The 115343-nt window shown below is 46.7% G+C and carries 97 protein-coding genes (1 of these 97 running past the window's edge); 43 read left to right on the top strand and 54 right to left on the bottom strand.

Translation table 11 applies throughout. The features are described 5' to 3' along the window. Window positions 1-233 precede the first annotated feature (233 nt). The 30 genes from Q4Q49_RS11135 to gmk form a co-directional block, all read right to left on the bottom strand. A complete protein-coding gene (locus tag Q4Q49_RS11135; protein WP_311906455.1) occupies window positions 234-977 on the bottom strand; it encodes a hypothetical protein in 744 nt (247 codons plus the stop codon). A gap of 28 nt (window positions 978-1005) precedes the next feature. Further along, complete coding sequence (locus tag Q4Q49_RS11140) at window positions 1006-2262, bottom strand: beta-ketoacyl-ACP synthase (RefSeq protein WP_311999363.1); 1257 nt, start codon at window positions 2260-2262, stop codon at window positions 1006-1008. Further along, the gene (locus Q4Q49_RS11145) at window positions 2263-2988 is read right to left on the bottom strand and encodes a 3-ketoacyl-ACP reductase FabG2 (protein WP_012586547.1); all 726 of its coding nucleotides are present in this window, start codon (window positions 2986-2988) and stop codon (window positions 2263-2265) included. A 154-nt stretch (window positions 2989-3142) separates the two neighbouring features. Continuing rightward, window positions 3143-3679, bottom strand: coding sequence for a hotdog family protein (locus Q4Q49_RS11150; protein WP_370452680.1), 537 nt, complete (start codon window positions 3677-3679; stop codon window positions 3143-3145). Window position 3680: 1 nt separating this feature from the next. Further along, a complete protein-coding gene (locus tag Q4Q49_RS11155; protein ID WP_259527442.1) occupies window positions 3681-4880 on the bottom strand; it encodes a beta-ketoacyl-[acyl-carrier-protein] synthase family protein in 1200 nt (399 codons plus the stop codon). 49 nt (window positions 4881-4929) lie between these two features. Next, window positions 4930-5694: a DUF3261 domain-containing protein gene (locus Q4Q49_RS11160; RefSeq protein WP_311999364.1), complete on the bottom strand. Its 765-nt coding sequence runs from the start codon at window positions 5692-5694 to the stop codon at window positions 4930-4932. 4 nt (window positions 5695-5698) lie between these two features. Then, the gene (locus Q4Q49_RS11165; protein ID WP_311999365.1) at window positions 5699-6988 is read right to left on the bottom strand and encodes an NAD(P)/FAD-dependent oxidoreductase; all 1290 of its coding nucleotides are present in this window, start codon (window positions 6986-6988) and stop codon (window positions 5699-5701) included. A 23-nt stretch (window positions 6989-7011) separates the two neighbouring features. Next, complete coding sequence (locus tag Q4Q49_RS11170; RefSeq protein ID WP_311999366.1) at window positions 7012-9543, bottom strand: MMPL family transporter; 2532 nt, start codon at window positions 9541-9543, stop codon at window positions 7012-7014. Window positions 9544-9545: 2 nt separating this feature from the next. Further along, window positions 9546-10334, bottom strand: coding sequence for an outer membrane lipoprotein carrier protein LolA (locus Q4Q49_RS11175; protein WP_311999367.1), 789 nt, complete (start codon window positions 10332-10334; stop codon window positions 9546-9548). After that, window positions 10334-10765 carry a thioesterase family protein gene (locus Q4Q49_RS11180; RefSeq protein WP_063884990.1) on the bottom strand — a complete coding sequence of 144 codons (432 nt, stop codon included), beginning with the start codon at window positions 10763-10765 and terminating at the stop codon, window positions 10334-10336. The genes Q4Q49_RS11175 and Q4Q49_RS11180 overlap by 1 nt, the downstream gene beginning before the upstream one ends. After that, a complete protein-coding gene (locus tag Q4Q49_RS11185) occupies window positions 10762-12336 on the bottom strand; it encodes an aromatic amino acid ammonia-lyase (protein ID WP_311999368.1) in 1575 nt (524 codons plus the stop codon). Before Q4Q49_RS11185 ends, Q4Q49_RS11180 begins: the two co-directional genes overlap by 4 nt. Continuing rightward, complete coding sequence (locus tag Q4Q49_RS11190; protein WP_311999369.1) at window positions 12333-14192, bottom strand: glycosyltransferase; 1860 nt, start codon at window positions 14190-14192, stop codon at window positions 12333-12335. Before Q4Q49_RS11190 ends, Q4Q49_RS11185 begins: the two co-directional genes overlap by 4 nt. Then, a complete protein-coding gene (locus tag Q4Q49_RS11195) occupies window positions 14186-14590 on the bottom strand; it encodes a thioester dehydrase (RefSeq protein ID WP_259484342.1) in 405 nt (134 codons plus the stop codon). Before Q4Q49_RS11195 ends, Q4Q49_RS11190 begins: the two co-directional genes overlap by 7 nt. Beyond that, complete coding sequence (locus Q4Q49_RS11200; RefSeq protein WP_311999370.1) at window positions 14583-15947, bottom strand: AMP-binding protein; 1365 nt, start codon at window positions 15945-15947, stop codon at window positions 14583-14585. Before Q4Q49_RS11200 ends, Q4Q49_RS11195 begins: the two co-directional genes overlap by 8 nt. After that, complete coding sequence (locus Q4Q49_RS11205) at window positions 15944-16492, bottom strand: hypothetical protein (protein ID WP_063884994.1); 549 nt, start codon at window positions 16490-16492, stop codon at window positions 15944-15946. The genes Q4Q49_RS11200 and Q4Q49_RS11205 overlap by 4 nt, the downstream gene beginning before the upstream one ends. Then, on the bottom strand, window positions 16492-16740 hold the full coding sequence (locus tag Q4Q49_RS11210) for an acyl carrier protein (RefSeq protein ID WP_011982196.1): 249 nt from the start codon (window positions 16738-16740) through the stop codon (window positions 16492-16494). The genes Q4Q49_RS11205 and Q4Q49_RS11210 overlap by 1 nt, the downstream gene beginning before the upstream one ends. A 9-nt stretch (window positions 16741-16749) precedes the next feature. Next, on the bottom strand, window positions 16750-17004 hold the full coding sequence (locus Q4Q49_RS11215; protein ID WP_006079824.1) for a phosphopantetheine-binding protein: 255 nt from the start codon (window positions 17002-17004) through the stop codon (window positions 16750-16752). After that, a complete protein-coding gene (locus Q4Q49_RS11220; RefSeq protein WP_311999371.1) occupies window positions 16988-17863 on the bottom strand; it encodes a lysophospholipid acyltransferase family protein in 876 nt (291 codons plus the stop codon). Before Q4Q49_RS11220 ends, Q4Q49_RS11215 begins: the two co-directional genes overlap by 17 nt. Then, window positions 17856-18590 carry a beta-ketoacyl synthase chain length factor gene (locus Q4Q49_RS11225; RefSeq protein WP_311999372.1) on the bottom strand — a complete coding sequence of 245 codons (735 nt, stop codon included), beginning with the start codon at window positions 18588-18590 and terminating at the stop codon, window positions 17856-17858. The genes Q4Q49_RS11220 and Q4Q49_RS11225 overlap by 8 nt, the downstream gene beginning before the upstream one ends. Before the next feature lie 347 nt (window positions 18591-18937). Beyond that, window positions 18938-19834: a DUF3014 domain-containing protein gene (locus tag Q4Q49_RS11230; protein ID WP_259521526.1), complete on the bottom strand. Its 897-nt coding sequence runs from the start codon at window positions 19832-19834 to the stop codon at window positions 18938-18940. Window positions 19835-20033: 199 nt separating this feature from the next. Beyond that, window positions 20034-22109 (bottom strand): ATP-dependent DNA helicase RecG, encoded by a 2076-nt coding sequence (gene recG / locus Q4Q49_RS11235; RefSeq protein ID WP_311999420.1) that lies wholly within the window; start codon window positions 22107-22109, stop codon window positions 20034-20036. 184 nt (window positions 22110-22293) lie between these two features. After that, complete coding sequence (locus Q4Q49_RS11240; protein ID WP_311890471.1) at window positions 22294-22890, bottom strand: response regulator transcription factor; 597 nt, start codon at window positions 22888-22890, stop codon at window positions 22294-22296. Further along, on the bottom strand, window positions 22890-23969 hold the full coding sequence (locus tag Q4Q49_RS11245) for a sensor histidine kinase (RefSeq protein ID WP_311999373.1): 1080 nt from the start codon (window positions 23967-23969) through the stop codon (window positions 22890-22892). Before Q4Q49_RS11245 ends, Q4Q49_RS11240 begins: the two co-directional genes overlap by 1 nt. A 131-nt stretch (window positions 23970-24100) precedes the next feature. Next, entirely contained in the window at window positions 24101-24805 is a 705-nt protein-coding gene (locus tag Q4Q49_RS11250; RefSeq protein ID WP_311906441.1) for a hypothetical protein, read from the bottom strand. 214 nt (window positions 24806-25019) lie between these two features. Further along, window positions 25020-25964 carry a calcium/sodium antiporter gene (locus tag Q4Q49_RS11255; protein WP_311999374.1) on the bottom strand — a complete coding sequence of 315 codons (945 nt, stop codon included), beginning with the start codon at window positions 25962-25964 and terminating at the stop codon, window positions 25020-25022. Window positions 25965-26143: 179 nt separating this feature from the next. Next, the gene (locus Q4Q49_RS11260) at window positions 26144-27808 is read right to left on the bottom strand and encodes an AMP-binding protein (protein WP_311999375.1); all 1665 of its coding nucleotides are present in this window, start codon (window positions 27806-27808) and stop codon (window positions 26144-26146) included. A gap of 226 nt (window positions 27809-28034) precedes the next feature. After that, window positions 28035-28418: a RidA family protein gene (locus tag Q4Q49_RS11265; RefSeq protein WP_006079838.1), complete on the bottom strand. Its 384-nt coding sequence runs from the start codon at window positions 28416-28418 to the stop codon at window positions 28035-28037. Between the two features lie 25 nt (window positions 28419-28443). Next, window positions 28444-30549 (bottom strand): bifunctional GTP diphosphokinase/guanosine-3',5'-bis pyrophosphate 3'-pyrophosphohydrolase, encoded by a 2106-nt coding sequence (gene spoT, locus Q4Q49_RS11270; RefSeq protein ID WP_006079840.1) that lies wholly within the window; start codon window positions 30547-30549, stop codon window positions 28444-28446. A 45-nt stretch (window positions 30550-30594) separates the two neighbouring features. Continuing rightward, window positions 30595-30873: a DNA-directed RNA polymerase subunit omega gene (gene rpoZ, locus Q4Q49_RS11275; RefSeq protein ID WP_006079841.1), complete on the bottom strand. Its 279-nt coding sequence runs from the start codon at window positions 30871-30873 to the stop codon at window positions 30595-30597. A gap of 58 nt (window positions 30874-30931) precedes the next feature. After that, the gene (gmk, locus tag Q4Q49_RS11280) at window positions 30932-31555 is read right to left on the bottom strand and encodes a guanylate kinase (RefSeq protein ID WP_106648352.1); all 624 of its coding nucleotides are present in this window, start codon (window positions 31553-31555) and stop codon (window positions 30932-30934) included. A gap of 252 nt (window positions 31556-31807) precedes the next feature. Here gmk and Q4Q49_RS11285 point away from each other — a divergent pair, with 252 nt between their 5' ends. The 4 genes from Q4Q49_RS11285 to Q4Q49_RS11300 all read left to right on the top strand — a co-directional run bounded on the left by Q4Q49_RS11285 (window position 31808) and on the right by Q4Q49_RS11300 (window position 37189). Continuing rightward, window positions 31808-33454, top strand: coding sequence for a hypothetical protein (locus tag Q4Q49_RS11285; RefSeq protein WP_311999376.1), 1647 nt, complete (start codon window positions 31808-31810; stop codon window positions 33452-33454). 204 nt (window positions 33455-33658) lie between these two features. Further along, a complete protein-coding gene (locus Q4Q49_RS11290) occupies window positions 33659-34531 on the top strand; it encodes an NTP transferase domain-containing protein (RefSeq protein ID WP_311988269.1) in 873 nt (290 codons plus the stop codon). Further along, complete coding sequence (locus Q4Q49_RS11295) at window positions 34524-35588, top strand: aminoglycoside phosphotransferase family protein (protein WP_311999377.1); 1065 nt, start codon at window positions 34524-34526, stop codon at window positions 35586-35588. The genes Q4Q49_RS11290 and Q4Q49_RS11295 overlap by 8 nt, the downstream gene beginning before the upstream one ends. 182 nt (window positions 35589-35770) lie before the next feature. Further along, entirely contained in the window at window positions 35771-37189 is a 1419-nt protein-coding gene (locus Q4Q49_RS11300; RefSeq protein ID WP_409373191.1) for an MFS transporter, read from the top strand. A gap of 10 nt (window positions 37190-37199) precedes the next feature. Here the strand turns inward: Q4Q49_RS11300 and Q4Q49_RS11305 are convergent, their stop codons facing one another. Next, the gene (locus Q4Q49_RS11305; protein WP_311999379.1) at window positions 37200-38117 is read right to left on the bottom strand and encodes a sulfotransferase; all 918 of its coding nucleotides are present in this window, start codon (window positions 38115-38117) and stop codon (window positions 37200-37202) included. A gap of 657 nt (window positions 38118-38774) precedes the next feature. On the opposite strand from Q4Q49_RS11305, the gene Q4Q49_RS11310 reads away from it, so the two are divergent. After that, window positions 38775-39890: a Fic family protein gene (locus Q4Q49_RS11310; RefSeq protein ID WP_071940430.1), complete on the top strand. Its 1116-nt coding sequence runs from the start codon at window positions 38775-38777 to the stop codon at window positions 39888-39890. Between the two features lie 224 nt (window positions 39891-40114). Continuing rightward, window positions 40115-43282 carry a DUF3427 domain-containing protein gene (locus tag Q4Q49_RS11315; protein WP_311999380.1) on the top strand — a complete coding sequence of 1056 codons (3168 nt, stop codon included), beginning with the start codon at window positions 40115-40117 and terminating at the stop codon, window positions 43280-43282. Between the two features lie 3 nt (window positions 43283-43285). On the opposite strand, the gene Q4Q49_RS11320 is transcribed toward Q4Q49_RS11315, so the two are convergent. After that, window positions 43286-44182, bottom strand: coding sequence for a LysR substrate-binding domain-containing protein (locus Q4Q49_RS11320; RefSeq protein ID WP_311999381.1), 897 nt, complete (start codon window positions 44180-44182; stop codon window positions 43286-43288). 296 nt (window positions 44183-44478) lie between these two features. Here Q4Q49_RS11320 and yjjG point away from each other — a divergent pair, with 296 nt between their 5' ends. Beyond that, window positions 44479-45159: a pyrimidine 5'-nucleotidase gene (gene yjjG, locus Q4Q49_RS11325; protein WP_311999382.1), complete on the top strand. Its 681-nt coding sequence runs from the start codon at window positions 44479-44481 to the stop codon at window positions 45157-45159. 34 nt (window positions 45160-45193) lie between these two features. Here yjjG and Q4Q49_RS11330 read toward each other — a convergent pair whose 3' ends face one another. Then, entirely contained in the window at window positions 45194-45832 is a 639-nt protein-coding gene (locus Q4Q49_RS11330; RefSeq protein ID WP_311999383.1) for an ERCC4 domain-containing protein, read from the bottom strand. A 178-nt stretch (window positions 45833-46010) separates the two neighbouring features. On the opposite strand from Q4Q49_RS11330, the gene Q4Q49_RS11335 reads away from it, so the two are divergent. The 3 genes from Q4Q49_RS11335 to Q4Q49_RS11345 all read left to right on the top strand — a co-directional run bounded on the left by Q4Q49_RS11335 (window position 46011) and on the right by Q4Q49_RS11345 (window position 49122). Next, window positions 46011-47144: a hypothetical protein gene (locus tag Q4Q49_RS11335; RefSeq protein ID WP_311999384.1), complete on the top strand. Its 1134-nt coding sequence runs from the start codon at window positions 46011-46013 to the stop codon at window positions 47142-47144. Window positions 47145-47533: 389 nt separating this feature from the next. After that, a complete protein-coding gene (locus Q4Q49_RS11340) occupies window positions 47534-47815 on the top strand; it encodes a helix-turn-helix domain-containing protein (protein ID WP_006079858.1) in 282 nt (93 codons plus the stop codon). After that, on the top strand, window positions 47815-49122 hold the full coding sequence (locus Q4Q49_RS11345; protein WP_311999385.1) for a type II toxin-antitoxin system HipA family toxin: 1308 nt from the start codon (window positions 47815-47817) through the stop codon (window positions 49120-49122). Before Q4Q49_RS11340 ends, Q4Q49_RS11345 begins: the two co-directional genes overlap by 1 nt. A gap of 353 nt (window positions 49123-49475) precedes the next feature. On the opposite strand, the gene Q4Q49_RS11350 is transcribed toward Q4Q49_RS11345, so the two are convergent. The 4 genes from Q4Q49_RS11350 to Q4Q49_RS11365 form a co-directional block, all read right to left on the bottom strand. Beyond that, window positions 49476-49718: a hypothetical protein gene (locus Q4Q49_RS11350; RefSeq protein WP_311999386.1), complete on the bottom strand. Its 243-nt coding sequence runs from the start codon at window positions 49716-49718 to the stop codon at window positions 49476-49478. A gap of 313 nt (window positions 49719-50031) precedes the next feature. Then, the gene (locus tag Q4Q49_RS11355) at window positions 50032-50913 is read right to left on the bottom strand and encodes a hypothetical protein (RefSeq protein WP_311999387.1); all 882 of its coding nucleotides are present in this window, start codon (window positions 50911-50913) and stop codon (window positions 50032-50034) included. 23 nt (window positions 50914-50936) lie between these two features. Then, the gene (locus tag Q4Q49_RS11360; protein WP_311999388.1) at window positions 50937-52595 is read right to left on the bottom strand and encodes a VWA domain-containing protein; all 1659 of its coding nucleotides are present in this window, start codon (window positions 52593-52595) and stop codon (window positions 50937-50939) included. Between the two features lie 10 nt (window positions 52596-52605). After that, the gene (locus Q4Q49_RS11365) at window positions 52606-54729 is read right to left on the bottom strand and encodes an AAA family ATPase (RefSeq protein ID WP_311999389.1); all 2124 of its coding nucleotides are present in this window, start codon (window positions 54727-54729) and stop codon (window positions 52606-52608) included. A gap of 354 nt (window positions 54730-55083) precedes the next feature. Here Q4Q49_RS11365 and hsdR point away from each other — a divergent pair, with 354 nt between their 5' ends. Genes hsdR through Q4Q49_RS11380 form a run of 3 tightly spaced genes read left to right on the top strand, consistent with a single transcriptional unit; the run spans window position 55084 to window position 62470 of the window. Beyond that, window positions 55084-58650, top strand: a complete 3567-nt coding sequence (gene hsdR / locus Q4Q49_RS11370; protein ID WP_311999390.1) for a type I restriction-modification system endonuclease — start codon at window positions 55084-55086, stop codon at window positions 58648-58650. A 6-nt stretch (window positions 58651-58656) separates the two neighbouring features. Further along, window positions 58657-59493 (top strand): glycosyltransferase, encoded by an 837-nt coding sequence (locus tag Q4Q49_RS11375; RefSeq protein WP_311999391.1) that lies wholly within the window; start codon window positions 58657-58659, stop codon window positions 59491-59493. Continuing rightward, window positions 59471-62470 carry a glycosyltransferase family 2 protein gene (locus Q4Q49_RS11380; RefSeq protein WP_311999392.1) on the top strand — a complete coding sequence of 1000 codons (3000 nt, stop codon included), beginning with the start codon at window positions 59471-59473 and terminating at the stop codon, window positions 62468-62470. Before Q4Q49_RS11375 ends, Q4Q49_RS11380 begins: the two co-directional genes overlap by 23 nt. On the opposite strand, the gene Q4Q49_RS11385 is transcribed toward Q4Q49_RS11380, so the two are convergent. Next, the gene (locus tag Q4Q49_RS11385; RefSeq protein ID WP_311999393.1) at window positions 62459-63220 is read right to left on the bottom strand and encodes a hypothetical protein; all 762 of its coding nucleotides are present in this window, start codon (window positions 63218-63220) and stop codon (window positions 62459-62461) included. The two genes, Q4Q49_RS11380 and Q4Q49_RS11385, sit on opposite strands and share 12 nt — an antisense overlap. A gap of 99 nt (window positions 63221-63319) precedes the next feature. Here Q4Q49_RS11385 and Q4Q49_RS11390 point away from each other — a divergent pair, with 99 nt between their 5' ends. The 8 genes from Q4Q49_RS11390 (at window position 63320) to Q4Q49_RS11425 (ending at window position 75351) form a co-directional block, all read left to right on the top strand. After that, a complete protein-coding gene (locus Q4Q49_RS11390) occupies window positions 63320-64219 on the top strand; it encodes a radical SAM protein (protein WP_311999394.1) in 900 nt (299 codons plus the stop codon). Window positions 64220-64442: 223 nt separating this feature from the next. Continuing rightward, window positions 64443-65561 carry a protein adenylyltransferase Fic gene (gene fic, locus Q4Q49_RS11395; protein WP_311999395.1) on the top strand — a complete coding sequence of 373 codons (1119 nt, stop codon included), beginning with the start codon at window positions 64443-64445 and terminating at the stop codon, window positions 65559-65561. 113 nt (window positions 65562-65674) lie between these two features. Then, window positions 65675-67273, top strand: a complete 1599-nt coding sequence (locus Q4Q49_RS11400; protein ID WP_311999396.1) for an N-6 DNA methylase — start codon at window positions 65675-65677, stop codon at window positions 67271-67273. Further along, window positions 67270-68808: a restriction endonuclease subunit S gene (locus Q4Q49_RS11405; protein WP_311999397.1), complete on the top strand. Its 1539-nt coding sequence runs from the start codon at window positions 67270-67272 to the stop codon at window positions 68806-68808. Before Q4Q49_RS11400 ends, Q4Q49_RS11405 begins: the two co-directional genes overlap by 4 nt. 22 nt (window positions 68809-68830) lie before the next feature. Further along, window positions 68831-70432, top strand: a complete 1602-nt coding sequence (locus tag Q4Q49_RS11410; RefSeq protein WP_311999398.1) for an AAA family ATPase — start codon at window positions 68831-68833, stop codon at window positions 70430-70432. After that, window positions 70432-71241: a hypothetical protein gene (locus Q4Q49_RS11415; protein WP_311999399.1), complete on the top strand. Its 810-nt coding sequence runs from the start codon at window positions 70432-70434 to the stop codon at window positions 71239-71241. Before Q4Q49_RS11410 ends, Q4Q49_RS11415 begins: the two co-directional genes overlap by 1 nt. 130 nt (window positions 71242-71371) lie before the next feature. After that, a complete protein-coding gene (locus Q4Q49_RS11420) occupies window positions 71372-71536 on the top strand; it encodes a hypothetical protein (protein WP_311999400.1) in 165 nt (54 codons plus the stop codon). A gap of 449 nt (window positions 71537-71985) precedes the next feature. Next, entirely contained in the window at window positions 71986-75351 is a 3366-nt protein-coding gene (locus tag Q4Q49_RS11425) for an ATP-binding protein (RefSeq protein WP_311999401.1), read from the top strand. Between the two features lie 233 nt (window positions 75352-75584). On the opposite strand, the gene Q4Q49_RS11430 is transcribed toward Q4Q49_RS11425, so the two are convergent. From Q4Q49_RS11430 to Q4Q49_RS11455, 7 genes are all read right to left on the bottom strand, one after another. Next, window positions 75585-76235 carry an HGGxSTG domain-containing protein gene (locus Q4Q49_RS11430; protein WP_311999402.1) on the bottom strand — a complete coding sequence of 217 codons (651 nt, stop codon included), beginning with the start codon at window positions 76233-76235 and terminating at the stop codon, window positions 75585-75587. A gap of 210 nt (window positions 76236-76445) precedes the next feature. After that, window positions 76446-77297 carry an inovirus-type Gp2 protein gene (locus tag Q4Q49_RS11435; RefSeq protein WP_311999403.1) on the bottom strand — a complete coding sequence of 284 codons (852 nt, stop codon included), beginning with the start codon at window positions 77295-77297 and terminating at the stop codon, window positions 76446-76448. A gap of 197 nt (window positions 77298-77494) precedes the next feature. Beyond that, window positions 77495-77701 carry an AlpA family transcriptional regulator gene (locus Q4Q49_RS22190; RefSeq protein ID WP_071940406.1) on the bottom strand — a complete coding sequence of 69 codons (207 nt, stop codon included), beginning with the start codon at window positions 77699-77701 and terminating at the stop codon, window positions 77495-77497. Continuing rightward, window positions 77701-77925, bottom strand: a complete 225-nt coding sequence (locus Q4Q49_RS11440) for an AlpA family phage regulatory protein (RefSeq protein ID WP_311990587.1) — start codon at window positions 77923-77925, stop codon at window positions 77701-77703. Before Q4Q49_RS11440 ends, Q4Q49_RS22190 begins: the two co-directional genes overlap by 1 nt. A 122-nt stretch (window positions 77926-78047) precedes the next feature. After that, complete coding sequence (locus tag Q4Q49_RS11445) at window positions 78048-78809, bottom strand: hypothetical protein (protein WP_311999404.1); 762 nt, start codon at window positions 78807-78809, stop codon at window positions 78048-78050. After that, window positions 78810-80027 carry an integrase arm-type DNA-binding domain-containing protein gene (locus tag Q4Q49_RS11450; RefSeq protein ID WP_311999405.1) on the bottom strand — a complete coding sequence of 406 codons (1218 nt, stop codon included), beginning with the start codon at window positions 80025-80027 and terminating at the stop codon, window positions 78810-78812. Window positions 80028-80209: 182 nt separating this feature from the next. After that, window positions 80210-81073, bottom strand: a complete 864-nt coding sequence (locus Q4Q49_RS11455) for a YicC/YloC family endoribonuclease (RefSeq protein WP_311990584.1) — start codon at window positions 81071-81073, stop codon at window positions 80210-80212. A 212-nt stretch (window positions 81074-81285) separates the two neighbouring features. On the opposite strand from Q4Q49_RS11455, the gene rph reads away from it, so the two are divergent. Together rph and pyrE are read left to right on the top strand one after the other, a co-directional pair. Beyond that, window positions 81286-81999, top strand: coding sequence for a ribonuclease PH (rph, locus tag Q4Q49_RS11460; RefSeq protein WP_006079862.1), 714 nt, complete (start codon window positions 81286-81288; stop codon window positions 81997-81999). 176 nt (window positions 82000-82175) lie between these two features. After that, window positions 82176-82817 carry an orotate phosphoribosyltransferase gene (pyrE, locus tag Q4Q49_RS11465; RefSeq protein WP_259511916.1) on the top strand — a complete coding sequence of 214 codons (642 nt, stop codon included), beginning with the start codon at window positions 82176-82178 and terminating at the stop codon, window positions 82815-82817. A 210-nt stretch (window positions 82818-83027) separates the two neighbouring features. On the opposite strand, the gene folE is transcribed toward pyrE, so the two are convergent. The 5 genes from folE to coaBC form a co-directional block, all read right to left on the bottom strand. After that, on the bottom strand, window positions 83028-83678 hold the full coding sequence (folE, locus tag Q4Q49_RS11470; RefSeq protein WP_006079864.1) for a GTP cyclohydrolase I FolE: 651 nt from the start codon (window positions 83676-83678) through the stop codon (window positions 83028-83030). 270 nt (window positions 83679-83948) lie between these two features. Further along, on the bottom strand, window positions 83949-85934 hold the full coding sequence (locus Q4Q49_RS11475) for a S9 family peptidase (RefSeq protein ID WP_311999406.1): 1986 nt from the start codon (window positions 85932-85934) through the stop codon (window positions 83949-83951). 135 nt (window positions 85935-86069) lie between these two features. Next, entirely contained in the window at window positions 86070-86663 is a 594-nt protein-coding gene (gene slmA, locus Q4Q49_RS11480; protein WP_259523122.1) for a nucleoid occlusion factor SlmA, read from the bottom strand. Between the two features lie 34 nt (window positions 86664-86697). Next, the gene (gene dut, locus Q4Q49_RS11485; protein WP_311999407.1) at window positions 86698-87156 is read right to left on the bottom strand and encodes a dUTP diphosphatase; all 459 of its coding nucleotides are present in this window, start codon (window positions 87154-87156) and stop codon (window positions 86698-86700) included. Continuing rightward, window positions 87153-88376 (bottom strand): bifunctional phosphopantothenoylcysteine decarboxylase/phosphopantothenate--cysteine ligase CoaBC, encoded by a 1224-nt coding sequence (gene coaBC, locus Q4Q49_RS11490; RefSeq protein WP_311990635.1) that lies wholly within the window; start codon window positions 88374-88376, stop codon window positions 87153-87155. The genes dut and coaBC overlap by 4 nt, the downstream gene beginning before the upstream one ends. A 122-nt stretch (window positions 88377-88498) precedes the next feature. Between coaBC and radC the strand changes: the two genes are divergently transcribed. The 5 genes from radC to Q4Q49_RS11515 all read left to right on the top strand — a co-directional run bounded on the left by radC (window position 88499) and on the right by Q4Q49_RS11515 (window position 92010). Beyond that, entirely contained in the window at window positions 88499-89176 is a 678-nt protein-coding gene (radC, locus tag Q4Q49_RS11495; protein ID WP_006079869.1) for a RadC family protein, read from the top strand. 121 nt (window positions 89177-89297) lie between these two features. Then, the gene (gene rpmB, locus Q4Q49_RS11500) at window positions 89298-89534 is read left to right on the top strand and encodes a 50S ribosomal protein L28 (protein WP_006079870.1); all 237 of its coding nucleotides are present in this window, start codon (window positions 89298-89300) and stop codon (window positions 89532-89534) included. A gap of 6 nt (window positions 89535-89540) precedes the next feature. Further along, a complete protein-coding gene (gene rpmG, locus Q4Q49_RS11505) occupies window positions 89541-89714 on the top strand; it encodes a 50S ribosomal protein L33 (RefSeq protein WP_006079871.1) in 174 nt (57 codons plus the stop codon). A gap of 323 nt (window positions 89715-90037) precedes the next feature. Next, a complete protein-coding gene (gene argA, locus Q4Q49_RS11510; RefSeq protein WP_311999408.1) occupies window positions 90038-91357 on the top strand; it encodes an amino-acid N-acetyltransferase in 1320 nt (439 codons plus the stop codon). A gap of 119 nt (window positions 91358-91476) precedes the next feature. Further along, a complete protein-coding gene (locus Q4Q49_RS11515) occupies window positions 91477-92010 on the top strand; it encodes a PH domain-containing protein (RefSeq protein ID WP_311999409.1) in 534 nt (177 codons plus the stop codon). 22 nt (window positions 92011-92032) lie between these two features. On the opposite strand, the gene rarD is transcribed toward Q4Q49_RS11515, so the two are convergent. Beyond that, window positions 92033-92917: an EamA family transporter RarD gene (gene rarD, locus Q4Q49_RS11520; protein ID WP_006079874.1), complete on the bottom strand. Its 885-nt coding sequence runs from the start codon at window positions 92915-92917 to the stop codon at window positions 92033-92035. Window positions 92918-93118: 201 nt separating this feature from the next. Continuing rightward, complete coding sequence (locus Q4Q49_RS11525) at window positions 93119-93583, bottom strand: thioesterase family protein (protein WP_006079875.1); 465 nt, start codon at window positions 93581-93583, stop codon at window positions 93119-93121. A gap of 328 nt (window positions 93584-93911) precedes the next feature. Between Q4Q49_RS11525 and recQ the strand changes: the two genes are divergently transcribed. Then, complete coding sequence (gene recQ / locus Q4Q49_RS11530) at window positions 93912-95735, top strand: DNA helicase RecQ (protein ID WP_311999410.1); 1824 nt, start codon at window positions 93912-93914, stop codon at window positions 95733-95735. On the opposite strand, the gene Q4Q49_RS11535 is transcribed toward recQ, so the two are convergent. Further along, a complete protein-coding gene (locus Q4Q49_RS11535; RefSeq protein WP_311999411.1) occupies window positions 95717-97498 on the bottom strand; it encodes a diguanylate cyclase domain-containing protein in 1782 nt (593 codons plus the stop codon). The two genes, recQ and Q4Q49_RS11535, sit on opposite strands and share 19 nt — an antisense overlap. A gap of 507 nt (window positions 97499-98005) precedes the next feature. Here Q4Q49_RS11535 and leuA point away from each other — a divergent pair. From leuA to glpK, 6 genes are all read left to right on the top strand, one after another. Continuing rightward, entirely contained in the window at window positions 98006-99574 is a 1569-nt protein-coding gene (leuA, locus tag Q4Q49_RS11540; RefSeq protein ID WP_310803145.1) for a 2-isopropylmalate synthase, read from the top strand. 70 nt (window positions 99575-99644) lie between these two features. Continuing rightward, a complete protein-coding gene (gene leuB / locus Q4Q49_RS11545; protein ID WP_126491024.1) occupies window positions 99645-100739 on the top strand; it encodes a 3-isopropylmalate dehydrogenase in 1095 nt (364 codons plus the stop codon). Further along, complete coding sequence (leuC, locus tag Q4Q49_RS11550) at window positions 100739-102145, top strand: 3-isopropylmalate dehydratase large subunit (RefSeq protein WP_311990577.1); 1407 nt, start codon at window positions 100739-100741, stop codon at window positions 102143-102145. Before leuB ends, leuC begins: the two co-directional genes overlap by 1 nt. Window positions 102146-102172: 27 nt before the next feature. Next, complete coding sequence (gene leuD / locus Q4Q49_RS11555; protein WP_006086690.1) at window positions 102173-102778, top strand: 3-isopropylmalate dehydratase small subunit; 606 nt, start codon at window positions 102173-102175, stop codon at window positions 102776-102778. A 526-nt stretch (window positions 102779-103304) separates the two neighbouring features. Next, entirely contained in the window at window positions 103305-104654 is a 1350-nt protein-coding gene (locus tag Q4Q49_RS11560) for an outer membrane protein transport protein (protein ID WP_107949500.1), read from the top strand. A 193-nt stretch (window positions 104655-104847) separates the two neighbouring features. Then, the gene (gene glpK / locus Q4Q49_RS11565; RefSeq protein ID WP_311999412.1) at window positions 104848-106332 is read left to right on the top strand and encodes a glycerol kinase GlpK; all 1485 of its coding nucleotides are present in this window, start codon (window positions 104848-104850) and stop codon (window positions 106330-106332) included. A 158-nt stretch (window positions 106333-106490) separates the two neighbouring features. Here glpK and Q4Q49_RS11570 read toward each other — a convergent pair whose 3' ends face one another. Continuing rightward, window positions 106491-106820 (bottom strand): hypothetical protein, encoded by a 330-nt coding sequence (locus Q4Q49_RS11570; RefSeq protein WP_106648323.1) that lies wholly within the window; start codon window positions 106818-106820, stop codon window positions 106491-106493. Window positions 106821-107558: 738 nt separating this feature from the next. Here Q4Q49_RS11570 and mraZ point away from each other — a divergent pair. The 8 genes in view from mraZ to murD are tightly spaced (at most 31 nt apart) and all read left to right on the top strand, a layout consistent with a single transcriptional unit that may run on beyond the window. Next, window positions 107559-108017, top strand: a complete 459-nt coding sequence (mraZ, locus tag Q4Q49_RS11575; RefSeq protein ID WP_006079885.1) for a division/cell wall cluster transcriptional repressor MraZ — start codon at window positions 107559-107561, stop codon at window positions 108015-108017. Between the two features lie 31 nt (window positions 108018-108048). Continuing rightward, on the top strand, window positions 108049-108990 hold the full coding sequence (gene rsmH / locus Q4Q49_RS11580; protein WP_006079886.1) for a 16S rRNA (cytosine(1402)-N(4))-methyltransferase RsmH: 942 nt from the start codon (window positions 108049-108051) through the stop codon (window positions 108988-108990). A 10-nt stretch (window positions 108991-109000) separates the two neighbouring features. Then, window positions 109001-109315: a cell division protein FtsL gene (gene ftsL, locus Q4Q49_RS11585; protein ID WP_006079887.1), complete on the top strand. Its 315-nt coding sequence runs from the start codon at window positions 109001-109003 to the stop codon at window positions 109313-109315. Between the two features lie 13 nt (window positions 109316-109328). Beyond that, the gene (locus Q4Q49_RS11590; RefSeq protein WP_006079888.1) at window positions 109329-111083 is read left to right on the top strand and encodes a peptidoglycan glycosyltransferase FtsI; all 1755 of its coding nucleotides are present in this window, start codon (window positions 109329-109331) and stop codon (window positions 111081-111083) included. Then, complete coding sequence (gene murE / locus Q4Q49_RS11595; protein ID WP_311999413.1) at window positions 111080-112579, top strand: UDP-N-acetylmuramoyl-L-alanyl-D-glutamate--2,6-diaminopimelate ligase; 1500 nt, start codon at window positions 111080-111082, stop codon at window positions 112577-112579. Before Q4Q49_RS11590 ends, murE begins: the two co-directional genes overlap by 4 nt. Next, complete coding sequence (gene murF, locus Q4Q49_RS11600; RefSeq protein WP_107949491.1) at window positions 112576-113958, top strand: UDP-N-acetylmuramoyl-tripeptide--D-alanyl-D-alanine ligase; 1383 nt, start codon at window positions 112576-112578, stop codon at window positions 113956-113958. The genes murE and murF overlap by 4 nt, the downstream gene beginning before the upstream one ends. Next, window positions 113959-115041 (top strand): phospho-N-acetylmuramoyl-pentapeptide-transferase, encoded by a 1083-nt coding sequence (gene mraY / locus Q4Q49_RS11605; RefSeq protein WP_006079891.1) that lies wholly within the window; start codon window positions 113959-113961, stop codon window positions 115039-115041. A gap of 6 nt (window positions 115042-115047) precedes the next feature. Beyond that, window positions 115048-115343, top strand: partial view of a UDP-N-acetylmuramoyl-L-alanine--D-glutamate ligase gene (gene murD / locus Q4Q49_RS11610; RefSeq protein ID WP_311999415.1) — the start only. 1024 nt of this gene lie beyond the right edge of the window; 296 of the gene's 1320 nt are visible here — the first part of the coding sequence; the start codon lies at window positions 115048-115050; the stop codon falls past the right edge of the window.

Genomic DNA, 115343 nt, shown 5'->3' on the forward strand with positions numbered 1-115343 from the left:
ATATGGACTTGCTGCGTGTCGTAGAGCCAGTACCATGGTTGGCCTCACTCTGAACAATATCTATGTTTAACTGCCTCTTCGCCTTCGGTAACTCTCGTTTATCAACTTAGAGCCTCTAGGTTCTTTCACAGTGTAGTGAGTGATTACCATGGCAAGCCTGTATAGGCGAATATAAAAATGGCCGAGGATAAGCTCGGCCATGATTTGTTCTATTAAGCGTAAAACGGGCTGGTTTAGTAGAATTTCTTCAGGTAGCTTGCCGCATATTTTTGCAGTTTTCGGTTCGAACTTGTGGTCGCAATATTTTCAATCACGTCGCGGTAATCTGCGTTGCCTGAACTGGCTAGGGCTTTTGCCATGTTGGCATAGGTATCGATGGCGAGTTTATCATCGGCCATTAAGCGTGGTGTTTTCAATTCGTTACTGAGTACGGCTAGGATAAAGTCATCGTACTGACGATCATCCATGATGCGTTTAGCCGCCAGGCGCATTAACTCTAAATCATCGCTGCGTAGGGCATTGGCACAGGCATTATTTTGCTGACTTTGGTCGGCAGCATATTGGCTTTTATCACCAAGAATGGTATTCCACTTTTTATATTGCGCTAGATTTTCATTGGCTTGAGATGCGTATTTTTTGAGTTTTTTGTGATAGTTGCCATTCACAATGCTGTTGATGGTTTCGCTGTACTTGTCGTTACCCGAGTAGGCTAAGCCTTTGACTAACCAAGCACTGTAATCGATGGCATTTTTTTCAGTCGCTTGGGGCAAAGATGCGAGTAGCTTTGCTTCGAGCACGTCGTAAATCGCAGGATCGGATAACCCTGCAAGGCTTAACGATTCGATGGCTTGCTTCTGTTTAAACTCGTTGTCGCCCTTAAAGACTTCTTGATAGGTTTCTACCGTGTATTCTTTGGCAAACAGTGGTGCGGTTAATAAACTGATGCTCAGCAGCATCCCTGCAAACAGTGGTTTCATTGCTATGTCCTTGTGTGGGTTTTAGGTGTTATCTAGTCCAGCGTTTAAAAATCAGCGAGGTATTAATGCCGCCAAAGGCGAAATTATTACTCATCACATAATCTGTGTCGATTGGGCGCAGTTCGTTGCGGATATAGTCCAAATCGGCGCATTGTGGGTCGATACTTTTAAGATTGAGTGTTGGCGCAAACCAGCCTGCATTCATCATCTCAATACTCACCCAAGCTTCTAACGCGCCGCATGCGCCTAAGGTGTGGCCCGTGTAGCTTTTAAGGGATGAAATCGGCGTATCTGCGCCAAACACTGCTTGAGTCGCGTGACTCTCGGCAATGTCACCACGGTCGGTTGCTGTGCCGTGGGCGTTCACATAACCTATGGCGCTAGGCTCAAGCTGTGCATCTTTGAGGGCTAATCTGATGGCGATTTCCATGGTCTGCGCATTCGGTTGAGTGACGTGTTGACCGTCAGAATTTGTGCCAAAACCGACTAACTCAGCATAAATTTTTGCACCACGCGCCTTGGCGTGTTCGAGCTCTTCGAGCACCAGTGTACAAGCCCCTTCGCCAATGACGAGGCCATCGCGATCCGCATCAAAGGGGCGCGGTGTGAGTTCGGGCGTCGAGTTTTTAGTGCTGGTGGCAAACAGGGTATCGAACACGACGGCTTCGGTGGGGCAGAGTTCTTCGCCGCCGCCCGCCAACATTAAGGTTTGCTGACCGTATTTGATGGCTTCATAGGCATAACCTATGCCTTGGCTACCCGAAGTGCATGCGCTGCTGGTGGTGTGAATTCGGCCCTTTAAGCCGAAGAAGACGCCAACGTTCACCGCTGTGGTGTGTGCCATCATGCGGATATAGCTAGTGGCGGTGACGCCCGACATATCACCGGTTTTCAGCATATCGCCAAAGGCGGTAATAGGATCGGTACTGCCCGTGGATGAACCATAGGCAATGCCCATTTCACCTGAGGATACGATAGGGTCATCCAACAGCCCCGCGTCGATTAAAGCCAGCTCACTGGCGCGGGTTGCCATAATAGAAACCCGACCCATGGAACGAATTTTCTTGCGCGAATAATGGCTTGGCACTTCAAAGTCTGTAATGGGCGCGGCTAAACGGGTGTTGAGGCCGCCGTATCTATCCCAGTCATTCATAGTGACGACGCAGTTTTTCTGCGCCTTAAGGCTTGCTGCAATGGTTGGCCAATCATGGCCTAGGGCGGTAATGCCGCCAATGCCAGTGATGACCACTCGTTTACAGCGTGTTTGATTTGTCGCCTCGCTCATTTAGATCATGCCTCCATTGACCGATATCACTTGGCGGGTGATATAGGCGGCATCGTCAGACATTAAAAATGCGGCTAAGGCTGCGATTTCATTGGGTTTACCCATACGGCGCATTGGCACTAATTGCTCGACCATGTCCTTAGGGATATCGGCCACCATGTCGGTTTCTATCAAGCCCGGGGCGATACAGTTGACGGTAATTTTGCGTTTTGCCAGTTCTAATGACAATGCCTTAGTCGCGCCGATAATGCCCGCTTTGGAGGCGCTGTAATTCACTTGGCCACGGTTGCCCGCGATCCCAGATACCGAGGCTAAGGTGATGATACGTCCACCTTTTCGGCCTTGTACCATAGGCATCACGCAGGGATGGATCACATTATAAAAGCCGTCTAAGTTAGTGTGGATGACGCTGTCCCACTCGCTTTCTGTCATGGCGGGAAAGGCGGTATCGCGGTTGATACCGGCATTGAGGATCACGCCATAATAGGCACCATTAGCCTCGATATCGGCTTCGATGGCGGCTTTGACTGTCGCGCGGTCGGCGACATCAAATTTCAGCAGGCTCACACCGACCCCAAGCGCGCGGATTTGCGTGGCAGTGTCATCAGCAGCCGTTTGATTGCTGTGGTAATGCAGGGCGATATCGAAGCCTGCTGCGGCAAGTTTTAGGGCAATGGCTTTACCTATGCCGCGGCTCGAACCGGTAACTAATACTCTGTTATTCATTTGTTTTCTCCACCCCATTTTATCTTTAGGAGTCGGTATGGGGTTTCATGTATTTATGGTAAAAGGCTGCTTGCTAAGGCGCTTAATCTAACGCTTTTTATCGACAGGCTAATTCAGTTTGCTGCGATTACCTGGTCTCAGCATTGCCTCGATATTAGTGTCCAAGGCTTCTATTGCCCGCGTCTTGATTTCCATCAAGGTAGGCTTGCGTGTCTTGGGGTTGGAACACATTCACATTCGCTGTGGCGACTAAGATTTTCTCTTGTTCGCTTCCGGCTTCGGGCAGCAGATAAATCTGGCAATCGAATACCGCTAATCCCGACTCCTCTTGATAGAGGCGGTTTACCTGGGTGCGATAGGTGCGCCCGAGTTCATATTGCTTGGCATGTAGCGCTAATTTGCGCGACCCCAACAGAAAACCCACGCGGATTTTATCATTGCGCAGCTTAGCTTCTACTCCGGCCAGTGCGGCAATACTTTGGGCCATATATTCGATACCCACATAATTGGGTACGGCTTGATGTTTATCGTCGAAATAGGGGCTTTTCGGCGTGATCGTGACTTCGGTAACTAAGGTATCGCGTTGATAAGAGATGATCTTATCGACCAAGATCATCGGCGCCCTGTGGGGGATGAAATCGGCAATATCCTGCTCGGCAAAGGGTAAATTGAATTGAATAAAGGGCATCATTTTAGGCCTCGTTACGGCAAAAAATCAGGCTGGCATTGCTGCCGCCAAAGGCGAAGGAATTACTCATCACATAATTAAGTGTGCCTTTTGCGGCGACTTGATGGCGTTCGACTAAGGCAATGGACGGGTCCTGTGGATCGACTTGTCCGTCCCATTGATGGGGCGGCAGGGCTTGGCCGTGATTATGTGCCGAAAGCAATAAATAGCAGAAGGCGGCTTCGATTGCGCCAGCGGCACCTAAGGTATGGCCGACTAAAGGTTTAGTCGAGCTGCAAGGCGGCGTGTTGGCGCCAAACACTTCAACCACAGCGCGGCTTTCCATCGCATCATTTTTGGGTGTGGCTGTGCCGTGCAAGTTAATGTAACCAATGTCTTGTGCTGCAATATTTGCATCTTGCAAAGCCGCTTGCATGGCGGTGATGGCGCCTGCGCCTTCGGGGTGTGGCGCCGAAATATGATGGGCATCGCTCGACTCGCCAATGCCAGCCAGCATCACATCGGACTCGCCCGCCGTCAGCACGAATAAGGCTGCGCCTTCGCCGATATTGATGCCATCACGGTTGATACTAAAGGGATTGCAGTGGCCTTTCGACACAGATTCCAAAGCATTAAAACCATTGACTGTCAGTTGGCACAAACTGTCGACACCGCCAACTATCACCATATCGCAGAGGTTAGCGCTGAGTAAACGTTTGGCACTGGCAAAGACTTTGGCGCTGGAGGAGCAGGCGGTTGAAATCGTGTAGCAAGGGCCATCTAGCTCAAAATATTGGCGCAAAAAGTCGCTAGTGCTGCCGAGCTCCTGCTGGAAATAGTGGTAATCCGCCGGAAAGTGGCCGTGTTGATTGCGATAGCTCAGGGCCGCTTCACCTTTAGAAATCCCCGAGGTGCTCGTGCCTAGCACAACGCCAATGCGGGTATGACCAAAATCCCGTTTCGCTTGTTCAATCGTGGCGGTAATTTGCTGCGCCGCGCATAGGAGTAACTGGTTATTGCGGCAATCGAACTGAATGAGCTTTGCAGGAATCGCCGGCAGCGCAGCTGTCACTGGCGCAACTAAGGTTGGGTGCTCGAACAGGAGTGTGTCACTGCGCTGCATCGCGCTGGTATCGCCCGCGATCAGGCGGTCTAAAACCTGCTGGGGATCTTGCCCTAGCGGGGTACACAATCCAATCTGTGTAATGGCTACTCTGTTCATCATAGCGTATCGTTTTTTTACCATGGCACAGTGAAGTGCGGGTGTTAAAAGGTTAAATAGGTTCGATTTCTAGCTCAAACTTGGCCTGCGGCATAGTTAAGCTGATGTGGGCTTGCCATAGGGCATCGCCGACATTTTGTTGATAACGGATTTGCACCACATGGCTTTGCAGGGCGCTTTTACTGTTCAAGGTATCTTGGCTATAGATCTGGCGACAGGACGAAGTGTTAACAAGTGAGTCTCCAGCCGCATCGCAAAGGCCAGTCACTAAATGGCCACCTTCCAAATGGGCGCGAATACTCTGCTCAGGCCAATAGATCAGTTGCATCATCGCCATTAAATACTCGGCTTTAAAATTGTCGCCCAGCAGCACGCTTTGCTCACTGCTGAGTGTATTCCCATCATAAACTAAGGTAAACAAAGCCTGTCCGAGTGGCGCTAAACCCACGAGCGTCATGCGCTCGCCCTCTAACTCCAATTGAGTGAGCAGTTCGTGGGACTCTTTACCCACTTTAATACTGACTTTTTGGCTAAAGGACTGGGGTGAAGATACGCCAGTATTGCTGTCGGTTTGCTGACTCGCCATGATGGCGGGCTTAGTTGTAGACTCAGTCGCGGGCTGTATCCTAGGATGAGTCAACGGCTTATCGGTCGCTGGAGCAAAGTCATGGGGCAGTGGAGCCAAACAATAACGCATATCCTTAGTGAGCCCGACACAGGTCTGCCTGAACAGCAGTTCACTACAGCCCGTCAGCCCAAGGCTTGCGAGCAGCAGGGCGGCGATCACTGGCCATTTAGCGTTAAGGTTTAGCGGCATGCGGTTAGACCTCTGCGAATGCTGGAGTGGCGGCTGGGTTTCGGCACAGTTCGACTATCATATTCAGGCGGCGCTCCGAGTCTTTAACGAAGGGATTATTTGTATCCCAAGCATAGCCCGCCAGAATAGAACAAATCATCTGCTTGATACGCTCGTTCGGTTCTTCATAGAAGATCACGTCCTGAAAGCGGCCATCATACCAAGCTTGCACATAGGTACGAAAGGCATTCACGCCCTGCATCAAAGGTGTTGAGTAATCGGCTTGCCAGTCAACCGTTTCGCCATTGAGTTGTTTCGTCAGGCATTTTGCTGCCATAGACGCCGATTGCATGGCGATAGTCACACCGGAGGAAAATACCGGATCGAGGAACTCGCCCGCATTACCCAATAGGGCGAACTTGTCGGTCGCAAGGCGTGACACATTGGCGGAATAACCTTTGAGCGTGGCGCATTCCTGTACCACTTTAGCGTTTGCCAGCAGGGCTTTTAGCCCAGGTTCTTCATTGACTATGCTCATCAATTGTTGCTCAAGCGAACCTTGTAAACGCTCAAGTAACTGCGGTTCAGCCACCACGCCGAGTGAACAACGGCCATTGCTAAAGGGAATGAGCCAATACCAAATGTCCTTATGTTCAGGGTGGACACTGATCAAAATCTTATTACGATCGAAGTTAGCATCGCTGATGTTGTCTTCCACATGGGTAAAGATGGCGCTGCGCGGAGGCAGGCAAGACGGACTTTCTAAGTTGAGCAAGCGGGGTAACACGCGCCCAAACCCGCTGGCATCGAGCACATATTGGGCATTGATTTGATAAAGCTCGCCCTGTTCATTACGCACTGTTAAGCGTGGGTTCTCGGTTAAATCTATCGCCTCAACCGTTTCACCGTAGCGGATGTCGACCCCTTGGTTGTGGGCCGTATCGGCTAACAGTTTATCGAAACTGGCGCGCTGCACTTGAAACGTGGTGCCCGGCCCAGGAGTAAATTTATCGGTAAAATCGAAGGTGGTGTAAGTTCCATTACGACGAAAGGCAGCGCCATTTTTATGTTGGAATCCAGCGGCATTGAGCGCATCTAACATGCCTGCTTCTTCGATAAACTGCATGCAGCAGGGCAGTAAACTTTCGCCGATGGAGAAGCGAGGAAAATGCTGTTTCTCTAACACAAGCACGCGCTTGCCTTGCTGGTGTAGCAGGCTGGCAGCGATGGCGCCCGAAGGCCCTGCGCCGATAATAGCCACATCGACATCAAGTGAATTTGGTATAGCTGATAAATCGTGAACCTGTGTAGACATGTAAAATACGTTCCTTGTAGTCATCAGGACTTTTTTGTCGTTAGAAGCGGATTGGTGGTTAAAGCCAGTGTTGTGGTCAAAATCAACGGCGAAAGTAAAAAGGTAAACCCTATGCCCAGCGACAGGGTTAAACCAAAGTAGTGAATCGCTTGGGTCTGGCTAAAGGCAAGTAAACCAAAGGCCAATAGGGTCGAGCAGGCGGACATAAACACCGCCATCATCACTGCCTTGCCGTGGTTCTGGGCTGAGGCAAAAAACAAGCTGTAGTCTATCCCAATCCCGAAAACTAAAATGAGCGCGAGTGCATGGAACAGACTCAGTGGTGAGCCCGTTAAGCCTAAAGTTGCCAGCGTTAGCAGGGCCGCAAGGGCCGGCACGGCAACCACAACCGCCGCTTTTTTAAAGCCGAAATTCAGGCTAAACAACAAGAGTGCGATGCCAAGTGCAAGGGCTAACAGCTTTAGGGTTAACAATCGATAATGGCCCATGACGGCTGAGATATCCGCGACTTTATCGATAAGTTGTACGCTTTCATCATGGGCAAAACGCGCCTTAAGGGCATCTATTTGCTGAATGCCGCCAAGGAGGACTATTGCACCATAATCAGCTCCATAATCGGCACCACGAGCTGCACCCTGATCTGCTCCATGATCCGCGCTCGCCCCATCATCATTTAGCGCGCCATTGCTGACTGGACTGTTAGCCTCATTCGGCGTGAGCCACAGCGGCGCGAGTTGCTTGCCTGCCTCTAGCGTAAAGAATGCTGCTGGCGTGATGTATTCTGTTTTCGCGGCCAAATAGGCGGCTTGCAGTTCTGGCTTTAGATTTTCATCCAACCCAAGGCTTGTAAGCACTTGCTCTAACTGAGTTTGATAGATTTCTCCCTGTAAGCGGTAAGCCGTGTCTTGCCTTTGATGGCTGGGCAGATAACGGCTGAGGCTGACATAGTTGCCTAACTCTTGGTTTGTTATGGCGGTATCAAGCATGGGTGACACTCGCTCAAGCTGTTGCAGCAACGCTTCTTCATTCGGTGCGCGTACCAGTAAGAATTGATTGTCTGTGCCGCCACTGAGTAACTGGCGTAGCTGGTTTTCTGGCTCAGTCACGCTTGCAGGGCTTTGCTGTAAATGACGAATATCGTCATCGACGGTTAACTTTGTTATGCCGCCAAGACACCAGATTAGTATCACCAAAGCAAACATGCCCATGCCTAACGGCGTGGTAAATCGTTTCGATAACTGAGTGAGACAGGCAAGGTAAGTCCCCGCGAGCGCTAACGGGCGGGAGCCTTCAGGCAAACGACTTCCCGCTAACAGTGGATAGGCGAGAATGAGGGTGAGATAGGCCCCAAGCAGCCCCGCGGCGCAGAAAATCGCTACTTGCTGCATGCCGGGAAACGGCGCTAAACCTATGCCGACGTAAGCCAAGGCGCTGGTGATAAAGGCGAGCGTCACCGTGGGGAAGATATACGCCACTGTGGCCTTTGCGCTCCGCTCAGTATCGCTTAAGCGCTCGCAGTAAAAATGAAAACTGTAGTCGATGGCAATGCCAATCAAGCTAGTGCCAAACACTAAGGTGAGTAAATGTAGCTCGCCAAATACGCTCAGGGTAAAAGTGACGGCGAGCAACAAGCCGCTGGAAATAGTGACGATTGCCAGCAGTAGCGGCATCACTGAGCGAAACGCCAACCAAACTAAGGCTATCACCCCAAGTAAGGATGCTAGGCCGAGGATCGATATTTCACTCTTAGCCGTTTGCGTTGCCGCAAGAGCATGAAACAGGGCGCCAGCTTTGAGCACGGTAATATCTGGATAGCCTTCTTCAACCGCATCCAAGGCCACAGTTAATGCCGTCATCTGCGCTAATTGTGCATTGGGATTAAAAGCGCTTTCTCGCCCTTTTGCCATGACGACCGCGGCAACATTATCGCCTTGATTCGCGAGCAGTATCCCTTGGCTGGCCCTGACTTTTGAACTCGGTGCGAGGGTGAGTAAATTGGCGGGGAATAACAGTAGTGGATCTTGGGCAAGCAAGTTGCTATTGGCGTAACTAAAGGCGTTGTAAAGCTGCGCTGTGGCCGCCTCAAGCAGACTTTCAATATTTTGGCTGGCCAACGCTTCAGCTTGCGGCGTTGTCAGTAATTTAAATCTGTGGGGGAAATAGAATTGTCCTAGCGCTTCGCCGAGCTGCATATCGGCGCTGCGGATATCGGTTAGCGCGCCTTGCTTACCCCTTGCAACAAGGTCAGCTTCAAGCTTTTGCATCAAGAGCTTAGCCGCAGCGATTGCCGTGGTTTCATCCTTGGCGACGAGCGCAATATAGACTTGATCGGCGAGCGTGGCTTCAACTTGGTTAAGGGCGCGCTCTGTGAGTTTGTCTTGCTGTAAATGCGGCAACATGGCGAGAATATCGCTCTGCACCCGTGCGCCGTTTTGCCAAAGTTGCAGCGTCCATAGACTGGCAGACAGCATCAATAGCAACCAAACGACGAGGCGCCACTTGGGGGAAGATTGCATCAAAGCTTGATTGGCGCGCGCGGCGAAGTTGGAGGCCATGGTTAAGGTTTATTCGCCTCGAGCGCCAACGCATACTGCGCTAATTCGGCTTCGCTGAGAGTGCCTTGGGAAAGCGCACTAAAGTCGATGCGGGTCATATCCTGTGGGCTCACATTCGGCGCTGCGCTCAGCAGCACTAAGGATTGCAACACATCGCTCCCCTCTAACACCATATTGGCGATAGCTTTTTTCATTAAGGGATCTTTGGGCGTTAGGCCTAATTGCCATTGACCGTCTGGGCTCAACCTCTCTGGGCTCAACCTGTCTGTGATGAGAAAGTGCAGTTCGAAGTTTTCGCTTAAACCGGAAATATCCCCGCCCAGCATAGCGCGCACTAGGCTGGGTAATAACTCGCCCATAGCGGCGGCGCTCGCCGAGGCATCGGCCTTGCTGATCTGCACTCGACCTTGGCTATCACGCTGGATCAGTTGCTTATCCTTTAAAATCAGCAGGGATTCGAAGGGTTTTATCTGTTGCCAGATCAGCCCTTGGGTTTGATCGAAGATAAACTGACCTTGGCTGATTAACGGCTTTTTGAGCACCTTTAACTGCCGAGATTGCACAAAGTGACCTCGCACCGTTTCGCCCAAGTTAAGTTTTTGGCTTAAGGCGACAAGCTGTGCTTTATTCGCAGTTTGGCTAAAGAGCGCTTGATAAGCACCGGGCGTGGCTAAGGTCTCAGCCTTGAGTGGCAGGCTTATCAAAGCAAAAGCTAAGCAGAGAAATAATGCACACTTTGTCAGCACAGGGTTCTTCGTCAGCGCAGAGATCTTGGCTAGTACTGAGTTCATTAGTCTTCCACCTTAGCGAGCAGGGTGGCGATTTTGTCACGGAACACATCTGGGGTAACAAAGCACAATTCTTGGGTGCTCATATCGACCGCCGCTTGAATGGTATAACCCTTAGTGATGCGCGCACCGGTTTCGACATCGCGAATTTGATAATTGATCTTTAAGCGGTTTTCCCACTCAACTAACTCGGCGCGCACTGTGATTTTTTGCTCGAAGGTGCTGGCTTTGACGTACTTAATCTGCAAATCGATAATCGGCCACGCATAGTTGGATGCTTGCATTTGGCGGTAGTTGTAGCCCAACTCATCGAGCAGTTTGCAGCGGGCTATTTCGAAATAACGCAGGTAATTGCCATGCCAAGTAATCCCCATAGAATCCACATCGTGGAAGGGAATTTGCATTTCCATATCGATAGTGAGCAGTGATTTCATCGGCACACTTCCCATTCGCCCGCTTGGATTTTAGCTATGGTTTGGCGCAGCACAGCTTCGAGCGGCCTATCTTCAATTAAGGTTTCAAAATCGGCGCGCACTTGAGCGAGGGTTTTCGCCAATGAGGGTGTGAGCGAGGCTTCGTTCAGCTCATTCTGTGCGATACGCAGGCCAATACCTTGGGTCATGGCAAGTAATGCAGCCGCTGCGACTTGTTCGGTCAATTGCAGTACGCGCATACAGTCACGGGCGGCGATAGTGCCCATGCTGACTTTGTCTTGATTGTGGCATTCGGTCGAGCGTGAGAACACGCTGGCGGGCATAGTGTGCTTGAGCGCTTCTGCCGTCCACGCCGATACGCCAATTTGCACCGCTTTAAAACCATGATTAATCGCGCGGCGCGCTCCGGTTGAGCCGGATAAGTTCGCAGGTAAGCCATTGTTAAACTTAGGGTCCATCACGAGTGCCATTTGGCGATCGATAAGATCGGCCAAGTTGGCCACAGTATTCTTCAGTGAATCCATCGCAAAGGCGATATGGCCGCCGTAGAAATGGCCACCGTGGAGAATATGCTCGCCTTCGCCGTCGACAATCGGGTTGTCGTTGGCGCTGTTGACTTCGGTTTCGATAAACTGACGCATAAACGGCAGGGCATCCTGCAACACGCCGATAATGTGCGGTGCGCAGCGGATGGAATATCTGTCCTGCAGCCTGTCAGAATTGCGTGGATGTTCGTGGTGATTCAAATCTTCCCGTATCCAAGTGGCGATTTGGTTTTGCCCGGGATGCGGTTTGGCGGCAAATAAGATTTCATCAAAATGGTTCGAGTTGCCTTTTAACGTTAACGAAGCCATAGCGGTAATGCGGCTACTTAAGCGGGCAAGATATTGGGCGCGATCGAAGGCTAAACAGGCCAAGGCCGTCATCACAGCCGTGCCGTTCATCAGGGCTAAGCCTTCTTTTGGCCGCAGGACATGCGGGGTGATGTTGAGTTTAGCGTACACATCTTTTGTCGCTTGGCGCTCACCTTGGTAAATCACTTCGCGCTCGCCAACTAATACGGCGGCCAAATACGATAGCGGCGTTAAATCACCACTGGCACCGACCGAACCTTCCTCTGGGATGACTGGCACTATGTTGAGATTGAGCAAGGTTTCGATGCGCTTTAATAGCTCATAGGTCACGCCAGATTTGCCAATGGCTAAGGAGTTTAAACGGCAAGCCATCACAGCGCGGGCCTGCATTATGCTTAAGGTCTCGCCTAAACCGCAGCCGTGGAAGCGGGTTAAATGCAGTGGTAATTCGTGGACCAGATCTAAACTCACATTGACTGTGCAAGAGTCGCCATAACCTGTGGTTACGCCATAGACCACGCCTTCTTCGTGCAGCAGGCTATCGATAAAGCGTGCACCTTTTTGGATATATTTTTGATAATCCGCATCGTCACAGAGCTTGACTGGCGCGCCCTTGGCGACGGCAACCACTTGTTCTAAGGTGAGAAATTGACGGCCAAACTCAACAGTCTGTAGGTCTGATTGACTCTCGGAGTCGGCTGCTTGGGTATGGCTCATGAATGCTGTGTCCTGTCTGTCTTATGATCCTGCTCTGGGATCGGCGATGATGCTGAAGTTGTCGGTAACGGATTAGGCAGTACTAACTGCGATGGAGCGCGTTGGAACTCGCTGTCTTTACGCCAAAAATCAAAAAAGTTAAACCATTGCAAAGGCTCGCGTCTGGCGAAGTATTCTAAACGTTCGCTGTAGCGATTTACCGCCTGCTGTAATCTGTCCATTCTGCCCGCTCTTGGGCCTTTCAGTGTTTCGGCGAAGCGTTCTAAATGCACCCGATAACGCCCTTGTTCCCGCAGGCAAAACATTAAAAACACAGGGCAATCGAGTAAGCCCGCCAAAATAAATGGCCCCTGTGGAAACGCGGCATCTTGGGCCATAAAGGGCGCATACATGACGCGACCTTGGGTATTCGATGAGGTTCTATCCCCCGCAATTACCACCAGTTCACCGTCTTCTATCTTTTGCTGCAACAGCATAGACGTTGCAGGATTCAGCTCAGTCACTTGAATGAGATTGAGCGTGCTATCTGGGTTTAACTGTTTGAGTACTTTATTAAAATTTTCCGCATGGCTAGTTAGCACCATGACGTTGACTTTGACTTTGCGCTGGTGGATGGAAATGGCGCGGCAGAGTTCTAAATTACCAAGGTGCGACACTAATAACACCGCGCCTTTGCCGCTTTCGAGCTGGTCGGCCAGCACTTGGCGGTCGGGGAAATCCACTTGGCTTAATTGAATACGATCGCACCAGGCATCGATTCTATCGAGCGCCGCATTGCCAAAGGCTAAAAAGTGATTCAGGCTATCACGCCAGCCTACGGGTCGATTGAGTTTAGGATGTTGCGGCTCAAGCGTTTGCACGCGGCGCAGAAAATCTAACGAGGCTTCGCGGGTGACTTTGCCTGTGAGGAAAAAATAGCAAATCACCGGATACATAATGGCGCGGCACAACCAATGGCCGCCAAAGCGATAGCTCTCGGCTAACAGTTTGATGCCCCAGTAACTGCCGCGTTCCTTCATGCCCGACCAATGGGTGGTTGCAGTTGTTTGCGGCTTCGATGAGGTATCTGAAATATAGGCTTGCTGCTGCGATTGTTTGCGTTTCAGCAGCCAGGGGAGGCGTTTGAGCATGCCGAAAAATAACTTAGTGTGCAGCTTAGTGATGCGCACATTATCGGCCACAGCTTGAAAGTGACTGACGCCGCCTTCGGGATAAATCACCTTGGTCGGTTGGAATAAAATCTCCACCCCTTGCCAGTAGAGTTTAACGAGGATTTCGATATCAAAATCCATTCGCTCGGTTAAGGCTTGCTGGCAGAGTAATCGTTCGGTGGCTGCCAGCGGATAAATGCGAAAGCCACACATAGAATCTTGAATATCAAAGCTTAAGGTTTCGACCCATACCCAAAAATGGGTCAAGTAGCGTCCATAAAGCCTGCCCTTAGGCACGGATTCATCGTACTCGGGTTTGCCCGAAATCAGCGCATCGGGTTTAGCCTGTGCCCTTGCTAACATAGCTGGAATATCGGCGAGATTATGTTGGCCATCAGCATCGACCTGCAGCGCATGACTAAAGCCATCGCGGTAGGCACGGCGCAGCCCTGTCATCACAGCTGCGCCCTTACCACGATTATACGGATGCAGCAGCAAAGTCACCCAAGGATAGGTTTGGGCTAAGGATTGCAGTAGATAACGGGTTTCGTCATTGCTGCCATCATCAATTAAATAACAGGGCAGATTAAATTGGGCGAGTTCGGCCAAGGTCTGGGCAATCGCGGCGCTGTGATTGTAATTGGGGATCACTAAGGCGAGCTTAATGGGCGCCGACTCAACAAGGTCGCTGGGTGGCGTTAACACTGACTCGCTCCGTTATTGTTGACATCGGAAGACTGATTGACCAATGGCGAGGTATCAAAGGCGATACGGCCCGACGCGTAGCGGTTTTCACCATCATTATAGGCGAAGGTGAGTTTTGCCTTAGCGGCATTATTGCTAATGCTTAAGGTGACTTCTTGGCCCGGCAATATGAGTTGCTGAAACTTAAGCACTTCTAAGTTAGCGACCGCCTCTGAATAACCGAAATGTTGGCAGCCTAAACGCACCGCCCAATCTAATTGCGTCACGCCCGGCAACACGGCTTGTTCGGGGAAATGGCCGTTAAAATACTCAAGGTCGGCCGCTACTAACAGACGTAACTCAATGTTATCAATGCCGATATCGGAATGCAGGATCGGCGGTAAACTCGATTTAATCATGATCAAATAACTCGACTAACTGGGTAGTGACACGCTTACCCTGAGTGTTAAGCGGTAAAATATCGGGATAACGCCAGCGGCGTGGCAGCGTGACGCGCTCAAATTGGGTCAGTAAATGTGCTTTTAGGGCATTGTTAATACTGAGTTTGCCCTGTTCTTGCAGCACGTTTTTACCGAGTTCTGACAAGGTCACCACTGCGCCAAGTTGGGATTTAAACTGTGGTAGCACTACCAGAGCGGCTTGCTCAACGTAGGCGTGGCTGCACATGAGGGTTTCCATTTGCGCGAGCGACAGGCGCTTCTCTTCAATCTTAACGATGCGATCGAGTCGGCCTTTGAGCCTAAACTGGCCATTTTCGGTTGGTTCGATTTTATCTTCGCAGCGTAGCCATTCATTGTCGGCCAAATAGGGCGATTTTAGCAGCAGGGCGCCGTCGCTCGGATCTTGATCTATTGAGATGCGGTCAAACACTTGCCAAGGTTCATCGGCCTCATGTTGACGGCGATAGGCGATGCCGCCGGTTTCGGTGCTACCAAAAATTTCGATGGGCAGGTGACCATAGCACTGGTTGACGCCTTTGGCCGCGACAAAACTTAATGGGCCGCCAGAGCTAAAAACTAAGCTCGGTGAGCGCAGTTGCCGCTCGTGCTCTAGCGCTTTAGGCAGGCGCGATAACTGGGCAGGGCTACTGATCAAACACAGGTTTGGCAGCAAGGCAGTGTAATAACTTAGGGTTTCTGGGTATTCAATTTGTTCGCTTAAAAACGGTCGACTGGCGGCGAGCGGCCACAAAATCTTGAATAATAGACCGTAAATATGCTGGTGGGAAACCGTGGATACCACACTGCAATGGGGCAAATGCTCGGCAAAAGTATGTTCGAGTACAGACACTTCGACATCTAACTGTTCGAGTGTTTTACGGATCGCCTTAGGTTCGCCGCTGCTGCCAGAGGTAAATAGCACTAACTCGCCGATAGCCTCGCTCGCGGGCCAAGGTTTGTTGGGCAGGCTCAGTTCCTTTTTCAGCAGCACAAAAGCTTGGCATTCGCACAAAGGCTTGTCTGACAATATGCCATCAAACTGGTGGGTTAACTCGCTCAAGGTGCCGGTTTGGGTGTTCGGTGGCAGGATAATTTCTTTGCCCGCTAACAGCGCGGCACATAATCCGACGGCAAACAGATCGCTGGTATCACTCGCGAGCAGCCATTTTTTCTCGGGCGCGGCGAGCAGTTGCTCGTAAAAATACGCCACCTGATTGGTAAATAATGCACCTGTGACTATGTCGTGGTGATTAAAGCTGATCAGTTGTTGGGCAAAGGGCCCTTGGGTTAACCAGTTTTTGAGTAGCTGTGTCATGTTTTCTTCAACCAAAAGCTGCGATATAACCATTCCCCACCGAGGAGCAGTCCCATGAGTACGTATGCAATCAAACCGTTATACAAGGTCCAGGTTGCTAAGCTAGTAAAGCCAGCGGTATAAGCCGCCATTGAGCCATTTAAGATAAATAAGCCGCACCAAAGTAGGGTGACTTTTTTAAGATACGGAATGGCTTCATCCGGTAAATCGGGTTCTTTCAAGCGGGCTAAACGCTCTATCATGCATGGGCCAGTGTGCAGTGAATAACTGAACAGAGCCAGCATAGTCAGATTTATTACCACAGGGTAATACAAAAGCCAGTCGCTGCGCTTGGCAAGATAACTGCCTGCCGTAAGCGCAATCCCCACAAACAGGGGCAATACTAACGTCTTAACCTTTTGCTTTTGTAGCATTAACCGCACAATCAGCAATACACACAGCACGAGCGCTATGGTGCCAGCAGGCAAATAATTCAGCCCGAAATACACGGCAACCGGATAGGCCAGCAATGTGAGGGCGGTTAAGACTTGTAGCAAGGCGCGCATTAGTCTTTAACTAAACCTTCGATGGCATTCACCACATCGTTGACTGTGCGAACGGATTTAAATTCATCGGGTTGGATCTTTTTACCTGTCATTTGTTGCAGCTTTATCACTAAGTCGACGGCATCAATACTGTCGAGATCGAGCTCTTCATACAGGTTGGCTTCAGGCGTAATTGCCTCAGCCTCAATTTCGAATTCGTCCACTAAAATAGTGGTCAGCATGGCGAGGATTTGTTCACGATTTTGCATATTCCTCTCCTATGGGCGCTGGGATTCGATAAAGCTAGCTAAGCTGGCAACACTGTGGAAATGGGCCTTAGTGGCATCCGAGTTCGCTTCGATTTTAACATCAAATTTTTTCTTGATGGCTAAGCCGAGTTCGAGGGCGTCGATAGAATCTAAGCCTAGACCTTCGCCAAAGAGCGGCGCATCGGTTTCAATATCATCAATACTGACGTCTTCAAGATCGAGGCAGTCGATGATTAACTGCTTTATTTCATTGTTTAAGTTCATAATTATTTTCGAGTTGTTGTTTATAGTAGTGTTCAAGATCCCGCGTCAGCTGCCGGGCCATTTTTGCATGCTCACCTAAAGACGCTTGGTACTTCTGGTAAGAAACTGTTGTGCCGATTTCAACGGCCATCCCCATGGTTTGCCTTGGGATCTCATACCAAGGTTGCTCCTTTGTCAAACCACGCACATTGGTACGCAGCACCACAGGTAAAATATCGGCTTCTGTCCTTAAGGCAATATTGGCGGCGCCGCGGGCAAAGTCGTTAATGGTCGCGCCGACAACCGTGCGTGTGCCCTCGGGGAAGATAATTAAATTGGTGCCCCTAGCGAGCACTTCACGGCAATCCTCTAGCATGAGTTCGGCGCCGCGATTGGGGATATAACCCGCGCAGGACACCACACCACGCAAAAATGGATTACGCCATAAACCTTGTTTCACTATGCAGCCCGCATTGGGCATGAGGCTTATCAACACCACCACATCCACTAAGCTGGGATGATTGGCGATAACGATAACGCCTTTTGCGTCGTGCAATTGTTGTGCTCTGTGGGTGCTAACGTGGATCACGCCCGCCCAAGTGAGCATGGCGACAAAGCCTTTGAACATTAGATGCACGGCCTTTTGGACTCGAATAATCCGTTCCTCAGGCGTGCCTGGCCAAAAACGCAGTAGCGGCAGAATGGTCAAGGAGCTTAATAAGCCGCCTAAGCCAAAGGCGATATAACAACTCACGCCACCGAGCCAACGTGGCACATAATTCAGCCCTGCGCGGCGAGTTTCCGGCGGGGTATAAGCGGCATTGTGCATTGAATCTTCATGGCTATTGGCAGCGTCATGGCTGTGGGTTGTATCAAACATGCTCTAGCTTCCAATGCCATTGGGATAAGCAGCCTGAAATATTTTGCGTTGTCGCTAGGGCGTGGGTAAAAGCGCCATAGGTCAAAGGGTTTAATGCTGTCGACTCACAGATGCGGCTGACTGTGAGCTTGACTGAAGCGGGGGCATCGAAGGGCGCGAGCTGTAAGCCTAGGGCCAAAGGTAATTCAAATTCTTGGGTAAACTCATCGTACACAGGTGGCACAGGATCATCACCGAACACTAACAGCAAGGGTTCTGGCGATTGGTGTAATTGGGCGAAGGCTTCAACCATAGCTTGTGACAGGGTTTCGGTACCTGCTGCAACTGAGGTCGATGGCGCGGTATTGGCTGCCACTATGCCAAAAATGCCACTAGCGGTATTGTGTACCGACTGACTAAAACCTAAGGGCGATAAGGGCTGTTTGGCGATAATGTCTTCGAGCAGTCCTATGGTGCGCTGTAACTCACCATGGCGCGAGGCAAAAATAGAGCGGCAGTTCGCCGGCATATCGCACTGAAAACTCACCTCTAACATCATCTTAGTTAAGCGACTAAAACGGCGGCGCTGCATGGCGGGAACGTGTTTGAGTGCGGGAGCTGTGCTATCAGACTGTGACGTACCGAGATTTAATTCAGCCGAATTCTTGCACCAAGTTTGCCAACTTTGCGGGTGCTGATATTGGGGAGACCAAGCGCCCCAGGAGAGAATGCTGAATGTTAGTTGCACTACTTTGCCTCGACACTAAATTTAAGCTGTCTTAGTTATCCCTAACTAAGTTAGAACATTGATGGATTGTCATACCATAGTGAGGTGTAAACGCGTTTGATGAATGACGCTGGAATGACCTCTACAGCGGGGTCATTCTACACTATGCCCAGCGTTTTTATGAAGCCATTTGCATTGTATGGGTTAATGCAATGGGATCAAGTGCTGCGATTTTCGGCAGTTAGATCGAATTTGTGTAACAAATATCGCAATGGCATTCTCATTCGACAGGCTTTTTTATCCTAGCGATTTACGGTCAAAATGAAAAAGGCGCACCGAGCGCCTTTTGTCTTCACCACGGCAAAGTTTTACTGCGCCAGTTGGTTCTCGAGTTTGCGTAGGGCTACTTTTAGCTTGCGGGTATTTTCTGGCCCCATACGGATCAGCAGTTTTTGCGCGCTGGGTAGTGCCTCTAAGTTAGGGTCAACAAATTGATAGTTAACGCTAATAGAGCTCAGCTCAATCGGATCTTCAATGATAGGCGCCGCGAGCAGTATTTTAATCGCTTGCAGCATTCTGTCGTTGAATTTAGCGTTGCTGTAGCCGAGTTCGGTAAAGGCTTCCTCTAGCATAGGCGTCATTTGCTTATAGGTGACCATTAACGTCTGTTCGTCCATTTTGGCAATCGAGTCAACATAGGCATCGTATCTGTGGAAACCCTCAGGATTTAAATACACTTTGTTGGTGATTTCAGAAACCGAGAAATGCTTCTCTGGGCCTTTGAGTGGACTCACTTTTCGGGTTAATTCGCCCTGAGCTAAGTTATCGACAAACACCACAAATTGGCGCGCGAGATCTTGCTGCACTAATGCAGAACCCAGCACATTGTTATCGATAATGGCGAGGGCTTTTTGTTGTACGAATGCATCACTTTCAGCCAGTGCAGGTACTGGTTCTGCAACCACTTCAGGCTCAGTTACCGCAGGGGCTTCTGTGCTGTTGGTGTTTGTTTCTGTAACGGCAGGCGTCGTCTCAGTGGTTTCTGGTTCTTGCGCACTTTCGAGCGTCATTGGCTCAGATGGCGGTGTTTCAGGCAATACAATTGGCGCGTTAGGGATGAGTTTAGGTGAATCTGAGTCACCGCTGTAGTAATAATATCCTCCGACAGAAAGCAGCACGACGAGCACGATCGCAAAAAGCGCAAAGCGATTACTGCTAGAAGAAGTCTCTTGAGGTGTTATTCTATCATCTTGATTAACTTGCATTTTACATCCTTCGCTTGAGTTTCAAGGTAACGTGGTGAATACATGCAGCTAACATTAAAAGTGCAAGAGCGGACGATTGGGATGCCGCTGGTTCATTTTGCAAGTTTCCATGCGCTTGTCTATAGCGCTTAGCTGAACATAAACAATTTATTTTGAGTATCGAGGCAGATGTCACTCCTCGGCCTTTCCCCTTTACAGCCTAAGCCTGCACATAGTGCTGCTTGTGCCCCAGCCAACGTAAGATAATCGCATCGACTTTTTCGGGGGCCTGCGCCATCACGTGATTTGCCAGTTTTTGAATGTGTGGGATCAAAGCTTGATCGCGCACCAGATCGGCAATTTTCAGCTCGGCCAGTCCCGTTTGCTTAGTGCCAAGCACTTCACCTGGGCCACGAATTTCTAAATCTTTCTGCGCTATGATGAAACCGTCATTACTTTGTCTGAGTACACTCAGTCTTTGGGTGGCGGTATGGCTCAATGGCGCCTTGTAGAGTAACACACAATGGCTTGCAATGGCGCCTCGACCGACTCGTCCGCGCAGTTGGTGTAGTTGTGCCAAACCTAAACGTTCAGGATTTTCGATGATCATCAGGCTGGAATTAGGCACATCGACGCCGACTTCAATCACGGTTGTCGCCACCAGTAAATGAATTATGCCCGCCTTAAAATCGGCCATAATTTGCTGTTTTTCGGCACTCTTCAACCTGCCATGCACGAGGCCGATATTGAGCTCGGGCAGGGCGAGGCGCAGTTCTTCGGCCGTGTCTTCGGCGGCTTGGCATTCGAGCACTTCGGATTCTTCAATCAGAGTGCACACCCAATAGGCCTGACGTTTATCTGTGATGACGGCGTTACGCACCCGTTCAAGCACTTCGTTGCGGCGAGAATCGGCAATCGCCACTGTGGTCACGGGTGTCCGTCCCGGCGGCAGTTCATCGATAATGGATGTGTCGAGGTCCGCATAGGCTGTCATCGCTAGCGTGCGCGGGATCGGCGTTGCCGTCATGATTAATTGATGCGGGTGGAACCCTTGGCTCACGCCTTTTTCACGTAGACCTAAGCGTTGGTGTACGCCGAATCTGTGCTGCTCATCTATGATAATTAACGCAAGTTTGTTAAAGACCACATGCTGCTGGAAGATAGCATGGGTACCAATCACCATCTGGGCGGCGCCGGATTCTATGTCCGCAAGGGATTGCGCTCTGACCTTGCCTTTGAGTTTACCCGCCAGCCAACCGACCTTAAGCCCGAGTGGCTCAAACCAAGCGGCAAAGTTAGTCGCATGCTGCTCGGCCAATAGCTCGGTTGGCGCCATCATGGCAACTTGATAACCGTTTTCAATCGCTTGCAGGGCTGCCATCGCTGCGACTAAGGTTTTACCTGAACCTACATCCCCTTGCACTAAGCGCATCATAGGGTGCGGTTTTTCTAAATCTTTGCCTATATCGGCCACCACTCTTTGCTGGGCGCCCGTGGGCTTAAAGGGCAAAGCGGCGAGGAAAGGATTGAGCAACTGTCCTGTGGCCTGCATGGCAACCGCTGCGTCTAAATTACTGCGCTGTCTTAGGCGTAACATGCTGAGATTGTGGGCGAGTAATTCTTCCTGTACGAGTCGCTGCTGTGCTGGGTGTTGGCCTAACTCTAGATCGAACTGAGAGATCCCCGCAGGCGGTCGGTGCAGCGTTTGCAGCGCTTGTTTAAGGCTGATGTTGTTTGGTTGCAACTGCGGTGGCAGCAGCTCAGTTAAGCCGCCATCTTCCAGCAATACCAAAGCTTGCTCGGTCAGCTTGAGCCAACTCGCCTGTTTTAAGCCCTCAGTTGTGGGATAAATCGGCGTTAGGGTATCGCTTAGGTGAACATCTTCACCGGGATACACGACTTTATATTCTGGATGCACTATCTCAGCTTGATGGCCGCCACGGCGCACTTCACCGTAGGCGCGGATCATTAAACCATTTTGCATGGCATTACGCTGGGCGACAGAAAAGTTGAAAAAGCGCAGGCTCAAGCTGCCCGTATCGTCGCGCACATTGCAGACCAGCATGCGCTTGCGGCCTTGGATGATTTGCGTCGATTGGATTTCAGCCTCTATGGTGCCGTAACTGCCGGGCATAAGGGCGGCAATCGGATAGATTTGGGTTCTGTCTTCGTAGCGCAGGGGTAAGTGAAACAGCAGATCTTGTACTGTTGTGATGCCGAGCTTTGCGAGTTTCTCCGCGACCTTTTTGGCGACGCCTTTGAGGTCGGTGATCGGAACAAGATCCAATTGCTGCAAGTCGTTAGCACTCAATCACTGTGAATTTATACATATATTAACAGAGAATAAGCGTAAGGCAATCTCAAGCAGAATGAGGGACTTATTTGCCTGCATAATTAACGTCAGTTTGCGGCCCTTAGGTTTCGGCTAAGGCCGCAAAAATTGTCGATATGAACGAAAGAGTAGTTAACCGTGAGCGTGATTACAGCCAGCCCTTTTGTTTGGCGATGCGTGCTGCATCGATTCGGTTGCTAGCATTGAGTTTGGCTATGGCTTCGGAGAGGTAGTTGCGCACTGTGCCTTCGGCGATAAAGAGGGTTTCGGCGATGTCGGCGGTGGATTTGCCTTCACTGGCGAGGCGAAGAGCACGGCGCTCTTTATCGTTGAGTGGGTCGACGTCACCAATTGCCATCATGGCAAGTTCAGGATCGATCACCCGTTTACCCGCCATAACTTGTTGAATCGCGTTGACTAAGGTTTCCGAGGGCGCATCTTTTAGCAGAAACCCGCCGACACCGGCTTCGATAGCCCGTTTGATATAGCCCGCGCGGCCAAAGGTGGTAATGACTACGACCTTAGTTTGACTATGTTGATCCTTTAACCAAGTTGCCAGTTCTAGGCCTGTGCGGCCAGGCATTTCGATATCGGTTAGCAAGAGATCAAAGCTTTGCTGTTTGAGTAGGCCTAGGGCCTCGTCGCCGTCACTCGCTTGGGTGATATTAAAGCCTCCCGCAAGCGTGAGGAGTGCGGCGAGCGCGCCTCGCACCATGGCTTGGTCTTCCGCCAATAAAATCTTCATTAATCTGTTGCTCCCTGCAAAGGTAAACTGACGGTAAATGCATATCCCTGTTCGAGATTATAGCTCAAGCTGCCGCCTAAGCTGTCGAGACGTTCGCGTATGCCAGTGAGGCCATTGCCTTCGGCGATAGGTTTACTTGTGCCATTATCTTTGACTTCAAGGATTAGTCGTTCTGGCTGTTGAATAAAGTCGATAATACATTGACTTGCGCCGCTATGGCGTAAAATATTATTCACCAGTTCAGTGACAATTAACCCTAGCTGACTCTCCATTCTGGCGGGTAATTTGGGGATACTGCCTGTTAGCTCGACACTGATCCCTTTTTCCCTCAATAGTTTACACAGTTGTGTCACGCTATCCGCGAGTCCTTTATGTTTGTAATCCGATACAGTATGGCGAATTTGGCTGAGGCTCTCGCGGGCGATTTGACCGAGTTCATTAAGCTGGATAGTGGCTAGTTGGTATTCTTGTTTTTCCAGCAGTTTTTCGGCCAGTTCCGCCTTAAGCGCAATCGAAGATAAGCTGTGGCCCATAATGTCGTGTAGATCGCGCGCGATACGCTCACGCTCAAGCATAGTGGCCAAGGTGGTAATTTCTTGGGCACTTTGCTGTTCTTTTAATTTATGCCGATAACGTCTGCGTTCGGCGACACCAAACATACCCACGCCGAGCACTAACCCCGAGCCGTAAAGCGGAAAGTAGTAACTGTTAAAGTGGTAAATCTCATTGAGGGCAAACAGTAGTCCGATGATGGCAGCAAGCGCCAATAGACAGGTCCTTAGAGGGTAAAAAAAGCCAATGAAAAAAGCCGCAAAGGTGAATAGTGAGATAGATCCTGGGTTGATTGGGGTGATCGCTATTGCTATCGCCACCATAATCAGAATGGGCCGATAGGCGCTACGGTTATTGCACTTATAGGTCCAAAAATAGCTGGCAATAAAAGGGATTAACACAGCAAAACTGAGGGCGATTTTCCAGCTTGGATAGGGATTTATGGCTAGAGGGATAAGATAAAACACTAAGTTTATCAAATACACCCAAGCAAGTTTTCGTTCGAGCTGAAGGGGAGTGCTCATCATGATGCCTCTGTGAAACTGTGTTGATTGTTCATAGTTGCCCCTTGAATGCTAAAGGAGGCATCTGCCTTGATTTATTCTGTTTAGGGGTTGGCGCTGGGGTCAGCGCCATCAGTCCCTGTTAACAATGGGATCTAGTTTGCACTTAATTGCTGATTTTGTTGAAGCAAAAATTTTGCCCAACCGTAATCTGCTTGCACTTTGATGGCTTGATGCCAATCTTCAATCGCGCCTTGGGTATCGCCTAATTCCTGTTTAGCGAGTCCGCGCCAGGTATAAGCTTCGGCTTCGCCCCAACAAATGTCGTCGCAAGGTTGGGCGAATCTTTCTATGGCGGTAGTGGCGAGCGTCTTAGCATTTTGCATGCTGCCGCCAAACATAGCTGGGGTGTTATAGGCGGCGATGGCTTTCACCAATGCGACCCGCGGATTGTGAGGTGCTAATTGTTCGGCGTTGGCAATGGCATTGGCTGATTTCATCCCGAGCGTTGCGCCTTTGCTATTGTCTAAAGCGATTTGCATGCCATAAACCGACGATAACAGCGCTAGGGATTCGGCGTCAGCTTGGCTGGTTTCTAAGGCTTCCAGAGCCGTTTGCGCATTGGTCAGAGCACTACTGGCGAGGGCTTTTTGCCCCATGACATTGGCGCTGATGGCTAAGCGATAGTTCGCATAGGCTTTGTCGTAATCTTGGGTGCTGGCACTCAGTTGTTGCAGCTGCGCTAGGTTCATCGAGTTTGAGGCTGCATCTATGTTAGTGATGTTAGCGTTAGAGGGCGACGCTGCAAACGCGTGGCTGCTGATAAGCGCTAAGCTTGAGACGAGTAGAAATGTTTTCATGGTATTTCCTTATTGAGTGAGTTTCCCAGTGCTTGGGTACGGACTCATTATCAGAAATTCGTTAGGAGAAATGCAGACACAAAGGTCATGGCTTTCGCATGACAAATGTCATTAGTTGAAGGGTGTTAAACTTGTCTTTTTTAAAAAGTGCGAAACTCAGATAGCAAAACACCGGAGAGGCTCCGGTGTTTTAAGTGGGGATTACCGCTGAGTGTTATACCAAAGCTTGAGCGCTCGCTTGGTTGATCAGGTAACCCATATAGCCTAAATAGCTCAGTAGTAGTACAGAGCCTTCGCGGCGGCCGATGCGCAATCCCGTCCATGCAAAAGGCAGAATCACAACGGCTAAGGCTAGCATCACCATAAAGTCGAAGGGTTGGAAGCCGAGTGATGACACTGGATGCACTATGGCAGTAACGCCTAAAATGCCCAAAATATTGAACAGGTTAGAACCAACAACGTTGCCGATAGCGATATCGCTTTGGCCTTTTAATGCCGCAATCACTGAGGTCACTAACTCTGGCATACTGGTACCTATCGCCACGATCGTTAAGCCGATAATGACTTCGCTCACGCCGAAGGTTTTCGCTAAATCTACCGCGCCGTTCACAAACAGAATACCGCCGCCAACTAACATGCTAATGCCGACTAGGATGAACAGGCCAGAAAGCAGTGGGTTATTGGGACCCGCTTCAATCTCTTCTTCATTCTTGCTGTTTTTCGAGCTGATATAGCTAAAGGTTAAATATCCGAACAGTAGAGACAGCAGTACCACACCGTCAATAAGGCTGAGTTCGCCGTCTAACAAGAGTCCCCAGAACAGCATAGAAGCCAAGATCATCAAAGGGATATCGCGCTTCACCACTTGGGATTGCACTTGGATAGGGCGGATTAGTGCCGTGATCGCTAGGATTAAACCTATGTTGGCAATGTTAGAGCCGATAACGTTTCCTAAGGCGATACCACTGTTTCCGGCGAGGGCAGATTTGACACTCACGGCCAGTTCTGGTGCGCTAGTACCAAAGGCAACAATAGTTAAGCCTATGATAAGTGGCGTAATACCTAAGCGTAGGGCGATAGAACTCGCGCCACGGACTAGGGCTTCGGCGCCTAAGGTTAAAATAATAAAACCGCCAATAATCGAGAGTGTAATGAGCATCACGGGACTTTGTTAAACCTATATTGAATGGGAAAGTACAAGGGAATCATCCCTTAGCCGACAGACGCATATGATACGTGGTTTTATCGAAATTTGACAGAATATGTCATAAAAAAGCACGCCGAGGCGTGCTAGATTTGAGCCGATAACCACATTGGCTATCTCTATGTTTTGCCGAGTTATTTCTGCGTTAACTCATCTTCCCAGCGAACTTGAGCGCCACGAATACCATCAACGCGTTCGCTAAACGCTTTTTCAAGCACATGGCGTTTGATCTTCAGCGTCGGCGTTAGCACATCGTTTTCAATCGTCCAAGGATCGCTAACCACGATAATCGCATCCACATGTTCATGTGACTCTAAGTGCGGATTCACGCTATCGAGTGTCGCCTTGAGTGAAGCGCGGACTTCTTCGCGGGCCTGCAAACTAGCGCCTTCGGATAATTGCACTAATGCGATCGGATGCGGCAGGCCAGAGCCAATCACGCAGATCAGTTCAACATGCGGGTCCTGCGCCAATTTACGTTCAATCGGCACGGGCGCGACATATTTACCTTTGGCGGTTTTGAAGTTGTCCTTCACTCGGCCGGTAATCGTCACGCAACCATCGGCATCGATGGAGCACAAATCGCCAGTGTGGAAGAAACCATCGGCGTCGAAGGCTGCAGCAGTGGCTTCGGGCTGTAGATAATAAGCCGTCATCAACCCTGGACTCTTAAGCAGTAGCTCACCATCTTCGCCTTGGCGGATCTGACAATCCTCAACCGGGCGACCCACAGTGCCAATTTTACGGGCATCGAAGGGGTAGTTGATAATCGAGTAGGCGCAGTTTTCTGTCATGCCCCAAGCTTCACAGATATTCAGACCAATGCTGTGATACCAGTGGATCAGCGACGGCGGGATCGGCGCAGAGCCAGAGCCGAGTAAACGACAATGGTTCAAACCTAAGCCTTTATGGATTTTGTGTTTTACTAAGCTGCTGATTAACGGGATCTTCAGCAATAGATTCAGTTTACTAACACCAATTTTGTCTATGATGTTTTTCTGGAACAGGCTCCACAAACGCGGAACTGAGAAGAATACCGTCGGTTTTGCCCTTTGCACGTCGGCGACGAAGGAGTCGAGACTCTCGACGAAGGCGACCACGCTGCCGGAATAGAAGGATGAACCTTCAATCGCGACGCGCTCTGTGATGTGCGCTAAAGGCAAATAGGATAACAGTCTGTCATTGCCGTCGGTGCGTAAATCACGCACTACCGCTTGGCAAGTCCAGCCATAGCTAGCGAAGGTTTGAATCGCGCCCTTAGGTTGACCCGTTGAGCCAGAGGTATAGATAAGTGTCATCACTTGATCAAGCGTCGGTAGCGGGGCATCAACTAGGGGATAACCTAGTTTAAGTAATTGTTCCCATTGATATTGGGCTGGCATTGTATCGTAGGGCATAGCAAGACGTAGCAGCTCGCCGCCGACACCGGCTTCTTGGTCGGCCCAATGGTCGAGCTTGCCGAGGAAAATGGCTTTTGCACCGCTGTGTTGCAGCACATAGCGAATGGTATCTGTGTTGGCCGTTGGGTAAATCGGCACGCTGACATAGCCGCCGTGCATTAACGCAAGGTCGGTGATAAACCATTCGGCGCAGTTTTTAGAGAGTACGGCAATCTTATCACCGCGCTCTAGGCCTAGATGCTGTAAGGCTCCGGCCAGTTGTTGCACTTTTTCTTGAACTTCGGCCCAAGTAAAATCAAGGAATTGACCCTTGATAGGTTGGCGTAAATAGACTTGATCCCCCTGAGTCTTAGCCCAGTGCGCCAGCATTTCAATTGGCGTCTTAATCGCTGTATCCATTGGCAATTCCCTGTTCTTTATTGTTATTTTGCTGCACCCAGTATGGCGAGTTTTGTGAGCCCGCGCAAATAGTTTACAGGATTGTAAAATATGAGAATGGAGCCCAAAGCCTACAAGTTGAGTATGAAAATAAGATGAAGAGAATGGCAAGCGTCAGAGAGGCTGGTGGCGGCAACAAAAAAGGCGCCGCAGTGCCTTTTTGTTGGTTGAAGGGGAATGCCAGAGCTTACAGCTCCATCACGCCATCCATTTCAACTTGAGAATCCTTCGGCAATTGCTTCACGCCGATAGCTGCACGGGCAGGGTATGGCTGGCTGAAGTAACGGCTCATGATTTCATTCACTTTTGCAAAGTGGCTTAAATCAATCAGGAAGATGTTGAGCTTAACGATATCGTTGATTGAACCACCCGCAGCAGTACAAACTGCCGTTAGGTTTTCAAATACTTGCACTACTTGCGCTTCAAAATCATCGCTGACAATTTGCATTGTGCTTGGCACAAGCGGAATTTGGCCGGATAAATATACTGTGCTGCCGACTTTGACGGCCTGTGAATAAGTGCCGATGGCCGCAGGGGCGTTTTCGGTCGCTATGATGATTTTTTCTGCCATGACGCTCTCTCTAATGTTGAGTTAATTAACGATTACGGGACGTACGCAGCACTTCGGGCAGTACCCTAATTCGGCGCATCACGTTGGCTAAATGGATCCTGTCTTTCACCGAAATCCGCAGGTTGATCAAATACACGCGGCCATCTCGTTCCTCTGTACTGAGGTTGTGAATGTTCGAGCCTTCGGCGGCAATGATCGAGGTGATCTTCGCCAGTGCGCCTTGGTGGTTAACGATTTCGACCCGCAGGTTGGCTTGGTAATCAACGCCTTCGACATTATCCCATTGCACAGGAATATACTTGTCAGGCTCGCCTTGATAACCACGAATGTTGGCGCAGTTTTCCATGTGTACCACTAAGCCCTTACCTTGGCTCACGTGGGCAATTACCGCATCACCAGGGATTGGGCGGCAACAGTTCGCGAAGGTAACGAGCATGCCTTCAGCGCCACGAATTGGCATCATGTGGCCGTCGCGGCTTTCTTGATTCTCAAGATTATCGCCAATCAAACGCTGGGCGATAACTATGCTCATGGCATTGCCAAGGCCGATGTCGGCGAGCAGTGAATCGAGCGTGGTGTGTTTAGTATCGCGAATGACTTTTTCAATTTGCTCAGGCGGAATGCTGTCGAGCTTAGTCTTGCCGAGCGCATGGTTGAGCAAGCGGCGACCGAGCGCAATCGCGTCATCACCCTTAAGGCTTTTCAGCACTTGGCGGATTTTGGCGCGGGCCTTACCTGTTACCACAAAGTTCAGCCAAGCGGCATTCGGACGGGCGCCTTTGGCGGTAATGATTTCAACAGTTTGGCCTGAAATTAACGGCTGGCTGAGCGGATACGCTTGGCGGTTAACGCGGGCACCGACGCAGGTATTACCCACATCTGTATGCACTTCGTAGGCAAAGTCTACCGCGGTGGCATTCACGGGTAATTCCAGAATGCGACCTTCAGGGGTGAACACATAAATCTCTTCTGGGAAGAGTTCCGTCTTCACGTTTTCAACGAATTCGAATGAGGTGCTGGCGCTTTGTTGTAATTCCAACAAGCTTTGCATCCACTTACGGGCACGCACTTGAGTCGTCGTGCCTTGGCCTGTTTGCGCACCGCCTTTGTAGGCCCAGTGTGCAGCAACCCCTTTGTCGGCCATCTGGTCCATATCTTCGGTACGAATTTGGATCTCAACGGGCACGCCGTGTGGACCAAACAAAGAGGTATGAAGTGACTGATAGCCGTTGGCTTTAGGGATAGCAATATAATCTTTGAAACGACCGGGGCGAGGTTTATACAGTCCGTGCATGGCGCCGAGTACGCGATAACAAGTGTCGATGGAATCGACTATCACCCTAAAGGCGTAGATATCCATCACTTCTTGGAATTGCAGCTCTTTACTCTGCATCTTGTTATAGATGGAGTAGAGATTTTTCTCGCGGCCTTTAACTTTTCCTGGAATACCCGCATCGTTTAAGCGCGTATACACAGCGGCTTCAATGCCTTGGATCAATTCTTTACGATTGCCACGGGCAGCTTTAACGACTTCTTTAAGCACCCGATATCGCATGGGGTAATACGCTTGGAAACCTAAGTCTTCTAACTCTGTCTTGATGTTATGGATACCGAGACGGTTAGCGATGGGCGCGTAGATTTCTAAGGTTTCACGGGCGATACGGCGACGTTTGTCGGGACGCAGGGCGCCTAAGGTACGCATATTGTGGGTTCTATCGGCAAGCTTGATGAGGATAACGCGGATATCCTGCGTCATCGCCATCATCATTTTACGGAAGTTTTCAGCCTGAGCTTCTTTCTTGTCGCGAAATTTTAGCTTATCGAGTTTTGACACGCCTTCGACGAGCTCGGCCACCGCGACACCGAATAGTTCGGCTAAATCGTCTTTGGTGACATGAGTATCTTCGATAGTGTCGTGTAGCAGTGCTGCCATCAGCGTCTCATGATCAAGACGCATGTCAGCAAGGATGCGGGCAACCGCAACCGGATGAGTAATATAAGGTTCGCCACTCGTGCGCATTTGCCCTTCGTGGGCATCGCGCGCAATCTGGTACGCCTGCTTGAGCAATTCTACCTGTTCGGGTTCTAAGTAACCGGAAGCAGATTCCTTTAGACCTTCAAACAGATACAAGTGGCAGCTCTCCTTTTACCTAAACAGGTGTTTACTCAACAACTCTTATAATGAACGGCCTTCAGCAATGGCTGAAACTGCTGCAATTTCAGCTGCTTCACGTTCACGTACCGTTTGACGCTCATCGGCATCTAAGGTGTGAGCGTTAACTAAACCTAGTTCGATTTCACGCAGGGCGATAACCGTTGGTTTGTCGTTCATCTCTTCAACCATAGGGTCTTTACCCTGCACGGCGATTTGGCGAGCACGACGCGCCGCAACCAAGATCATATCAAAACGGTTGCCGATTTGTTCTACGGCGTCTTCTACAGTTACGCGAGCCATGTGTTGAAACTCCAGTTTATCTAGGGAAAAAATGACGCAAAATTGTACACTATGACAGCTATCCTGCCAACAGATCGTGAAGCATATCATTTTGCGCGTGGATCTGACTAGCACCTGTTAAGCGCTGACTGCGAATGATGGCACGCAAATCGGCTAAGGCAGTGTCAAAATCGTCATTGACGATAATAAAATCATATTCTTTATAGTGCGACATTTCAGAAACCGCCTGTGCCATACGGCTGGCGATCACATCGCTACTGTCTTGGCCACGGCCAGTGAGGCGACGTTCTAGCTCGGCTTTCGAGGGTGGCAGAATAAACACACCAACGGCATCTGGCATCACGGCTTTCACTTGCTCGGCACCTTGCCAGTCGATATCGAGGAAAACATCGATACCTTGGGTGAGCGTATGTTCAATCACATGGCGCGAGGTACCGTAGTAATTGCCGAACACTTCTGCCCATTCAAAAAAGGCATTTTCAGCAATTAACGCTTTGAATTGTTCAACATTAACGAAGTGATAGTGTTGACCATCGACTTCACCTGGGCGTGGCGCGCGGGTGGTATGTGATACCGAAACTTGCATGTCAGCGGGCTTGTCTTTAAGCAAGGCCGAGATCAGCGAGGATTTACCTGCGCCACTTGGCGCCGACACAATAAATAAATTTCCGCGTGCGGTCATGAGCTAAATATCCAATTGGTTAACGCAAGAAGGGCTCAGAAAGCCGAGCATTATACCGATTTTGACCGTAGAAATACTAGGGCTTGTAGGCCAGCAATTTAAGCCTATTTTAGATTTACTTCGATATTATGCGCATTTTTATCCGACTAGGGTCGTAGGCACTGACAATTGCGGGTAAATTGGTTACGCTCGTGCGAATAAGGCAATGAGTGTCTTTTTGTATCTCGTTTTTACAACAATAAAGGAAGGGTCGTGCTGTTAAAATCTCTTTTCTGCCTTCACGGGCGTGATTCTCGTCCCCGCTTTGTCGCAATCAGTGTTGGCGTTTACGTCTGTATTGCACTTGCCGCCGCTGCTTTTGGGGCTAATTTCCTGATGTATTTACTGGCATTGTTGGGCTTACCTTTATTAGGGCTCGCCAGTTTGCGTCGTTTGGCCGATGCCAATAAGTCAAAAGGCTTGATTGGCGTATTCCTATTACCATTATTTATTTTCATCGGGCTGTTAACGGCCGATGTGCATATTGCCTTGATCGGCTTGAGTTTAGTGTTAGCCGCTGGACTGACGTTTTGGGGCTGGCGTTTACCGGCACCAACCATAGTCGATTATCGCTACGGTTATTTTGGCCCTGAGCTGGATGCGCCCACATCACAAGCTATGCCTAGGCGCCGTGTGGAGCCGACGATCGTTCCAAAGGCGGCGGCTAAAGAGATAGAAACTCAAGATGTTGCCGCAAGACAGGCAGCTAAATCGACCGCCCATGTTCAAGCGCAGCCTCAAGTTGAACGACATGAGCCGCATGTTGAGCAGTCGCATGCACAGGCCATTAGCGCCGCAACGGCCTCTGAGCCTGAGGTGGATTTATCTGCCCATGTTGAACCCATTGCCCCTGAACCAATAGTCGCTAAATCAACAGTTGCAGAACCTATTGTCGCCTCGACTATGAGCGCGGCGGATGCCGAGCTTGAGGCCCAGCGCCAAGATGAACTGCGTTTTGATGCCCTAACTCGGATGACGCAAAATCCTGCCGATTTTGTGGTGCCCGACAGTCATGCGGATTTTCGCCCCGCTAACGCCAGTCGTATTGAACAGACCAACATTGATTTAGTCGACGTTGATGTCGCCAATGTAGATTTAAAACATGTCGACTTTAACGCGGCCCAATTAGATCCTGCCGAACGTAGTACAGAACCCGGTTGGCGTTTTGCCGCCGAAGAAGATGACGAACTAGATAGCTTTAACGATCGAGATCATGCCGAAGAAGTACGTCAACGCCGCGCCGAAGCGAAAGATTCTGGCTCGATGACCGAGCTGTTTCGCGGTTTGTTCGAGTTTTTAGCGCCGCTAAAGCGGTTCTTCGTACTACCTAAGATTAAGCTGCCTAAACTGGAACGCCGTTATTGGCGTCCTGCGGGGATAGGTTGTGGTGTTGTGGTCGTGCTCGCCTTAATGTGGGGCCTTTGGCCAAATGGCGATGCTGAGACGGGCGACGGCGCAGAAGTGGTAACGGTTAACGCGATTGCGCCCTATGCGGGTGAGCGGGTGACGCTCGCGTTACCTGACGGTTTTTCTGTAGCGCTTGAGGATGACATCTTGATCATGCGTTGGCTCGGTGAGAAAGGTAAAGCGCAAAATCTGTGGTCCTTAGCGACGGCAAAGGGCGATAAAACCTGTAGCCTGTTGTCCTTTAACAATGGCACTGACTATCGCCCTGTGACTGTGGACTTGAAAGCCGACTCAGCTACCGAGGCGCGATTCACCCCACTCGACACCCAAGCCATCATAGTGGACCTTGCGCGCCGTGGCAGTATCAGCCTGTGTGGTTATAAGTTCAGCCTTAAGGGCAGCCAAGCGATATTGGAACAGAATCGCACTTTTGGTGATTACATAGCGCGTTGATTTAGACTGCAAGTTAGGTCGCAGCTTAGGCCTGCAACTTAAGTCGATAAAATTTCTGCTTAAATGCTAGTCACAATTAGAGGGGTAGATTACACTTTTGCTCCTCTTTTTCTCAAACCGCGTTTTAAATGCGTTATGCCTTGGTATTGGACGCGGCGGTTTGGGGAAACATCTTTAAATTTGAACTGAATATATCAATCCAGCATGAATACAGAATTGACCTTAGTCATTATGGCTGCAGGGCTAGGTAGTCGTTTCGGCGGCGATAAGCAATTGGCAGCGCTCGGTCCCGCTGGCGAACCCATGTTGGTGTTATCGATCATGTCGGCCATTCGCAGTGGCTTTCAGCGTGCTGTGCTGGTGATCCGCCCTGAGTTAGAAACTGAGTTAACTGAGATACTGACACGGTTTTTGCCCGCCGATTTTGCCTATCATTTTTGCTATCAAGCCTTAACGGATTTACCCGAAGCGGCGCAGCTGGTTGATCTCAGCCACAGGCTTAAACCTTGGGGCACGGCCCATGCACTGTGGAGTGCGCGCCATCTCGTTAAAGGACCAATGGCCGTTATCAATGCCGATGATTTTTATGGTGATAGCGCTTTTGCCTCTTTAGCCAAAGGCTTAAGCAGGAGACCGACAGAGTGGATGATGGTGGCTTATCCCATAGAACTCACATTGTCGGAGCACGGCGGTGTTAACCGGGGTCTGTGTCAGGTTGAAAATGGTCAGCTTAAATCGGTTGCCGAATGGCTCAATATCGCCGATCAAGCTGGTCAATTGGTGGGTGATGGCCCACAGGGACATGCGAGTTTGCCGCCCGAGTCCCTGGTCTCTATGACTTGCTGGGGCTTCTCCCCAAGCATATTTGATGTTATTAAACGTGAATTAACCGAATTTATCGGGCAACAAGGTCAACAACCTAAGTCTGAATGTTACTTACCCGCCATAGTACAAGCGGGCATTGAGCAAGGTTTGCCTGTCTATGTCGATGTTGCCTGTGAGCCCTGGCTCGGCGTGACTTATCCGCAGGACACTGTCTGGGTAAAACAAAAATTAACGGAGTTATTGAGTGATTAAACTCATCAGGCAGTCAGTGTTGCCTCATTTTGGTATTGAAGCCGCCGAGGCAAAAATTTCTGCCCTCGGTAATGGCCACATCAATGACACCCTGTTGGTGCGCTGGCCAGCGGGCGAATTAGTATTGCAGCGAATTAATACTGAGGTATTTAAAACGCCCAACGCTTTGGTTAGCAATGCCGATAAAATTAGCCATCATTTATGCGCTAAATCGTTGCAGCAACAATACGGCCTGAAAGTCGTTAGCCCTTGTTTAACCCAAGAGGGTGAATTGGCTATCGATTTAGGCGAACAAGGATTTTGGCGCGCGATCAGTTACTTGCCCCATAGTCTCAGTATTGAAGTGGTTAAGTCGGAACAAGAAGCAGAGATGGCGGCTAAGGCCTTTGGTCACTTTGCTTCAGCCCTGAGTGACTTTGATGCAACTCAGCTCGAAGATGTGATCCCTCAATTTCACCATTTACCGGGACGCATGGCTTTGTTGCAACAGGCCGCCGAACTCGATAGCCAACACCGTTTAGATCTTTGCCGTCATTGGGTCGATTACGCGTTATCTCAGCAGGCATTGCTGGATGAACTCGCGGAAATATCGCCAAAGCTACCGCTGCGAATTTGTCATAACGACACTAAAATCAATAACATGCTTTTCGATAAACGCGACATGTCCAGTATGGCGATTATCGATTTAGATACCTGCATGAAAGGTCATCTGATGTATGACTTCGGCGACATGGTTCGCACTTTCTGCTCACCAGAGGAAGAAGACTCAACGGCCTTGGATAAAGTTCAAGTGCGCCAAGATATCTTCGCCGCGATTTGCCGTGGCTACTTGAGCGAGTTGGGTGATGTCTTAACGGGAGACGAAAAACGCAGTCTGTGGCTCGGTGCGCGGGTGATTTGTTTGATGATAGGCGTGCGTTTTTTAACGGATTATCTTAACGGTGATGTGTATTTCCACATCCACCGCGAAGGCCACAATCTGGACCGCGCCGCCAATCAGTTTACCTTATACCAAAGTTTGCTCGACCAAGAAACGGTACTTAAAGCTTATTTCTAAGTCAGGATATGGATCTTGGTGATTGCGCCAGTTTATCGATCCAATGCACTGATAAACAAAACGCCCAAGGCTTTGCTTTGGGCGTTTTGCTTTAATAGGATTGGTATAAGCCCTAGGCAGATGGCATTTCATCCGACATAATCGAGCAATATCCCTTAATATTATATGGATTTGTGCTTGGTATGGATTCATCTGTGGCGCAGCCGTTAGTCACTTGTTCACGGCGCAGCGAACGTAACTCTTGGTTAAGATGTACCCTGCGTCGCTCGCAGCAGGAGGCGGTTGCCTCGTCTATGATGACGGCGACCAGCGATAATTTCTTCAATGCCTACGCTATTTTTCTCGGTGCCAGCCTAGCGCAGATGGGCTTTGTCACGGGGTTACCTCAGCTTTTTGGCGCTATCTCCCAGCTTTTATCTGTCTGGCTCGCCAGCCATTTCTCCCGTCGAACTTTTATTGTCTTTTGCGCCGCCTTTCAGGCTTGTGTTGTGCTGGCGATGGGCGCGTTAGCCGCTTTCGGCCCTGAACATGCGGTGTGGATCTTTATCGCTTTAGCCGTTGGTTACCATGGCTTTATCAATCTAATTCAACCCCATTGGCGGGCGTGGATGGGTTCTATGGTTCCCGAACGGCGCCGAGGCACTTTCTTCGCCGCGCGCACTCGGCTCACTATGGGCGCATCTTTGAGTGTGTTCTTTATTGGCGGCGGCATACTTACCTTAACCGACTCGATGCAGATGGCGTGGCTGGGCTTTAGTCTGTTGTTTTCAATCGCGGCGATGGGGCGGTTTGTGTCGGCTTGGCTACTGCTGCAGATGCACGATCCCGAACCGCGTGAGCCCAAACAGCGCGGTGTATTTTTGCAAACCATAGGTCATTTTCGCGAGGCGTGGAAGGATAAAACTTTTCGTCAGTACAGTTTGTTTGTCGCCTGTATGCAAGGCATGGTTGCGATCTCGGCGCCATTTTTTGCCGTTTATATGTTGGAAGGCTTGAAGTTTACTTATCTCGAATTTGTGTTCGCCAGCGTGGCTTCGATAGCGACTCAATTTGTCACCCTGCGATTTTGGGGTCGCTTTAGCGATCAATTCGGCAATCGTTTAGTGATGATCATTACCAGTTGTATGATCCCAAGCTTGCCGCTGATGTGGCTATTCTCGGATAACTATCTGTATATCTTAGCTATCCAAGCTTTCTCTGGCTTGGCGTGGAGCGGCTTCACCTTAAGCACGGCAAATTACCTTTATGATATCCGCCCCTTTCGCAGTGACTTTGCTACCTACGCCGCTTTGCAAGCAGCCTTGAGTGCGGCCTGTGTATTTGTTGGCGCGATATTGGGCGGCACTATTGCCTCCCATGCGGCGGACTTTTTAGTCTGGTCGGGTTGGGATAGCGTGTTATCTAGCCCTATCTTCGTGGTGTTCTTAGTCTCGACCGTGCTGCGAGCCTTAGTGACACTCTGGTTTATTCCGCGCTCGGTCGAACCTAAAGTGCGCCCAAGGCCGCAGCTACTGCAACTTATCTTCCGTATCCGCGGCTTTAATGCCATTTCGGGCGTGAGCCTCGATTGGCTCACTGTGGTGAAACGCCGCAAGCAATAGAGGTGTGCAGCTAAAGTGTATAATCGAAAAACTTACGGCTTTGCGGGCCCGCGCTATTACTGTTCACCTTATTGGGATGTTTATATTCATGCCAAGCCGCAACGTGTGTGCCTGCGTTTAATTTAGGGAAATCCAGTCCATGCTCGCTGGTGTTGACTGGCAGTGGTTGAACGGCTGCCTTTTCCTGACTCGTTCCTTCCTGAGATATCTGGTTCGGTGCACTTTTTATTTGAGAGTCCGAGAGCGCCCTATCCGTCACTTGGCCTAAGGTTGGGCAATCCGTGGTTAACCCTAAAAATTGCAGCAAGCGACTCAAGCTCCCCGCATGGCTTATATCGAGCGTGATAAAATCTTCGCGGCCATGAAAGTAAGCGAACACTTCGTTTTGATGCCTTTGATAACAAGCAATAAGATGTGCCTCATCCGCGGGATCCGTCACTTTATCGATTGCAAACGTGTGCCGAAAACTGCGTTTCATAATCGGGTGGAATCGCCCCGATTTTGCTTCTAAATGCGGCAGCATTTTACCCAGCAGCATTTGCATTGAAGGCACCCACTTCGCCATATCACGCTCGAGGTAGACAAATTTGGCCTGCGGGAATAGACCATCAAGCTGCCGATAATCACTAAAACAGGGCACATCAGAAATCGCATCGGCCAACATAAACGCCTGTTTAGTAAAGGCCATGTGCGCCACTTTAAGCCCTTGCTCCAATAACGCCACACTCACACTCGTCGTACCCGTACGCGGTAGGCCTATGATAAAAACCTTCTGTTTTTCTACACTTGCCTGTTCACTACAGAGCGTATTCGAATTTTCAGGATTCATCTCATCTGGCGTGGCAATCTGTGAATGACCAGTGTGCTTTGCATTGCCAGTAAGTTGAACATGAGTAGTGATAGGTGAATTGTTGGCATTATCAGGCATAGATTGGGCTCAGAATGTGTGCAAGCGGTGCGGTGTAAGCAATGAGTTTTCACATCGGCGTTTCGCATTGGCGTGTCAAATCAGCGGCGACAGTATATCTCAGCACGAAGGCTATGTCGGTAGTATACCCAAACAACCTGAAGATGCAGGATTCAGCGGGAGTTTAACGCACTTTAGGCAAGGCGGTTATTTGCAGACCTAGCGGGCTAAGTTAAAAATAACCAATACCGCATAAAGTGCGTTACCCCGTGGTTAACATCAGCCGCCGGGACGGAGCGCCTAGGGCACTCCACTTCCGTGTTGCATCAATTCAAAAGGTGGCCGACATTCTGTCATTGATGCGCCTTGAATTTAATCACCCTAGACGCTCTGAAACTCGTATATTTAGGTAGCTTGGGTATATACATAAAAGTCACGAACAACGGCAATGCGCCACAGTATTGTATGGCCGCTGTACGATAAAAATGGATGACCACAAGGCTTAGAAACGAGATCCCAGATTACCAACAAGGCTCATTTCCCTGCATTGCATAGCCATGTTGGTATTGATGAGGCGATTATGAGCGCTATTCGACTCATAATGTGAGGCGAATATGTTTGTTAGTCGCCTCATTATGTGAGTAGAATAGACTTGTTATTTGACTCGTGGGGTAAGATATGTGGATTTGGCAGCAAGCTGATTGGCCTAAGTTTCATTGGAATACCAGCAGCATTGATGCCTTGCTGCGTCAGGTCTATTTCAATCAGGGCCAGCTGCTTGGCAAGCAAATGCTAAGTCACGACGACAGCCTGTTAACGTCAGACGCTGCACTCGACACTTTACTCGCTAATATTATCCATTCCAGTGCCATCGAAGGTGAAAAGCTCAATGCTGCTTCAGTGCGCTCATCCTTAGCTAAAAAACTCGGAGTGACTGAAGATAAACCGTATCCGACAACAGCGCAAACCGATGGTTTAGCTGACATTATGCTCGATGCCTTAAAAAATTTAGAGACTGAATTAACCCTCGAACGGATATTGGGCTGGCATCAGCAGTTATTTCCGCTGGGTTACACATTACTTAACCCTGTTATTGGTGGAACGCTGCGTGGCGATACACCTATGCAGGTTGTCTCTGGCCGCATTGATAAACCAACAGTGCATTTTGAGGCACCCTCTAGATCGGCATTGGATGCTGAACTCTCGCAGTTCATCGAATGGTTTAATGCTTCACGGCAAGCGCAGGTTTTAGATCCGCTTATCCGTGCGGCGATAACTCACCTTTGGTTTGTGACTCTGCATCCACTTGATGATGGTAATGGGCGTATCACGCGTTTATTGACTGATTTAGCTTTGGCACAAGCGGAGAAGCGCTCGATTCGTTTTTACGCTATGTCGGTCAGTATTCTTGCCCGTCGCCAAGCCTACTATGACATTTTAGAGTCCACTCAACGGGGCGATGTAGATATTACTCCTTGGTTAGTCTGGTTTTTTGAAACCCTCAATGACTGCTTACTCAATGCGATGGCAGATGTGAGCAGAACGCTGTCGAAAACTCAGTATTGGCAAAGTGTCGACCAATCTTTATTGAGTCAGGAGCAAGCTAAAGTGCTCAATCGGATGTTAGACGGCGATTTTGAACTAGGGATTAATAGTAGCCAGTACCAAAAAGTCGCGAAGGTGAGCCGCGCCACCGCCACCCGTCATCTTGCGCAAATGGTCGAACAGCGCTTTTTAGTAAAAGCCGACGCCGGCGGCCGAAGTACCAGATACTTATTGCCGAGTGGGAAATAGCGGCAAGTTTACCTTGGTGTTGGATGCTCAATTATCAATAGCCTAAAGCGCTTTTGAAAGTGTTGCTGCTGAGTCAGTCATAGGTAATTAGTTCCACTAAAGCCAAGCTGTATTAACACCCTATCGAAAAAGACAAAACCATTCTACAAATCGCAATTTGAATCAAATTGTTATGTGATATATTTGCTACAACTTTGATTGTTAGTCTTGGGGCATATCTGGCTATGGAACAGGTCGGGATTTACGAAAAGCTTATTACTCAACTCGTTGAGAAGCGCTTAGATAAGGACATATTTTTTGTTGGAGAAAGGAAGCTAGAGGTTGCTGAAGCAAGTATTTGGCTCTCACGTTTTCTGACTAAAGTAATTGAATATGTGATTAATTCTGTTCCAGCAGATGAAAACCAAGTTATCAATCAAATCAGTTTGGCTAATCGGTTAGTGATGTGGCTAAAGGAGCACATCAACGATGATGACTTTATCGATGAAAATCTCATCGATAGCCAAGGTCGGATACTCACGGCTCTTTTTAACAAACAAAATCCGATAGCGACTGATTTACCTAAATATACGGCCGCCATATTTCCATTAACGGGGCTCACTCAGAGTGAGCTTTTTTGCGGTAGTAATGCGGGATTATCACTTGAAAGTGAGCTTAAACGTGAGATCCGATCATCAGATAAAATCTATTGGCTGGTGTCATTTATCAAGTGGGCGGGGATTCGCATCTTCAAAAATGAACTTGAGGAATTTACACGCAACGGTAAAGAGTTACGCATCATCACTACATCTTATATGGGCGCGACTGATGCTAAAGCCGTCGAGTTTCTAGCCAGTTTACCCAATACCCAAGTTAAATTAAGTTACAACACCAAGCGTGAAAGGCTGCATGCAAAGTCCTATTTATTTCTACGAAATACGGGTTTTCATACCGGTTATATCGGTTCTTCAAATCTATCGCATTCAGCATTGACCAGCGGGCTTGAGTGGAACCTTAAGATCACCACCCAAGAAATTCCCCACATCATTGAGAAATCACTCAGTACCTTTGAAACTTACTGGGAATCGAGCGAATTTGAGCTTTTTAGCGGTGATGCGAGCAGTAAAGAAAAGTTAAACAATGCGCTCAAAGAAGCGAAAAGCAGTGGCACTGAATCGAGCTCATTTCATTTTGACATTAAGCCGTTTGCGCATCAGCGAGAAATCCTCGAACAGCTTGCAGTAGAGCGAAGCGTTCATGGCCGTTTTAAAAATCTCATCGTCGCGGCAACAGGCACGGGTAAGACGATTATTTCCGCGTTCGATTTCGCGCGGTTTTATAAACTGCATCCAGAAGCCAATTTTCTATTTGTTGCCCACAGGCAAGAAATTTTACAGCAAGCCCTCAGTGCTTATCGCGGTGTGTTAAAGAATAATCAATTTGGCGAGCTATGGGTGGCAGAGCATAAACCTAATAGTTACAAACACTTATTTGCATCTGTCCAAAGCTTGAATCTGCAACTTGATAACCTGCCATTAGCGGCTGATTTTTATGATTATATTGTGATTGATGAAGTCCATCACGTTGCTGCGAATAGTTACCGTGGGCTATTAGCTCATTTTGAGCCGACTATTTTACTTGGGCTCACGGCAACCCCTGAACGGCATGATGGTGTGGATATTTTGGCTGACTTCTGCGGTGTCATTGCCGCTGAAATACGTTTACCCGAAGCTATTAATCAAAGGTATTTATGTCCATTTCAATATTTTGCGATCGATGATGCGACAGATCTTCGCAAGTTAAATTGGAGCCGTGGTCGTTATGACGTCGCTGAGCTGAGCAATTTATACACTCACAATGAACAACGCGTGACGCGCATTATTCGCAGCCTAGCTGAAACCGTGACTGATATAGACAATATTAAGGCGTTAGCCTTTTGTGTAACCAAGGAACACGCCGAATACATGGCGAAGAAGTTCAATTTGACTGGGATCAGCGCCGATGTGCTGACCAGCGATAATAGCTCTGAACGGCAACAAAAGCGGCAGAGCTTGGTCAGTGGCAAATTATCCATTTTGTGTGTGGTGGATATTTTTAACGAAGGTGTCGACATTCCAGAAGTGGACACCTTGTTGTTTTTACGGCCAACGGAAAGCTTGACCATATTCCTTCAGCAACTTGGCCGTGGCTTGCGTCTCACCGATGATAAGCAGTGCTGTACAATATTAGATTTTGTCGGAAATTCACGTGATGAATATGATTTCTCGCAAAAATTTAGGGCATTAGTCGGTAAAACGAATCAGTCGATAAAAGATGAAATTCTCAATGACTTTCCGCATCTACCGCTTGGGTGTCGAATTGAGCTTGAGGAAAAAGCGCAGTCAATGATTTTGCGTAATATTAGCCGCGCAACGCTCAATGCCAATCGATTAACTAGTCTAATGGCAAACTTTAAACATCAAACTGACTTGCCGCTCACGCTAGGCAATTTTTTGCGCATGAACCCGCAAGTGACCTTGGAAGACATTTATCGAATAAGGATTAATGGTCAATGTGGCTGGACCTTATTAGTCGAGGCTGTTCAGAGTCATCAGATTGCTGAACCTACTGCGCAGTCCGATTTAGCCAAAGCATATTATCGCGCGATTAACTTTCACTTACTCAGTTGTACTTCATTATCCTATTTAATCTTTATCAAACAGTTATGCCAAAATGATTTTGTCTTTAATGGGTTGAATCCTATACAAAATCAGTTTGCTTTGATGTGTCATTACAACTTTTGGGATAAATCAGGTACGGCTTTAAATGTTAACAGTTTAGCGGCTAGCTTGCAGATGCTACGCAACAAGCCATTACAGGAAGAGTTATTGGCCGTATTGGCGATACTGATCAACCGGATACACCATCAAGAAATGGATTTGGAGTTACTCCAACCCACAGCGTTGAAAGTGCACTCTCGTTATACCCGTGAGCAAATTTTAGCGGCGATAGGAGCAAGCACATTTACAGCTAAATCGCCTTCTAGGGAGGGTGTGCTTGCGATTAATGAGCAAAATCTTGAATGTTTATTTGTGACGTTAAACAAATCAGAGAAGCAGTTTTCACCGACAACCATGTATCACGACTATGCCATTAGCGAGCATCTATTCCATTGGCAATCACAAAATAGCGCACGGCCAGAACGAGGTAGGGGCCTAAGCTATATTGAGCAACAAAAGCTGGGGAAAACCGTACTGTTGTTTGTTCGAGAGCAATCAAAAGATGAAAATGGCCGCACTATGGGATTCGTGAATTTTGGAAAAGTACATTATGTCAGTCATAACGGTTCACAACCCATGAATGTCACATGGCGATTAGAACAGCCAATCCCTGATGTAATGTGGCATGATGCGGCTAAACTTGCAGTGGGCTAAGTACTACTTCCCCAGTCTTTCCGCCAACATCTCCATCAAAAACTCAATCAATACACTCACCTTAGTCGGCAAATATTTCCGCTGCGGATAAACCGCATAAATGCCATGTTCGGGGAGGGGGTGGTCTGTGAGCAAAGCTTGTAGGCGGCCTGTTTGTAAGTCGGCTTCGACCATGAAATGGGGTAGGTTGGCTATGCCTAAACCATCGAGTGTGGCTTGGTGAATGGCATCACTATTGTTGACTTGGTAGTTACCGTTCGGCTGGATACGAGTGGGACCCTGCGGGCTTAAGAAGGTCCATTCGACACCATCACGAAAATATGAGTAGAACAAACAGTTATGTTGGCTAAGTTGCTGCGGCGTGTGTGGCACAGTGTGGCGAGCGAGATATTCGGGTGAGGCGCAAATGACACTTAAACAAGGGGCAATTTTACGGGCAATCAGGCTCGAATCTGGCAGTTCGCCGATGCGAATCGCCAGATCGAATCCGCCAGCAATTAAATCGGTGGTCTTATCATCCATCTGCATTTGCAGCTGTATTTTCGGATAACGGCGCAGAAATTCTGGGATCAAAGGGGCGATATGCAAGCGGCCAAATACCATAGGGGCAGCGATGCGCAGACTGCCCTGAGGCGCTTGTTGTAGCTCGGAAATAGCGTCCAATCCTTCCTCTGCGAGTTTAACTGCAGGGCGAACATAGTCGAAGTAGCGGGCGCCTGCCTCGGTAAGACTTAAGCTGCGAGTGGTACGGTGCAAGAGTTGAATACCCAGACTTTGTTCTAATAGGGTAATGCGTTTACTCACCGCCGATTTACTCAGCCCAAGCTTTTGACTTGCCTGCGAAAAGCTACCGCATTCCACTACAGTGACAAAGATAGGTAGTGCCGAAAAGTGCTCCATGGTGTCCTTAGATTATCGCGTTCCCCTGCGATTATTGTTGATGATACCTCAACAGTCAGTTTTTATTATCGTGGTTATCATTGCCCTTGATGCAAGGTAGACTAATGCACTTGCTGATTGCGGGTGTCGATTGTGAAGCCTAGTTATTTTCGGGCTCATCGCTCATGTTTATCGCTTATCTTGATTACTGCTAGGCAGCTAGCCACAGCATTGCCGCAATCGCCGATGTACCATTCTCGATGCCACTGAACGGCATGGGGATGGGTCTTAGCTATTTTGTCAGAAAGAGAGTTCCTATGTCCTTGCCTTACCAATGGATTTTGTTCGATGCCGATGAAACCCTATTTTATTTCGATGCCTTAAAAGGGCTTAAGTTGATGTTTAGTGAGTTTGGGGTCGATTTTACCCAAGCCGATTTTGATGAGTATCAGTTGGTTAACAAACCGCTTTGGGTCGATTATCAAGATGGCAAAATAACTGCCGCCGAGTTGCAGACCATACGTTTCGAGCCTTGGGCAGCCAAATTATCTGTCACGGCCATGACGCTCAATAGTGCATTTTTATCAGCAATGGCCGAAATTTGTGCGCCGCTACCTGGTGCTCGTGAGTTATTAGCCGCGCTGCAAGGTAAAGCTAAGTTAGGCATTATCACCAACGGTTTTACTGAGCTACAAACCGTGCGATTAGAGCGCACAGGCTTGCAGCATCATTTTGATATTTTAGTGATTTCAGAAAAAGTCGGTATCGCCAAACCCGATGTGGGTATCTTCGAGCACGCCTTCGAACTCATGGGTCATCCTGAGCGCGATTCTGTGCTCATGGTCGGTGATAACCCACATTCAGATATCCAAGGCGGTATCAACGCCGGTATTCATACTTGTTGGTATAACGTCCACGGCCATGATGTACCTGCCGGTATCACCCCGCACTATCAAGTGAGCTCGCACCAAGAGCTATATAGTTTATTGTTCGGGTAAGTCAACAGGCACTCAGCTTATGCTGTGAAGTCACTTAGCGAGTCAGCACTTCACGGATCTTACTTGCTTTATTTTTACCTATACCACCCACTTGCATCAATGCCTCTTCAGATGCTGTTACGACTGCCTCGACACTGGCGAAATGGCATAAAAGTTTATTGGCGAGTTTAGGGCCTACCTCGGGTAGGCTTTGCAAGATGAATAATTGCTGATTTTTCTTGCGTTTGGGCTTACGTCCCGTGAGGGTTAATTCATGTTCTCTACGGTTTAACTGAGTGGCGCAAAAATACAGAATTTTGGCTGTTTCAGTTTGCGATAAACTGCGCAGTATTGGGATGTGGAAATTGATTGAAATCGAGCACAGCGCCCCGATTAACGCTTCTCTGCGTATCTGGTAACATGCGATATCTTGTTTATAACCTTCGATAAGCAGGGCGGTATGATTTGGGCTCTGGGCTAATCTGGCCACCTGTGAGAATAGGCGCCCATCGCATAATGATTGCACGAAATCGGGCAACGTTTTACGTTCAATCAGCCAACCATTGAGTTGATAATCACCCAATTTTAGGCGTTTTTTGATGAGTGAGAGATCTTCGTGCAGTGACAGCTCATAGATGATTTTTTCTGCATGTTCTCTATCGTCATAAAAGAGAGGGATTTTAGCCGCTGCCAATTTTAACCTCAACCGAGTGACATATTCAGGATTGTTTATGAGTGTAGTCAGGCTGAACAACAAGCACAAAAGTTGTCTTCAGCTTTCTGAGTCGCCTAGTTAAAATTTAGTTATACCTATATCTGTTCGTTTGGCCTGCTGCATTAAGACAGCGCTAGAAAATCAATGTGAGTTAGCTATGAGTGAATATCAGTATTATCGATTCGAATGTGTTAACAGTAGCTTGTCGGTCCCGCAGCGGAATAGATTAAGGAATATTTCTAGCCGAGCAGAGATCACTAGCCACTCCTTTTGTGTTCAATATCATTACGGTGATTTAAGTGCCGATCCAGAAGCCTTGATGATGGATTTTTTTGATATTGGCTTTTATTACACCAATTGGGGGCAAGTGAATGCGTATCTTAAATTGCCAGCAGGTACAATCCCCAGTGATTTCAAGGCAATAAATGTTGAGTATTATGTGTCTCTTGTCGAAAATGAACAGAACCAATTACTGATATTTTCTTTAGAGGAAGACGATAACTACCGTGACGATGAAGATGCGGAAGCCTTTATATTTGATTTGGCGGCGCTAAGGACGGAGTTATTGGCGGGGGATTATCGCGTCTTGTATTTTCATTGGTTAAGCCAAGCCAACGATGATATGGGATTAGAGCCCTTGCCGCTTATAGCCTTTGATTTTCACCAGTTAACCCAGGCGCAATTGGCATTTACCACACTCTTTAACATCCCTTTACCATCGATACGTGCTTTACATCTTTTGCTGCAGTCAATGCCTGCACATGCTCCTCAAACCACAGTATTAACGGCACAGCAGCAGATGGCTAAGCTAACGGATGCCGAGAAGGACGCGTTGCTTTGTCGCTTATTTGATGAAGGGAAACTATTTGCGGCGGATGCGTATGCGCTCCTCAGAACGCAAGAAACACCAATAGAGTACTCCCACAGGGTAACAGTTGCATCGTTGCATCCCTTCTGGCACGTAGCAGAAAAAGAAGTGATGCAAGAAGATCGCATGGCTGAGGCTGAGCGTCTTGCCCGTAAGACGTTATTGCGTAATGAACATCTTGAAGCGGTTTATAAAGCGCATCAAAGCCATTGGGATAGTGCTTTTGAGGAGGCGGCTCGTGGGTGTGCCAGTGGCTATGATAATGCCAGCCGTACCTTGCAAGTGTTGTTTGATGCTTATCAACTAAAACAATCTTCCAGCGAGTTTAAACAAAATTTTGATGTTTTTATTAGCAATAATAAACAGCGTAAAGCACTGATTAAGCGGTTAGAGCCACTACAGAAAATTGTGCTATCGCTTTGATTTAGTTTTTTCAATTCACATAGCTATGGCGCTGTGAACGAGTGATGTGTTTTGCTTTATTAAAAGTGAATTAGATTGAGTTACCCAAATAAAAACCCTGATAAATCAGGGTTTTTATTTATTAGATTGCAGTTAAACACGACAACACACTATTCAACATTTGGAGCTAAATGTCGGTTCTGCATTTCAATTAAATTCAGCACTCCTTGGCAATGACTCCCTCATTTCTTTTGTCTTTTTTATGGTCAGGCTACCCGCCGTAGCGGGTTGAACTATATTTAACTCCTATAGCGTGTGAATGTTTTTTAACGGTTTAAGCGTGTAAATCTTGATTTACCTGCTTCAGCGTGTACAGTAAGAGTTAAGAACAGTTTAAAGGTAAAGCGATCATGAAGGTGACCAACGCAAAGCAGTTGAGTACGTATCTAAAAGATGCGCGGCTGAACGCGCAGCTCTCGCAAAGCAAGGTGGCGAGCAAGGTAGGTATTCGCCAGGATACCGTTTCAAGCTTTGAGTTGAACCCGGATTCGACCAAATTAGAAACGCTGTTTAAGATCCTTTCTGCATTAAACCTAGAGCTAGATATAAAGGTTCGGAATCCACAGCTGGTTGATGAGCGCCGCCATGATAACGCCACAGTGCCTGAGCAAGAATGGAAGGAGGAGTGGTAATGGCAGTGCTTGATGTTTATATGAATGGCTACCTTGTGGGTGAATTGACCAAATCATCCACAGGCTTTCATCAGTTTGCGTATGCCCAGCAGTGGCTAGCGATACCCGGTAGTCGCCCAATTTCTTTGTCTATGCCTCTACGCAATCAAGCCTATAAAGGTGATGAAGTTTATAACTTCTTCGATAATTTGCTACCTGACAATCACGACGTGAGAAACAGAGTCGTTGCTCGTCATAATGCTGATTCGACACAAGCATTTGACCTACTGGCTAAAATTGGTCAAGACAGTGTGGGTGCATTACAGCTTGTCCCCCATGGTCAGCCTCCCTTTGATATAAAAAAAATTGAGTCTAAACCGCTATCCGATAAGCAGTTGGAAAAAGTACTTAAGGGTTATCAGTCCAATATCCCCTTAGGCATGCTAGCCGATGACGATGACTTTAGGATTTCTATTGCCGGTGCCCAAGAAAAGACGGCATTACTTAAACTCAATGGAGAGTGGCGATTACCTATCAAATCGACACCCACTACCCATATCATTAAGCTGCCCATAGGTGAAATAAACAGCCACTCCCACAGCATAGATATGTCAGACAGTGTCGAGAATGAATACCTGTGCATGATGATAGTCAGAGAGTTTGGCTTAGATGCACCCCAGTGCTCAATAATCAAAGTGGGTGATATTAAAGCGCTTGCTGTGGAGCGATTCGATCGCAGGCTCTCTTCAGATGGCACATGGATTATGCGGCTGCCCCAAGAAGACTTTTGTCAGACATTAAATATCCCACCAGCGAAGAAATATGAGAGCCATGGTGGCCCGAGTATTGAACAAATTATGCCTTATCTATTGGGTTCGATGAACTCGGAGCGCGACAGATATAACTTCATCAAGTCTCAGGTTTTGTTTTGGCTTTTAGCCGCAACCGATGGTCATGCTAAAAACTTCTCACTCTTCATCGAGGCCGATGGCGGATATCGACTAACGCCTTTTTACGATATTTTATCTATGTACCCCGTCATTGGTGGTAAAGGTCTAAATATTCGTGATGCCAAGCTCGCTATGGGCCTCAAAGCGGCTAAGGGGAAGAAGTATCAAATCAATCAAATTTTTCCACGGCACTTTATCCTAACAGCTAAAGCTGTGGGCTTTGATACTGGGATTATGATGGAGATGATGCGCGACATTGCTGACAAGGTAGAGGCTGTGGTTGTTAAGGTTAAAGCGCAGCTGCCAGATGATTTTCCACCACACATACAGGATTCAATATTGAACGGTTTAACTGACAGAATTAAGCGCATAGCTTAGAAACGGTAATGGTTAGGTGACATTAATCGTATCGGCTCAAGCCGTTTCAATTTTTACTCTAGTTTTAAATCAGTTGTATGTGTCGATTAATTGCTGCTTTGTAAACATGTTTGCAATACATGTCGATTGAATCGACATCAGCCACAACTTAATTATGCTAATTTTCTGTACCCATTTTCATCTTGTTGAGGCAAACACTGTGGCTTGGACTAGGTGTTAAATTAATACACGACATCATATAAGTTGGATGCACAGGTATGGCATGTGTCGCTATTAAACATGTGGCCAATATTCTTCATCTTTTTGCAATGTATGGATTTTCTTCACTGATTGATACTGTTTGAGCTCTGGTGTTAAAAATCGTTTTTTTCAGTCTCCAACTCGATGAGTGGCGTATTCGTACATAGTTCTACAGAGTCCAATAAGCCAAAAGGTTTGAATCTCGGGGCATGTGGTCCACCATAGCAAAAAAGTGACTCGACATTGTTAGGGGTGACTAAATCAATAAAACGATAAGTCCATTCAGGATTGCCGGTAAAGTGGATGGCATTTTGCTCTAAAAGCGATTCAATCGCAGGTATGGTATTTAGTTCCATTACAAATCCTTGTGTATTAAAGCACTACTTAGCGTCCGATGTTGAGCATTTCAAAATCACTTTTAACAGGGTTTACTCTGCGCCATAAAATACAAAAAGCCCTTAAATTAAGGGCTTTTTGGTATCTAAAACGCGTTAAATATCATTACTCAACGTTTTGGATCTGAATGTTGATTGATAATTTTATTTTATTTAAAATCAATAATTTGATTATATTTTTATGTTTGTTTTTTGGTTTTAGTAACCGATTTAGTAACCACTTGGTTGTCGTTAACATGCTTGATTCTAAATAATGCGGCTTAATATATAGGTTCTAATAAACAACTCCATACACGCCTGTAGCACAACTTTGGCAGGTATCATCATCGAACATATGCCCTGCATTCATAGACTCATTACAGTGCTTACACTTTCCACGGGCAATCTTACTATCGTGGATAGCTTTTGCTGCGGACTTAACCTGTCGCGGTGTAGAACTAAGAGCCATTTTTCGTTGAATAACCCATTCAAAGCTCGGTTCATGCGGATGCGGCCAAGTGATTAAACCAATGGAGATGGCTATGTAATCGTTAAATATATCGATACTTATATCCTTATTATATAAGGAGCTTGTTACTTTATCAGATAGAACATCAAAGTGTTGTTCCACAAACCTGCCGCAAGCGCTGTAGGCACATGTGGCCGTTCCATCTTGAGACTTAAAATTGGCATCAATTAATTTATTGCACTTAGTGCAGATAAAGAATGCTGGTGACTGGTCTATTGCCCGCGTTACCGCTTTTAGGCTGTGCGTTAACCTTTTAGGGTTCACGCCAATTTTTTGGTGGATTAGCTTATCAAAATAACCATTATTACACCGGACATGTGCTGTGACGGTGAAATCTTCATCAAGATGAACGGTATAAAGTGGTCTATTAGGTAACGTAATCGACTCCTTTAGAGAAAGGTCATCGCAATCGAGTGTTGGGGACTCTCTCACTTTACTGTTCTTCGTTTCAGAGCCGTAAATGGGATACGAATTCCACTCAAAAGATTTGAAAGGGCTGCCTATCTCATCAAGCAGTGCCATTGTTTCTATTGGTATTATTAAATCCATTAAAACCAGATAACGGTTAATTAAATCCGGACGCCCAGTAAAGCAGATGGCGTTTTGCTCTAGCAGTGATTCAATAGTTGGAATGCAATCGAGATCCATGGCAGCGCCTCTTAAAAATTAACCTACAACAGAATAATCTCATCACTGAAATTATCTTCGACCCTTTTCCCATCGCATAATACTGAGTAGATAGAACAATCTAACAGATTTTTCTCAGTATCTAGGGAACCAATAAATTCTGTCGATAAAATGCAGTCGCCATCAGAAATCATCAGGATATCTGCCTTAATAAAGTCTTCATCATTCTTGATTATTTCCAACGCACGTTTTAATGGTGTCTCAAAATCAGTGCCGCCACCAAAACTTTGTTGTAAGAAGCTCAGTAAACCAGACGAGTTGTTTACTTCATTCATTGAAAACTCTTTTAACTCACCATTTGAGCCAAAAAGCAGTACATGGAGTGATCGTTGCTCTTGCTTGAGAATGTTAGCTATGGCCAGCAATAAGGCTTTAGCTTTTAATAATGGCGCACCAGCCATACTGCCCGAAGTATCTAAACAAGCCACAACTGGACCCGTTCTTTTTTGACTAGTTTGTTGCTCTTCACCATTAATATAAGTGACGCCTTGAAGTTCATAAGTTAGTAAGTTGTGTTCCAACAGCCTTGCATAAAACAGTACTTCTAACGTTTCATCTTCAAGGTTTACCAGTTCGCTTGGGAGCATTCGCATCAAATCATTGCTTCTATGGGTACCATGAACTTCGTTTTTACTCGCCTCTGGGATTTTAGTCGCTTTCTTTTTCTCTTCCGAAATATAGATTCGCCCCATTTTATGAGCAAGGTCTTTAATTCGTTGATTATCATGTAATAGTCTAGCTAATGCAGTGAAATCATCCTGACTATTAATAATGTCTGTATAGGAAAAATCAGCGTCTGGGCATTTAGCTAGAAACTCTTTAACCTCCTCGTATTTATCAGAAATCTGCGTCAGAGTGCCATTGAGTGAAGTTAGCTTTTTTGTGATGTGTTGAGGTATATTTTCGTCTTCCAATTCGCTTTGGTAATCTTGTAGCTCATTGAGTTCAGAGCGGATAAGTTCAATATTTTTTTCATTCAGCGGCAGATGTTGGAAATACTGTTCTTGTGTTGGCCAATCAGGTTCAGCCACTGGATTTTTAGCTAGAGAGTTGTCCCAATCCCATAAGCGCCATTTCGTCGCGCCTAATTGCTTGCGTGCGGTATCTTTAAGATCTGCGAGGGTCGGTTCCCATGTTTCAATTGGCACTAGCGATGTGATAGCACTAAAGCCCTTTTCTATAAAGCTACTGTCTTGCATCATTTGGTCAGCATAATTTACACATTTAGCCGAAAACTGATGGCAGTTTTTAAACACAAGGCCATAAAAGGCTCTCTCACCAATATGAAGATCTGCTCCATGAGCCACGCTTGAATGCCCAACAGCACCATATTTATTACAGGAAACATAAATTTTACGGCCTAATGTACTCTTAGATGTAAAATCGGCTGCGTCACTATAACTAACAGAGCTTTCCGCTATACCATCGACGATGATATTAGATATCTTCCCATCATCGACATAAATGCCAGAATGCTCTATTGCGACCCATAAGTCGCAATACAAAGCACTTCCTGGCACAGGGATAATGGAGTCTCTAAATGTGCTATCGACAAAATACTTAATTGCCTTTACGACAATCGAAAAATTGGCTTTTCGCATATTATACAGGCAGTTAAGCGTGTCATAAACAGCATTAAGCATTGCAGCTCCTTTATAGCCAAATATTGGCTTTGACCTGAATAGTGAGTAAATCTAAGTTGCTAATTGCGCTCCCGCTTTCAGAGTTCGATAAAATTTCAGCATTGATACCAACTTTTCGTAGAAATGGTAAGTTAGTGTCTTCATCCCATTGCCATACTTGTTCAAAGTCCCAATTTAAGGTGTGCTCAAAGAAATATTGGTTAAATTGCGTGGCTGAGACAGCTCTTCCATCCTTGCCATCAAGATCATTTTTTCTGTTGTATATTTCAACACTATCAATAGAGGCATTAGAATTTACGATACTTCTATAGTCTAAAGAGCTATATATACCTGAGTTAATTTGTATATTGTCACTTATCTCTACAGGGCCTAGGGCGCAAGCTGTAATTTGGCTACAACAAAGTTCATCTGCTAATCCATTGAAATGCCAATCCCCTCCTAGTTCGTTAGGACGCCTTAATTTCCCCGTGACCAAGCAGCGTGTGACTTCACAGCCATCGAGAGTATAAGCTAAACCGCACTTAGCCGGAGACTCGCAATAATTATATTGATAGTCAACTAGTATTAAACAGTCTGAAATTTTGCATCCTCTAATACTATTGGTTAGCAAGTCATCACTTTGTTCGATTAGAAATGAACCTGTTAGGCACTGTGTAATAAAGCAATTATCAGCAAATTCCCCGATTAAGCTTGATCCCGCTCTGCAAGTATTAAAATGACAATCTCTCGCATCACCTCCAATAAAGTTTTTGATACTTTCTGATGATTCAAACTCACAAGATATAGCATTATTCATTACCATTTTTTGATTTGTTTTACAGTTTTTCACCTTGCTTTCTTTAATGTTTTCTGTCAACGCCATCCCGATCAAAGTTAATTCCTTCACACTGGATGATGACGTTATTTCCAGAAAAAGTGCTGCATCATTTCCTTTAACGAGATTAAGTCCGCCGTCATAGTGGCCTATTAATGAAATCGGAGTCCAGGCATTGAAATCCGTACAGTCAATGTCTTTTGTTTGCTTAAAATAATAGCCTTTCAGACCAATCTCAGGACGTAATAACCCTAGCAATTCATCAGGATTGTGAATCAATAATGGATCACTTTCAGTACCGCAACCTTTATACCCTTTTATTATATTTATATTACTTGGTGGTAGAGTTTTTTTGGTTTCTTTTCTATCTATACTTTTTTGGTTATTCTTTTTCTCTCCTAAAAAATTATGTAACTTTAACGCCTCTAGGACTATTTTTCGTATTTTTTCAGCATTATCCGGATGATTCCATAAACAATCTTTAAGGAGTAATAAATCAGAAAGATCTACTTCACTTCGGTCATTGGTTGCGGCAGATATTCGGAGTAACTTGATAACTTTGGTAAAACGACGATCTGACAATACTTCACGGCGGTCTTCTTTAAAAGTGTCTTTATGTTTTTCCCAGATTTCTAATATGGCCTTTCTAATTTCAGCAGAAATAGTGATGTTTTTAATGGTATCATTCAGCCAATTTAAATCTTCTTGGGTGAGCGGGTCCTGAATTTCTACTTCTTCAATTAAATCAAAAAAGTGCAGTAACTTATTAGCACTAATATAATCAACATAGCTTCTGATTAAAAATCTATCGTAGAGAGCACTAAGCTCTTCTTGCCCTGTAGGTAGTTCATTTGATGCAGCGATTAATGTTCTCAACGGGACTTTTACTGCTTCAGTACCATTATGATAAATACGCTCATTCATGATGGTGAGGAGTGCATTGAGAATGGATGAGCTGGCTTTAAACACTTCGTCCAGAAAGGCTATTTTCACCGAAGGTAAATACCCATCTGTATTACGCTTAAATCGGTCAGCTTTTAATTCGCTTATTGAGAGGGGGCCAAATATTTCCTCAGGTGTAGAAAATTTAGTTAATAGATATTCGAAGTAGGTTGTTGTATCAGCTTGATTATTTTCATTAAAAATTTTAGATATACGTCTAGCAACAAGGCTTTTAGCAGTACCAGGAGGGCCAATCAACAGCATGTTTTCACCTGCCAAGACGGACAGTAAAGCTGATTTCATTGTCGCTTCACGGTCAACTAACCCATGATTAAGTTGCTCTAAAAGTAATGCTAATTTGGCTTTTATCTTTGTCATATCAACGACGTCCATGTAATGAAAATAAAAAAGGGGGATTTAACTCTTGTCTTGAACGATGCTAACACGGGCAACAAATATCGACCAGTGGTCAATCTTATTTAATGTCTTTCTAAACAACCATTTACAGGTTTTACGAGTTGAAGGTCTTGATTACTCAGTTCACTACTTTTTGGACAAATATGAAAAGCGGCTTAGCTGTAGCCTTTTACAGGAGCCTCATTCGCTTGAATATTAGAATCTTATCTTTTTGATCTCTATATACATCTTCGTTAACAATCCACGTGATTGTTCATTTTTGGCAAGGTATGATGGCTGCCTAAAGAAGAATTGCAGTAGCGCTACGAGGGAATGATGGCATTAGACACACAAGGCCAGAGTACTGAAAAGGACTCTGCTAACTTTAGTTTTCTCAAACCATACGACCCTATTTTTATCGATTTGGCCAGCAGTGCTGAACGTGCGTTTACCAGCGATCCCAATACCACCTTAATTAAGCTGCGCCAGTTAGGTGAAGCGATGGCGCAAGATATTGCGGCTCGGTGCGGCATAGAGTTTGATGACAAAACGACTCAAGCAGATTTACTCTTCAAAATTAATCGTGAGTTAGCCTTAGAGCCTGTGGTCCGCCAGTTATTTCATGCCTTAAGGATTGAAGGCAATAAAGCAACTCACCAATTTCGAACCCAACATAAAGAAGCATTAGAAGGCTTAAAGCTAGCTCGTAGCCTAGCGATTTGGTTCCATCATACATTTGGCGATCAAAAGACCGCATTTAAAGCTGGCCCGTTTGTCCCACCAGAAGATCCCAGTAAGCAACTGCAAGAGTTACAAACTCAAATTGAATTATTGCGTAGCGAACTTAACGATAACCACCAGCAATTAGCCGATAATCAGCAATTAACAACATTACTGTCCCGTGAGAAAGAAGAGTACGCGGTATTAGCTGAGCAAATGGATGCAGAGGCGCGAGCGTTGTCAAAGTTGGCCGCGCAGCATGAGCAAGCTCTCGTAGAGCAAAAGCATCAATTCGAATTACGCATTAAAGCGCTACAAGCTGAATTAGTACTGCTTGCTCAAGTCGATAACCAAGCGGCGACAAAAAACAAGAAACAACTTAGTCAGCACGCGAGTAAAGCGGGTAATCACATTGAGTTAAGCGAAGAGTTAACTCGAGTGCTGATTGATCAGCAACTAAATGAGGCCAAGTGGATAGCGGATACCCAAAGGTTGGATTACCGCAAAGGCGCTCGGCCTGAAAAAGGTAAAAACCTCGCGATTGCAGAGTGGCCAACATGGCATAAAGGCCAGCAAGGCCGCGCTGATTATGTCCTATTTTGCGGCTTAGTCCCCGTTGCTGTGGTGGAAGCAAAAAAAGAAAACACCAACGTTGCCGGTAAAATTTCCCAAGCCGAGCGTTACTCCAAAGGCTATAAACTGATAGCGCCTCAACAAGGTGCATGGGAAATTGAGGGACGCACCGTTGCATGGGCCGATGACGCAGACGGCCATTACCATATACCCTTTGCCTACTCCTGTAATGGCCGCGAGTTTAGTAAGCAACTGGCGGAGTTATCAGGCACTTGGTTTCGCGATACCCGTAAACCCAGTAACACCAAGCGGGCGCTACAACAGTTTCATTCGCCTGATGGCCTGCTTGATAAATTAAAGCGCAGCCGCGAAGCCGCCGAGCAAAAACTTCAACAGGAAGGCTTTGATTACCTCGGCCTGCGCGATTACCAGCAAAAAGCTATCGCAGCTGTAGAGTCGGCTTTAGCGCAAGATAACACTCAGTGTCTGCTGGCAATGGCCACAGGTACAGGCAAAACCCGCACTATTATTGGTTTGATGTATCGATTTTTAAAGGCCGAGCGTTTTAGGCGTATCTTGTTTCTTGTTGATAGAACCGCCTTGGGTGAGCAAGCGTGCGACTCCTTTGACGAAGCCAAGCTTGAACAAAACAAAGTGCTGTCGTCTATCTACAATATTGCCGAGCTTGGCGATATGAAAAGTGCAGCTGAAACTCGCATTCAAGTCGCGACAGTACAAGCCATGGTCAAACGGATTTGTATGTCGGATAACCGGCCGCCGCTGGACGAGTTTGACTGCATTATTGTCGATGAAGCGCACAGAGGTTATGCCCTAGATCAGCAAATGACCGAAGGTGAACTGGCCACTCGTGATGCCAGTCAATATCTGTCCAGTTACCGGCGGGTACTCGATTACTTTGATGCGGTGCGTATCGGCTTAACCGCAACGCCTGCCAAGCATACAAGTGAGATTTTCGGTAAACCAGTTTATACCTACAGCTATCGCGAAGCGGTTGCCGACGATTGGCTTATCGACCATGAGCCACCGATCCGCTATGAAACGCTGTTAAACAAACACGGCATTAAGTTTGAAAAAGGCGAAACCGTCACCTCCATAAACACCCAAACCGGTGAAATTGAAACGGCCGATTTAGAAGATGAATTAAAGTTCGATGTTGAATCCTTTAATAAAAGAGTGATTACTGAGTCGTTTAATGAAGTCATCTGCCAAGAATTAATCAAAGAGTTAGACCCTTTTGGCGATGAGAAAACCATGATTTTTTGTGCAACCGATGTGCATGCAGACATGGTAAAACGCTTATTAGATAAAGCCTTTCTTGATATGTATGGCGATGACTATAATCAAGCGGCAGTGGCTAAAATTACCGGTCAAAGTGATAAAGTCAGCCAGTTGATACGCCAATATAAAAACGAGCGTTACCCTAATATCGTCATTACTGTTGACCTATTATCAACCGGTATCGATGTGCCTAAGATTTGTCATTTAGTGTTTTTACGTCGAGTCAAATCACGCATTCTATACGAGCAAATGATGGGCCGTGCCACTCGCCGCTGTGACGACATAGGTAAAACGGCTTTTAAGATTTATGATCCGGTTGATATTTACAGCGCGCTTGAAGCTGTTAACACTATGAAGCCGATAGTGAAAGATCCCAACATCACCCTTGAGCAGCTGGTGGACGAGTTAACTGACGATACCTTTTTAGAACGTGCACTTAATACCCCTGGTGAACAAGTCGGTGCAGGTGCAGATAGTCACACCAATAGCCATGCCCACGACGTGCTTAATCAACTTGGGCAGAAAGTGATGCGGGTGATGCGAAAAGCGACTAAAAAAGCCGAGAATAAGCCAGAGCTTAAAGCCAAGCTCGAGCAACTTGAAGAGTTATGGGGCGTAGCACCAGAGAAACTCCACCAGCATCTACATCAAATTGGCCCCAGAGAGGCTGCACAATTTTTTAAGCAGCACCAAGGTTTGATCAATCAGTTAGCCGAAGTCCGTTATCTGGTGGGTAGCGATAATATGCCGATCATCTATGAAGGGCGTGATGAGTTCATAGAGCGTCAGCAAAATTATGGTATACACGAAAAGCCCGCTGATTATCTTGAAAGCTTCAGTCACTTCATTAAGCAAAATATTAACCAATCAGCAGCCTTGTCCGTTGTGGTAAATCGACCTAAAGATCTCACCCGAGCTCAGCTAAAAGAGGTCAAATTACTGCTTGATGAGGCAGGCTATAGCGAAGCCCACCTGCAAAGTGCGTGGCGTAAAAACACCAACCAAGATATCGCCGCGAGTATTATCGGTTATATTCGCCAAGCCGCATTGGATGAGGCCTTGGTCCCCTTTGCCCAGCGGGTGAATAACGCCATGCAACGCATTTACAGCGAACATGATTGGAACCCAAACCAACGTAAGTGGCTAGACCGTCTAGCAAAACAATTGGTGCATGAGGCTGTGATTGATAAAGCCTTTGTGAATAATCGTTTTGCCAGTGACGGTGGTGCCAAACGCTTTAATAGTGTACTCAATGACCAACTCGATACCATTTTAGACGAGCTTAACAATTACCTGTGGCAAGTGGGCTAGCGCTTGATGGACATCGTTGTATTAATCGCGTCAATTCCGCGCTTTGAATCACTTATAACTGTCTCATTGCCTTCAGTTATAGCGCAAACTTATCAACCGAATAAAATCGTACTAGTAACTGATAAATTAGCCTTAACAGAGCAAGAGCTTGCCGCCGTTAAGGTCGTGGTTGCACCTTTTCAGATTACAGTTCTTGTGAATCAGCGCGCCCAAGGCGCAGCTGGTGCTTGGAATACCGGGTTAACCTACATTGATCAACATTTCGAAGATTGCTATGTCGCTATATTAGATGACGATGATTATTGGCATCCAAACCACTTAGAAAAATGCATTAATCACTCTAAGGAGGGGAGAGCTGATGTTGTGTTATCAGGCATTTCTGTTGTTCGAGATGAAAAATTTGTTTCCGCTAACATTCCTAATAATGTTCAGCAGAGTGACTTCTTAGTTGGTAACCCTGGCTGGCAAGGTTCAAATACTTTTTGTCGATTGAAACTTTTAAAGTACGTCGGAGGCTTCAGTGATGGTCTGGTGAGCAGCAATGATAAAGATTTAGCCATCAGGATATTGGCATTGCCAGAAGTTGAAATGACCTATACACAGGCAGTTACAGTCGCTTGGAGTGTTGGTGTTCACACTAGTGCGTTATCCGCTAAGGGGTCTCTACAAAAACTAATCGGTTGTGCTCAGTTCATGGCGCTTCATGGTTATCTCATGGATGAAAATCAAAAACATCAGTATTTTGAAAGAGTGTCATCGATGTTCGATATCACTGAGCAAACAATATTGAATGAAATAAACACTAATAAGGATATTAGAATTGTTGCTGGAACATTCTCTTAAAACTACTCGCAAGTCGTCGGTCGGTTTAGTGTTACGTCAAATCGTAAAGCATAAATTATGCGCCCCAGAATATGTTAATGCGCCGATTATGATAGGTATAGGCTTACACAATCAGGCAGATACTCTAGCAAGAGCATTAATAAGTGCGATATCTCAAACCGTCGTTATTGAACGCAAAGCACGAATCATTATTGTGGACGACCAATCAACAGATAACTGGCAGAGCTGTTGTGCAGAACTGCTATCTCATCCTTCGGTAACGGTAATAAGTGCTTTTTGTGGTTCACCAGCGAGGATGAGGAATCAAATACTTGATTATGCAGCAACGTCCAAGGCGAAATGGGTTGCTAGACTTGATGCCGATGATGCCTTCGACAATCTCAAAAGTGTTGAGTCATTATGGGTCAAAGGAGAGGCGAAACAGGTTGATTTCGTCTTGGGGAGTAATAGATTAATCCTCGATGGGAAGACATTACCTCAGACAAACATAGCTGACCCAGAGTTGCTATTAAATCCTCACAAACTTGTCGCGTTTATCGACGACTTTTGCCGGGGGAAAGTGAGCAATGAACTCCCTTCATGTAACTTACTCATCAGCACCAAGGTCACTGAGCGCTATCCAAATATTCGCAGTGCTGAGGATCATTGGTTTGTTACTAGATTGTTGTTATTACCACAGTTTACGGGTGAAGTTGTCAGTTATCCTTGCTATGCGATATATACTTTGGGGGGGACTGATACCCAAAGTAATAAGAAAAAAGATCTTTGGAAAGAGCAACGCCAGCGTTTGGCTTATGTTGCAAAGCAATGGTTGTTAGCGATAGAGCCCAATGACGACTATTTAGGCTCAGGGCAAGAAGGGATTGTTATTCAAAAAGGGAATAAAATAGAGAAACAGTTTTATCCATGGGCGATTAATGATGAGCACGTCGCTTGGCTTAAACAGGCATTACCCAACAATAGCCTTGTACCGCAAGTCGAGTGGAGAAAGCACCAGGAATGCTGGAGCTACAGTACACCAGATTTAGGCTCTACAGAACTCAAACTGCCCTTGTCCTCTGTTGTGATTGGCCAATTTCTGCAGGGAATGTACACCGCAGGGATCTGCGGTATGAATATTAAAAGAGATAATATTCGTCAACTACCGGATGGTAGCCTTCACTATATTGATATAGGCAGTGACATTCAGCCCCTAACATCAAGTAAGTTTCTGGACATGGCGGCGCGCCTGTATGCGATTGCCATATTACAACTACCCGATGAAGAATTAGTCAGGCGAGAATCATGTATTGCTCAAGATAAAACATTGCAGCAACTGACAGGTTTTTCAGACTTCTATTTGGCACTGATTGAGGCATTGCATCCTCATGTTCACCTAGTAAACACCCAAGCGTTGACAGGGTTCAAAGCTTGCCATGACAAAGAGACCACTCTGCTCATTAAAGCCTGTGCGCAAGATGCTGAGATATTATTCTCACAAGTCAGTCATATTGTTACTCAGCTCAACTACCCCTTGAGATTTACACGAGTCATCTTACTGCTCGATAGTTATCAGGGGCCTTTTTTACGCCAGTTTCACCCCGGTAATTTTAATACACTGAATCTTGCTGCCAACACACTACTTAGGGAGCAGCTTATTGATGAGATTCTTGTTGCGCCAACTTGCAAGTCACAAATACAGGAGACTTACAGCCAATGGTTTGGAACCTCTAAGATCACCCACTCTCATACAGAGAAACTAGCGCCTCTTTTTTCTCAACTGTGGGCTTTTGATCAAATTGAAACGCGTTATGTTTTGCAGTGTGATTGTGACGTACTAGTGGGGCGAAAAGATTGGCAACATAATTACTTGGCAGAAATGAAAACCGAATTACTAGACCCAAAAGTGATTAGTGTCGGCTTCAATATACCTAAGTCAACGGATAACTTTTTACCTTATTTCGGGCAAAGCGGGGAGTTTGCACCCGAAGTGAGAATGGGATTGTTGGATCTCGAAAAAGTGAAAGCGCTACAGCCGATAGCCAACCCAATTGCTAATGGCAAATATACCTTAACTTGGCATAGAGCATTGCAAGCTAGGCAGCAGCTAGATGACTTGTGTTCGTTACGTGGCGGTGATCCTAACGCTTTCTACATTCACCCTCGCAATGAAGACAAGGCATTTATTGATTTTGCTGTTGTTCGAGATTGTATAGCTCAAGGTTTATATCCAAACACACAACAAGAACAGTTTGACTTAGTTGCCAATGCCGATTGGCGGTACCCGCCGAGAAATGAACCCGTTATCTTTTTAGTAAAGGGGCGGTATACCGCTATTGAAAAGCTGGTACGATGCCTTGATAGCTTAAGAGCGCAGACACTTCAGTCGTTCGGCATTGTGTTAATCGATGATGCTAGTGGCTATGTTAACAATTGGCACTACCCGCTAGTTCTGGGCTCATTGAAGTCTAAAACGACCCTCATTCGTCGCGAAAAACACCAAGGACGTATACCTAACTTTGTCTACGCCATATCTGAAATATGCACCAACGATGACAGCATGATAGTGATCTTAGATCAAGATGATTGCTTAATGCGTAAAGACGTAGTGCAAAATATCTATAACGCCGCGAATCAGGGGGCCGATCTAGTGCATATGCCGATGTTTAGGCCAAATAAACCGTTAAAGCTGTACAAACCTGAATATACCGAAGTGAGGTATAAAGGTGGTGGTAACGTTTGGGCCCATCAACGAGCTTTTAAAAAGTCATTATTTGATAAAGTCCCTCTCACTTACTTTAAGAACGGTAACGAATGGATATCATCAGTAACGGATTATGCGACTATGTTGCCGATGACTGAATTGGCAAAAGTCCCTATGTTCGTGGACCAGGGCTATACATACTTTCACCAGCGAGGCGAATACCCCAAAGCATTGAAGGTCGAGCAAGTCAAACTACTCGAAGAGATCTTTGCGAAAGCGCCCTTAGGTACTTAGCAAAAGGGATTGTTGACACCATGCAAGAGTATATTGAATCCGAGCGATTTCGAAAGATGCTTCATGGTTGAATAGCCACCAGTTTTTGGAACGATGTGATTTACGATCTAAATGGAATAAGGGCTCAAGTGCAGTCAATGTGTCTATGGAGAGGTGCTCTAACCAGCATTTTGCAGAGATAGTTGATAGCCGAACAAGTGCTTTGGTATTGGCAGGCTGTTGCTGTAATTCGAGTAATAAGCGATCAGGATTTGCAATCCAATCATGCCCTATAGGATTCGATTTAAGCGTTAAGTCTGGCCATGTAATGGGAAACTGTTGGCATAGATTAAGGGCAATGCGACGTTCACCTAGCCAATTATGGTAATGGCTTGGGACAACTTGATTAGGTGCCCAACAGGTTGTTTTCACTAACGACGGAAGTAATGTCATACCAATGACATTAATATATTCTTCTGATGTCTGAGTGAGCGCATGCAGTGTAGTTAGTCCAACCGATGCTATTTGCTTCAAAGCAGAACTTAACTCTAGATAGCTTTGTGCTAATTGCATTGAAAATGATTTGGTTGCCAGAATGCCATTTATACAACGAGGAGAATCGGATTTCGCTAGCATTGCATTATAAATGCGACTTGCGGTGGTCAGCTCTTCAAAGCCATGGTTAAACACCACTACGTTAGTATGAAATTGTAATGACGACGTATGAAAAGTGTCATTATTAGGCCCATTTCCAATGAGTTGCCAAGGCATTGATGGTTGGTTGTCATTTCTGTTGGGCATGATCAATAGCGAGTTTCAATTTACGTAACTCGCATAGTATGAGATACAAGCAAGGAGCTAAAGTACATCGTGAAAATTTGGAATTTACAAAAGAGCAATCAAACAACTTTTCGATACCCGAAAGATTACCCAACTAAGTATATCGCATTGGTTCGCGCGAAGTTTGCAGTGAAAAAAATACTACGTTGGGTGAGGGTTCAAAAGCTTTCCACAATGATGCTGGGAGGGCAATATCATACCTCGCATGAGTTAATTGAAATCGATATTACATATCAATGTAACTTAAAATGTAATAACTGCAATCGTTCCTCCGCCCAAGCACCTGATAATACTCATATAAATTTAAGCCAGATAGTTAATTTTGTTGAGCAGTCATTACAACGAAAAACACCATGGAAACGCATTAGAATCTTAGGTGGCGAGCCGACTTTACACCCAGAGTTTCAATCCATAATTGAACAACTATTAGTTCTGAAAACCCATCATCCTGACACGGTTATTGAGTTGGTCACAAACGGTTATGGTCGAAAGGTCAATGCCGCGCTAGAAAACCTACCAGAAGGTATATGGGTTGAAAACTCATATAAAACCGGTAATGTTCAGCCGAGTTTTGGGCCATTCAATATGGCTCCGCAGGACAGTGTTTTATACAAATTTGCCGATTATAGCAACGGGTGCGATATAGCAAGCAGCTGCGGTATGGGGCTCACTCCGCAAGGTTATTATCCTTGTGCAGTTGCTGGTGGAATAGATCGAGTGTTGGGCTTACACAGAGGCCGACAATCGCTCCCCTCTCCTAGTGATGAGATGAGAGATTTGATGGACATTGCTTGTCGATTGTGTGGTCGATTTTATGATGGGCACTACGTACCTGAAAAATTACGTCCATCTTTGGAAGTTCAAAAGAATTCTCGCTCTTGGGATAAGCATTACCAAGATTGGGCTAAAAGACGAATAGACATCCAATAATATGAGTGACTTGTAGAAATAAGTATTTCTCTACATGTCACTGAACACAAAACGGCAACCCTAACACTCCTTTGATGTTGATGCTATCGACATGAGTCCCAAAAACAACCAAAACATGTCGATTAAACTAAGTTTTGTAAACATGTTTTCTTTACATGTCGATTGAATCGACATAAGCTCACCGCAATTTCTATTTATGTCGATAAAAGAAGGTTTTTTAAACATGGAATGGCAAGCTGAACAAGCATACAACCATTTACCGCCACTACCGCTAGATAGCGCACTCGCGGAGTTGGCCGAAACCTTACCTATACTCAAAGCCTGTATTCCTGCCCGCGCGGCCCTTGCAGAGCTAAAGCAAGCGGGTGAACTACTGCCCAATCAAGGCTTATTGATTAATTTATTGCCCCTGCTCGAAGCCCAAGGCAGTAGCGAGATTGAAAATATCGTTACCACCACCGACAAGCTGTTTCAATATGCTCAAGAAGACAGTCAAGCCGACCCTATGACCAAAGAGGCGTTGCGTTATCGCACTGCGCTTTATCAAGGCTTTACTCAGCTAACCAACCGCCCCCTGTGTGTCACTACCGCATTAGAAATTTGCAGCACTATTAAGTCCGTGCAGATGGACGTGCGTAAAGTGCCTGGTACTAGCTTAACGAATCAGGCCACAGGTGAGGTTATTTATACGCCACCAGCAGGCGAGAGTGTCATTCGTGACTTACTCAGTAACTGGGAAGCCTTTTTGCATAATCAAGATGATGTTGATCCACTGATTAAAATGGCCATGGCCCATTACCAGTTTGAAGCTATCCATCCTTTTATCGATGGTAATGGCCGTACAGGCCGTGTGCTCAATATTCTCTACCTTATCGACCAACAACTGCTTAGCGCACCTATCTTGTATCTGAGCCGCTATATCGTCGCGCATAAGCAAGACTATTACCGTTTATTGCTTAACGTGACGACTCAGCAAGAGTGGCAACCGTGGATCATCTTTATCCTTAACGCGGTCGAGCAAACGGCTAAATGGACCACCCACAAAATTGCCGCAGCGCGTGAATTAATAGCACATACCACAGAATATGTACGTCAGCAGCTACCCAAAATTTACAGCAATGAGTTGGTACAAGTGATTTTTGAGCAACCATATTGCCGTATTCAAAACCTCGTTGAAAGTGGCTTAGCCAAACGTCAAACCGCTTCCGTTTACTTAAAGCAGTTATGCGACATAGGCGTGCTTGAAGAGGTGCAATCGGGTAAAGAGAAGCTCTTTGTCCACCCTAAATTTGTCACTTTGATGACCAAAGATAGTAACCAGTTCAGCCGTTATACACTGTAAACAGGGTCATTAAACGATAGGTCATAGCAGCCAATAAGCCTGAACCTATCTATAAACCAAATACCTAAGCCTAATGCATCAATCATTAGCCAAATTACAAAATTGAGAATCCAATGAGCATAACAAGCAGCAACAGCGATATCGTCCAAAAACTGTGGAACCTGTGTGATGTACTGCGCGACGACGGCATTAACTATTCCGATTACGTTACCGAACTGGTGCTATTACTGTTTATCAAAATGGTGCACGAAAATACCGAGGCAGGGTTACTCAATAAACACACCTTGCCAACCGGCTGCCGTTGGACCGACTTAAACGATAAAGATGGCCTCAACCTACTAGATGATTACAAACGCATTTTACTCACCCTATCGACGGGCAAAGACAGCGAAGGCAATACCCTACACGCCGATCCGCTGATTTTAGCCATTTATGCCGATGCCCAAACCCGCCTGCGTGAGCCACGCCATTTAAAGCAGCTGATAAAATCACTGGATTCGATTGACTGGTTCAGCGCCCAAAAAGACGGTTTAGGTGACTTATACGAAGGCTTATTAGAAAAAAACGCCAACGAGACTAAATCCGGCGCAGGCCAATATTTTACTCCCCGTGCGTTAATCGACTCTATGGTGCGGGTCATTAACCCACAAGCGAGCGAAGTGATTCAAGATCCTGCAGCGGGCACAGCAGGCTTTTTGATTGCTGCCCATGAATTTATCAAAAATGCCGACAATTATGATGATCTCACCCTAAAAGAAATTGAACACCTGCGGAACAAGGCGTTCATTGGCGTTGAGCTAGTGCCCTCCACCCGCCGTTTAGCGTTGATGAACTGTTTACTCCATGGCATGGAAGGTGACGACGAAGGCGTAGTGCATTTAGGCAATTCTTTGGGCCAAGTCGGCATGAGTTTACCCAAGGCTGATATTATCTTGGCTAACCCGCCTTTTGGCACCAGCAAGGGCGGTGATGCTTCCATCACCCGTGACGACTTAACCTATCCCACCAGCAACAAACAGCTGGCGTTTTTACAGCACATCTACCGCAACCTAAAGCCTGGTGGCCGCGCCGCCGTGGTATTGCCAGATAACGTGTTATTTGAAGCGGGCGTCGGTACTGATGTGCGTCGTGACTTAATGAACAAGTGTAACCTACACACTATCTTGCGTTTGCCGACAGGCATCTTCTACGCCGCAGGCGTGAAAACCAACGTCTTGTTTTTCACTAAAGGCAGTGCCAAAGACAAGTTACAAGAGGAAAACTGCACCACCCATACTTGGGTGTATGACTTACGTACCAACATGCCTAATTTTGGTAAACGCACCCCCTTTGGTGAGCAACACTTAACCCCGTTTGAAACTGTGTGTCATGTGCCACTCGCTGAGCGTAAAGAAGGTGAGTGGTCATTTAATGCGGAAGAGGCTGAAGTCGACACCACTGTCATCGATACAAGCGCGCAAGCGCAGCGAATAGCCGACAGCCTTGAGCGGCCCTTAGAAAAGAGCCGTTGGCGGGTATTCAGTCGTGAATTTATCCGTGATAGCAAAGGTGACTCACTGGATATTTCATGGCTCAAAGATGCTAATAGCGTTGATGCCGCCGATTTAGGTTCACCAGAAGAGCTTGCAGGTGAAGCCATTAGTGAGCTGAAAGGCGCTTTGGCTGATTTAGAGGCTTTGGTTGCGTCTTTGGCTGGTGGGGTGAAAGGATGAGCCAAGTGATCCCTGAAGGTTGGGTTTTTACTAACCTAGGTAAAATTATTGAATTAAAATATGGTAAATCATTACCAGCAAAAACTAGAGATGGGGTGGGTGCTCCAGTATATGGCTCAAACGGAATAGTTGGCAGACACTCAACTCCTTTGGTAAATACGCCAGGTATTGTTGTTGGTCGAAAAGGATCATTTGGCGAAGTTACACTAGCTAGTGGACCGTTTTCACCAATAGATACGACTTATTTTGTTGATGAGTTTTACGATCAGCCTTTGATGTACTGGTTTTACCAACTAAAAGATTTACCTCTTACTTCGCTTAATCGCTCGACTGCTATTCCAGGACTTAATCGTGAAGATGCATATGAACAAGCCATTAAACTACCCCCATTAGCCGAGCAGAAGGTCATTGCCGACAAGCTGGATGAGCTGCTGGCGCAGGTGGAAAGCACTAAAGCCCGCCTCGACGCCATCCCTGCTATTTTAAAATCATTCCGCCAATCGCTCTTGGCAGCTGCAGTCAGTGGCAAACTGACAGAAGAGTGGCGTGGGGGGAATGATTTTAAAGTTATGTCAGAAGAGCTTGGGAAGTTAGCAAAGTTTATTGATTACAGAGGTAAAACACCGACCAAAACAGCCTCGGGGATTCCTCTGATCACGGCAAAAAATATTAGACAAGGCTTCATTTCAAGAGAGCCAAGAGAATTTATTGCAAATGAAGATTATCACTCTTGGATGACTCGAGGAATTCCTAACTATGGTGATGTGCTAATAACTACTGAAGCACCAATGGGGTACGTCGCAAATATTGACATAGAAGAGAAATTTGCCCTTGCACAGAGAGCAATTTGTTTGCAGTTTAAAGAAAAGATAAACTCATATTTTGTTTCAATTTACATGCAAGCATCAGTATTTCAGAAAACTCTGGATGAACATGCAACTGGCTCAACGGTTAAAGGAATCAAGGCAGCTTTACTAAAAAAAATAAACATAGAATTCCCTCCCCTGGAAGAACAAACCGAAATCGTCCGTAGTGTCGAAGAGTTATTCGTTTTCGCCGACAAAGTCGAAGCCCAAGTTAATGCAGCGCAAACTCGGGTTAATAATCTCACTCAGTCGATACTCGCTAAAGCCTTCAGAGGCGAACTCACTGGCGATTGGCGCGCAGCTAATCCTGAACTCATATCCGGTGAAAGCAGCGCCGAGGCCTTGCTTAAACACATCAAGGCTGAACGTGAAGACATTAAAACGCAGCCTAACCCTAAACGCACTGCGATAAAAAAAAAGATAGGTAGCAGTATGAGTAAACAAATAATTAAAGTCGTTGAAGCCTTAAAAGAAGCCGGTAAACCACTCAGCGGCCAGCAATTGTTAGCCGCAGCTGGTTACCCTAGTGACAGTAACACCGATCAGCTCGAGCGGTTCTTTCTAGATATTCGTGACGCCCTGACAGTGGATAAATCGATTGTTAAAGTAAAACGTGGTGACGATGGACAGGATTGGTTTACCTCGGTAGAGGTCACTACTCATGAATAAAACACAAGGTTAAGGATGAACCATGAAAGTTGATAAGCTGCATATACGTTCGCGTTTTAAAAACCTTGAAAACGTGAAGGTGGACTTTGATGAAGACCATCTGATGACCGTAGTGGTTGGTAGTAATGGTTCTGGTAAATCTAACGTGCTGGAAGCCTTAGTTTCCATATTCCGCAACTTAGATTTAGGCGAATCCCCGCCATTTTCATATTTATTGAATTATCGATTGGGTGAGCCACATAAATCTAATCAACCCAGTGACCGCTGGATGGAAATCACCATAGATGCAGATCCGTCTCGTGGCACCTTGGCAAAGCAATACGAAGTGAGTGTTCGTGATTTATTAAATGACGCTGCACCAGCGGACATGTTCTCTGAAGCAGCTGTTGGAAAAATCATACCTTTTTCAAAAGTTAAACGTGATAGAGAAGGGAATGCGGCTTACCTGCCTAACTATGTATTTGCTTATTATTCAGGCCCCAGTGACCGTTTAGAAAACCACTTTAAGAAGCACCGCACCGACTTTTACCGGCGTTTGCTCAAAGATGAGCTGGATTTAAAAGGTGATATTCGACCTCTGTTTTATGCCAAGCCTCACCACAGTCAATTTGTGTTATTAGCCTTTTTCTTGTCTGAAAAAGATAGCGCGGAAAAGGCGTTTTTACGTGAGCATTTGGGTATTGAAGGTTTAGACTGTATACACTTTGTGATGCGCCAGCCCGGCTGGGCGAAGGAAAAAGGCGAGCTATTTTGGGGGGCTCGTGGCGTAGTGCGCCGTTTTTTGGATGAGCTGATTAAATTTACGTTATCTCCAGTAAAAGTGACTCGTCAAGAGGATATGTCATTAACCGGCAGCAATATTCGAAACGAGTTTTTCCATCTTTTTTTGCCAGATGTAAATGCATTGCGCGATTTTGCTACAGATCTCAGCGCTGACGAACTGTTTAAAATGCTAGAAAGTACTTTACTGTCTGAAATTATTTCAGAAGTCAGTATTCGAGTTAAAGTTATCAGTAGTAAAGAACCACTCACATTTCGTGAGCTCAGTGAAGGTGAACAGCAGTTACTTACGGTATTAGGCTTACTCAAGTTTACTGGCGGAAAAGACTCATTATTCTTGCTCGACGAGCCCGATACCCACCTCAATCCATCATGGGCAGTAAAGTACCTTAAGTTTTTGCGTGAGTTTGTTCCTAATCACGAAACTAGCCATTTACTAATGGTGACTCATCACCCACTTGCCATTGCTGAGCTGAAAAAAGAGCAAGTGCAGGTCATGAGACGCGATAATGAGCAGCAAGTAACTGCAAATATGCCAGATGAAAACCCTAGAGGAATGGGGATAAATCTAATTTTACGTAGTGATATGTTTGGCCTTAAGACAACGCTCGATGATGATACTAATCAAAAGCTCTCAGCAAGAAACGCACTTGCTGCAAAAGAAACATTATCTAAAGACAAAATTGTTCGCCAGCAGGGCTTTAAACCTGAGGATGAGGAGCAATACCTCGCAAGGCTCAATTCTGAACTAGAAAAATTGGGTTTCAATCTGGCCACTGATGACCCGGATTATCTTGAGTTCCTTCGTAAAAAGTATCATGAGAAAAATAAGGTGTGTTCATAATGCGCTGGATATGTAAGGACGAAATTGAAGAATGCTTAACTCAGGCGTGGCGAGATGCAGCTGAACAAGCAAAAGCTCAGCTAATTGCCGCTACAGACGAAGATGCAAGGAAAGCGATATTAAATAGAGTGGGGTCTTCAAGAGTTTGGCGTGACTTCTATGAGTTGCTACCAGCATCTTTGAAACACAAATGTTGGTATTGTGAAGCGGAAGAGATCCGGTCGGATATGCCTGTTGATCATTTCAGACCAAAGAATAAGGTCGAAGAGGACAAACTGCATGATGGCTATTGGTGGTTAGCATTCGATTGGCAAAACTATCGATGCGCATGCACATTCTGCAATAGCCGTAGAGTTTTTGATGAAACAGAAGGCGGTAAAGCTTGTCGTTTCCCGCTTGAAAACCCTGATGAAAGAGCCTTTACACCGGCTGATCAAGCTAAGCTTAGAAATGAACGTCCCAACTTTCTCGATCCTTTCAATCCAGATGATGAAAAGCTACTTTGGTTTGATAATGATGGTCTACCAATCGCTAAGCCTGCAGCAACAGCAGAGCAACAAGCAAAGGTCGAAAACTCTATTGAGATATTTCATCTTAATGAAATCAGAATAGCGAGAGCGAGGAATAAAATACGCTTAGAAGTAGACAAACAAGTTAGAAAATTAAGAGAGAATAACGAAGTTCAAGACGCCAAAGCTAAGTTGAGACGTATGGTAAGAGATACTGAAAAACTATCGCGCGCTGCAGTAGTTTACTTGCGAGTGCATAGAGACCTTGCGGAAGTCAAAGACATATTGAACTTGGACTAATTGAGTGTTTATTGCTTATTACTCTTGTCATTCCTCAAAAGTTTTACTCTTAAATGTTAGAGATTTTTAGGTTTTCTGATGAAATGTACATTGCTCGCTTTGAAAGTCATTTGGATATCAAGGAGGACAAATGGCAGTAATAACCTCAGCACAATATGAGCCAGCTTTCGATATTGCTAAGGCAGTGTTCGCAGGCCGTTTCAATTGCTCTCTTACGATAGAAGTCATGGCAGAAAGTAGCTTTGTCCGTACCTCTGTCGCCTTTTTTTCTAAATACATTGCTCACAATGCCTAGCGGTGATGCCTATAAAATGACAATCAGCAATAGTCGATTTCTCAACGGCCCAGCTGAAATAGCTATTTAGATTGATATCTAAAAAGAGGTTTATTAAATAGCGCAAAGGGTATGCCAAGCATATAAATATAAATTTTTGTGAGTGTGTTTCATCAGATTTACGCCCTAGAAGTTTTGTAGCTTTCTGCGCTTAATTGGAGCGTTACTCAAATTCAATACCAATGGATTAAAAGGTGTTAATGGCGTTTGGGGTGGCATAGATTTTATGAGTTTTTGGTTCGACAGCCTCCCAATTTTTTGTGTGATTTATGGTCATTGATTGAATGGAAGCTAAATGTAAAAAATGAGCAAGATATGGAACGTGAGTTCAACTGGTAAAAATTTGAACCAGTGAAATTTCAATGTGATCTGATGTAACTAGGTGAATTAGATCGGAAGGACATCTCAGAATGAAAAAGTTATTTAAATCGGTACTCGATGCTCTATTTTGTAGAAAAAATGAGTTAAACAATAATACGCCAGAGGGTACGTCCCTTCCACATCAGATCAGGTCAAGCTCTTCTAAAGATATCGAGGTTAAACGCGCTAATGCAGATCGTTGCCAGCGTATTCTTAACTATTGGCTTGATATGGAGTTATTCGATCTCCCACATTGCCCAATTTTTGACAAAAATAAGCTCCTTAGTGTTCCTGCAGATAAGTTTGCTGAAAACTGGGGGCAGGAAGCTGGTCAAAAGTATGAGTCAGGAAAGCTAAAGATAACCAAGGATAGTCGGCTGCTTGTGATGTTTCAGTGTCATCGGGCTGGATATATCGCAAAAAATGATGAAAGGCATCCTAACTATAAAATTCCTCGAACCTACCTTGTAGCGCAAGCCATGATTCCACGTTGGGATGAAGTGAGTAACTCTATCGTTTGGTCTCGCTCTGAAGAAGATCAGGATTTAATTATAAATCTTGCAACTATTCGTACTCTGTATCGCCGATGCCGACCGTCAGCGGCAGCTAATATGAGTCTTTCTGACTGGGTTAAGGCAAGGATGGAAAACATCGAGAGCATGCTGCATACAGGCCTAGCTCAGAATGATGAAGATACTCCACTTGATACAGAAGAGTTGCAGCGGAGGATTATTACTATAAATCGGGAGCTTGCAGGGCAATTCTGGCCGGATGATCAAGCTCGAGAATACATGTTGCAGCAGTGCCAACCCATCGAAAGTGGCTTCCAAGATGATAAGTTAGATCAACCCGCTAGGTTGGGTGATGGTGGTGTGACTTTCCGATGGCGTTTTTGCTATTACCCTGATGGTAGTGAGAGTCAACAGTTGGGGCCTTTCTTTGTGGATGATCTTGAGAGGATCATTGCTCGGGTGGAGAAAGATGGGACCCAAGGGCTGTCAGAGCCATTGCAAGCATATTTGCTTGGAAAGGAAGAACAAATTGAAATCGGGAACGCAGTTAATCAGGGAGAATTTTTTTGGCCATTAACCAATGGATTGATCTATGGTCGTTGGCCAGAAAAGCCTCAATATGGTCTCTGCTTATTGCAAACTGTAGCTGTTAATGTCGCCAGAAAAGTTAAAGATAATCCTGTAGTGGCGGTGAATGGCCCTCCTGGTACAGGTAAAACAACGTTATTAAAAGACATTATTGCTGATAAATTTGTTGCACGTACCTTAAGGCTTAAGGAGCTGAGCAAAGATGAAGGCTGGGTGTCGAATGAAGAAGTGACTAAGGCTGTAATGCAGTACAGTATGGTCGTAGCGTCCAGTAACAATAAGGCCGTAGAAAACATCTCTAAAGAGTTACCCTCACTTGCTAAATTGCCTAATGACTTTGCTGGCAGCACACGGCACTTTAGGGAATTGGCTTCTAAGGGAGACTGGGGATTGTTCTGTGCGGTCTTAGGTAATTCATCCAACCGCAAGGCTTTTAAGCCTCTGTTGAAGACGTTACGTGAACATATGCACAATGTCAGCGATTACTTTCAACTTAACGGCTTGGTCAACTCGATGAAGAAGCAAGGTAAGGTGGAGGCTAGTGGCATTTTTTTACGTTTCGTAAATATCTTGCGTGACAATGGAAGGCTTTATTCGTTGACAAATGACATTAAGAAATGTCCAGCCAACCATAAGTACAGTAAGTTTTTTGAGCCCTTTACGTCTGCATTATCCAAGGTTGAGCTTGGAGAATTAACGGCTGAACAGTTTTCATCAAGTTGGAGTGATATAAACGAGGCTCAATGGTCGTTAGCGTTAGAGGCTATTGAGGCATTCAAGAGACAATGGTTTGGTAAAAAGTTATACCAAGGGCATTTACAAATTAAGCTGAAAGAGGCTGAAAAAGCCTTTGATCTTGCTTATGCGAAGATTGGAAAGTTAGACCGCGGTATTGACTCTGAATGGCTGCTTGACCCGCATACACATCTAATTGGCCCTAAAGCGTATTTGAAGGGGAGTCATGAGTCGATAGATGAAGCAGAGAAACGCCTGCAGTTAAGCTCACCTTTGGGGAGCAAAGTTTTAAACCAATGTCGCAGTGAACTATTCATCAAGGCATTATCCTTAAATGAAGCTATTTTGGAGAATGCTGCAAGTCAGTTTTCTAAACACTGGGATCAACTTGAACAACTGATTGATGGACATTTGGAAACGAAGGAAACTAATCCTGAACATCAGCAGCTATGGTCATTATTGTTTTTATTCTTCCCTGTTGTGAGTACTTCGCTTTCATCCGTTGAGAGCCAATTTAAGCTAATGCAAAGGCCGGGATGTTTCGGTCTTGCGATGATTGATGAGGCCGGTCAGGCTGTTAACTATCATGTCGCTGGCTTGCTCCAGCGGAGCCGGCAGGCAATTTTTGTCGGCGATCCAATTCAACTCGAACCCGTTGTTACAATGCCACCTTCAATAGATTTAGCTATAGCATCTGATTTCCTTCCAATCTCGAGCAAAGATGGGGAACATCATTGGGGAGATGACTATCTGGTAAGTGCTAGCTCTGCGCAATCAGTAGCTGATAATGCTAGCCATTTCATGGCTAAGATTGGTGAGCGTAAGGTTGGTATCCCCTTGCTCGTTCATAGGCGCTGTAACGAACCGATGTTTTCAGTGGCCAATAAGATTGCCTATGACAATCGCATGGTACTTGCGAGTCAACCCTTTGAGTGGCGGGCTATACAAAGTGGCTGGATACATGTTGCCGAGCTTCCATCAGATATTCGAAAGCAAGGGTATGCAAACGAAATGGAGGCAAATACAGCATTTGAACTAGTTAAGTATTTGGTAGAAGAGCAACCAGACATGGTTGAAGGTGGTATTTATATAATCACACCTTTCTCTGTGATGAGGCGGGAGCTCAAAAAGCTGTGGAAGCAAAGGGCTGAATCTCCAGAAAATCACGAATGGATGCGAGAGGCTTTTGGCATAGCAAAGCAAGAACAAAATATTGAGCAGTTCGCTGAAGACAACATAGGTACCGTACATACATTTCAGGGAAAAGAGGCATCTACGGTTATCGTGTGCACTGCCGCATCAAAAGTTAGAATTAAAGAAGGGGGGATAAGCTGGGTCAATAGTAAGCCAAATTTGCTAAATGTTGCAGTGACAAGAGCAAAGCATCATCTCTTTGTTGTAGGCAATATGGAGGATTGGTCATCTGGTACGTTGTCATCTGAGCTGCAACAGGGGGGCATGCACTGTTACGATAGTATTGACCACTTAAAGTGTCAGAAATCAACTTTATTCCAAGAACAGTGTTTTGAAAATAAGCTTAGTCGGACTGTGGTTGCAGATGTGAAATTTGACTTTGGATAATATTTAGGGGTTTATTCCTTATATAAAGCTTTAGTAAATATAAGGTGTTCTAGCTCATTTCAAAGGTTTACGCGAGTAAGTTGAGTGTTCAGTATCGAGTATCCTCACGCTAATTTACTCAACTAAACATTACCTCCATTATCTGAAAAAGAAACTTGAATAAAGCTGTTGGTTCAAATTAAGTCAGGCACCGCAAAAGTGGGTGCCAACTTGTCCTAGATTGAGCGACTAGATTATATCTGATGGGCAGCTTTGGATTTCTTTAGCTGCCTTTTTAGTGCTTTGTGTATGGGGTCAGTAGGTATGCGGCCAACGTAACCAAACCCTTTTTTGCGTTCGGTTTTAGAAAACACCCTCATTTCATGTGTTATTTCTGCATTAGAGCCGCTTAATCGATTGAAATAAGGGGTTGGGAAGACTGCTGAGTAGATGTGGAATTTAAGGTGCTCAGCCGCCGTATCCTTATAATAATGATCCAGCGCGGACTGGATAATGAGCAGCGCCTCAGAACCATCAAATTCAGCAATGTAATATTTTGTGGTTTCTAATTCAAATCTGTATTGACTGACTATCTCTGTGATCTCATCTAATCCACGAGCCTGGAGTTTAGTTAGCTCAATTAAACGTAGGTAAGCACTTAAGGCGTTTGCTATATATGCCTGTTTTATTTCAAGATTGAACCGTTTATTAAAATGCCACATGAAGGGATTAAGTAATGCGTTAACTCGTACCGCCAACTTTCCTTCCTTAGTTTTTGCACCTGTAGAGCGCCCACCATGCAATTTGCAGCGCCCATTAGTTTTGTTGCCATAACGCTGGCATGGGTTGCCACTGCGGGTCTTTGCTCCGCAGCGGGGAAGCGTTTCTAAATTAAATTTACTCATTAATATTTTCTCTTTGGATCAACAAAAGTGGATCTACAACTGTTGGATCTGCTTCGGTTCATGGGCTTTGTTTTGCATTTCAAACAAATACGCGCTGGGATAACATCGTCAAATACCTCTGACAGCAGTGAGCTGTTGGTTTTTGTGCGTTTTAGTTTGTTTTAAGCAAATCTGCTGGTGGATCATCTTCCGTAAATGGATCATGAACCTTTATCGGTTCATAGGGTGCTGAATCTGTGATCCACTCAAAAGCTGATCCACTATGTGATGTAAACTTGATGTTCTCGAGCTAATGGATTCTTTGAGTTGCTGGGCATGGCTTAGCTCGTTAAACCAAGTAAATGTTGTCCACCTTCTGTTATTGATAGCCTTTACTGTGCTATCAGTGTTTTCTAGCTTCTTCTTGCGCTGATTTATTTCAAAGGTGATCAAAGGGTTAACCAAGAGAATGTCTTTGGTGTCATCAAATGTTGCTGATGGCTGGACTTTATTGCTGAGAAACGTGCGCGCTTTGATATTGAGCTCCTTTGTAAATGCTTTCGCAAAGTAACTGAGGCGGTAAATGGCATTCTTGAGTGATGGCTTATTTCCACGGCGCATAATGTTGAAAGGGCTATCAACTAGTGAAGCTGTTCCACCAGTACGCTCCCATTGTGATTTAAGCTGATTTAACAGCTTGTGTGGATAATGGATCTTGTGTCCGCTAAGCATGAGTGCAACATGATAGTGTTGTATTTCTGAATGATGTCGCTCTCTTGCACAAAGGTATTGCACTTTGCATTTGTATTGCTTTGATAGCTTTTCGACCTGCAGATCAAGGAACTGAGAAATTTGATTATTATCAGCAGAAAACTGGTGTGGATGTAGATCAATTCTGACAACCATCACTTTGCTGTAGTGACTTAGCATCGTTTCACAACTTGAGATGATTTTGTTCACCAGCTGTGGCTTAAGCCCTTGAGATTTAGGTTTATAGACATGGTACGCATGATTCTTATACGCCATTAATGTTGAATTATGCTTACTGATACAGAACATAGCTTTGCCTTCTATTTTTGACATCCCAATAATAGGCGACCATATATTATTTAATATCCGCCGTTTTATCGTGTTTGATCTATGGTGTTTCTTGCAGCCCTAAGGGGTTTTAAGGCTTTTTAGTCAGTTTTGATTAGCGCGAATAGTGGGTCAAACTGTGTCATCTCGTTTGGTAAAAAAGCAGGCTAAGCCTGCTTTAATCCCGTAGGTAGACAACATACTTACTTCAACAGCCATTCGCGCACATTTTTGAACAGCCAGCATGAGCGACCATTCTCAATCAATGACGGTTTGGGAAACCTCCCTGATTTAATTCTTCGTCCTAAAGTTGACCGACTGATGCCGAGTAGTCGCTGGATTTCAGGTTTTTTGACTATCCGATACTCATCAATAAATAGCGCTAAGTGATCGTCGTTTGGGTTCTGCATTAGCACTTTCCACCGCCATTAACTGTTTGACGAGAAGCGACCCACTCAGTTAGCTCTGATAAAAGCCAGCCAACAGAAGTACTCTGTGGATAGAGCTGCCTGCGTTTAGGGAAAAGGCCTCTACGCTCAAGTGACCATGCAGTAGTACGTGAAATTGAGGTGATTGATTTGCGTTCCGCTTCACGAACGATGCGGTCTTGTGAGTGACATTTTGTTTGATGCATGCATCATCTCCGATCATATTGATTTAGGCTGTTCGCCTTTGTTGATGGGATGATTATTCTTTATTAAATAGTGACCTAATAGATAGGCGGCCTGGCGGCCGCTATTTATTTTTTAACCAGTTTTACGTAAATAACGAATGGTATTTTGCCATTTGAGCTTCAGGCAGTTTTCTAAACTCTTGTTTAGGCGCTCCTTTCATTCGGCCTGCTTCTGGTGGAAGAGTATTGTTAACCACATCCATGAACAATGCTGCTTTCCTGTCTTTTGGAAATGCTATTCCCAGTTTTATGCAATGTTCGTCCACCCATTGAAGTATTGTATTTAGTGGGTAAGGGTGGTTATGCTTTGAACTATAGAAATCTTTAAGTATTTCGATAAGAATGCTCATGGCATGATTGTATTTGTTGTAATAGCTCGCCATTGTTTTTAGCTGCTCTGATTGGATTTTGTTCACCCCAGTTTCGAACATAAATTTTTGTGTCATTGCTGTATTATGCTGGCCTATGCATAAAAATACTGATGCAATCAGGTTTTCCAGATGCGGCTGCAAGTGATGTAGATGAGCTAGACATTGTCCATACTCTGAAGAATCTTCCTGCCGATGTTTAATTAACTCCCCAACTCGACTTTGTAATGTGATTCTATCTGTTACCGCTTTCTGAAATTTTGTGAAAATTTTTAGTAAGTTACTCCATTCTGTGGGAATCTCATCCCCTACGTGGTAATGATTTAACTCAGGCTGTAGCTCATTTATTCGTGATATCTCTTTTTTGAGACTATTCAGCATGTTGAGAGCGGTATCGTGTTGTATATCAATGTGCTCGTTTGACGGAGCATAGTTATCTAGCTGAACTAGATAGTTAAAGTACATAGCTGATTTCATTTAATTACCATTAACTATTGGGTCTATAAGATTCGCAACTAAGTTAAGTGCGTTTAGACGTTCATCAAAGTAGTCATATCGGTCGTAAATACCTTCAACGCCTTTTATCTTATGGTTGAGACATCTTTCAGCAATATGAGATGGTACTCCTTGCTCTGCGAGTAAACTTCGGCAAGTTCTTCTGAAATCGTGAATCGTAAAATAGGGGATGTCTCCCATCCTATTGAGTGGTTTTTTCGTTTTGCTCGAATCCTGTCCGAAAAGAGCTGCAATTGCTCTATTGAGCGTATCGCCTGATACGTGAGGATTCTTGCTAGTTTTGCGATTAGGGAAAACATACTCTGAACCACAACCCCTGATCTTCAGCTCTTCGAACCATGATACAACCGTATCTGGAAGTGGGATTGATATTGCTACTGAGCTTTTTGTCCTTGGTTGTGGTAATTTCCAGATCTTTAAATTTAGGTTGACCTCACGCCAAGTGAGTTTGAAAAGCTCACCTTTTCGAATCCCCAATGAAACTAATAAAGCTGCTGCTAAGTAATTATCTCTCCCAAAACTGCTTATATTTTTTCTGGCTACATCAAAAAAAAATTCTAGTTCTTTAACAGACAGAGCTCTTTCCCGACTTTTTTCAGCCCCACCAGCATCAGCAGGTTTAAAGTGGCTCGCTGGATTGCCATCTTTTAAGCCAAGCTTACAAGCATGAGCAAAAAGCTTTTTGCAATGAAGTAGGGTGTCGTTAGCGATACAGGGACGATTACTATGAGCGACCTTTTGAATTATGTTTCTGATATCAAGGGGCGTTACATCTTTAATTTGTAATCGACCAATATATGGTTTGACTTCTTTTGTATAGATTCTTAGTGGGATCTCGCTGTGTTTAAGCTGTTTTTTGGCATCTACAAACCAGTCATCGAATAGATCATCAACAGTATGAATTTTTTCTTCACTGAGTTTTGCTCTTTCAGCTAAAGGATCAGATCCTTTAATGATAGACTGTCTAGCAATTGCGGCGGTTGCTCTAGCATCAGCAAGTGACATGTGAGGATACTGGCCTCCCTCTAAAGTCATAAAACGCCTTTTGCCATTGACTGAATATCTTATTTCCCAGCTGGCTATGCCTGCCGTCTGTACTCTAATGTAAAGTCCATCACTAACAGCCTTTCTCCCTACCTCTTTACTGCGAATAAATGCCTTTATTTGCTTATCATTCATTGTTTTAGGCTCTAAATGGTTACTGAGTTAACTTTAAGTGGTTACTAGCTTGGTTTAGTAACCACTCTAGTAACCACTTTTGACATAACAATAGCAAACAATTACGAACCTGTAAAAACATAAAACCCAGCAAGTGCTGGGTTTTATTGGTTATTTATAACCTGCTAGAACAAGTTGAAACCTTATTCCACGTTCTGGATCTGCTCGCGCATTTGCTCGATTAGCACTTTAAGCTCAACGGCGGCCGAGGTGATCTCACTGCTGATGGATTTAGAGGCGAGGGTGTTCGATTCGCGGTTAAATTCCTGCATCATAAAATCTAAACGGCGACCTTCGCTACCGCCTTTCTTGAGGATGCGGCGCGCTTCGGCTACATGGGCTTCGAGTCTGTCCATTTCTTCGGTGACATCTTGTTTCTGAGCCAGAAGCACCATTTCTTGCTCGATGCGGGCAGGATCCAGTTCACCTTTAATTTCTGCAAGTCGGTTGGTGAGCTTTTCGCGTTGATACAACATCACTGTAGGCATGTGCTCGCGTACGACGGCGATTTGCTCGCTGACTCCATCTAAGCGGCTTAATAACATGTCTTTGATGGCTTCGCCTTCGCGGCCGCGGGCTTCGATAAATTGATCTATGGCTGAATCGAAGGCTGTCATCAGATCGGCGCCGATGGCATCCATATCTTGTTCACCGCTCGCTAGCACGCCTGGCCAGCGCAGGATGTCGGTAAGATTGACTTCGCCCTGTCCCGCTTCTTGCTTGAGCCAAGTGGCAGCGCCTAATAGTTGTTTTGCTAGCGCTTGATTCAATTGCAGCTCGTTATTGCTGTTGTCTGCCAGTTCGTAGCGCAGATTGACTTCAACTTTGCCGCGGCTTAAGCGTTTACGTAGGCGGTCGCGCAGTACAGGTTCGAAGCTGCGGAATTGCTCGGGTAAACGCAGGTAAGTTTCGAGATAACGTTGATTGACTGAGCGAATTTCCCAGGAGGCAGTGCCCCATTGTGCTTTGTGCTCGATGCGAGCGTAGGCTGTCATGCTTTGGATCATGGGTTGTCCTAATGGTTTAATCGTCATAATGAGAGGCGATTATAGAGTCAATGGCTTTAGGATTAAAGGCATACAGCATAAGACCGCAAGTTAATGGGTACTTTGCCTAGATGAGTTTGCCAGAGAATCACCCTAAGCATGGCATCCTAAGGCTCAAGCCCTTATAATATGCAGCCAAAATCGGTCAATGACTCAGAATACAGGAATCTCGCATGCGTCCAAGTAACAGAACGCCAGCACAAACTCGTCCCATCACTATCACTCGCCAGTTTACGGCCCATGCCGAAGGTTCTGTGTTAGTGGAATTTGGCGAAACGAAAGTGCTTTGTACCGCCAGTTTTACTGAAGGTGTGCCACGTTTCCTTAAAGGTCAGGGTCAAGGCTGGGTGACGGCGGAATACGGCATGTTGCCACGTTCGACCCATAGCCGTATGGATCGTGAAGCCGCTCGCGGTAAGCAATCTGGCCGTACGCAAGAAATTCAACGTCTTATCGGTCGTGCTCTGCGCGCTTGTGTGGATATGAAAGCTCTAGGCGAAAACACTATCGTGATCGATTGTGATGTGATCCAAGCTGACGGTGGCACGCGCACTGCTTCTATCACTGGCGCTTGTGTGGCCTTAGTGGATGCGCTGAACTGGGCACGCGGTAAAGGCATCATTAAATCTAACCCGCTTAAATTCCTTATCGCTGCAGTCAGCGTCGGTATTTACAAGGGTGAAGCGATCAGCGATCTAGAATATATCGAAGACAGCGCCGCTGAAACTGACATGAACGTGGTGATGACGGAAACGGGCAAGATCATCGAAATTCAAGGCACCGCCGAAGGCGAGCCATTCAGCCATGAAGAATTACTCGAACTGTTGGCATTGGCGAAGAACAGTATTCGTGAAATCGTAGATGTGCAGAAAGCCGCACTGAACTAATAGTGTGGTGATGAAAAAGCCCCGTCATGTTACAGAGTGCGGGGCTTTTTATTAGCTGCAACTTTTTATCTGCAGCAAGATGCTAGTGTTAGACAAGCCCTGTACTGAATTAAATGTTGCCCAATAAAACATTACCTAATAAAAACCAATAAAAGACAAAGCCGTAAGGAGATATTGTGAAAGCCTATCAACGTGAGTTTATTGAATTTGCCTTAGAACGTCAGGTGTTGCGATTTGGCGAATTTACCCTTAAATCGGGTCGTATCAGTCCTTATTTCTTCAATGCGGGTTTGTTCAATACTGGCCGTGACTTAGCGCGTTTAGGCCGTTTCTATGCCGCTGCGTTGGTGGATTCTGGCATTGATTACGATTTGCTGTTTGGCCCAGCTTACAAAGGCATTCCGATTGCGACCACTACGGCGGTTGCCCTGTGTGAACACCACGATATCGATATCCCTTACTGCTTTAACCGCAAAGAGAAAAAAGATCACGGCGAAGGTGGCAGCTTAGTCGGAAGCGAGCTGAAAGGCCGCGTTATGTTGGTAGACGACGTGATCACTGCCGGTACTGCGATTCGTGAGTCGATGGAAATCATCGAAGCCCATAAGGCACAATTAGCCGGTGTGTTGATCGCCTTAGATAGACAAGAAAAAGGCAAGGGCGAGTTATCGGCTATTCAAGAGGTTGAGCGTGATTTTGGCTGCGGCATTGTTGCGATCATTAAACTTGCCGACCTCATTAGCTATTTATCAGAAAAGCCTGGAATGGAAGCGCAACTTGCCGCCGTGAGCCAGTACCGCGAACAATACGGTATTTGAGTCTAGCGTTTGGCCGCTGGTATTGATCAAGTGGGTATCACTAACTTTGTGAAATCAGTTAATCAGCCAGTAATGACCTTATCTAGACCGAGAAGGGTTTGATTGGGTTGGTATGAAAACAAAAAAACGCTGCGATTCTATAGAAGGAATCGCAGCGTTTTTTTGTTGAGTGGTATTGATTGCTATTGATTTAGGCACGCTTCAACACACTTATTTCGACTGGTGCAAAAACTCGGCGCGGGTCGCAGGGTTAGACTTGAAAATGCCGCCCAGCGCTGTGGTAGTGGTTGAACTGGTGGAGTCCATCACACCACGGGATTTTACGCAGTAATGCACAGCATCCATTTTAACCGCAACATCTTTAGTTTCGAGCAAAGTCTGCAGCGCGACTAACACTTGCTGAGTCAAACGCTCTTGCACTTGTGGACGTTGGGCAAAGAAACGCACGATACGATTAATCTTTGATAAACCAATGATTTTTTTGCGTGGTAGATAAGCTATTGTCGCAGTGCCATCGATCGTCACTAAATGGTGTTCGCAGGTGCTGGTGAGGCTAATGTCTTGCACTCGCACCATTTCATCGAAGCCCATCTTATTGTCGATAACCGTGATCTTAGGGAAGTTAGCATAATCTAAGCCGGAGAAGATTTCATCGACGTACATTTTAGCAATGCGGCGCGGCGTATCGGCAAGGCTATCGTCTGACAGATCCAATGACATTAATGTCAGGATTTCTTTCATATGATGTTCAATCTTGTCTTTACGTTCTTCACTGCTGTAAACGCTTGGGAGCATTGGGGTTTCAAGCCCACGTTCTAATAACGCGGCTTGTACTTTTACTGCTGCTTCACTTAATGCCATCTTATCCTCCACTACGTCGTAGCGGCTATAACAGAAAACCTATGCTGAGCATCGAGTGGTACTTGGGCTGTTCAGCATCAGATACAAATTATTGTTATTCTCGCTAGGGCAAGAATAGGGGGAGGAGGATAACGCGAATTGCAGATAATTCATACCGAAAAACGATCATGGGCCACATGAAAAAGCCGATAGTCCTTATCGGATATCGGCTTTAAATCAGCCACTGCCAATCGAGTTTAGACTGGCAGTGACGGCAAGTTTGAGTAAATCCTAAAGTTTTAGATTGGTTTTTAGGAAGCTGAGCATTTGTTCATAGTATTTCGCTCTATGCACATCGTTATAAAAACCGTGCCCTTCATTGTCCATTACTAGTTTTTGGTAAGGATAATTGTGAGCTTTTAGGCCCTTCTCGAGGGATTCGAGTTGCTCAATTGGCGCTCGCTCATCTTCACCACCGTGAACGAGTAAGAGGTTCGCTTTTAATTTGGCAACGTTTTCTGAGGGCGACATGGCTATTAGGGTGGCTTTGTCTTGGCCAAGTACGTCCTTGAGATAGCTTGTTCCTGAACGTGTTCTGGCCACGTCACCTTCATCAAACATTAATTCAAGATCATACACACCAGCAAACCCAACCGCGCATTTAAACATATCGGGCGCTAATATGGCGCTTTGCAGTGCGCTATAGCCGCCAAAGCTACCGCCAGCAATACACACCCGTTCTTTATCGGCAAGGCCTTGGTCAATGACGTACTGAGTCGCGTCTATAATGTCGTGCTGAATATCTGACCCCCATTTTTGATAGCCAGCTTGCTCGAAGCTCTCACCATAACCGCCAGAACCACGGAAGTTCACCTGCAACACCGCCATACCATTTTGAGCGAGTAATTGATTTTGTGGATCAAATCCCCACCAGTCGCGGATACCGTGTGGACCACCGTGCGGATTGACAACTAAGGGCAGATTTTTAGCTTCTTTACCGAAAGGTAGCGTCAAATAACCGTTGATTGTCTTACCATCACGACTGGTGAAACTGATGGGTTTTACCTCCGCCATTTGCTCTGGGTCGAGCCATTTTTTAGCGGCTGCTAGATATTCAAGTTTCAGTTTTTTCGTATCAAATATGTAGTAATCACCAGGATTACGATCGTTAAATGCAACTACAACGAGTTTTTCAGCATCTCGGGTTTCGCTAACAATTCGTACTTGATGTCCCGGTACAGCAGCAATTAAATCCTTGAGTAGTTTGGCGTGGTTGTCGTTGTTATCAACAAAGGCATAGCTTGGATAGCCATTTTCAAACTCAATGGCGTAGAGCTGCTTATTGGTGCCGTTGATCCAGAAGTTGCTGGGATCAACGACCTCATCTTGAATGATCTCGGCCTTTTCGCCTGTTTCTAGGTTGATGCGATATACACCTAAGGTTTCAGTGCCCACGCGACCCGCAGCATAGATGGAATTTCTATTATCAGCGAAGGAGATAGGCGTAAAATCACTTAAGCCTAGGTTGAGTTTATCGGTGTTTATCCATTCGCTATCTTTGCGGTAAAAGACTTTAGTGATGTTTTTGCTGTCTTCCCCTGCCACAAAGCGGACTTCACCATCATGGTCGGTCATAAAGCGAGCTCGGCCTATGGGGGAGCCTGTTATGCGTTTGCGAACCCCGCTAAAAAGGTCAACGCGGTAGACATCCTGACGTGTTTCACTTAAGTCCGGGGCACCAGTCCATGGGAGCGCATTGACCAGCATATAGCGCTCATCATCCGGTAGAGGGTCCAGTATGAATGCTGTGGCATTTATGGCGGTATTTTTCCTGAGATTTGAACCCGTTTGCTGCTCGCCGCTGTTATAACCAAATAGATATTTAGGGCGAGAACCATCGGCGTTGACCGCCATTAACTCGCCGTAGTATTGGGGGACATCGCTCCAGCCCTTAAGGTATTCTTTTGCCAGCACAATGCGCTCGCTATTGGCCCATTCATAGGTGCCTACCTGGGCGTTGCTTGGGAAGCGAATCGCATTCAGCAGTTTTTTGGTTTGAGCATCTAGTACTATGAGTACATTTTTACCCTCGACACTGGTAATTGCACTTAAGTATTTGCCAGTAGGAGATATTTTTACGTTCGCGTATTCATCTCCTCGGCTAAATAATTGTGATTGTGATAATGCACTCGTTGCCGAGGTCTCAACCGCAAATGTGTTGATAGGCATCATGGGTAAGCAAGTGGTGGCCAAAACGACAAAAGGCAAAATTTTCATCTGACATCCTTGTAAAATCATTGTGTTTTTTGTTCTGAAAATGTTTTTCGAGGATAAAACAAAAGATGAAGTGAAACAAGGAAGGAATATTGAAAATAAAGGACGATAGTTACCGTCCTTTATGTTGAAAAATCATTAGCTTTGCAACAGTTGATGTTGGATAAAGCGCCACTGTTCATCGAAGTGTGTGGTAGGTTTGAGTTTGAATTCACTTCGTATAAATTGAGCGATTCGGCCTTCGGCAAAGGCTAACAGTAAATTGGCTAAAATTGCCTCATCTAAATTAAAGCCTTTGCCTTCTCGCAGCGTCTTTTCCCGCAAAATTTGCTTAAGTTGAGTTTCTATTTTGGCAAATAAATTACTAATGCGGCTACGGAGGCGTTCATTTTCTCCGAGCAGCGCATCACCATTGAGTACGCGGGAAATACCCGGGTTTCGCTCGGCAAAAATCAGCAGGAGTTGTAAAACAAGCTGGCAGCGCTTCATGGTGTCTTTTTCGTCATCCATGATTAAATTGATGCGCGACAATAACGACTCTTCGATAAATTCGATTAAGCCTTCGAACATCCGTGCTTTACTCGGGAAGTGACGGTACAGGGCGGCTTCCGATACACCGACTTCTGAGGCCAGTTTCGCTGTGGTGATCCTTTGTCCTGGGTTGGTTTCTAGCATTTGCGCTAGGCATTGCAAAATATGTTCACGACGATTAATTTTTGGGCTTACAGCCATTGCAGTATCCTTGGCTCAATAACGATTTTGGGGATTATTTAGTGCCTGAATGGCCAAATCCGCCTTCACCACGATCTGAGCTGTCGAACTCATCAACGAGTTTGAATTGTGCTTGTACTACAGGAACAAACACCAGTTGTGCGAGACGATCGCCAATTTCTAAGGTGAATGGACTGTCGCTACGATTCCAGCAAGATACCATTAGAGGGCCTTGGTAATCAGAATCTATGAGTCCGACCAGATTCCCCAGTACGATACCGTGTTTATGGCCAAGACCTGAGCGCGGCAAAATCACAGCAGCCAGCCCGGGATCGGCAACATGAACGGCAATCCCAGTTGGAATAAGCACGGTTTCACCCGGTACTATGGTCAAAGTCGTGTCGATCATGGCACGAAGATCCATGCCTGCACTGCCCGGTGTGGCGTAGGCAGGTAAAGGAAATTCTGAGCCGATACGGGAGTCGAGAATTTTTAATTCAATCGGTGTTTTCATGTATTTGTTTTTTCTTTCACTATCAACGAAAGTAATTGCCGTGCCAGCGTGAGTTTGTCAGTGGCGGGCAAATCTTGGCTACCTTGCGGCCAAAACACTCGCAGGGCATTGGCATCGGCATTAAAGCCAATACCTGCAACGGAAACGTCGTTTGCGGCGATCATATTCAAGTTTTTACGTTTGAGTTTATCGCGGGCGTAGGCTTCTACATCATGGGTTTCTGCGGCGAATCCCACCACAAAAGGACGGTTAGGTAAGCTCGCAACCGTGGCTAAGATATCAGGATTCCTCACCAGCGCAAGTTGCATTTCTTCTGCCGATTTTTTGATCTTACAGGTGGCAATGTCGCTAATGCGATAGTCAGCAACGGCGGCGCAACCAATAAAAATATCTTTTTTATCAACGCTATCCATCACAGCATCGAGCATATTCTGCGCCGATTCAACATCAATGCGGGTCACGCCTTCTGGGGTGCTTAGATTCACTGGGCCAGAGACTAAGGTGACCGTTGCGCCCATATCTGCTGCGGCTTTGGCTAAGGCAAAGCCCATTTTTCCAGAACTGTGATTCGAAATGTATCTGACGGGATCAATCGCCTCACGGGTTGGTCCTGCGGTGATCAGCACCGACTGTCCTGCGAGTGGCTTAAATTCAACGGCGTCATGCGTGGCAAAAAATTGTGTAGCCAGTTCCGCTATGTCTAATGGCTCTAACATACGACCCGGGCCGACTTCACCACAGGCTTGACTGCCACTTGCGGGTCCCCAAAGGGTAAAGCCGCGGGATGCCAGACTGGTTAAATTCGCCTGCGTCGCCAGATTACGGTACATCTGCTGATTCATTGCCGGACACAGGGCGATAGGCGCCTCTGTGGCAAGACACGTGGTGGTGATCAGCTCATCGGCCATGCCGGCATTAATCCGCGCCAATAGGTTTGCGGTTGCAGGGGCGATGATGACGAGATCTGCCCAACGAGCGAGTTCGATGTGGCCCATGGCTGCTTCTGCCGCAGGATCGAGTAGGCTTGAGGCAACGGGATGTCCAGATAACGCTTGCAGCGTCAAAGGCGTGATAAATTCCATCGCACTTTGACTCATCACCACGCGTACATCAAAGCCACGCTCTTTTAAGCGACGGACTAAATCAGCACTTTTATAGGCCGCAATACCGCCACCAATGCCCAGCAGGACGTTTTTATTTGTCAGACTCACAGACATCATCCGAGATAGAAATAATGCCGCCAACAATATCACAAAGCGGTGAATTTTAGTGACTCTCCCAGTTCAAAAAATCTCGTCCATACTCAGTAAAGTGAAAATATGTGAGATGACAGGGAGGTCGCATGGGCATTAAAGATTGGCCTGAGGGGGAAGGTCCCAGAGATAAACTGTTACAAAAAGGGGCGGGGCAACTGTCGGATGCGGAGTTATTGGCGGTATTACTGCGGAACGGTTTGGCGGGATTAAACGCGGTTGATCTTGCAAGGTCGCTTATTAGCGAGTTTGGCGGCCTCAGAAACCTGCTTTGTGCGCCTCGAAATCAGGTATGTCGACTTCCGGGCGTAGGACCTGTAAAATACGCCCAGCTTCAAGCTGCTGCCGAATTAGCGCGGCGTGTAGCGCAGGAAAATCTGCAAAGAGGTCAAGTTTTAACAAATCCCGATTTAACTCGGGACTATTTAATGAGACAATTGGCCGATCGCTCCTATGAAGTGTTCGCAGTTTTACTGCTGGATAGCCAGCATAGAGTGATTCAATTTGTCGAATTATTCCGCGGTACAATAGACTCAGCCTCAGTGTACCCACGTGAAGTGGTGAGCTTAGTGCTGGAGAAAAAGGCCGCAGCAGTTATAGTTTGTCATAATCATCCGTCTGGTATTGCCGAGCCCAGTCAGGCTGACCGACGAATAACTGAGCGATTAAAAAATGCGTTAGCAACCATAGACGTATCCTTGTTGGACCATATGGTTGTAGGTGATCGAGAGATAGTTTCTTTTGCAGAACGAGGCTGGATTAATTAATCTAACACTTGATCTTCACTCTGTGATCGTGTATAAAATGCGCCCTCTTTGTGCCTCGGGCGACGGCCATACGAGGCACATTAATGCTCGAGCGTTAAAATTGTTTTTGGAGAAGATTGACATGTCAAGAGTATGCCAAGTTACTGGCAAGAAGCCGATGGTTGGTAACAACCGTTCGCACGCAAAAAACGCGACCCGTCGTCGTTTTTTACCTAACCTACAAAACCACCGTTTTTGGTTAGAAGAAGAAAAGCGTTTCGTACAGTTACGTGTATCTACTAAAGGTATTCGTCTGATCGACAAAAAAGGTATCGAAGTTGTTGTTGCTGAACTTCGTGCTCGTGGCGAGAAGGTATAATAGATCATGGCTAAAGCTAAAGGTAATCGTGAGAAGATCAAATTAGTTTCTACAGCTAAGACTGGTCACTTCTACACAACTGAAAAAAACAAGCGTAACATGCCTGAAAAAATGGAAATCAAAAAATTTGATCCAGTTATTCGTCAGCACGTTATCTACAAAGAAGCAAAAATCAAGTAATCCTTGGTTAGTGTTTCGAGAAAAGCCCCTTATTTAAGGGGCTTTTTTTTGCGCTTTTTTTAGTAGTTAGTCATCAAGTTGAGATAATTGCCTCGCAAACTTAAGCCGCTGAATCATCCCCTGTGAAGCTAAAAAAGTGTGAACACTTGCTGAAAATATAAAATAGTGCAGTTCTAAGCACTTTAAATCATTAAAGCTGCACCTTAGTGAGAATAAATTCTTTATATGTGAATTAAAATGCAATACCATACGCGAAAGTTAGCGATTCATTCCTGGCATGTCATAGTGACGCTGCCAGCTCAAAAATGAGGTGTAAATAACGCGTGCGTACCACTGAACTGGTTGATGGATTTCGTCACTCTGCCCCCTATGTTAATGCTCACAGAGGTAAAACTTTTGTGGTCATGCTGGGTGGTGAAGCTTTGGCTCAGAGTCACTTCCGCGCCATCTTAAATGATGTCGCCCTGCTGCACAGTTTAGGGATTAAAGTGGTGTTGGTGTATGGCGCTAGGCCGCAGATTGATGCTGCATTAGCCGTCAACGGTATTGAACCTGCCTACCACGAAGGTGTGCGTATCACGGATGAAGACTCGCTCAAAGTGATCAAGCAAGTTGCGGGTGCACTGCAATTTGATATCACAGCGCGTTTATCCATGAGCTTAAGCAATACGCCGATGCAAGGCGCTCAAATTAACTTAGTGAGCGGAAACTTTGTGATTGCTCAACCTCTTGGTGTCGACAATGGTGTGGATTTTTGCCTGAGTGGCAAAGTGCGTCGTATCGATGTGCAAGGCTTAAAACGTCAGTTAGATAATCACTGCATCGTATTGATGGGGCCGATTGCAGCTTCTGTGACGGGTGAAAGTTTTAATCTGACCGCCGAGGAAATCGCGACCCAGGTGGCGATCAAACTCAAAGCAGATAAGATGATCGGTTTTAGCTCACAGAACGGTATTCTCGATCGCAATGGCGATGTCATTGCCGAGTTGATGCCGAACGATGCGCAAAACATCATGAACAAGCTGGCCGAGCAAGGTTCTGCCTGCATTGGCACTATGGCTTTCTTGAAAGCGAGTATTGATGCTTGCCGCAATGGTGTGCCGCGTTGTCACTTAGTTAGCTACCTCGAAGATGGCGCTTTGCTGCAGGAACTGTTTTCTCGCGAAGGGATAGGCACGCAAATCGTGACTGAGAGTGCCGAGCGTTTACGCTGTGCGTCGATCGCCGATATTGGCGGTGTACTGAACCTTATTCGTCCATTGGAGGAGCAAGGCATTCTGGTGCGTCGTAGCCGTGAGCAGCTCGAGATTGAAATTGAACAGTTCATGTTGATTGAACGTGATGGTTTAGTGATTGGTTGCGCTGCGCTTTATCCTTTTGAAGAGGACAATGCGGGCGAGTTTGCCTGTTTGGTGGTGCATCCCGATTATCGCGATGCCGACAGAGGGAGCTTACTGCTGAAGAACATTATCAATCAGGCCAGAAACCGCGGTTATTCACGCTTGTTTGCGCTGACAACACGGAGCATTCACTGGTTCCTCGAGCATGGTTTTGTGATTGAAGATGTTGAAGCACTGCCACAGAAGAAAAAGCAGTTGTATAACTATCAACGCCGCTCCAAAATTCTCGCGCTCGATCTCTAAGCCGTTCTAAATCAATCCAATCAATGCCAGCCTAGTACTCATATTAGCGCTGGCATTTTTATTGACATAATATGTCTTTATTGGCAGATTAAGACTTCACTGCACGGGAGATGCTGCCAATGAGTCCTCAATACTTCGAACTCGCCCCTTTCACCCAGACCTCTATCTTCAGTTTTATCGTCTTATTGCTCGGTTTAGCGGGTATCTTGCTGATGTTATGGCTAAAAAATATGCCTAAGATAGCGAAGTCGGCGAGTTTAGGCATATTGCTGGTGATGATGGGCGGATTTTCATGGGTTTATTATCAATCCAATAGCGCCGAGTTAGTGTTAACCGATACTGAACTTACAGTGGATGTGCCCTTCTATAAAGTGCAGTTATCCCGCGCGGATTTATTGCCCGCCGAGGCGCGCATAGTCGATTTGCAGCAAGAGGCAGATTTAACGCCGAGCTTTAAAACCAACGGCATAGGCATGCCAGGGTTTCAATTAGGCTGGTTTAATTTGCAGGGAAAAGGTAGAGCATTTCTGGCGATAACAGATAAATCGCAGTTAGTGTTAGTGCCAACGGTTAAAGGCTACAGTTTATTACTGACAGTGCCGCAAGGGAGTGAATTTTTAGCACAGTTACAGAAGTCATCATCACTTCTGTAACTGTTTATCGGCGTGATAATGATCACGCCGCTTTGCGTTTATAGGCCATGTCTAAGGTAAATACTAACAGGGCACTCCAGATAAAACCGAAGGTCACGCCTTTTTCTGCATCGAAGGGCTCATTAAACAGACTCACTGCTAGGATGAACATAATACTTGGGCCGATATATTGGAAAAATCCAAGCATAGATAATGGAATCCGTACCGCCGCCCCTGCAAAACAGAGTAAAGGAATCGTGGTCACTATTCCCGCTGCCATTAACATCAGATTAAGTTGCCAATCGTTGGTCAGCATGCTCGCTGTCGCTGTGTCTAAGGTCGCGACTAGGTAAATTAGCGCGACCGGTAATAACACTGCGGTTTCGACCAATAAGCCAGCCTTAGCATCCACATTGACCTTTTTTCGCAGCAGCGCATAGAAACCAAAGGTGCCCGCGAGTGCCAGTGAGACAATTGGAATAGAGCCAAAAGAGATTAATTGGATCAACACACCAGCACTGGCGAGTGCGACCGCAAACCATTGCAGCTTACGTAACCTTTCGCCTAGAAATAACATACCAAGCAAGACGTTGAGCAGAGGGTTAATAAAGTAACCTAGGCTGGCATCGAGCATGTGATCGTTATTCACCGCCCAGATAAATAGCAGCCAGTTTCCCGCGATCAGTATGGAAGTAATGGTGAGAACCATCAGCTGTTTAGGTTGTTTAAACAGTAAGCGTAAGCGTGAGAACCCGCCGATAAACTGCATAATGATCAGCATAAACACGAATGACCAAATCACCCGATGGAGCAAAATTTCGGTGGCAGAGACATGGTTGAGTAATTTGAAATATAAAGGCGCAAAACCCCACATACAGTAAGCACTGACGGCGAGTAGGATCCCTTTGCGGTATTCAAGATCTTGCATGAGACATCTTCGAAGGACAACAAGACGGCGATTGTAGGTGTGTCTGACCGCTGACTCAAGGGCATCGCCGCGTTCTTTTGGTTACAGAATATCTCGATAAGAAATTAAATAGCCGATCAACGCCAGTAAACATCTTGCTAATCAAGATGTTTACTGGCTTTGAGCTTTAATGCGGTAAATGAGTTATCTACGGTGAAACGGCTAGCCCACCATATAAGTGCCTGTCCCAAAAGCGATATGTGTGCCTTGTTCATTATGCAATTCCATGCGGCATACCGACACCCTATTGCCCGCGCGGATCACGCTGCCCGTCCCGGTAAAGGTGAGGCCGCGTCCCGGCCGTAGATAATCGACGCGCATATCGATAGTGCCTAGGGTTTGCAGGCGTTGCTGCAGCTCTTCGACCGTCCAATCATCACGACTGGCGACCAGTCCTGCAAAGGCGGTGAGTCCGCCAACCACATCGAGTACCGTGGCTGTCACACCGCCGTGGAGGATTTGCTGGTGGATATTACCAATCAGCTCAGGTTTCATGTTGATCACGACTTCGACGCCATCAATGTCATAACGCTTGATATCGAGTCCGAGTAGATTATGGAAAGGAACATGTTGATCAAATACTGCTGCGACTCTTCTCAAAGCTTCGGCTTGGATTGGGCTGGTCATTATTGGGTCCTTGTCACTGAGTGACTGCATTAGGCGTAATTGGATTTGTTATCAACACTGAGATGAACAAAGTGCGGCTTAGAGCAATTAATCTACAGTGAAGCTCACGGCTAATGCAACTCCGTCGCTAAAATGACGACACAGTTTCGGCGGGTTTTAAAGTACTTTACCCCGCGTTCGTTATTTTTGGCTTAGTCCACTAGGGGTTAAAATAGCTACAATCGCGATGAATGGCCTCGTCTAAAGTACTTTAAATTACCGCTGAATCCTGCATTTTGAGCTAGTTTGGGTATAGAATAGGCCCCCTCACTTTTGACATAGAAGATCCATGGAAAAGCTCGTACTCGACACGCATGATGATCCGCTCTCGCAACGCCTCGCACAGGTGTTTGGTTACCGTGACTTTAGGGACGGTCAGCGGGAGGTGATAGAACGTGTCTGCGGCGGGCAAGATTGCTTAGTGATCATGCCAACGGGCGGCGGTAAGAGTCTGTGCTATCAACTCCCCGCGTTGCTGATGGATGGCATTACGATTGTCGTATCTCCATTGATTTCTTTGATGAAAGATCAAGTCGATAGCTTGTTGCAAACCGGTGTTGCGGCGGCTTATCTCAATTCTTCATTGCCGCGAGAGCAGAGCGCCGAAGTATTAAGGCAGCTGCGCCACGGTGAGTTAAAACTGCTTTATGTGTCACCAGAGCGCTTATTGAGCGCCGATTTTATTGGGCGAATGCAGTCACTGCCGTTAGCGATGTTTGCCATCGATGAGGCGCACTGTATCAGCCAATGGGGTCATGATTTTCGCCCTGAATATGCGGCGCTTGGCCAGCTAAAACAACTCTTCCCCTATGTGCCCATGATGGCGCTGACGGCAACGGCGGATCAGGCGACTCGGCAGAGTATTTGCGAGCGACTTGGGATTGACCCTTTCCGTTTACTCTCTAGTTTCGACAGGCCTAATATTCGCTACACAGTGGCGGAAAAGCTCAATGCTGCGAACCAGTTACGGCATTTTCTAACCCAGCAAAATGGCACCAACGGGATTATTTACTGTAGTAGTCGTCGCCGTGTCGACGAGGTTGCCGATCGTTTATGTCTGCAAGGCTTTAATGCTAAGGCCTATCATGCGGGAATGACGCAGGAAGACCGTGGCGCAGTGCAAGATAGTTTCCTTAAAGATCAAATCGATATCGTGGTCGCCACTGTGGCTTTCGGTATGGGAATTAACAAGTCGAATGTGCGTTTTGTGGTGCATTACGATATCCCGAAAAGTATCGAGGCTTATTATCAGGAAACGGGCCGAGCGGGCCGTGATGGGCTTGATGCAGAAGCTTTTATGTTGTTCGATCCCGCCGATATTGGTCGGGTCAGACATTTGATTGAACAGTCCGAGCCTGGGCCGCAGCAACAGGTCGAATTCCACAAACTTAATACTATGGCCGCCTTTGCCGAGGCGCAGACCTGTCGCCGCCAAGTGTTGCTGCATTACTTTGATGAGAGCGCACTAGAGCCCTGTGGTAACTGCGATATTTGCCTCGACCCGCCTAAGCGTTATAACGGCACCGAAGATGCGCAGAAGGTGTTGTCATGTATTTTCCGGTTAGGGCAGCGTTTTGGTATTAATCACTTGATTGAAGTGTTGCGCGGCTCGAAAGGTGCCCCGATTGTTGACCGAGGCCATGACAAACTCACGACTTGGGGGATTGGTAAAGACAAGAGCCATGAGTATTGGTTGAGCGTGATCCGTCAATTGATCCACTTGGGACTGGTGAGTCAGGATGTGACGCGAGGTTCATCTATAACCTTAAACCCATCGGCACGACCTGTACTCAAAGGTGAGGTGGCATTAATGCTCGCCGAACCTCGCATTCAGTTAACGACCACAAAACGCAAGGTGAGCCAGTCTAAGGCGCCGCTGAACTACGACCGTAAGCTATTCGCGCGACTCAAGTTACTGCGAAGAACCATAGCTGAGCAGCAGGATGTGCCACCGTATTTAGTGTTTAACGATGCGACGCTGGCGGAAATGGCGGCCATGATGCCGACCAGTGCAGGGGAAATGCTCGCCGTCAACGGGGTTGGCGAGCGTAAACTGAGTCGTTTCGGCGACGCTTTTCTCGATGAAATCGCGGCTTATTTAGCGGGAGAATAATGGTTTGGATTATTCTCACTGATTTTAACCTTACCCAATTGATTGATACTGGCGCGCTTAATTAAAGACTCTAACGTATCAAACTGCTGCATTGCCGCGATACCAATATTGACCTTGCTTGACCCCTGCCAAGGTTGAATACAGGCCACTAATTGATTGACGACTTTCTTAGCACCAGCTGCAGAGGTGTGCGGTAGGATAATCACAATTTCATCCATCGAATATCGGATCAACTTATCTTGCTCTCGCAATCTGTGCTGTAGCTCATCCTGCAGGGGCGGCAAGTCAACTTGCCGTATTTGACTCGCATTAAAAAGTAATAAAGACAGCGGATAATTACCTTGTTTGGCAATGTTTAAGGCCGATGTGACTTGTTGGAGCAGAGTTTCCGCAGGCTCCTCGCCTTCGATACGGGGCGCTCGATTATTTTGCTTATCAATCAAATACCAAATAGCCCCGCCGAGTAACGTCATCGCAATTAAGAACAAAGTGCTATAGGCCCAGTCTAGATTTAACTCTTGGAGGATCGATGCCTTTTCTGGCGCAGGACTATTCTGATCCTGCTGCAGATCTTGTTGATTTAGGCGGGCTTTAAATTGCAATATCCGTGTAGTGTTCATCCCTTGATTGGCGAGTTCGGCAGCTCGATAGCGTTTGAGTAAAAAAGAATAGGCCTGCTTAAAATCCCCTTGCACTAAGTAGTGATCGCTCATGATCCCGTAAAATCCTTTGAGATCAGAATACTGTTTTAGATTTTCAGCTTGTTCAATGGCGTGATTCATTAGGATTAATGCGGCATCGTCTTGATGTTGGGCAAAGCGTATTTGTGCCAGCAGACGGGTCGAGCGCATCATAGCCAATTGCTGATTGTGTTTCTTGAAGGTATTGATGGCGATAGAAAGGTATTCTTCGGCTGTGTCGATGCGGCCTTTATCGAGTGCGATTGAAGCTAAAATGGCATAGCTGTAGGCAAGTTCAAGTGGCGAACCGAGTTCAGGTAGTAGTGCCTTTGCTTGTTTTTCGAGTTTATCACTGTAATCGAATTCTTGATTATCGAGCGCTATTCTGGCCGCATTTCGTAGAATGATATGTAACACTTTGCCCTTGGCATCTGAGCTCTGTATCCCTAAGTTGGTGTAATACATGGCCTGAGGGAAATCATGGGTTGCGTAGAGTAAATTACCCATGGCCGCATAAATATAAGCCTGTGGTGGCCAAACCCAATTCTGGGTCTGAGTATGAATGTCTGGATAAATATCGATGGCCAGACGTAAATCTTCGATGGCAGAGGAAAAGTTATCTGTGTCGGTATCGAGCTGACCACGTAAACGCAAGGCATCGACTAAGGCTTGGGGTTGTTGATAGCGTCGCGCTAAGGTAATGGCTGAATCCAGCAAGGGCAGCGCATTCTGAATATTGTTGTAGTTGAGATTGGCGTCGGCTTGGCAAATCAAAAAGTAGGGGCGAACTTGATCGAGCTTAAGCTGCTTAGCATTGGCCTCGCCTAACTGAGCCACGTTGATCGCGGCTTCGTTCTCACCCAGTTGCAGCAGATTTTGGCATTTCAACACGCTCAATCTGAGTCGATTAATGTCAGAAGTGGCACGGGTTGTAAATTGTTTTTCTAAGGCAGTGATTTGAGTCAGGGCTTTACTGGGATATTGGTAGACGAGTTCTGTGAGCTCATCTAACTGGTCTATAGCACTCGCCCCAAAGGGGATCAGCCATAACAACAGGCTCAGTACCAAGACGCGAAAATCCATTTTGTGCTCCATAAAATGCGTAAGCTCTAATATCCGTAATCACTAAGGCGAGATTATAACTTTTCTTAATCGTTTTTTGCATAAAAAACTATTATTTTCTAAGGGGAATAAGTTAACACATCCCCGTGCTTTCTGAATCCAAACAGCGGGTTAATTCTGTGGAATCGATCACTTATTCGGGGATAAAACTCACAGTTATTGGCCTTAAGACAGGTCGAATGAGTGGAACATGAAAAAATTAGGGTTGACACTCTCGGCTAGGCAAGTTAAATATTAACCGTCCTAGATTATTTGAACAGAATAAATATTTAAATAAAATGAATAGAATTAGCAGCAAACTCGACCTCCTACTCTCTCTCCTCGCGGTTTATACGCGGAGGTCTTAGTGTTGCACGCTCGATAAATAGGCAAAGCATTCACAAACCCCGCACCAATGTTGCGGGGTTTTTTGTATCTGAATACGGCAAAAGTTAAATAATGAACGGTGACGTTCCATGGAGAAGCGAGATGTCTAACAGAGTAATTATATTTGATACGACCTTACGTGATGGTGAGCAGGCGTTAGCCGCAAGCCTTTCGGTCAAAGAAAAGTTACAGATCGCCATGGCGCTGGAACGTCTAGGTGTTGATGTAATGGAAGTGGGTTTTCCTGTCTCATCACCCGGTGATTTTGAGTCGGTGCAAACCATAGCGCGAACCATCAAAAATAGTCGCGTTTGTGCGTTATCCCGTGCACTTGAAAAGGACATAGATGCCGCGGCGCAGGCCTTGTCTGTTGCTGATCAATTCCGTATTCATACCTTTATCTCGACCTCGACGATTCACGTTGAGAGCAAGTTGAAGCGTTCTTTCGATCAAGTGTTAGAGATGGCGGTGGGCGCAGTGAAATACGCCCGTCGCTTTACCGACGATGTGGAGTTTTCCTGTGAGGATGCGGGACGCACGCCAATTGATAATCTGTGCCGCATGGTGGAGGCCGCGATTCTTGCTGGCGCGCGTACCATTAACATTCCCGATACGGTCGGTTACACAGTGCCAAGCGAGTTTGGCACTATTATCCAAACCCTGTTTAACCGCGTGCCGAACATCGACCAAGCGGTGATCTCAGTGCATTGCCACGATGACTTAGGTTTATCAGTGGCTAACTCGATAACCGCAGTGCAACACGGTGCGCGTCAAATCGAATGTACGATCAATGGTATAGGTGAGCGTGCGGGTAACTGTTCATTGGAAGAGATCGCTATGATTTTAGCGACGCGTAAGGGCATGTTGGGTTTGGAAACAGGCATTAACGCTAAGGAAATCCACCGTACTTCTAATTTAGTCAGCCAGTTATGCAACATGCCTGTGCAGGCGAACAAGGCGATTGTCGGTGCCAATGCGTTCACTCACTCGTCGGGTATCCATCAGGATGGCATGTTAAAAGCGCAAAATACCTATGAAATCATGACGCCAGAAAGCATAGGTTTGAATCGCAACAATTTGAATATGACTTCGCGCTCTGGTCGCCATGTGATCAAGCATCGCATGGAAGAAATGGGCTATAGCGAGCACGATTACAATATGGATGCGCTGTACGAAGAGTTCCTAAAATTGGCTGATAAAAAGGGCCAAGTATTTGATTATGATTTAGAAGCCTTAGCCTTTATGGAAGCGCAGGCCGAAGAAGATAATCACTATCAATTGCAGCAATTAGTGGTGCAGTCTGACTCTACCGAAGGCGTTGCCACAGCTACCGTTCGTATCGAAGTGGGCGGTGAAATTAAAACCGAAGCCGCAACCGGTAATGGTCCCGTTGATGCCACCTATAACGCCATTGCCCGTGCTACTGATCGTCGTATCGACATCATCAGCTACAAGTTAGGCGCTAAGGGCGTAGGCCAAAATGCCTTAGGTCAAGTGGACATTACCGCCGTTTATCACGAGCAAAACTTCCACGGTGTAGGTTTAGCGACCGATGTCGTTGAAGCCTCGGCGCGCGCTTTAGTGCATGTGATGAACTTAACGTGTCGCGCAGACAAGGTCGCCGATTACAAACAAAGCATGCAAAAGAATCGAGAGCTAGGCGGCGTTTAGTCGCTAAAAGCATCCAAAGAGTAGCAAGGTCGAGCATAAAGCATTCACATTTAAAGGAGTTGGCTGGCGTATGAGTTATCAAGTAGCAGTATTAGCAGGGGACGGGATCGGCCCAGAAGTGATGGCAGAGGCGCGCAAAGTGCTGCGTGAAGTGGAAGTTCGATTCGATTTAAATATCGAGTATACGCAATACGATGTCGGCGGTATTGCCATCGATAACCACGGTTGCCCGCTACCCGATGCCACGCTAAAAGGTTGTGAAGCGGCCGATGCGATTCTATTTGGTTCAGTCGGCGGTCCTAAGTGGGAAAAGTTACCGCCAAATGAACAACCTGAGCGCGGCGCGCTATTGCCTCTGCGTGGTCACTTCGAATTGTTTTGCAATCTGCGCCCAGCCAAACTGCACGATGGCCTAGAGCATATGTCACCGCTGCGCAGCGATATCTCTGCCCGTGGCTTTGATGTTTTATGTGTGCGTGAGTTAACCGGTGGCATTTATTTTGGTAAGCCAAAGGGCCGCCAAGGTGAAGGTGAGAATGAAGAAGCCTTCGATACCATGCGTTATAGCCGCCGTGAAATTAGCCGTATCGCCCGCATCGCCTTTGAAGCCGCCCGTGGTCGCCGTAAAAAAGTAACCTCAGTGGATAAAGCCAACGTACTGGCTTGTTCAGTGTTGTGGCGCCAAGTGGTTGAAGAAGTGGCGGTTGATTTCCCCGATGTTGAGCTGGAACATATCTATATCGATAACGCGACCATGCAGCTGCTGCGCCGCCCCGATGAGTTCGATGTGATGTTATGTTCTAACCTGTTCGGTGACATTTTATCCGATGAAATAGCCATGTTAACGGGCTCTATGGGCTTGTTGTCCTCGGCGAGCATGAACAGCAGTGGTTTTGGTTTATTCGAACCTGCGGGTGGCAGTGCGCCGGATATCGCAGGTAAAGGGATAGCCAACCCAGTCGCACAAATTCTGTCGGCAGCATTAATGTTGCGTCATAGCTTGAAACAAGAAGAAGCGGCGAGTGCGATTGAGCGCGCCGTGAGCAAAGCCTTGAACTCTGGCTATTTAACTGGCGAGCTGTTGAGCAGCGACAAGCGTAGCGAGGCTAAATCGACGGCAGAAATGGGTGACTTTATCGCCAATGCTATAAAGGAAGGTGTGTAATGACGAACGCAAAGACCTTGTACCAAAAAGTATGGGATGCACATATCGTTGCTGCTCCCGAGGGCGAAGCGCCGGTCATTTATGTCGACAGACATTTAGTCCATGAAGTGACGTCACCACAAGCATTCAGCGGTTTGAAAGTCGCGGGCCGTAAGCTGCGCGCGCCGGAAAAAACCTTTGCTACTATGGATCATAATACTTCTACTCGCAGCGCCAGCTTAGATGCCCTAAGCCCGATGGCGCGCACTCAGGTGGAAACCTTAGCGCAAAACTGTAAAGACTTTGGCGTGCGCTTATATGATATTCATCATCCTAATCAAGGTATTGTGCATGTGATGGGCCCAGAGTTAGGTATTACTTTACCGGGCACTGTGATTGTGTGTGGCGATTCCCATACCGCCACCCACGGTGCTTTTGGTGCATTGGCGTTTGGGATTGGTACATCGGAAGTTGAGCACGTTCTAGCGACGCAAACCCTGCGTCAGTTAAAAGCTAAGACCATGAAGATTGAAGTGCGTGGTCATGTCACCGAGGGCGTGACCGCCAAAGATATCGTCCTCGCTATTATTGGCAAAATCGGCATGGATGGTGGCACGGGTTACGTGGTGGAGTTCTGTGGTGAGGCGATCGAAGCCCTGTCGATGGAAGGCCGCATGACAGTGTGCAACATGGCGATTGAGATGGGCGCGAAGGCGGGCATGGTCGCGCCGGATCAAACCACTTTTGATTATTTAGCAGGCCGCGAATTTGCGCCAAAGGGCGAAGATTGGGCAGAGGCTGTCGCTTACTGGAAAGCCATTAAAACCGATGACGGCGCGGTGTTTGATGCTGTCGTTGAGTTAGATGCCGCCGATATCGCGCCACAATTGACTTGGGGTACTAACCCAGGCCAAGTAGTGGCAATCGATGGCAAAGTACCCGATCCCATTAATGAAGCTAACCCAAGCACCCGAGCTAGTATGGAAAAGGCTTTAGAATACATTGGCCTGAGTGCGGGTACGCCGATGACAGACATCAGTATCAACAAGGTGTTTATCGGTTCTTGTACTAACTCACGGATTGAAGATTTACGCAGCGCCGCCGTACATGCCAAAGGCCGTAAAGTGGCGAGTGGCGTCACCGCCATTGTCGTTCCAGGTTCTGGCCAAGTGAAAGCACAAGCCGAAGCCGAAGGCTTAGATAAAATCTTTATCGAAGCGGGGTTTGAGTGGCGTTTACCGGGTTGCTCTATGTGTTTAGCGATGAACGATGACAGATTAGAAGCGGGTGATCGCTGCGCGTCGACCAGTAATCGTAACTTCGAAGGTCGCCAAGGTCGCGGCAGTCGTACTCATTTGGTGAGTCCTGCAATGGCTGCAGCCGCTGCGGTGGCAGGGCATTTTGTCGATATTCGTAAACCTTACTAATTACCGTAAACCCAAGAGGAGAAGTTAATGCAACCTTTTACGACCCATACCGGGCTTGCGGTCATGATCGACAGCACCAATATCGATACGGATCAGATCATTCCGAAACAGTTTTTATCTAAGGTGACGCGCGATGGTTTTGGCGTGCACTTATTTCACGACTGGCGTTATTTAGATGATGCGGGCGATCAGCCTAATCCTGAGTTTTCATTGAATCAAAGCCGTTATAAAGGCGCGTCGATTCTTTTGGCACAGGAAAACTTTGGTTGTGGTTCAAGCCGCGAACATGCGCCTTGGGCGCTGGTAGACTTTGGTCTGCGTGCGATTATTGCGCCGAGTTTTGCTGACATTTTTTACGGTAACTCAATCAATAACGGCCTATTACCTGTGGCGTTAACCCACGCGCAGGTGCGCCAATTAATGGATGAAGTGGCGGCAGAAGCTGGTGCACAAATTACGGTTGATCTTACAAGCTGCAAAGTGATTTCACCGTCGGGCGCCGAGTTTAGTTTTACGCTGGCAGAATCGGCAAGGCATAAGTTGCTAAACGGTTTAGATGCGATTGGACTGACCTTGTCCCATGCTGCGCAAATCAGTCAGTACGAAACCCAAATCCAAGGCTGGCGCCGTTAGTTTTTCAGCGCACATTTGTACTGGTGTTGAGTCCATATTTAAGCGCCTAGGTTAACACCTAGGCGCTTTTGTTTTAAATCATCATCTGCTCATGGTTTAACTAATTGTATTTGAAGTGATAAATTTTTATTGCTGTTTGTGTGTCATAGATTTTTTGTATCGATAGTGATTTATGCTGAATTTGTTACAACTGAATGATTTACACGTGTTTCTACGATTTGTTATTTTATAGTGTTGTTTATTATAGTTATTTCTTGGTTTTACTATGTTGAGTTAATCAGCATTGCGAATAGTAACTGGGCGAATATAGGCTGAGTTTTGTTTAAATGGTGATATTGGTCACTAAATCTGTTTTAAAGTCATCGTTAGCTAGAGTTTTTGTCTGTTTTATCTCCTTTGGTTGCAAACATCTTCTGCATAAGTAAACTGCTTCGCATTCAATCTGGAGTGTTTGCTCTATTTTGCCTGAACGCCGCAGTACTCATTTAAGTAGTACAGATAACAATAATATTATTAGAGAATAACGATGCAAAAACGTCTTCTGACTTTGGCTGTCACTGCAGCCTTGTTAAGTTCAACGACTCAACTCCATGCCGCTGGTTTTCAATTAGCCGAATATTCTGCCACAGGCTTAGGCCGCGCCTTTGCCGGTGAAGCGGCTATGGCGGATAACGCTTCGGCTCAAGCACGTAATCCAGCCATGTTGACTTATCTCGAAGGTCGTCAGTTATCGACGGGTGGTATTTATGTCATGCCAAACGTCGATGTGACTGGCGATGTCAGCCTTAGCTCGCCGTTGCTTGGCCCAGATCCTGTTGTTATGAAAGGTGGCGATGCACTGGATGTTGCCGATGACGCACTGGTGCCGAACTTTTACTACTCAAATCAGTTAAATGATCAATGGACATGGGGCCTAGCGGTTAATTCTAACTATGGTTTAGCTACTGAATTACCTGCGACCCACGCTGCGGCTATTTTTGGTAACAAGACTTCGGTTACAACCGTTGAGTTTAATCCAAACATCGCTTATCGCATCAATGATGCCGTTAGCGTAGGTGCTGGTGTACGTATCGTTTATGGTGAAGGAGAAATTGGTGCGTCATTGCCCGGTTGGGTCGATGGCATCAAACCGGCTCTGCCGGCTCCTGTGCAGGCAATGTTACCTCCTGGTGGCACTGAGCTGAAAAGCATGAAGGGTGATGATGTGGGTTACGGCTGGCAGTTAGGTGCAAGCTGGCAGATCAATCCGGCTCACCGTTTAGGCTTTGCGTATCACAGCGGCGTGCAATTGGACTTAGATGGTCATGCTTCTGGCGTCTTGTATACCGGTGGTCAAGACGTGTCTATTGAAGGTTATTTACCACTTGAATTACCCGCCTTTGCAGAAATTGCTTCCCACCACCAATTGACCGATAACTGGGCCATGCACGCGAGCGTGAACTGGACCGATTGGAGTGTATTTGATCAGCTGGTGGCTTATTTCCCCGGTGACGTTAAACCTAAGGGCGATTTAGAGTCTGATTTAGTTAAAGAAGAGCACTTTGAAGATAACTGGCGTTTCGCGCTGGGAACCACTTATCAAGTGAATAATGACTGGTTAGTGCGTGCCGGTGTTGCTTTAGACAAAACGGCAGCAAATGACGAGTGGCGCACAACTACAATTCCAGACTCTGACCGTCTGTGGTTCTCTGTCGGCGCCGGTTATCAGGCGACTAAGAATCTGAACGTTGATTTCGCTGTGACGTATATCAAAGCAACTGGCGATGCGCCAATCAACGAACAGCAAAACCTACTGGGCTTAGCGGCCGTTAACTTTAACGGTGAAGCGAGCGGCGATGTGTGGCTTGCGGGTATCCAGATGAGCTATAAGATGTAAGTTCTGCGTAGTTTAAAAAAGCCCTGAATCTTCAGGGCTTTTTTATGGCTATAGCATGGTGGCGTTATCTTGTTTTTCGGCTTGCTTGCTGGTCACGGCAGAAAATTGCGAATATATTCATTGCATAAGTAGTGGATCATGTTAACTCTCATCGGCATAAAAAGGCGGCGGAGAGTTCAGATAGGATAGTAGCGTGCAGAAAAAATACGTGGTGGCCTTAGATCAAGGCACGACCAGCTCAAGGGCGATAGTGTTCGATCACGACGCAAACATTGTCAGCGTGTCCCAGCGGGAATTCACCCAGTTGTATCCAAATCCGGGTTGGGTCGAGCATGATCCCATGGAGATCTGGGCAAGCCAAAGTTCAGTGTTAGTTGAAGTGCTGGCGCGCGCGGGGATCCACAGCGATGAAGTGGCCGCGATTGGCATTACCAATCAGCGGGAAACCACTGTCATTTGGGAGAAAGCCACAGGTAAACCTATCTATAACGCGATTGTGTGGCAGTGCCGTCGCAGCTCTGAAATTTGTGAGCAACTCAAAGCTCAAGGGCTAGAAGAGTATGTGCGTGAAAACACAGGTCTATTACTCGACCCTTATTTTTCAGGCACTAAGATCAAGTGGATTCTAGATAATGTGCCCAATGCCAGTGCGCAAGCTGAACGCGGTGAGTTGTTGTTCGGCACTATCGATACTTGGCTAGTGTGGAAGTTAACCGAGGGCAAAGTGCATGTCACCGATCCCACCAATGCCGCCCGTACTATGCTGTTTAATATCCATAGCCTGACTTGGGATAACAAGTTACTTGAAGCTTTAGACATTCCCTTGTCTTTGTTGCCCGAAGTGAAGCCTTCCTGCAGTGTGTATGGCACCACGCGGATTGCTGGTGAAGGCAGTGAAATTCAAGTCGCAGGGATGGCGGGTGACCAACAAGCGGCGCTTTTTGGTCAGCTGTGTGTCGAGCCCGGCATGGCGAAGAATACCTATGGCACTGGCTGTTTTTTATTGATGAATACCGGGACCAAAGCGGTGCGCTCTAACCATGGGTTACTGACCACAGTTGCCGTGGGGCCGAAGGGCGAAGTGAACTACGCCCTCGAAGGTTCAGTCTTTATGGGCGGTGCGACCATTCAATGGCTGCGGGATGAACTCGGGCTTATTCGTGATGCCAGCGATACCGAATATTTTGCCTCTAAGGTTGCCGATACCAATGGCGTGTATCTAGTGCCCGCCTTTGTCGGACTCGGGGCGCCCTATTGGGACCCGAATGCCCGTGGCGCGCTATTTGGGTTAACCCGTGGCGCCAATCGTAATCATATTATTCGGGCGGCGTTAGAATCCATCGCTTATCAGAGTAAAGATTTACTCGATGCCATGATCAAAGACAGTGGCGTCAGCCTTAAGCGTTTGAAGGTGGATGGTGGCGCGGTCGCAAATGACTTTTTAATGCAGTTTCAAGCGGATATTACCGATGTTGAGGTACTAAGGCCAAGCGTTTGTGAGACAACCGCTTTGGGCGCGGCATTCTTAGCTGGGCTGGCGGTGGGTTTTTGGGAGAGTGTGATAGAGCTTGAGCATAAGGCCTGTATCGATAAGCATTTTATCCCCAATATTGACGCCCAGACTCGGGCGAGCTTATACGCAGGTTGGCAGGATGCGGTCGCCAGAACGCGCGCCTAAGCTATTCGACTTAAGCTACTCAATTTGAGTTCTTTGACTTGAGGCATGCTTAAATTTGATATTAAGTTTGGGTTGGTTTGAAATATGACTCGATTGTGGTGAATAAAAAGGCGCTAATCCAATGGGATTGCGCTTTTTCCGTTTGTATTCGTACTGATTTATACTTCAACATCAATAATATGTTGGCTCGGAGGCTTTTTAATTTCCGCGGTATCGTCGGTCACTTCAAGCACGACACCTTCTTTTAATTCTTCGGGCTCATCCGATGCACGGCGTTTCTTATTCTTGCTGTTATCAGTATCTTTGCGTCTTTCCCTGACTTTTGCGTCGCGCCCTTCTAACGTCGGGGGTAACTGCGACTGTGGTGTTTCATGGCTATCGGGGGCATTTGCGGTTGCACTACTGACTTGGTCGACGACCCGTTTAGGGTGTAACACGGCTTTCACTGGCTGCGCCAGCATGGCATAAATGCTATCCAATCCACTCATAACGCCTCCTTGTTACTACAGCTCTTAACGTGTTATCGGCAGGAGTCGGTTAATATTTAGACTATACGCCGTTTAAGTGTTTAAGGCGAATGAGGGGCTTAAGGTTTTGGTATGAGCAACAGATGTGAATTAAAGTAGTGCTCAGCAAGAAAGCAGCATAGTGGTTGAGAAGAAACAAGTAGTCGCGAGTTCGAAATCGAGGCAATTTTGTTGGATTTGCGTAGAGCTTTTGGTGGATTTTGGCTAGAAATTTTGAGCCTTCTCGCAATCGTGACATTAATATTCAACCATCTGCAAAAAGATGATCGTCTTTATTTAGGATGGTTATTTAGTTTTTCATGCTGAATCCAACTCTTTTTTGACTGCCTAATTAGGTTGGATTTAAGTTTATTTTGTTTCGTTTTTGGGTTTAAAGTTATTTTTCGTTACGCAAAATCCCGCAAAGTGAGAATGTATTCCCCATCTTTTTCATCGCAAGCGTCTGAAAGCTAAAGGTTGCTGAATATTTCGGCGTAATTTATTCCTGTAGTTTCCTCTGTTTAGTCGATCTTTCGTGGTCTTTCATGTCAAAAGTTTGTCGCTAGGTTAAGTGCTCAACATGCTGCTAACCCGCTTGCCGACTGGATTTATAAAAGGATCCCATCCCTTGACATTGCTTGTCGACTGTCCCTAAACTTAGCAGTTGTGGGAAATAGTGGATATTTGTGGATCAAAAATCACAGGAAAGGATGAATTAGCGTGTTTCGTGGAGCCAGTGCTATCAACTTAGATACAAAGGGACGGATCGCTATTCCAGTGCGATACCGCGAACCTTTGCAGCTTGAGCATCAAGGCCGCATCGTGATTACCGTCGACATCCAATCCGCTTGTTTACTCTTGTATCCAATCCATGAATGGGAATTGATCGAAGCTAAGTTGTTAACGCTTTCCGATACCGATAAAACCCAGAGATCGTTAAAACGTCTGTTACTCGGTTACGCCCACGAAGTGGAGCTCGACGGTAATGGGCGCATATTACTGCCGCCACCGCTAAGGCAATATGCCAATTTAGATAAGCGCATCATGCTGGTGGGGCAATTGAACAAATTTGAGCTGTGGGATGAGCAATCTTGGCTGCAGCAAATCGATGAGTGTCAGGAAACGATTCGAAGTGAGGAGCTTGCCAGTAACGAGCGTCTCGCGGATTTTTCACTTTAACGAGTCGCGATAACTAAATAAGAAGAGAGTAATGAGTCAGGAATTTGCCCATTTATCCGTGCTGCTAGCAGAAACGGTTGGCGGTTTAAACATCAAAGACGATGGCATCTATATCGATGGCACGTTCGGCCGCGGTGGTCATTCAAGACAAGTGTTGCAGCAACTCGGTGAAAATGGCCGATTGATCGCAATCGACCGTGACCCTCAAGCGATTGAAGCGGCAAAACAATTTGCTGACGATCCACGCTTTCAAATCGTGCATGGTGGTTTTGGCCAATTAGCCGATTACGTCGAAGAGCTTGGGCTAGTGGGCAAAATAGATGGCGTATTACTCGATTTAGGTGTGTCTTCACCTCAGCTCGACGATGCCGAACGTGGTTTTAGTTTTATGCGTGATGGCCCACTCGATATGCGCATGGATAACAGTCAAGGTCAAACGGCTGCTCAGTGGTTAGCCCGCGCAGAAATTGAGGATATGGCTTGGGTATTTAAGACCTATGGCGAAGAGAAAAACGCCCGCCATATTGCTCGTTGTATCGCTGCGGATCGTGACAAAACCCCGTTTTTACGAACTAAAGATTTAGCCGATTTGATCGCGCGTATCACTAAAAGTAAAGAACGCAATAAGCACCCTGCGACTCGGGTGTTTCAGGCCATTCGGATTTATATCAATAGTGAGTTAGATCAAATTGATCAAGCGCTTGAAGGTGCAGTCAATGTGCTGGCTCCCCAAGGGCGCTTGTCGGTCATCAGTTTCCACTCTTTAGAAGATCGTATCGTGAAGCGCTTTATTCGCCGCCATAGCCAAGGCGAAAGTGTGCCGCACGGTTTTCCGGTCACTGAGGATCAAATTAACAAGTCGCGTAAGTTACGCGCCGTGGGCAAGGCGATTATGCCATCCGACGAAGAAATCGAACGCAATGCCAGAGCTCGCAGCTCAGTGTTACGCATTGCCGAGCGTTTAGATTACTAAGGGGCGCACTGTGAGTAAGCCCTCGATCAATCTGCCACGGATCGTCTTACACGATTTATGGCTGCACAAATGGATCTTGTTATTAGCTCTGCTCGTGCTCTGCAATGCGGTCGCGGTTGTTTATGGCAGCCATATTAGCCGCCAACTAACGACCCAGTGGGACCAGTTACTGCAAGAGCGAGACAGATTAGATATTGAGTGGCGCAATTTATTATTAGAAGAGCAATCGCAGACTGAACACAGTCGTATTACGCGCATTGCCTCTAAGGAACTCAACATGAGTCGTCCGTTACCCAGCGAAGAAGTTGTGGTAAAGGTGCCGTGAGTATAGGGAAGATATGACTAGGCAAGCGAAAATCAAACGGGTAAGCAAACCGCAGAAACCACAACTAATCCATTGGCGTTTATACGTAGTGGTGGGGTTTGTGTGTACGCTATTTTGCAGCCTAGTGGGGCGCGCGGCCTACATTCAAATTATCGAGCCTGACAAATTACGCCATGAAAGCGATATGCGTACCTTACGGACCACAAGCCGTGAGGTGCAGCGTGGTTTGATCACCGATCGCAATGGCGACATGTTGGCCGTCAGTGTGCCAGTGCGTGCCGTTTGGGCCGATCCTAAACAAGTTAACGATAATAATGGCTTTGCGGATATGCGCCGCTGGCAAGCTTTAGCTGATGTGTTGCATGAACCCGTAGAAGACATATTAGATCGGGTGCGCAGTAATCCCACCAAACGCTTTACCTACTTGAAACGCCAAATTACTCCCGCGGTCGCGGACTACATCACTCAGCTGAAATTACCCGGTGTTTTCCTCAAATCTGAATCCCGCCGCTATTACCCTGGTGGTGAAATCACTGCTCAGCTTATCGGTATCACAAACATTGATGATGTTGGGATTGAAGGCGTAGAAAATGCTTATAACAGCTGGCTAACGGGCACGCCTTCAAAACAGAAAGTGCGTAAATCCCGCGATGGTCATGTGGTTGAGCGGCTGGATATCATCCAAGAAGGCGAAAGCCCGAATGATCTCGTGCTCAGCATAGATCAACGGATTCAGCAGTTAGCATACCGCGAGCTGAAACGCACCACAGAGATGAACCAAGCAACTTCAGGTTCCATCGTTGTACTCGATATTCACACCGGTGAAGTCTTGGCTATGGTGAATACGCCATCGTACAACCCTAATGCGCGCGATAATCTGCAAACCTTCAGAATGCGTAACCGGGCCATGACGGATACTTTCGAGCCAGGTTCGACCATTAAGCCCTTTGTCGTGGCTGCGGCGCTTGAAGCGGGCACAGTTAAATCGACCGACATTATTGCCACTTCACCGGGGTGGATGCGTTTAGGCGGCCGCCAAGTGCGTGACCCTGCCAACTACGGCGACATGAGTTTGGCGCGTATTCTGGCTAAATCCAGTAACGTCGGCATCAGTAAATTGGCCTTATCTATTCCGGTGCAGCAGTTACTCGGCACCTATCAATCTATGGGGCTCGGTAGTTTCTCAGGGATCAACCTTACGGGCGAAAGCGCGGGGGTTATTCAAGACCGCCACCGTTGGTCTGACTTTGAGCGCGCCACCTTGTCCTTCGGTTACGGTTTAACGGCAACCACACTGCAACTTGCGCGCATGTATGCCACTTTAGGCAATGGCGGCACCTTATTCCCCGTCTCAATCATGAAACTGAAAAAGCCCCCCGTCGGTGAGCGAGTTATTTCTGAAGATGTGGCCCACGATGTGATGCAAATGCTGGTCGGCGTGACAGAAAAAGGCGGCACCGGCACCTTGGCGCATATTGATGGTTATCCGGTTGCGGGCAAGTCGGGCACTAGTCGTAAGGCGGTTGCTGGCGGTTATGGTGATGATTATGTTGCTTTATTTGCGGGTGTTGCCCCGGCGAATAATCCTAAGTTAGCGATAGTGGTCGTCGTGAACGAGCCTAAGGGCGATCTCTATTATGGTGGTTCAGTGGCGGGGCCGGCATTTGCCAAAGTCATGTCTGGCGCACTGCAAATGTTAAACGTTGAACCCATTACCGATAAAGAACAAGTGCAATTGGCGGGTATCGCCGCCGGGAGAGCAGAATGATGTTATTACGGGATCTGCTTGCGCCTTGGCTGCATTATGCCGGCGCGCAGTCCTTCAACGATTTGACCTTAGATAGCCGCGCAATACGTCGCGGCGATGTGTTTTTGGCGCTGCCAGGACATAAGGTCGATGGCAGACAGTTTATTGAAAAAGCCTTAGATTTAGGTGCCGCAGCCGTATTAGTCCACACGGATGATGCTGATCAGCATGGCAAAGTGTTGTACAGCGATAATGCCGAGCACGGCGTGCAGATTTATTTCTTCCAGTTGAGTCGCCAAGTATCGGCCATCGCCGCTCAGCGTTATCCATTAGCGCATCAGTCTGCGACAACATCCCTTGGGGTGATTGGTATTACTGGAACTAATGGTAAGACCTCGACAAGCCAACTGATTGCCCAGCTGATAACGTCGCTCGGCCGCAAAGCCGCTGTGATGGGCACTCTTGGCAATGGTCTCTGGGGCGAGCTTGTCGATAGCGGCAATACCACAGCCGATGCGATCACCTTAATGCGTCAGTTGCATGACTTTGAAGCCCAAGGCGCGAGTGTCTGCGCCATGGAAGTGTCGAGCCACGGCTTAGTGCAAGGCCGCGTGGATGCGGTGCCATTCGATGTTGCCGTGTTTACCAATCTGACGCGCGATCACCTCGATTACCACGGTGATATGGAAAGCTATGCCGCCGCTAAGCAAAGCCTATTTCGCTTCAGCACCTTAGGTCACGGTTTATTGAATCTCGACGACACGGTTGGCGAGTCTTGGTTGACTGAACTTAAATCTGTGCCTGCGCAAATGTGGGGCTTTAGTATTGAAGGTCATCAAGCCGCGGCTTTTTATACTAAAAATGCCAAGTTTGACGATCAAGGTGTCAGTGCAACCTTAGTGTGGCCCGAGGGCGAAACACAAATTCACTCACCACTACTTGGTGCCTTTAATCTTTCTAATTTACTCGCGGCGCTATCGGCCTTGTATCTGCAAGGTTTTGATATGAAAGCGTTAGCCGAGCAAGTGCAATACCTAACGCCTGTTGCAGGTCGTATGGAGCGTTTCACAACTGCGAATAACATCACCTTAGTGGTCGATTATGCCCATACACCAGATGCGATTGAACAAGCGTTAAACGCGCTACGTCGACATTGTGTCGGTGATTTATGGTGCGTATTTGGCTGTGGTGGCGACCGCGATAAGGGCAAGCGTCCTTTGATGGGCCAAGCTGCAGAACAGTATGCTGACCGCATTATGGTGACGAGCGACAATGCGCGCAGTGAAGACCCCGCGCAAATTATTACCGATATTATCCAAGGGCTAACACATCCTCAGCAGGCATTGACTCAGGTTGACCGTATCGCAGCAATTAAAGAGGTTGTGGCATTGGCGAAACCTGGCGATGTGATCTTGCTTGCGGGCAAAGGCCACGAAACTTACCAAGAGGCGGCAGGTGTGCGTCATGACTATGATGAACGCGCCCTGGCACGCCAGTTATCGGAGCAATCAAGATGATCCCTCTTTCTCTCGAGACCCTAAGTCAACACTTAGGTACGTTTCGAGTCGGTGACGACGTCACCATCGAAGATTTAAGCAGTGATAGCCGCAAAATCGGCGCTGCAACCCTGTTTGTTGCCTTAAAGGGTGAGCGTTTTGATGGCCATGATTTTGCTGCAACCGCTATTGAGAACGGCGCCGCGGCGTTAATGGTCGAGCGCGAATTAGCCTTTGATATTCCGCAGCTGATTGTGCCCGATTGCCAAAAAGCCATGGGCGCGATAGGGGCTTATGTCCGTGACCAAATCAATCCCATTTGCGTGGCGTTAACAGGCTCAAACGGCAAGACTAGCGTGAAGGAAATGATCGCGACCATTCTGTCGGCAAAGCATCAAATCCTCTATACCGCTGGTAACTTCAATAATGAAATCGGTGTGCCGCTTACCTTGCTGCGTTTAACGCCAGCGGATGAGTTTGGGATATTCGAGCTCGGGGCTAACCATAAAGGTGAAATTGATTACACCTCAGGACTCGTGCGTCCGAACGTGGCGCTGGTGAATAACGTCGGCAGCGCCCATTTAGAAGGATTTGGATCGCAAGCAGGTGTTGCGCAGGCTAAGTCGGAAATTTTTAATCATCTGCAGGCCGATGGCACCGCCATCATCAACGCCGATGATGCCTTTGCCGATTTTATGAGCGTTAAGGCAAGACCTTATAAGCAACTGAGCTTCTCCCAGCAAGATGGCGCCGCTAAACGTCATATCGACGTCATCGCCACAGGTCATAAGACTAATGCCGATGGTTGCTATCGTTTTATGCTCAATTACTCAGGTGAATCTTGCCAAGTGGTACTACCGCTGGCGGGGCGCCATCAGGTGAGTAATGCACTCGCCGCTGCAAGTGTTTGTATTGCCTTGGGATTAAGTTTGACAGAGATCGCCGAAGGCTTAAGCCAATTAACGCCAGTGAAAGGGCGTATGCAACCGAGTCAATTGGGACGCGTACGTCTAATCGACGATAGCTATAACGCGAATCCTGTGTCCGTTGGGGCGGCAATCGCTTGGTTAAAGGAAATTTCTGAAAATCGCTGTCTGGTACTGGGAGATTTAGGAGAATTAGGCGACAATGCGCCCCTTTTACACGCTGAACTAGGGCAACTGGCCAAGCAACAGGGGATAGATGCCTTGTTTTGCACCGGAACCTTAAGTCAGCATACGAGCCAAGCTTTCGGTGCGGAGCACTATGACAGTGTGGCGACGTTAGTAGAAAAACTCATAAAGCATATTAACCAGTTACCGGGACAGGTAACGGTTCTCGTTAAAGGTTCACGTAGCGCCGCCATGGAGCGGGTCGTGGATGGACTAACAGTAGCCTTCGGGCGTGGGGAGTTAGTGTAAATGCTGGTATATCTGGCCGAGTATTTAACCCGTTTTCATACCGGGTTTAACGTGTTTTCCTATGTAACGTTTCGAGCCATTTTAGGCTTATTGACCGCATTAGTTTTTAGCTTATGGTTTGGCCCTAAACTGATTGAACGTTTGCAATTACTGCAAATTGGTCAGGTCGTGCGTAACGATGGTCCAGAATCACATTTTAGTAAGCGTGGCACGCCGACTATGGGTGGCTTGCTCATATTAGCTGCTATCTTCATCAGCGTATTGCTGTGGGGCGATCTCGGTAGCCGCTATGTGTGGGTGATGTTGTTTGTGCTCGGCAGTTTCGGTTTGATTGGCTTTATCGACGATTACCGCAAAGTGGTGCGTAAAGACACTAAAGGTTTGATCGCGCGCTGGAAGTACATTCTGCAATCTTTGGCTGCGCTGCTCATTGCTTTTTTCCTATATGCCACAGCGGCAAATCCAGGTGAAACTCAGTTAGTGGTGCCTTTCTTTAAAGACGTGATGCCGCAACTTGGCGCCGTATTTATCGTATTGGCGTACTTCACTATTGTGGGGTCGAGTAATGCGGTGAACTTAACCGACGGCCTCGACGGTTTGGCCATTATGCCGACGGTAATGGTCGCGGCGGCGTTTGCCTTGATTGCTTATTTGTCCGGTCACGCGCAGTTTGCGAACTACTTACATATTCCGCATTTACCCGGTTCGGGTGAGCTTGTGATTGTCTGTACCGCCATTGTCGGTGCGGGTCTGGGCTTTTTGTGGTTCAACACTTACCCCGCGCAAGTCTTCATGGGCGATGTGGGTTCGCTGTCATTAGGTGCTGCACTGGGCACAATTGCAGTGCTCGTTCGCCAAGAGATTTTGTTAGTGATCATGGGCGGCGTGTTCGTGATGGAAACCCTGTCAGTCATCCTACAGGTGGGTTCGTACAAGTTACGCGGCCAGCGTATTTTCCGCATGGCGCCGATACACCATCACTATGAGTTAAAAGGCTGGCCTGAACCTCGAGTGATAGTGCGTTTTTGGATTATCTCGATATTCCTCGTCTTACTTGGCTTAGCCACGTTGAAGTTAAGGTAATTGGTTATGCAAAATCAGTATTCACACATAGTGTTAGGTTTAGGGGCAACGGGTTTGTCCGTCGTGCGCTATTTGTGTGGAAAGGGCATTACGCCATTGGTCATGGACAGTCGTCGGCAGCCTCCGAGCGCCGAAACATTAGCGACGTCTTTTCCTGATGTGAAGCTGATTTCTGGCGGATTCGATTGCCGTTATCTCGTGCAAGCGACGCAGATCATTATCAGTCCCGGCATTGCCACTTATACCCCAGAGGTGCGTGCCGCTGTGGATATGGGCATCGAAGTGATTGGCGATGTGGAGCT

Origin of the sequence: Shewanella sp. SP1S1-7, from assembly GCF_031932105.1 — a bacterium.
Classification (GTDB): domain Bacteria; phylum Pseudomonadota; class Gammaproteobacteria; order Enterobacterales; family Shewanellaceae; genus Shewanella; species Shewanella baltica.

Coding starts and splice junctions, on each gene's coding strand:
- rsmH (WP_006079886.1), top strand. CDS start 108,049: ATGAGTCAGGAATTTGCCCATTTATCCGTGCTGCTAGCAGAAACGGTT.
- Q4Q49_RS11220 (WP_311999371.1), bottom strand. CDS start 17,863: ATGTTTGATACAACCCACAGCCATGACGCTGCCAATAGCCATGAAGAT.
- Q4Q49_RS11400 (WP_311999396.1), top strand. CDS start 65,675: ATGAGCATAACAAGCAGCAACAGCGATATCGTCCAAAAACTGTGGAAC.
- murF (WP_107949491.1), top strand. CDS start 112,576: ATGATCCCTCTTTCTCTCGAGACCCTAAGTCAACACTTAGGTACGTTT.
- Q4Q49_RS11185 (WP_311999368.1), bottom strand. CDS start 12,336: ATGAGCCATACCCAAGCAGCCGACTCCGAGAGTCAATCAGACCTACAG.
- folE (WP_006079864.1), bottom strand. CDS start 83,678: ATGGCATTAAGTGAAGCAGCAGTAAAAGTACAAGCCGCGTTATTAGAA.
- leuA (WP_310803145.1), top strand. CDS start 98,006: ATGTCTAACAGAGTAATTATATTTGATACGACCTTACGTGATGGTGAG.
- radC (WP_006079869.1), top strand. CDS start 88,499: ATGGGCATTAAAGATTGGCCTGAGGGGGAAGGTCCCAGAGATAAACTG.
- Q4Q49_RS11205 (WP_063884994.1), bottom strand. CDS start 16,492: ATGCGCGCCTTGCTACAAGTCTTAACCGCCCTCACATTGCTGGCCTAT.
- Q4Q49_RS11215 (WP_006079824.1), bottom strand. CDS start 17,004: ATGAACTTAAACAATGAAATAAAGCAGTTAATCATCGACTGCCTCGAT.
- yjjG (WP_311999382.1), top strand. CDS start 44,479: ATGTCCTTGCCTTACCAATGGATTTTGTTCGATGCCGATGAAACCCTA.
- Q4Q49_RS11515 (WP_311999409.1), top strand. CDS start 91,477: ATGAGTCCTCAATACTTCGAACTCGCCCCTTTCACCCAGACCTCTATC.
- Q4Q49_RS11160 (WP_311999364.1), bottom strand. CDS start 5,694: ATGCCGCTAAACCTTAACGCTAAATGGCCAGTGATCGCCGCCCTGCTG.
- rarD (WP_006079874.1), bottom strand. CDS start 92,917: ATGCAAGATCTTGAATACCGCAAAGGGATCCTACTCGCCGTCAGTGCT.
- Q4Q49_RS11350 (WP_311999386.1), bottom strand. CDS start 49,718: ATGGAACTAAATACCATACCTGCGATTGAATCGCTTTTAGAGCAAAAT.
- Q4Q49_RS11435 (WP_311999403.1), bottom strand. CDS start 77,297: ATGTCAAAAATAGAAGGCAAAGCTATGTTCTGTATCAGTAAGCATAAT.
- Q4Q49_RS11355 (WP_311999387.1), bottom strand. CDS start 50,913: ATGGATCTCGATTGCATTCCAACTATTGAATCACTGCTAGAGCAAAAC.
- Q4Q49_RS11175 (WP_311999367.1), bottom strand. CDS start 10,334: ATGAACTCAGTACTAGCCAAGATCTCTGCGCTGACGAAGAACCCTGTG.
- Q4Q49_RS11315 (WP_311999380.1), top strand. CDS start 40,115: ATGGAACAGGTCGGGATTTACGAAAAGCTTATTACTCAACTCGTTGAG.
- Q4Q49_RS11150 (WP_370452680.1), bottom strand. CDS start 3,679: ATGATGCCCTTTATTCAATTCAATTTACCCTTTGCCGAGCAGGATATT.
- hsdR (WP_311999390.1), top strand. CDS start 55,084: ATGGCATTAGACACACAAGGCCAGAGTACTGAAAAGGACTCTGCTAAC.
- Q4Q49_RS11250 (WP_311906441.1), bottom strand. CDS start 24,805: ATGAAAACATTTCTACTCGTCTCAAGCTTAGCGCTTATCAGCAGCCAC.
- Q4Q49_RS11155 (WP_259527442.1), bottom strand. CDS start 4,880: ATGATGAACAGAGTAGCCATTACACAGATTGGATTGTGTACCCCGCTA.
- Q4Q49_RS11335 (WP_311999384.1), top strand. CDS start 46,011: ATGAGTGAATATCAGTATTATCGATTCGAATGTGTTAACAGTAGCTTG.
- mraY (WP_006079891.1), top strand. CDS start 113,959: ATGCTGGTATATCTGGCCGAGTATTTAACCCGTTTTCATACCGGGTTT.
- Q4Q49_RS11420 (WP_311999400.1), top strand. CDS start 71,372: ATGGCAGTAATAACCTCAGCACAATATGAGCCAGCTTTCGATATTGCT.
- Q4Q49_RS11415 (WP_311999399.1), top strand. CDS start 70,432: ATGCGCTGGATATGTAAGGACGAAATTGAAGAATGCTTAACTCAGGCG.
- Q4Q49_RS11385 (WP_311999393.1), bottom strand. CDS start 63,220: ATGCCTTGGCAACTCATTGGAAATGGGCCTAATAATGACACTTTTCAT.
- Q4Q49_RS11245 (WP_311999373.1), bottom strand. CDS start 23,969: ATGATGAGCACTCCCCTTCAGCTCGAACGAAAACTTGCTTGGGTGTAT.
- Q4Q49_RS11300 (WP_409373191.1), top strand. CDS start 35,771: ATGGATTCATCTGTGGCGCAGCCGTTAGTCACTTGTTCACGGCGCAGC.
- Q4Q49_RS11525 (WP_006079875.1), bottom strand. CDS start 93,583: ATGACCAGCCCAATCCAAGCCGAAGCTTTGAGAAGAGTCGCAGCAGTA.
- rph (WP_006079862.1), top strand. CDS start 81,286: ATGCGTCCAAGTAACAGAACGCCAGCACAAACTCGTCCCATCACTATC.
- Q4Q49_RS11260 (WP_311999375.1), bottom strand. CDS start 27,808: ATGGATACAGCGATTAAGACGCCAATTGAAATGCTGGCGCACTGGGCT.
- Q4Q49_RS11360 (WP_311999388.1), bottom strand. CDS start 52,595: ATGCTTAATGCTGTTTATGACACGCTTAACTGCCTGTATAATATGCGA.
- Q4Q49_RS11560 (WP_107949500.1), top strand. CDS start 103,305: ATGCAAAAACGTCTTCTGACTTTGGCTGTCACTGCAGCCTTGTTAAGT.
- rpmB (WP_006079870.1), top strand. CDS start 89,298: ATGTCAAGAGTATGCCAAGTTACTGGCAAGAAGCCGATGGTTGGTAAC.
- slmA (WP_259523122.1), bottom strand. CDS start 86,663: ATGGCTGTAAGCCCAAAAATTAATCGTCGTGAACATATTTTGCAATGC.
- Q4Q49_RS11180 (WP_063884990.1), bottom strand. CDS start 10,765: ATGAAATCACTGCTCACTATCGATATGGAAATGCAAATTCCCTTCCAC.
- Q4Q49_RS11305 (WP_311999379.1), bottom strand. CDS start 38,117: ATGCCTGATAATGCCAACAATTCACCTATCACTACTCATGTTCAACTT.
- fic (WP_311999395.1), top strand. CDS start 64,443: ATGGAATGGCAAGCTGAACAAGCATACAACCATTTACCGCCACTACCG.
- Q4Q49_RS11230 (WP_259521526.1), bottom strand. CDS start 19,834: ATGCAAGTTAATCAAGATGATAGAATAACACCTCAAGAGACTTCTTCT.
- leuC (WP_311990577.1), top strand. CDS start 100,739: ATGACGAACGCAAAGACCTTGTACCAAAAAGTATGGGATGCACATATC.
- Q4Q49_RS11535 (WP_311999411.1), bottom strand. CDS start 97,498: ATGGATTTTCGCGTCTTGGTACTGAGCCTGTTGTTATGGCTGATCCCC.
- Q4Q49_RS11320 (WP_311999381.1), bottom strand. CDS start 44,182: ATGGAGCACTTTTCGGCACTACCTATCTTTGTCACTGTAGTGGAATGC.
- rpmG (WP_006079871.1), top strand. CDS start 89,541: ATGGCTAAAGCTAAAGGTAATCGTGAGAAGATCAAATTAGTTTCTACA.
- Q4Q49_RS11265 (WP_006079838.1), bottom strand. CDS start 28,418: ATGGCAGAAAAAATCATCATAGCGACCGAAAACGCCCCTGCGGCCATC.
- Q4Q49_RS11345 (WP_311999385.1), top strand. CDS start 47,815: ATGGCAGTGCTTGATGTTTATATGAATGGCTACCTTGTGGGTGAATTG.
- rpoZ (WP_006079841.1), bottom strand. CDS start 30,873: ATGGCTCGCGTAACTGTAGAAGACGCCGTAGAACAAATCGGCAACCGT.
- Q4Q49_RS11365 (WP_311999389.1), bottom strand. CDS start 54,729: ATGACAAAGATAAAAGCCAAATTAGCATTACTTTTAGAGCAACTTAAT.
- Q4Q49_RS11445 (WP_311999404.1), bottom strand. CDS start 78,809: ATGAAATCAGCTATGTACTTTAACTATCTAGTTCAGCTAGATAACTAT.
- dut (WP_311999407.1), bottom strand. CDS start 87,156: ATGAAAACACCGATTGAATTAAAAATTCTCGACTCCCGTATCGGCTCA.
- Q4Q49_RS11375 (WP_311999391.1), top strand. CDS start 58,657: ATGGACATCGTTGTATTAATCGCGTCAATTCCGCGCTTTGAATCACTT.
- leuB (WP_126491024.1), top strand. CDS start 99,645: ATGAGTTATCAAGTAGCAGTATTAGCAGGGGACGGGATCGGCCCAGAA.
- Q4Q49_RS11200 (WP_311999370.1), bottom strand. CDS start 15,947: ATGACACAGCTACTCAAAAACTGGTTAACCCAAGGGCCCTTTGCCCAA.
- Q4Q49_RS11430 (WP_311999402.1), bottom strand. CDS start 76,235: ATGAGTAAATTTAATTTAGAAACGCTTCCCCGCTGCGGAGCAAAGACC.
- Q4Q49_RS11145 (WP_012586547.1), bottom strand. CDS start 2,988: ATGAATAACAGAGTATTAGTTACCGGTTCGAGCCGCGGCATAGGTAAA.
- Q4Q49_RS22190 (WP_071940406.1), bottom strand. CDS start 77,701: ATGCAGAACCCAAACGACGATCACTTAGCGCTATTTATTGATGAGTAT.
- Q4Q49_RS11450 (WP_311999405.1), bottom strand. CDS start 80,027: ATGAATGATAAGCAAATAAAGGCATTTATTCGCAGTAAAGAGGTAGGG.
- Q4Q49_RS11310 (WP_071940430.1), top strand. CDS start 38,775: ATGTGGATTTGGCAGCAAGCTGATTGGCCTAAGTTTCATTGGAATACC.
- coaBC (WP_311990635.1), bottom strand. CDS start 88,376: ATGATGTCTGTGAGTCTGACAAATAAAAACGTCCTGCTGGGCATTGGT.
- Q4Q49_RS11340 (WP_006079858.1), top strand. CDS start 47,534: ATGAAGGTGACCAACGCAAAGCAGTTGAGTACGTATCTAAAAGATGCG.
- recQ (WP_311999410.1), top strand. CDS start 93,912: ATGGAAAAGCTCGTACTCGACACGCATGATGATCCGCTCTCGCAACGC.
- Q4Q49_RS11590 (WP_006079888.1), top strand. CDS start 109,329: ATGACTAGGCAAGCGAAAATCAAACGGGTAAGCAAACCGCAGAAACCA.
- Q4Q49_RS11425 (WP_311999401.1), top strand. CDS start 71,986: ATGAAAAAGTTATTTAAATCGGTACTCGATGCTCTATTTTGTAGAAAA.
- Q4Q49_RS11440 (WP_311990587.1), bottom strand. CDS start 77,925: ATGCATCAAACAAAATGTCACTCACAAGACCGCATCGTTCGTGAAGCG.
- Q4Q49_RS11170 (WP_311999366.1), bottom strand. CDS start 9,543: ATGGCCTCCAACTTCGCCGCGCGCGCCAATCAAGCTTTGATGCAATCT.
- Q4Q49_RS11405 (WP_311999397.1), top strand. CDS start 67,270: ATGAGCCAAGTGATCCCTGAAGGTTGGGTTTTTACTAACCTAGGTAAA.
- Q4Q49_RS11475 (WP_311999406.1), bottom strand. CDS start 85,934: ATGAAAATTTTGCCTTTTGTCGTTTTGGCCACCACTTGCTTACCCATG.
- Q4Q49_RS11570 (WP_106648323.1), bottom strand. CDS start 106,820: ATGAGTGGATTGGATAGCATTTATGCCATGCTGGCGCAGCCAGTGAAA.
- Q4Q49_RS11255 (WP_311999374.1), bottom strand. CDS start 25,964: ATGCTCATTACACTCTCGATTATTGGCGGTTTTATTATTTTAACCTTA.
- Q4Q49_RS11455 (WP_311990584.1), bottom strand. CDS start 81,073: ATGATCCAAAGCATGACAGCCTACGCTCGCATCGAGCACAAAGCACAA.
- Q4Q49_RS11240 (WP_311890471.1), bottom strand. CDS start 22,890: ATGAAGATTTTATTGGCGGAAGACCAAGCCATGGTGCGAGGCGCGCTC.
- gmk (WP_106648352.1), bottom strand. CDS start 31,555: ATGACCGCACGCGGAAATTTATTTATTGTGTCGGCGCCAAGTGGCGCA.
- Q4Q49_RS11210 (WP_011982196.1), bottom strand. CDS start 16,740: ATGCAAAATCGTGAACAAATCCTCGCCATGCTGACCACTATTTTAGTG.
- Q4Q49_RS11290 (WP_311988269.1), top strand. CDS start 33,659: ATGAATACAGAATTGACCTTAGTCATTATGGCTGCAGGGCTAGGTAGT.
- leuD (WP_006086690.1), top strand. CDS start 102,173: ATGCAACCTTTTACGACCCATACCGGGCTTGCGGTCATGATCGACAGC.
- Q4Q49_RS11410 (WP_311999398.1), top strand. CDS start 68,831: ATGAAAGTTGATAAGCTGCATATACGTTCGCGTTTTAAAAACCTTGAA.
- Q4Q49_RS11195 (WP_259484342.1), bottom strand. CDS start 14,590: ATGATTAAATCGAGTTTACCGCCGATCCTGCATTCCGATATCGGCATT.
- Q4Q49_RS11165 (WP_311999365.1), bottom strand. CDS start 6,988: ATGTCTACACAGGTTCACGATTTATCAGCTATACCAAATTCACTTGAT.
- Q4Q49_RS11140 (WP_311999363.1), bottom strand. CDS start 2,262: ATGAGCGAGGCGACAAATCAAACACGCTGTAAACGAGTGGTCATCACT.
- murE (WP_311999413.1), top strand. CDS start 111,080: ATGATGTTATTACGGGATCTGCTTGCGCCTTGGCTGCATTATGCCGGC.
- Q4Q49_RS11135 (WP_311906455.1), bottom strand. CDS start 977: ATGAAACCACTGTTTGCAGGGATGCTGCTGAGCATCAGTTTATTAACC.